The sequence below is a fragment of the Rahnella sp. PCH160 genome (assembly GCF_047784855.1).
In the GTDB taxonomy this organism is placed as follows: Bacteria; Pseudomonadota; Gammaproteobacteria; order Enterobacterales; family Enterobacteriaceae; genus Rahnella.
The window spans coordinates 4,653,329-4,768,671 of sequence record NZ_JBLOGT010000001.1 but is presented as its reverse complement, the minus strand read 5'-3'; the positions used below and the strand labels follow the sequence as shown (position 1 = coordinate 4,768,671).

Sequence of the window (115,343 nt, the reverse complement as noted above, 5' to 3'; positions counted from 1 at the left end):
CCTGATGTTGTATCTGTTTGGTGGTGCAATGCTACGTGGTTTCTCACTGACCATGTTGATTGGTGTTTCAATCGGTACGGCTTCATCAATTTACGTTGCTTCGGCGCTGGCCCTGAAACTGGGCATGAAGCGTGAACACATGTTGCAGCAAAAAGTGGAAAAAGAAGGCGCAGATCAGCCTTCGATTCTGCCGTAATCTGCCGGTAGCGTAGAAAGTAAAAACCCCGCGACGCGGGGTTTTTTTATGTCTGCTTTTCTGAAACTGCAAGCCTGATATTTACTTCGCCGGAACCGGCGCTGCGGTCTGAGCGGGCTGCGGTGTGGCGACAATATTATGCAGATGAATGAAACCCAGCGTTTCTACCGTCACCTGATCAAACTTCACGTCCACCGTTTTCATCGGCCCCGGTAATAAATCGGGTTCGACCGTGATGGTCTGCGTTTGCATATCGACGGTAAGCGGTTTGCCGGTGACCGGATCCAGCTGGCCCCAGTTGAGTGTGGCGGTAAACGCAGGCAACGGCTGGCCGGCATTGTTTTTAATCTCTAATACAGCCTGAACGCCGCTGGCATCCGGGGCGACGCGGGTCAGTGCGAGGCTCAGTTCGCCAATCTCACTCTTCACCAGCGCCGCGCTTTTCGCTGCAGGGAGCAAATAAACTCCGTTAGTAGACTGACGGTTCAGCGTGCTTTGCTGTTCCAGTGCTGTCGCCAGATCGGTCAGGCGGGAGAGCTTTTGATTCAACTGACCCACTTCGGCTTTCAGTTCCGGTAATTTGGGATCTTGCTGCACGCAGCCTGAGAGGCTTAACACTAAGGCGCAGGCCAGTAAAAGACGGGGAGGTTTTGGCATATCAGAGACTTCCTTTCATCTGCCCGTTGAAACATTCTTTTCGGGCACCAATATAAGATGAGTAAGTTTAACCTGATGTCTATGAAAGTAGCGACAGCCTTTGTTGTCGGCACACTTCGGGGTAAACTGGTGCCCAATTATGCTCGCTGTCAGGAAGTGCTATGCATTGCCCATTTTGTGCCGCTGTTGATACTAAAGTCATCGATTCCCGCTTGGTAGGTGATGGATCACAGGTCCGCCGACGCCGTCAGTGTCTGGACTGCCATGAACGTTTCACCACTTTTGAAGTGGCGGAACTGGTGATGCCGCGCGTCATTAAAAGCAATGAAGTTCGTGAGCCTTTCAATGAAGACAAGCTTCGCAGCGGTTTTCTGAAAGCGCTGGAGAAAAGGCCGGTCAGTTCTGATGATGTCGAAACCGCCATCAGTCACATTAAATCGCAGCTACGGGCTACCGGTGAACGTGAAATTCCTGCCAAAATGATTGGCAATCTGGTGATGGATGCCCTGAAAGGGCTCGATAAAGTCGCCTACATCCGCTTCGCGTCGGTTTATCGCAGCTTTGAAGATATCCGTGAATTTGGCGAAGAGATTGCCCGTCTTCAGGATTAAGGAAAGTTAATGCTCCCCGAACAGCCTGCCGGAACATCGTCTTACGAATTACACAGTGATGAACGTTTTATGGCGCGCGCTTTTGAGCTGGCGCGCCGGGGACGTTTTACCACCACACCCAATCCGAATGTCGGCTGCGTGATTGTCGTTAATGGCGAAATCGTCGGTGAAGGCTTTCATCTGCGCGCCGGTGAACCGCATGCCGAAGTTCATGCCTTACGCATGGCCGGTGAGAAAGCCAGAGGCGCGACTGCGTATGTCACGCTAGAACCGTGCAGCCATCATGGACGCACGCCGCCTTGTGCAGATGCGCTGCTGGCCGCAGGCGTTGCCCGTGTGGTCGCCGCGATGCAGGATCCCAATCCGGAAGTCGCGGGCCGGGGGTTATACCGTCTCAAGCAAAATGGCGTTGATGTCAGCCACGGTCTGATGCATCCGCAGGCGGAAGCCGTCAATCTCGGTTTCCTCAAACGTATGCGCACCGGTTTTCCTTATGTGCAACTTAAAATGGGCGCGTCGGTGGACGGCAGAACGGCAATGGCGTCGGGCGAAAGCCAGTGGATCACCTCCGCTGCGGCACGCGCTGACGTTCAGCGTTTCCGTGCTGAAAGCTCGGCCATTCTGAGCAGCAGTGCGACGGTGCTGGCGGACAACCCATCGCTGACCGTGCGCTGGGATGAACTGGGCAGCGATGTGCAGGCGGTGTATCCGCAGGAAAATCTGCGTCAGCCGTTGCGCATTATTCTCGACAGTCAGAATCGCGTCACACCACAGCATCAGCTGGTGAATTTACCCGGCGACGTACTGCTGGCGCGGCTGGAAACTGACACACAAATCTGGCCCGAATCCGTCGAACAATGGCGCGTGCCGGGGCGCGATAATCGTATTGATCTGGTTCTGCTGATGATGCAACTGGCGAAACGTCAGGTAAATAGCCTCTGGGTAGAAGCGGGCGCACAACTGGCCGGTGCCTTATTACAAGCTGGTCTGGTTGATGAATTAATCGTTTATATGGCACCGAAACTATTAGGTCATAATGGCCGTGCGCTGTGTGAACTGCCCGGCCTAACGCATCTGGCCGATGCCCCTGAATTTGTTTTCAGCGATGTCAGGCAGATTGGCCCGGATTTACGTTTGCGCCTTAAGCCGGTGTACTAAACAGCCGGTAGTGAGAAATTTACGCCTCTCTGTCTGAATGGGTTTGAAAAGCGCATGTCCAGACAGGGTAATTTTATGATAGAATCCGCCCCCTGCGGCAGGGGTTAGAAACTCCTGAACCCACTTTAAGGAAAACTATGAACGTTATCGAAGGTGCTGTAGCCACGCCGAACGCGCGCGTAGCGATCGCGATTGCTCGTTTTAATAATTTCATCAACGACAGCCTGCTGTCAGGCGCCGTTGATGCGTTGAAACGTATCGGTCAGGTCAGCGATGACAACATCACCGTAGTCTGGGTCCCTGGCGCATACGAATTGCCTCTGGCAGCGCGTGCACTGGCTGAAAGCGGTAAGTACGACGCCGTTGTTGCGCTCGGAACTGTGATCCGCGGGGGCACTGCCCACTTTGAATTCGTAGCGGGCGAATGCAGCTCTGGCCTGGCCAGCGTTGCAATGAACAGCGAAATCCCGGTTGCCTTTGGTGTGCTGACAACAGAAAGCATCGAACAAGCCATCGAACGCGCAGGGACAAAAGCCGGTAACAAAGGTGCAGAAGCTGCACTGACCGCGCTTGAAATGATTAATGTTATCAAGGCTATTAAGGCCTGAATCTAGTTAAGGGGAAATCCGTGAAACCTGCTGCTCGTCGCCGCGCCCGTGAATGTGCCGTCCAGGCGCTTTACTCCTGGCAGTTGTCGAAAAATGACATCGCCGATGTTGAATTAGAATTCCTGACCGAGCAGGATGTCAAAGACGTAGACATTGCCTATTTCCGCGAACTGCTGTCTGGTGTGGCAAACAGTGCAGAGAAACTCGATGCATTGATGGCGCCATACCTGTCCCGCCAGTTGGATGAATTGGGCCAGGTGGAAAGAGCGATTTTGCGTCTGGCTCTGTTTGAGCTGAGCAAGCGCCAGGACGTCCCTTACAAAGTGGCGATCAACGAAGCCATCGAACTGGCCAAAACCTTCGGTGCTGAAGACAGTCACAAGTTTGTCAACGGTGTGCTGGACAAAGCGGGCCCGCACATTCGTAAAAAATGATCGTCAAAAAGAGTCAGCGGCGCACAAAAATGGCGACAGTCATTTTCGGCGCAATACTGACTCTGTTGATAATCTGGTGATGTCACCTCGCTTATCCTCTGTGTGACACCCCTTTTTAAGGCCGGGCTTCCGGCCTTAAGTCATTCTAACGATTTGGAATTGTGCTATGTCATGCGGCGAATTTGATGTAATCACTCGCTACTTCAACAGGTTCAGAACCGCCCGACAGGATGTTCAGTTAGGCATTGGTGATGATTGTGCCTTACTGACGGTTGGCGAGAAGCAACTTTTAGCCGTCAGTACCGATACTCTGGTTGAAGGCATCCATTTTCTCAAAACGATTTCACCGGCGGATCTCGGCTACAAAGCGCTGGCCGTTAACCTCAGCGATCTGGCTGCCATGGGCGCTGATCCTGCCTGGGTTTCGCTGGCATTGACGCTTCCTGAAGTCAATCCGGACTGGTTGCAGGCGTTCAGTGACAGCCTTTTCGAACAGCTTAACTATTACGGCATGCAGTTGATTGGCGGCGACACCACCCGTGGCCCGCTGAGCATGACGCTGACCATTCAGGGGCTGGTTCCCGTGGGCCGCGCATTAACACGCGGCGGTGCTCGCGTCGGAGACTGGATCTTCGTCACCGGCACGCTGGGCGACAGTGCTGCGGGCCTGGCGATTCTTCTTCAAGAGCTGAATGTCAGTGATACCTCAACCCGCGATTTCCTGCTGAAACGTCATCTGCGTCCGTCTCCCCGCGTTTTACAGGGGCAGGGATTGCGCGATTTAGCGACCTCCGCGATCGACCTGTCCGACGGGCTGATTTCTGATCTTAAACATATACTGAAAGCCAGCGAATGCGGCGCGCGTCTGGATCTCGATGCAATCCCGTTCTCGGATGCTGTGAAGTCGGTTGCGGATCCAGAACAGGCGCTGAAATGGGCGCTGACGGGCGGCGAAGATTACGAACTGTGCTTCACCGTACCGGAAATCAACCGTGGCGCGCTGGACGTTGCGCTCAGCCATCTGGGCGTTGATTTTACCTGTGTCGGGCAAATTGCTCCGCTTTCAGAAGGTCTCAAGTTTATGCGTTCCGGGGCCGTCGTCGAGCTTGAATGGCAGGGGTTCGATCATTTTGCCGGTAAGGAGACGTTGTGAATATTAGCCGTAAAAAACGCCCGGCAGGGTACAAAGGAAAAACCGGTGATCCGGTGCAGGACATGGCGGCGGCGAAAAAGCGGCTGAACCTGCGCAATCCGTGGCACTTACTGGCAACAGGTTTTGGCAGTGGTTTATTCCCTGTGGGGCCGGGAACCGCCGGTTCTATTGCGGCGATTCCGTTTTGGATTGTGATGACCTACCTGCCGTGGCAGGTGTATTCCATGGTTGTCATGTTCAGTATTTGCATTGGCGTTTATCTGTGTCGCCAGACGGCGCGGGATATGCGGGTTCATGACCACGGCAGTATCGTATGGGATGAATTTGTCGGGATGTGGATCACCCTGATGGCGATCCCCGTCAATGACTGGCGCTGGGTGCTGATCGGATTCATCGTTTTCCGCGTGCTGGATATCTGGAAACCGTGGCCGATCCGCTGGTTTGATCGCAACGTTCAGGGCGGAATGGGGATCATGATCGATGATGTGGTCGCCGGGGTTCTGGGTGCTGCGATTATCTATCTGGTGGGGCATCACTGGCCGTTGTTCTGAGCTGATTTGATGTAAAAGGCGCTGCCGGTTTCCCCGCAGCGCCTTTTTTACGTTTCAACCACGTATCAGCGGTTCAGCTTACTTAAAGCCGGTGGCCTCATGCGGGACATACGCCATTTCCAGTTGTGCAATTTCTTGTGCCGACAACGTCACATCCAGCGCGCCAATGGCATCAGCCAGATGAGCAGGGCGGGATGCGCCGATAATCGGTGCGGTCACAACCTGTTTGCTGAGTATCCAGGCCAGTGCGATTTGCGCGCGCGGCACACCGTGATCTTCGGCAATTTTGCCCACGCGCTCAGCGATTTTACCATCCGCTTCGTCCGTTGCGTCGTACAACGTTTTGGCAAAATTATCCGAGACAGAACGCGCCGTCGTTTCGCCCCATGGGCGGGTGAGTTTACCGCGAGCCAGCGGGCTCCACGGCAGAACCGCAATCCCTCTTTCCTGACACAGCGGGTACATTTCGTTTTCTTCTTCGCGCTGGATCAGATTGTACTGGTCCTGCATCGAGACAAAACTCGCCCAGCCATTTTGCGCTGAGACATCCAGCGCCTGCTTAAACTGGTGAGCGTGCATGGAAGACGCGCCGATAAAACGCGCCTTGCCCGCTTTGACGACATCATTCAGTGCTTCCAGCGTTTCTTCGATGGGCGTCTCGTAATCCCAGCGGTGGATTTGCAGTAAATCGACATACTCCATGCCGAGACGGCGCAGGCTGTCATCGACAGATTGCATGATCGACGCGCGTGAAAGTCCCTGTTCCAGGCCGGTTATCGCGTGATAAACCTTAGTCGCCACCACTATTTCATCACGCTTTGCAAAGTCCTTCAGCGCACGCCCGACGATTTCTTCACTGCTGCCGTCGGAATAGCTGTTTGCGGTATCGAAGAAGTTAATCCCCGCCTCAAGAGCCTGTTTGATGATCGGGCGGCTGCTTTCTTCGGGCAGTGTCCATGCGTGGGTTCCGCGATCCGGTTCACCGAACGTCATACAGCCAAGGCACAGCCGCGAAACGTTCAGGCCGGTTTTTCCGAGAATAGTGTATTGCATGACATCTCCTGGTCAGGATGAATTGAAGTCAGAAAGTCGTAAAAATAATTAGCACGCTATAACTGTAGCTTACTGAAGGGCAGGATTGGGCAAAAGAAGAGAAAGCGAGAAAGGAAATCCCCTCTTTCAGGCAGAAAGAGGGGAGAGGGATCAGGCCAGCCAGTCGGTGATCTGACGATCGATGCCCCCGGCGTCCAGTCCCAGATCGTGACGGATTTCTTCCTGCGTACCCTGCGGAACAAAGTTGTCCGCCAGCCCGATATTGAGCACTGGCACCAGAATGCGTTTGGACATCAGCAGTTCATTCACGCCGCTGCCTGCACCGCCCATAATGGCGTTTTCTTCCAGCGTCACCAGCACTTCATGGCTGGCCGCCAGTTCCTGAATCAGGGCTTCATCCAGCGGTTTCACAAAACGCATATCCACGACGGTGGCGTTGCGTTTTTCAGCCGCGGCCAGTGCTTCCGGTAATAACGTACCGAAGTTCAGAATGGCAACTTTTTCGCCTTCACGACGCACAACCCCTTTACCGATGGGCAGTGACGCCAGCGGCTCACAGGTCGCGCCGGTGCCGGTGCCACGTGGATAACGTACCGCGACCGGGCCGCTGTTATGGTGATATCCGGTATGCAGCATCTGGCGACATTCATTTTCGTCGCTTGGCGTCATGATGGTCATGTTCGGAATACAACGCAGGAAGGACAAGTCGAAAGCGCCCTGATGCGTCTGACCGTCGGCCCCGACGATGCCGCCACGGTCAATGGCGAACAGCACCGGCAGATTCTGGATTGCCACATCGTGGATCACCTGATCGTAAGCGCGTTGCAGGAACGTCGAGTAAATCGCGACAATCGGCTTGTAACCGCCAATGGCCAGACCTGCGGCAAAAGTCACTGCGTGCTGTTCAGCAATCGCGACGTCGAAATACTGTTGCGGGTATTCGCGGGAGAAGCGCACCATGCCGGAACCTTCGCGCATCGCAGGCGTGACCGCCATCAGTTTGCTGTCTTTAGCCGCCGTTTCGCACAACCAGTCACCAAAGATCTTGGAATAGGTTGGCAGGCCCTCTTTGCTTTTTGGCAGTGTGCCTGAAGCCGGATCGAATTTGGGCACAGCGTGGAAACTGATCGGATCCTTTTCCGCCGGCGCGTAGCCTTTGCCTTTCTTGGTCATGATGTGCAGCAATTGCGGGCCTTTCAGCTCGCGCATGTTTTTCAGCGTTTGCGCCAGTGCCAGCACGTCGTGCCCGTCAACCGGCCCGATATAGTTAAAACCCAGCTCTTCAAACAGCGTGCCCGGCACCATCATGCCTTTCAGATGTTCTTCTGTACGGCGCACCAGTTCTTTAATGGGCGGCAGGCCGGAAAGCACTTTTTTACCGCCTTCACGCAGGCGCGAATACAGTTTTCCGGACAACAGCTGCGCCAGATGATTGTTCAGCGCGCCGACGTTTTCGGAAATCGACATCTCGTTATCATTGAGGATAACCAGCATGTCGGGTTTGATATCGCCCGCGTGGTTCATGGCCTCGAAAGCCATCCCGGCGGTGATTGCGCCATCGCCAATCACGCAAACGGTGCGGCGGCCTTTGCCTTCACGCTCGGCGGCAACGGCCATGCCGAGCCCGGCACTGATGGACGTCGAGGAGTGGCCCACGGACAACGTGTCGTATTCGCTTTCGCCGCGCCACGGAAACGGATGCAGCCCGCCCTTCTGGCGGATGGTGGAAATGCGTTCGCGACGGCCGGTCAGAATTTTGTGCGGATAGGCCTGATGACCCACGTCCCAGACCACATGGTCAAAGGGGGTGTTGTAGACATAATGCATGGCGACGGTCAGTTCTACCGTTCCCAAACCGGACGCGAAATGTCCGCTGGACTGGCTGACGCTGGCCAATAAATATTGACGCAGTTCGTCACAGAGCTTGGGTAAGCTCTCTTTTGGGAGTGAGCGGAGATCTTCAGGATTCTCCGCCAGCGCCAGTGTCGGGTATTTGGCTAATTCAAGACTCATCAGTTGCTCATAGTAAGTTTAATTATCGCGTTCAATGATAAAGCTGGCTAACGCCAGAAGTGGCGCTGTGTTGTAAGAAAGTGCAGCCAGCTGATCCAGTGCGGAAACGGCTTCCTGATACAGATCCAAGGCTTTAGCTTTTGCGCCATCCAGACCCAGCAGGGCCGGGTAGGTACTTTTACCGAGTTGTTGATCCGCGCCCTGACGTTTGCCCAGTGTGGCGGTATCGCCAACCACATCCAGAATATCGTCCTGAACCTGAAACGCTAAACCAATCGCCTGCGCGTAGTTGTCGAGGATCGGCAAAACGGCGCGCCCGGATTCACCGGCAGCCAGCGCGCCCATGCGCACGGCGGCGCGTATCAGCGCACCGGTTTTGTGACGATGGATTTTTTCCAGCGCTTCGAGATTGACCTGCTGACCTTCGGCGGCTAAATCTAAAGCCTGACCGCCGCACATGCCGCTTGCACCGCTGGCACTGGCAAGTTCAGAAATCATCGACAGGCGATCTTTTACGGTCACGTCAGGCATATCGCCATCGGCAAGAATCGAAAATGCCAGTGTCTGCAACGCATCACCGGCAAGAATGGCATTGGCTTCACCGAATTTAATGTGGCAGGTCGGCTGACCACGGCGCAAATCGTCGTCGTCCATCGCCGGTAAATCATCGTGGATCAGGGAATACGCGTGAACGCATTCTACTGCGGCGGCTGGTGCATCCAGATTTTTCAAATCCAGGCTGAACAGCTGACCGCTGGCATACACCAGATACGGGCGCAGACGTTTTCCGCCCAGAAGAGAGCCATAGCGCATCGCGTCCACCAGCGGTAAATCCGCCAGAGGTTGTGCGCTGACGTAGGCCGCCAAAACACCGTCGACACGCTTTTGCATGGCGCGAAGTTCGCCAGTAAAGCGGTCAGAAGAAGAAAAAGAGATCGCTTCAGACATGACCAGTTACTCTGCTTCCGGGGTGAAAGGGGTCAGCGGGGCGTCGTTATCACTGTCGAGCAGGATCTGAACACGTTGCTCTGCCTGTTGTAGTTTTTGCTGTCCCTGACGTGCCAGCTGGACGCCTTGTTCAAATTCGTTCAACGCATCTTCCAGAGGCAGTTCGCCTGACTCAAGGCGGGAAACGATCTGTTCCAGTTCGGCCAGGGCCGTTTCAAAATTGGCAGGTGGTGCAGATTTTTTTGGCATAATTCTCTTTTGATATCGTTGATCAGAATTGATGATCAGAGGTCTGAGCCGCAGAGCCGGTTTTCAGCCTCGAGAGACATTCCTGTTCAGCATGACATCTGCTGTCGGGTTTTGTGCACAGAGTACGCATTTTAAGTGATATACTCTGCGCCGCAGATATTATTGCTAAGCCCAATGTGACACATAACACGCATTTGGCTTAGCAATAATAAGATCCTAGATCCTTATTCAGCGACTTACTACCCCGTTTTTTCACCCGCTAACAAAAGACTGCCATGAAGTTTATCATTAAATTGTTCCCCGAAATCACCATCAAGAGCCAATCTGTGCGTTTGCGCTTCATTAAGATCCTCTCAAGCAGCATTCGCAACATTGTGCGGCCGCATGATGAGACGCTGGCAGTAGTCCGCCATTGGGATCATATCGAAGTTCGCAGCAAAGACGAAAGCAAACACGACCTGATTCAGGAATTACTCTGCCGAATTCCGGGCATCCGCTATGTCGAAGAAGTCGAGGACCGTCCTTATACCGACGTTCACCACATTTTCGAACAGGTTCTGGAAGCCTATCGTCATGAAGTGGAAGGTAAAACGTTTTGCGTTCGCGTTAAACGTCGTGGCAAACATGATTTTTCGTCTACAGAAGTTGAACGCTACGTTGGCGGCGGTCTGAACCAGCATATCGAATCGGCGAAGGTGAGCCTGACCGGGCCACAAGTGACGGTGAAACTGGAAATCAACGATGACAAACTGGTGCTGGTGAAGAGTCGTCTTGAAGGTCTGGGCGGTTATCCGATCGGGACTCAGGAAGATGTAATGTCGCTGATTTCCGGCGGTTTCGATTCCGGCGTTTCCAGTTATATGCTGATGCGTCGTGGTTGTCGTGTGCATTATTGCTTCTTCAATCTGGGCGGCGCGGCGCATGAAATTGGCGTGAAACAGGTGGCACATTATCTGTGGAATCGTTTTGGCAGCTCACACCGTGTGCGTTTCATTTCGGTTGATTTCGAACCGGTTGTCGGCGAGATCCTCGAAAAAATCGAAGACGGTCAGATGGGCGTTGTGCTCAAACGTATGATGGTGCGTGCCGCTTCTTCTATTGCCGAACGTTATGGCGTGCAGGCGCTGGTTACCGGCGAAGCGCTGGGCCAGGTATCCAGCCAGACGCTCACCAACTTGCGCCTGATCGACAACGTGTCTGACACGTTGATTCTGCGTCCGCTGATTTCTCACGATAAAGAGCACATCATCAAGATTGCCCGTGAAATCGGTACGGAAGATTTCGCGAAAACCATGCCGGAATATTGTGGCGTGATTTCCAAAAGCCCGACCGTGAAAGCCGTGAAAGCGAAAATCGAAGCTGAAGAAGCGATGTTCGATTTCAGCGTGCTGGATAAAGTGGTCAGTGAAGCGCGAAATGTGGATATCCGCGAAATTGCAGCGCAAGTTGCAGAAGTCGTGCCGGAGGTCGAAACGGTCGCCGAATTTACGTCAACGGATATCGTGCTGGATGTCCGTGCGCCGGATGAAGTCGATGCGCAACCGCTGGCGCTGGAAAACGTTGAGGTTAAACCTCTGGCGTTCTACAAACTGGCAACCCAGTTTGGCGATCTCGACCAGACCAAAACCTACCTGTTGTATTGCGACCGTGGCGTAATGAGCCGTTTGCAGGCGCTGTATCTGAAAGAGCAGGGCTTTAACAACGTCAAAGTTTACAGACCTTAATTATACCCGTCATATTTCAAGCTACAGGTGCGTTGGCTTTCCTCGCTCACCCCGGTCACTTACCTGAGTAAGCTCCCGGGGATTCACTGCGTTGCCGCCTTCCTGTAACTCGAACTATTTTGGGTATAGCTCTCACTGATAAAAAAAGGGGTTCAGCCATGCTGAGCCCCTTTTTGCTTTGCGGTATCCGGATTAGGATTCGCGTGCGCCTTCATCGGTGTAGTTATAAATACCCGGCGCCAGCACCAGCTGTGCGGCAATTTCTGCGGCTTTGGTTTTGCCCAGAAGCAGGTCGATAATTTTAAGTGCGAACTCCATGGACGTCCCCGGCCCCTGACTGGTGAGCAGGTTCACGCGCGGATCGAAAATCACCCGGCGATCGGACCATTTGTTCGGATCGATTTTATCTTTCAGTCCCGGAAAACCGGTCATGTTACCGACCGGGAATAGATCGTGATATTCCAGTACCAGCGCGGGTGCGGCGCAGATCGCCGCCACAATTTTACCGCTGACGTGCATCTGACGGACTTTCTCCACCAGCAGCGGGCTTTCGCTGAAACAGGTGGCGCCGCCCAGACCGCCGGGTAAAACAACCACGTCGTGATCGTCATCGGCGACATCCACTAATGTGACGTCCGCCAAAATACGCACGCCGCGTGAACAGCGGATTTCCAGATTGCCATCCCCCGCAACGCTGGCGGTCGTGACACTGATGCCGGCGCGAACCAGCAAATCAATCACGGTGACGGCTTCTATTTCTTCGCTACCAGGTGCCAGGCAGACCAGAACCGATGCGCTCATAGTCGTTTTCCTTTCTTTTTACTTGTTCAAATAATCCGGTATTCACCGGCAAATTAAGCCCGTATTTGCGTCCGCGACGCAGCAGGTAACCGGTGATGTAATCAATTTCAGTGTGACGCTGATTGCGGATGTCTTGCAACATGGAAGAGTGATTGGCGGCGGTGGAATCAATCACCTGATACACAAAGTTCAGGAGTGATTCGCTATGAATTTCAACGCCTTCAATGGCCATAACCTGCGCAACTTCCTGACAAATTTGTTCAATCTGATCGCCATACGCCAGCAAATCTCCGTTGGTACACTCGTAGGTTGCCGTCAGGGGATTAATCACGCAGTTGACCGCCAGTTTATTCCACAAAGACGGTTTGATGTTGTCGTGCCAGGCGACGTCAGGCAGCGCGTGATGAAGAACATCTGCCAGTGAACTCCGTGCTGCACCGCGCGGTGAAACCGGCCCGATGTGTGTGGCACCGGTGGCCACGTGGAGAATGGCATTCCCCTCGTGACGCGCCGCGTGCGTGGTCGCCCCTTGTAAAATCGCCAGCCGGTTAGGCGGCAATTCATCGACAGTTCCCATGCCGTTGTGTAGCAATAATATCGCGCAGTTATCGTTAAGCATCGGCATCAGCGCGCTGACAGCCCCGGAAACCTGCCAGGCTTTCAGTGTGACCAGCAGCAATTCGCTTTGTGCCAGATGTTCAGGATCATTGGTGGGCATATTGCGGTTGAAGGCGATGCCTTCGGGGGAAATCACATTGACGGCACAAAACGGTTGCGGAATGCGTATCCAGCCCTGAACGTCGTGACCTTGCTGATAAAGTGCTGAAAGCCAAAGTTGCCCCAGCGCACCACAACCAAGAACTGTTATTTTCATTGTGCCTCCCGGGGAATACGGCGAAAACCGCCCTTAAAGCCAGTTGTAGAAAGAATATTCTGCTGTCCGGTTATCTTATTAGTATAGACATTTGTGCTGCACATCACATTTTTACCTGCACTTTTTGACCATCGCGACATTGTGTGGCTGGTTTTTTGTTGCCGTTTGGCATCGACGGTTGAAGGCGGTATTATGCACGCCATCATCGACATTATGCTCGCCATAAAACGTGCAATACAAAACTACAGGGAGAAGCGATTATGCCGTCTTTTGACATTGTTTCCGAAATCGACATGCAGGAAGTGCGCAATGCCGTGGAAAATGCCAGCCGTGAACTGCAAACCCGCTGGGATTTTCGTAACATTCCTGCCAGCTTCGATCTCAACGAAAAGAACGAGAGCGTTAAAGTCGCCAGCGAATCTGATTTCCAGGTGAATCAGCTGGTGGATATTTTGCGGGAAAAACTGGCCAAGCGTGGCATTGAAGGCGGGGCACTGGAAATTCCTGAGCAGATGGAGCACAGCGGCAAAACTTACAGCCTCGAAGCCAAGCTGCATTCAGGGATTGAATCCGCGCTGGCGAAGAAAGTCGTCAAGCTGATCAAAGACAGTAAGATTAAGGTTCAGGCGCAAGTTCAGGGCGATGAAGTCCGTGTCACCGGTAAAGCCCGCGATGATTTGCAGGCCGTTATGGCGTTGATTCGCAACGGGGATCTCGGCCAGCCGTTCCAGTTCAAAAACTTTCGCGACTAATAGCCTTCGCACTTCGCGCTATGGATGCGTTGGCTTCTCTCAGGGATCCGAATCACTTACCCGTGTAAGCTCATCGGATCCCTTCGGTTGCCGCCTTCCCACAACACGAATTGCTTGGCTATTCATTATTCAGACAGGGACGCTTATTGTGTCCCTTTTTTACGGGCGCTATTGCTTCTGGCGCAGGCGTTTAACCAGTTCGAAGTCTTTGAAGTAAACCGGCCGGTCAGTGCGCATCGACAGGTTTCCGGCGATCCCGGTGAGGATCGACATCGCGCCAGCGCGGTGATCGGCGGCGCGTTTTAACGGATCGTCTTTGCGTTCGCCAAAGAGATCTTCCAGCATCGCGTTATCGCCGCCGCCGTGACCGCCTTCTCCCAGCTGGAATTGCGCCTGCCACGGTTTGGCAAACAGCGGATAAACCGTGATTTCGGCTTTTTCGATACTGCCTTCGTTCTCCCGTTTACCGCCCGCGTTCACGTAAGACATTTCGACAATTTTCATCTCGATACGGCCTTTCGTCCCGTTGAACACCACGTTCAGGCCCTCCCACGGCAGATAAGCATTCAGGGAATAGGTCAGCTGCACTTTGTTCTGGTATTTCACCAGCACCGACAGCGTATCTTCAATACTGATGCCGTCGCTGAAAACGCTCTGGTCGCGGAAATAGTTATCTTCGTGTTCGGCATTGAGATACAGCGCTTTGAGCTGCGGATTGTCCGCCATATGCAGCGCGAAGGGATCGTTCTGCGCCTGTTTGTAGCCATGGGCGCGTGGATAGAAATCTTTCACGCCGCGCTTCTCGGCATTTTCCTTGCCGTAAAAACGCAAATCACCCTGCGCATAAACTTTCTCCGGCGTGCTGTTAAGCCAGAAATTCATCAGGTCAAAGTGATGCGTGGATTTATGCACCAGCAGGCCGCCGGAATTACGTTTCTCGCGATGCCAGCGGCGGAAATAGTCTGCGCCGTGTTCGGTATTGAGCAGCCATTCGAAGTGAACAGAAAGGACTTCGCCAATGGTTTCCTGCTGGAGCAGTTCGCGGATTTTGCTGTGATGCGGCGCGTAGCGATAATTGAACGCGACGCGAACCTGATAGCCGGTGGCGTCGACAGCATCAAGAATGCGCAGTGCCCGGTTTTCATCGATGGTCATCGGTTTTTCGGTAATGACGTCACAACCGGCATGCAGCGCGCGGACAATGTAGTCGTCATGCGTGCGATCCATGCTGGTGACAATAACGATATCCGGTTTAGTTTCGTCGAGCATCGTATTGAAATCAGACGCCTTCCAGGTGGATACCCTGGGAATACCGCTTTGCTCCAGTTGCTGATTCGCATAATCCATCCGCGTCTGGTTGGTGTCGCAAAAGGCGACAAATTTCGCATTGTGACGATATTTGCCGGTAATCGCCTCAATGTATAAACCCGAGCGCCCGCCGGTGCCGACTAAAGCATACGTTTTCATGGGATCCTCAAAAGGCCATACGGCCGTCATCACTGACAAAATTTTTGTTAAGGAATTCTTGAGGATAATGATTGGGGGAATTTTTTAAGTGAGGGGTATCACAGCGGTGGGCATAAAAATGAAAAGGTGTGCCATTTTCAACAGCACACCTTTTTGTCATTCAAAATCAGGCAAGGCTGACCAGTTGTTCGAGCGCCTTGCGGTTGGTCTGTTTGGTATCAACTTTCACGTAAGCGCTGAATTCTTCCGGAACCACCACAGCTTCCGCTACGCCCGGCTGTGCCAGAATGCGTGCCTGAAGCGCGGAGTCTTTCACCGCCAGTTCTGACAATGTAATACGCAGGCTGCTGACATACGGCGGCTCGGTCATGGTGGCGCTGACGACCAACCAGACGACAGCCAGGGCCGCACACACCAGGAAGACGGCACCGGCACCGGCGTGGCCGTAAACATATCCGCCCAGACTCCCGCCGATCGCGACGCCAATAAACTGGCTGGTCGAATACAGACCCATGGCGGTGCCTTTGTAGCCTGCCGGAGATTCTTTGCTGATAAGGGACGGCAGAATAGCTTCCATCACGTTAAACGCCAGGAAGAACAGCTGGATACCGGCAATCACTGCCCATAAATGCAAACCGGCGGCCCACAGTACAATCTCAGCCAACAGCAGCACGACCACGCAACCCATGAAAACCTGTTTCATGTGGCGCTTTTTCTCGGCGTAGATAATGACCGGGATCACGGCGACGAAAGACGTCAGCATCGTAATCAGGTAAACGCGCCAGTGTTCACTTGGCGGGAAGCCCGCGTGCTCCATGACTTGCGGCAACACCACGAAACTCGACATCAGCAGAATGTGCAGACACAGAATGCCAAAGTTCAGTTTCAGCAGTTTAGGGTTTGCCATGACCTTGCCAAAGCTGCCTTTCACCATACTCGATTCACGGTTCAGAATGTGAGTAGCAGGGGAGGGGACAACGGCAAGTGTAATGACAATGCCCAAGATGGTGAGTACGGCAATCGCCCAGAACAGGGCGTGTAATCCCCACGCATGGGTAATGATCGGGCCCAGAACCATTGCAATCGCAAAGGTGATCCCGAAGCTGATGCCGATAAACGCCATCGCTTTGGTGCGGTTTTGTTCACGCGTCAGGTCAGAAAGCAACGCCATGACGGCGGCGGCAATGGCGCCGGAGCCTTGCAGGGCGCGGCCAATGATCACGCCCCAGATAGATTCGGTGGAGGCGGCAACAATGCTGCCAATACAGAAGATGACCAGACCAAAGACGATCAGAGGTTTTCGGCCGACGCGGTCAGAAAGCAGCCCGAAGGGGATCTGGAAAACGGCTTGTGCAAGCCCGTAGATACCGATGGCGATACCGATCAGCGTTTCGCTGGCACCGGAGAGCTTCATGCCGTAAGTGGTTAACACCGGCAGGACCATGAACATGCCAAGCATGCGTAAAGAAAATACTGTCCCTAGCCCCCACGTCGCCCGACTTTCCTGCGGGGTCATCTGGTTATCGTTCACATTACTACCTCAAAATATCAACCTGGCTATTGTAGTGCTTTTCGCCAGGTTGGGTAAAACGATGGATCTTTAGCAGATATTACGGGTTTTACCTGACCGGCTGACCAAAAGAAAAGGCCAGTATCGCTACTGACCTTTTAATGTGATTTCAGTGGGTTAGGCTTCCGGCTTGTGTTACCAAACGTAGGTCAGTAATGAGGCCGGTGCAGAGTTAAAATCCACAGACATCATGAAGCTGAGCGACATGATCGTGATGATGGAGAAACCAAACAGTTTTCTCGCCCAGACCACGTCGTTTTCCGTTTTATAACCTCTCAGTGCCATACCCAGCCACCAGATACTGACCGCAGCTGCCACAATCAGGTATTTATACCCTGCGTAGCCGCTCAGTGTCAGCATCAGCGTAGCAATCATAAACGCCAGAATGTAGACGGTAATATGATGCTTGGCGACAGAGATGCCTTTCACCACCGGCAGAACCGGGATGCCTGCTGCCTGATAATCCTTGAAGCGGAAGATGGCAATCGCGTACGAATGCGGCATCTGCCACAGGCTGAAAATCAGAAGCAGGATCAGCGCACCGGTATCAAACTGGCCGGAAACGGCACAGTAACCAATCACCGGTGGCGCTGCGCCAGACAAGCTGCCGATCAGCGTGCCGTAAACCGAGTTGCGCTTCATGTACAGGCTGTAAACGCCGACATAAATCACAAAGCCCATAACCGCCAGCCACATTGCCAGCGGATTGGCTCCGATATACAACAACGCAAAGCCCGCAATACCCAGAATGGTCGCGTAAACCAGGGTTGTTTTCGGCGGAATAAGCCCTTTCACCAGGACCCGGTTCTTTGTTCTCTCCATGATACGGTCGATGTCGCGGTCGATGAAGTTGTTAAATACACAACCCGATGCAACGACCAGCGAAACGCCGACCAGCGTGGAGATAAAAAGTGGGAAGTCGATGCTGCCTTTGGCAGCAAGGAGGAATCCCCCGATGACAGAAATTAAGTTGCCGAAAATAATTCCGGGTTTCGTTACTTGCAGGTATTGCTTAATCATCACGTGCAGCTCGGCTCTTTAACTGACCATCATATTGAGGTTGAGGTTATACATAATCCACAATGAGCCCACAACGACGATAAAGATAATCACAGCGGTGAACAGAAGCGCCACCAGGTTCCAGCGCTCTTCCGACGACGTATTCATGTGCAGGAAGAACACCAGATGGACAACGATCTGGATAATCGCGGATGCAACCACGGTACCCAGAATCAGTGAATGTGATGCTGTGTCAGTCATGACCATAGCAAACGGGATCACCGTCAGGATAACCGACAGGATGAAGCCAATTGCATAGGACTTCAGGCTGCCGTGGCTTGCACCACCATGGGAAGTAGCAGAATGACTCATTACATCGCTCCCATCAGATAAACAACGGTAAATACGCAGATCCACACCACGTCCAGGAAGTGCCAGAACAAGCTCAGGCACATCAGGCGGGTTTTGTTAACGTCTGTCAGGCCGCGACGTGCAACCTGAACCATCATGGTCAGGATCCAAATCAGACCACAGGTCACGTGCAGACCGTGGGTCGCCACCAGGGCAAAGAAGCCTGACAGGAAACCGCTGCGCTGCGGGCCAAAGCCTTCAGCAATCAGGTGATGGAATTCATAGAGTTCCATCCCGATGAAGCCTAAACCGAACAGGAAAGTCAGGAACAACCAGCCGTTAACGCCGGCTTTGTTCCCTTTGTTCATGGCCAGCATTGCAAAGCCATAAGTGATACTACTGAACAGCAGGCAGAAGGTTTCTACCAGCACGAACGGCAGTTCAAAAATGTCTTTACCAGAGGGACCGCCAGCGGTCCCGTTAACCAGTACTGCATAGGTTGCGAACAGGCTCGCAAACAGGATGCAGTCACTCATCAGGTAGATCCAGAAGCCGAAGACTTTGGTTGCACCTGCGTCGTGGTGCCCATGCTCAGCATGGGCCTCATCGTGGTGAGTCAGAGTATCAGTTGCCATGTTTCACACCTGCTTTACGGATTTGTTCATAATGTTGGTTCTCAATACGTTCCACTTCTTCAACGGGCACGTAGTAATCAACATCTTCGTCGAAGCTTTTCGCAATCCAGGTCGCAGCCAGCGCGATGAAACTCACTGCCGCCAGCCACCAGATATCCCAGATTAATGCGAAACCACAAACCAGACTCAGCATAGCGATGATGAAACCGGCGCCGCTGTTACGTGGCATATGAATCGGTTCATATTTAGCAGGCTGTTTGTAAGCGGTGCCTTTCTCTTTCATGTCCCAGAACTCATCGCGGTCGTGAATTTGCGGCACGATAGCGAAGTTGTAGAACGGAGGAGGAGAAGAGGTTGCCCACTCCAGCGTACGCGCACCCCACGGGTCACCGGTCAGATCACGGTTCTGGTCACGGTCGCGAACAGAAACGAAGATCATGATCAGCTGGCACAGGATACCGATAGCAATCAGTGCAGCACCGCACGCAGCAACAACCAGCAGCGGGTGGAACTCAGGGTCGATATTCTGGCTGACGCGACGGGTCATCCCCATGAAGCCCAGTGCATACAGTGGCATGAACGCAACGAAGAAACCGATGATCCAGAACCAGAATGAACGCACACCCCATTTTTCGTTCAGCGTAAAGCCGAAGGATTTAGGGAACCAGTAAGTCAGACCCGCGAAGCAACCGAAGACCACACCACCGATGATAACGTTGTGGAAGTGAGCAATCAGGAACAGGCTGTTGTGCAGCACGAAGTCAGCACCCGGAACCGCCAACAGAACGCCGGTCATCCCACCCACAGAGAAGGTGATGATGAAGCCAACGGTCCACAGCATTGCGGCGTTGAGTGTGATACGGCCCTGATACATGGTGAACAGCCAGTTGAAGATTTTTACCCCGGTTGGGATAGAAATGATCATCGTCATGATGCCGAAGAAGGCATTGACGTTAGCGCCTGAACCCATGGTGAAGAAGTGGTGCAGCCAAACGATGAACGACAACACGGTGATGGCGATGGTTGCCCATACCAGTGAGGTGTAACCGAACAGACGTTTTTTGGAGAAGGTCGCGGTAACTTCCGAGAACACACCAAAGACTGGCAGAACCAAAATGTACACTTCCGGATGGCCCCAGGCCCAAATCAGGTTGATGTACATCATCATGTTGCCGCCCATATCATTCGTGAAGAAATGGGTGCCCAGATAACGGTCTAAGGTCAGCAGTGCAATAGTCACGGTCAGAATCGGGAAGGACACGATAATCAACACGTTGGTGCACAGTGCGGCCCAGGTAAATACCGGCATTTTCATCAGCGGCATACCAGGAGCGCGCATCTTCAGGATGGTCGCAAAGAAGTTAACACCGGTCAGCAAGGTACCAATACCAGATATCTGGAGACTCCAGATCCAGTAATCGACCCCGACACCCGGACTGTATTCCTTACCGGACAACGGCGGATAGGCCAGCCAGCCAGTCTGCGCGAACTCACCGACACCCAGAGAGATGTTGATCAGGACCACAGCAGCAGCGGTGAACCAGAAGCTGACGTTGTTCAGGAACGGGAATGCCACGTCGCGTGCGCCGATTTGCAAAGGAACGACGACGTTCATCAGACCGATGACGAAAGGCATTGCCATGAAGAAGATCATGATCACGCCGTGCGCGGTAAAGATTTGGTCGTAGTGATGAGGTGGCAGGAAGCCCGTTTCACCCGCAGAAGCAAGCACCTGCTGGCTACGCATCATGATGGCATCGGCAAAGCCACGCAAGAGCATGACGAAAGCCAGAATGATGTACATGATACCTAATTTTTTGTGGTCGACGGAGGTCAGCCACTCGGTCCACAGATATTTCCATTTGCCGAAATAGGTGATGCCGGCAACGACTGCCAGACCACCCAGAATTATCGCGGCAACGGTGACCATGATAATCGGTTCATGATACGGAACCGAATCAAGCGTTAATTTTCCGAACATCGTTTATTCCTCGGCTCCGGCTGCGTGAGACTGTCCACCCATATCCATGCCTTTCATGTCGCTGCCTGCAGGCATTGGCATGGTATGACCTTCTGGCGCGGCCTTCATGTCATGCATGGAGTATTTGCCAATGATTTCTTTGAACAGACCCGGTTTAGCAACAGAGAAGTATTCGACCGGGTTGTCGATGCTCTGTGCAGCCAGTTTATTGAAGTCATCGGTGGTTGCCAGCTGGTTCGGTGCACTCTTCACTTTCGCTACCCAGGTGTCGAAATCGGCACGGGTTGGGGTCGCGATGGCGTTGAACTTCATTCCTGAGAAACCGCGGCCGCTGAAGCTTGCTGAGATGCCTTTATAGGTACCGGCTTCATTTGCAATCAAGTGCAACTGAGTCTGCATACCGGCCATCGCATAAATCTGTCCGCCGAGCTGAGGAATGAAGAACGAGTTCATTACAGAGTCTGAAGTGACTTTGAACTGAACAGGCACATCTTTAGGAATAACCAGTTCGTTAACGGTCGCGATGCCCTGTTCCGGGTAAATGAATAACCATTTCCAGTCCAGAGAAACGACTTCAACCGTCATCGGTTTTTGGTCAGTCACGATTGGCTTGAACGGGTCAAGCGCATGGGTGGTTTTCCAGGTAATCGTTGCCAGAATGGCAATGATAATAATTGGAACTGTCCAGACGACGGCTTCAATTTTGTTGGAGTGGGACCAATCAGGACTGTACTTTGCATTGGTATTGGAAGCTCGATACTTCCATGCAAATGCAAACGCCATGATAATAACTGGGATAACGACGATCAGCATTAAACCAATCGCTGTTAAAATCAGCGTTCTCTGCTCAAGTCCAATTGCTCCCTTGGGATCCATCAATGCCGTATTGCAGCCGCTCAACATTACCGCGGAGGCAAATAAGGACAACATCCCAATACTTTTATTGTATTTCTTAAGTCTCATCTAACGACCTCAATAACTAGGGCTCTATTGTCGCTTCAGGTGTGCGGGCATTTTACGGGAAGGTTGCAGGACTGTAAACACGCTTAAACAAGTGTCAAAGGGCTGTTGACACTTTATGTTAACGCAGTCACACATGTCACGGATCGTGACAATTTACAGTGGGCAACAATATGTTGCGTATGGATTTTTTTCTATAGTGATGAAAAACAAGGGGTGATACATTTTTAAATATTTATGGCCGTCCGTAATCCCGACGATAGGTTTAATTAATGTTAAATTAATGTAGGAACCAAGTGAAATAAAACGCACAAAAAGAACCGAGTAAAAATTATCCCAACAAATATAATTTTTACTGAATTTAATTTATTGGACGATATTTATAGATCAATTGTTAAATGAAATTCGCCATTCACTTTCATAATGAATGGCGGTAAATCAGGAACGTGCAGTGCGGCGCAGCGAGAGAAAATCGAGTAAACTGCCCAAAACAATACCGATCAGACAAACAAAAACACCGGCCTCCAGCAGCGTTCCGGCAACACCGTGCCATGACACCCAGCCTAAACTGTTCACAATCAGCGTCACCAGCCACACGACCAGAAGCAAACTTCCGCCCAGCATACAGCGCAGTGCCCAACGGTAAGGTTTGGCGAAATGAATGCGTGGCAGGAAAGTGTCTGTTTTCTGGGTGTATTCGAGCGTCTGGCGGCAAACGGCCAGCAGCAGCAGTCCCGGAACTCCGGCAACAATCGAGAAAAGATAGAACCACGGCCAGCCATAAGCTTCCACGAACCAGCCGGCGATCGGGCCAACGTACACACGGCCAACCGCAGAAAGTGCCGAGAGCAGGGCGAACTGCGTGGCGGAAAACGAGCGATTGCACAACGTCATCAGCAGGGCCACGAATGCCGCCGTTCCCATGCCGCCGCACAGATTTTCGAAGAAAATCGCCGTGCCCATCGTAATCAGATCTTTGTCGGTAATGGCGAGGATCCAGTAACCCGCGTTTGAAACGGCCTGTAAAATGCCAAACAGCATCAGCGCGCGGAACAAACTCAGGCGCTGCATCAGCATTCCGCCAAAAAGCGCGCCAATAATCGTCGCTATCAGGCCGAACGTTTTGTTCACCAGCCCGACTTCCCCGGCGTCAAACCCGACACCGCGGATTAAGAATGTGGTGCTCAGGCTGCCTGCAAACGCATCGCCCATTTTGTACATCACGATCAGAAGCAAAATCAGCCACGCGTTGTTGCGACCAAAGAAGTCTTTCAGCGGTGCCACGACGGCCATTTCAATGCTGCGCGGTGCAGGCTGAGAATTTTGCGGTTCCGGAGATATCAGTGTGGCGAAAACGCCCATCAGCATCAGCACCGCCATCAGCCAGTACATGTGCTGCCAGCCGAGATACCGATCTGCCAGCCATAACGCCAACCCGCCGGAAACCAGCATCGCCAGACGATAGCCCAGCACGGAAACCGCAGCACCGTTACCGCGTTCTTCAGGCGGCAGTAAATCCGTTTTATACGCGTCGAAAACGATGTCTTGTGAAGCAGATGCAAAGGCAATCAGTACGGCCAGCGCCGCCAGCCAGAACAAATCTTTACCGGGATCCATAAAGCCCATAGCGAAAATCGCTGCGACCAGTAGCAACTGCGTCAGGATCAGCCAGCCACGTCTGCGCCCGAGAAATGATGGGGTATAGCGGTCCATCATCGGAGACCACAGGAATTTGAACACGTAGGCCTGACCGACCAGCGAGAAGATACCAATAGTTTTCAGATCGACATTTTCGACGGTCATCCACGCCTGCAATGTGCCGGAGGTCAGCGCCAGCGGTAAGCCGGAAGCAAAACCCAGAAGCAGCAAAATGAGGGTATTGCGTTGCGTGAAAATCTTAAAGTATTGACTGATCATGAAAATATGTTCCTGCGAACCGGTGAGAGAGTGGCGCACGGGCATCATAAAGGAAGCGGGGAGAATAAAGGAAGGAATGGTTGCTTTGAAAAAGTATTCTGCCCGGACAGGCCGGGCAGAATCACTCACACAGTCTTCAGCCAGGGCTTATCGGGCGTTAGCCTTGATGAAGTCACTGATGCTGGTGTCGGCGGCCATGTCGCTGATGACATCACCCAGCGTGGTGTTAACCGCATTGGTGATTTTGGCGTTGGTGGCGGAAAGCGCGCCCTGAACGTTGTACGTTGAGCGGTAGTTCTTCACCTGCTTGCTGCCGTTTTTCGCGGTAGCGATGATAGAGATATCGGCTTTGGTGGTGATGTTGTAACGCAGGTTACCTTCCTGAACATCCGCATACAGATTATTGACGACAATCTGCAGATCGACAGCACCGTCAGCACCGACCATGTAACCACGGGCAGTCATTTGTTTTTCCAGTGATTCCTGCAACAGGAAACGCAGATCGCGTGATGGCGTCAGGGAAATCAGCTGGCCGTCACGGTTAACTTTGGCAAGCGCCTGATCCTGGCGCTGGTCAGCCCCGTTGATACTAATAGTAATACCCTGAAGCGTTGGATCTTGTGAAGGCAGAACAATTTTCGGGGAAACATCCAGCGTGTTAGTGCTGGTGGCGCATCCGGCCAGCATGAACAGTGCCAGCACAGGGAAAATGATTTTTTTTAACATGTGTGTTTTCTCAATATTAATAAAGGAGTAGTGCTCAAAATTTTGCCGACATCATAACATCGGCATTTGCGGGTGGAAGTCCCAACAATCTCTAAAAATGGATATTTAGCGTTTTTTTTCAGCAAGCAGGCAGTATCACCGACTCCTGCGTAGCGAAGCCGCATTTTCTTTGACAGACTGACCGCCATTTTTATCAATCAACGGCATAAATTTTTTAATGTGATTAACGTAGAAGCTGTAAAGCAGCCTATTATTTAAAGGTAGAGTGTTAAGCAGATAGACGTACCAGACAGGCGCAGTTCTCGGCAGAAGCGGTATGAGGAGATTGCTATGATTCGTGAGCAAATAGAAGCAAAATTAGCTGAGGCATTCGACCCTGCGTTCCTGGAAGTGACTGACGAAAGCTATCGTCATAATGTACCGGCAGGCTCAGAAAGCCATTTCAAAGTCGTGATGGTGTCAGATAAATTCGTCGGCGAACGCTTCCTGGCGCGACATCGTGCCATCTACGTGCGTTTAACGGAGGAACTGGCGGGCAGCGTGCACGCACTGGCCCTCCATACTTACACGCAAAAAGAATGGGAGGGGTTGCAGGATACGGTTCTCGTTTCACCGCCATGTCGCGGTGCGGGAACAATGGCCTGATAGCCACGATCTGATTCACAAAAGGCACAAATATCGGCATTTGATACGGTAAAACTGGAACTTTCCTGACCAGATGCGGTATTAGTAGTGGCGAATTTCAAGAAACGGCCTGCGGGCCGTTTTTGTTTTTCCGCAGACAGGCAAACGACAAGGTGGTTTACGCCTTTGCATTGACCGCATTTTTCGAAGGATCGAGTCCCGTGTGAGTTTCCCTCGCGCGCGCAGAGATACCGTCCTCGACTCAGTGCGCATGCGTCGCTATAATGTCGCGTCTAATTTTTCCGGAATGGTTTCGGACGCTCTCGAATACAGGGCTACGTTCTGATAACAGAACTGTCCCGGTTCTTAGAAGTCGTTTTCAAGGTAAGCTTGCGCGTTTGTGCTTCTCATCTTGAGAACGACTTCTGGAGTTGACCGAGCACTGTGATTTTTTTTTGAGGTAACAAGATGCAAGTTTCTGTTGAAACCACTCAAGGCCTTGGGCGCCGCGTAACGATTACTGTTCCTGCTGAAAGCATTGAAAAAGCAGTGAGCAGTGAACTGATCAACGTCTCTAAAAAAGTACGTATTGACGGCTTCCGTAAAGGCAAAGTACCCAGCCACATCATCGAACAGCGTTACGGCGCGTCAGTCCGTCAGGACGTACTGGGTGATGTGATGCAACGCAATTTCGTTGATGCGATCATCAAAGAAAAAATCAATCCAGCTGGCGCACCTAACTACATCCCGGGTGAGTACAAGCAGGGTGAAGACTTCACTTTCTCCGTAGAATTTGAAGTGTACCCGGAAGTTGAGCTGAAAGATCTGGAAAACATCGAAGTTGAAAAACCGGTCGTTGAAGTTAACGATGCTGATGTTGATACCATGCTGGAAACTCTACGTAAGCAACAAGCTGACTGGAAAGAAACTGACGCTGCAGCGACTGCTGAAGACCGCGTTACCGTTGATTTCTCCGGTTCTATCGACGGTGAAGAATTCGAAGGCGGCAAAGCCTCTGATTTCGTACTGGCTATGGGCCAGGGCCGCATGATCCCAGGCTTCGAAGACGGTCTGGTCGGTCACAAAGCCGGTGAAGAATTTACCATCGACGTAAACTTCCCGGAAGATTACCACGCTGAAAACCTGAAAGGTAAAGCGGCTAAGTTCGCGATTACCCTGAAGAAAGTTGAAGAGCGTGAGCTGCCAGAACTGACGCCAGAATTCATCAAACGTTTCGGCGTGGCTGATGGTTCTGTTGAAGGTCTGCGTGCTGAAGTGCGTAAAAACATGGAACGCGAACTGAAAGGTGCTGTCCGTAACCGCATCAAAACTCAGGCAATCGACGGTCTGGTCAGCGCTAACGAAATCGACGTGCCTTCTGCACTGATCGACGGCGAAGTTGACGTTCTGCGTCGCCAGGCTGCACAGCGTTTTGGTGGCAACGAAAAACAAGCACTGGAACTGCCACGCGAATTGTTCGAAGAGCAAGCTAAGCGCCGCGTCGTTGTCGGTCTGCTGTTGGGTGAAGTGATCAGCCAGCACGAACTGAAAGCTGACGAAGATCGCGTGAAAGCACTGATCGAAGAAATGGCTTCTGCGTACGAAGATCCACAGGAAGTTGTTGAGTTCTACAGCAAAAATAAAGAGCTGATGAACAACATGCGTAACGTCGCGCTGGAAGAACAAGCGGTCGAAACTCTGTTGTCTAAAGCGAAAGTGACTGAAAAAGCCACAACCTTTACTGAGCTGATGAACCAAACTCAACCTGCATAATCTGATTGCACGTTGCTGAACTTGTTTACAGGTTCTACGCTGAAGCCCGCAGTTTTTACTGCGGGCTTTTTATTTCCTGAAAATCAGATATTTTTGTTTTTGGCTGTTGTTTTTGCACTATATTTATCACTATAAGGCACAGCTCACGTAGACCTGTTCATTCCATTTCACCAATATGGCCTTTCATCCACCCGGTCGGGGTGAAAGAGAAAAGAAATTTTACGTCAGGCTTGAAAAAAGGGGGTAAATCCCCCAATTGATAATGACGAACCCATGTAAATTTGCAGTTAAAATCTGACTGATAACGACCGTCAGACGTGTAAATGGCGACTTGGCCGCTTGAGCATAGTCATGTGTGCCTATCTCAAGTAGAATCGGTTTTAAATAGCGCCAAACAGAATCTATTAGGAGACGGTTATGTCATACAGTGGTGAAAGAGAGCAATTTGCACCAAACATGGCGTTGGTACCCATGGTGGTTGAGCAAACTTCACGGGGCGAACGTTCATACGACATCTTCTCCCGTCTGCTCAAGGAACGTATCATCTTCCTGACCGGCCAGGTCGAAGACCATATGGCTAACCTGATTGTTGCCCAGATGCTGTTCCTGGAAGCAGAAAGTCCGGAAAAAGACATTTACCTTTATATCAACTCACCGGGTGGCGTGATCACGGCGGGGATGTCGATTTACGACACCATGCAGTTTATCAAGCCAGACGTCAGCACCATTTGTATGGGCCAGGCCTGTTCAATGGGCGCGTTCCTGCTGACTGCCGGTGCTGAAGGCAAGCGTTTCTGCCTGCCAAACTCCCGTGTGATGATTCACCAGCCGCTGGGTGGTTTCCAGGGCCAGGCGACAGATATCGAGATCCACGCGAAAGAAATTCTGAAAGTGAAATCCCGCATGAATGAGCTGATGGCGAAACATACGGGCAAATCTCTTGAAGAAATAGAGCGTGACACCGAACGAGATCGTTTCCTGTCTGCTAATGAGGCTGTAGAGTACGGGTTAGTCGATTCCGTATTTACCCATCGCGCCTGACGGCTTATTTCTGCCGGGCTGATGGTCTATAGTTATACTCATACGGATGTCTCAGGGGCAGCGTTTGCTGATCTAAACGAACGTTGCCCACTTTGAGTGATAACGGGAACGAACAGACATCAGCCAATCATGCGGCTGTTGTGTAATAGGGTCGTGCCGTGGTGTTTACTACGCTTCGGGACTGATATTAAAGAAGAGGTTTACTGATGACAGATAAGCGCAAAGACGGTTCAGGAAAGCTGCTGTACTGCTCTTTTTGCGGCAAAAGCCAGCATGAAGTTCGTAAGCTGATTGCCGGGCCGTCAGTGTATATCTGCGATGAATGTGTCGACTTATGTAATGACATTATTCGCGAAGAGATCAAAGAAGTCGCGCCACACCGTGAACGCAGTGCATTACCGACACCGCATGAAATTCGTCAGCACCTTGACGATTATGTTATCGGCCAGGAGCCTGCGAAGAAAGTGCTGGCAGTGGCAGTTTATAACCACTACAAGCGCCTGCGGAATGGCGATACCAGCAACGGTATCGAATTAGGCAAGAGCAACATTCTGCTGATCGGGCCGACCGGTAGCGGTAAAACGCTGCTGGCTGAAACCCTGGCGCGTTTCCTGGATGTGCCATTTACTATGGCCGATGCCACTACGCTGACCGAAGCCGGTTATGTGGGTGAAGATGTCGAAAACATTATCCAGAAACTGTTGCAGAAATGTGATTACGACGTCCAGAAAGCGCAACGCGGTATTGTTTATATCGATGAAATCGACAAGATTTCCCGCAAGTCTGACAACCCATCGATCACACGTGACGTGTCCGGTGAGGGTGTTCAGCAGGCGCTTTTGAAACTGATTGAAGGGACCGTGGCTGCCGTGCCTCCGCAAGGCGGCCGCAAACACCCTCAGCAGGAATTCCTGCAGGTTGATACCTCGAAAATCCTGTTTATCTGTGGTGGTGCATTTGCCGGCCTGGATAAAGTGATTGGTCAGCGTATCAATACCAATACCGGTATCGGCTTTGGTGCAGAAGTGAAAGGCAAAGAGCAGAAAGCAACAGAAGGTCAGTTGCTGGCGCAGGCTGAACCGGAAGATTTGATCAAATTTGGTCTGATCCCTGAGTTCATTGGTCGTTTGCCTGTCGTTGCAACACTGAGCGAACTGAATGAAGAAGCGCTGATTCAAATTCTGAAAGAGCCGAAAAATGCACTGACGAAGCAATATCAGGCATTATTCAATCTGGAAGGCGTTGAACTGGAATTCCGTGATGAAGCGCTGGTGGCGATTGCGAAGAAAGCCATGAACCGTAAAACCGGTGCCCGTGGTTTGCGTTCAATCGTTGAAGCCGCATTGCTGGATACGATGTATGATCTGCCATCGCTCGACGATGTGGAGAAAGTGGTCATTGATGAATCCGTGATTGCGGGCCAGTCAGAACCTCTGATGATTTATGGCAAACCAGAAGCACAACAGGCATCTGGCGAATAATTAGCCAATCTATCCAGAGAGTTAGCCACGAAATGGGGGATTTAGTCCCCATTTTTTTTTCGCACATTCTTATCGTTGAATGTCGGACATTCATCCCCATATACTCAGTTAACGACTTGCTGAAACCCGTCTGACTCGTGTTTCACGAGATTTCCTTAACCTGGCGGAAGCTAAACTAAGAGAGAGCTCTATGAACCCTGAGCGTTCTGAACGCATAGAAATCCCCGTATTGCCTCTGCGCGATGTGGTGGTTTATCCGCACATGGTGATCCCGTTGTTTGTTGGCAGGGAAAAATCGATTCGGTGCCTCGAAGCCGCGATGGATCACGACAAAAAAATCATGCTGGTGGCGCAGAAAGAAGCGTCAACCGATGAGCCGGGCGTTAACGATCTCTTCTCCGTGGGTACGGTAGCCTCAATATTACAAATGCTGAAGCTCCCGGACGGCACTGTAAAAGTGCTGGTGGAAGGGTTACAACGCGCGCGTATCACTACGCTTTCTGACAGTGGCGAGCATTTTGCTGCCCAGGCGGAATACCTTGAATCTCCGGCCGTGGATGAACGCGAGCAGGAAGTTCTGGTTCGCACCGCGATTAATCAGTTTGAAGGCTACATCAAACTGAACAAAAAAATCCCGCCGGAAGTGCTGACATCACTTAACAGCATTGAAGATGCCGCACGTCTGGCTGACACCATCGCTGCACATATGCCGCTGAAACTCGCTGACAAACAATCCGTGCTGGAAATGTTTGATATCACCGAGCGTCTGGAATATCTGATGGCGATGATGGAATCGGAAATCGACCTGTTGCAGGTTGAGAAACGCATTCGTAATCGTGTCAAAAAACAGATGGAAAAAAGCCAGCGCGAGTACTATCTGAATGAGCAAATGAAAGCGATTCAGAAAGAACTTGGCGAAATGGACGACACGCCAGATGAGCATGAGGCGTTAAAACGCAAAATCGAAGCGGCGAAAATGCCGAAAGAAGCGCGTGAAAAAACCGAAGCTGAGCTGCAAAAGCTGAAAATGATGTCGCCGATGTCCGCCGAAGCCACCGTAGTGCGTGGTTATATCGACTGGATGCTTCAGGTGCCCTGGAATGCCCGAAGCAAAGTGAAAAAAGATTTGCTCAAAGCCCAGGAAGTTCTGGATACCGATCACTTTGGCCTCGAACGTGTCAAAGACCGTATTCTTGAATACCTTGCGGTGCAGACGCGCGTCAGCAAAATCAAAGGGCCAATCCTGTGTCTGGTCGGGCCTCCGGGTGTGGGTAAAACCTCACTGGGCCAGTCCATCGCGCGTGCGACGGGCCGTCAGTATGTACGTATGGCGCTGGGTGGTGTACGTGATGAAGCGGAAATTCGCGGTCACCGTCGTACCTACATCGGTTCTATGCCGGGCAAACTGATTCAGAAAATGGCGAAAGTTGGGGTGAAAAACCCGCTGTTCCTGCTGGATGAAATCGATAAGATGTCATCTGACATGCGCGGCGACCCGGCTTCAGCGTTGCTGGAAGTGCTGGATCCTGAACAGAACGTGGCGTTCAATGATCACTATCTGGAAGTCGATTACGACCTGTCAGATGTGATGTTTGTGGCGACCTCGAACTCAATGAACATTCCTGCACCGCTGCTGGATCGTATGGAAGTGATCCGTCTTTCCGGTTATACCGAAGACGAAAAACTGAACATCGCCAAACAGCACCTGCTACCGAAACAGCTTGAACGTAATGCGCTCAAGAAGAACGAACTGACCGTTGATGACAGCGCGATTATCGGCATCATCCGTTTCTATACCCGTGAAGCGGGTGTACGTAGTTTAGAACGTGAGTTGTCTAAACTTTGCCGAAAAGCGGTCAAACAATTGCTGATGGATAAAAACCTCAAGCACATTGAGATCAACGGTGACAACCTGAAAGATTTCCTGGGCGTGCAGAAGGTCGATTACGGCCGTGCTGATACCGAAAACCGTGTGGGCCAGGTAACCGGTCTGGCGTGGACCGAAGTGGGTGGCGAACTGCTGACCATCGAAACGGCCTGCGTACCGGGCAAAGGAAAGCTGACCTATACCGGTTCTCTGGGCGAAGTCATGCAGGAATCTATTCAGGCTGCGCTGACCGTTGTGCGATCACGTGCGGACAAATTGGGTATTAACCCTGACTTCTACGAAAAACGTGATATTCACGTTCACGTACCTGAAGGGGCAACGCCAAAAGATGGTCCAAGTGCGGGTATCGCGATGTGTACCGCGCTGGTGTCTTGTCTGACCGGTAACCCGGTGCGGGCAGATGTCGCAATGACCGGTGAGATCACCTTACGTGGTCTTGTTCTGCCCATCGGCGGTTTGAAAGAAAAACTGCTGGCAGCGCATCGTGGTGGCATCAAAGTGGTGCTGATCCCCGATGATAACAAACGCGATCTGGAAGAAATTCCGGCGAACGTGCTGGCAGATCTTGAAATCCACCCGGTTAAACGCATTGATGATGTTCTGAACATTGCACTGCAAAATCCGGCTTATGGCGCGTTACCGGTTGCTGCAAAATAGTGACCTCGACTTACACAGTTGAATAAAACTCAGGCTGGCAGGTGAAATCTCACTTGCCAGCTTTTTTTTGTGCCGTTAAGTTAGTCAGCTGTCAGAAGGTTTCAGGCTGCTTTCAGTCGCTTGCATAGCCCTGACAAGATTGATATAACAGCAGCGCGGTCACGTCCGTAGGGAAAATGCGCCGTGATGATCGAATTTTAAGAGGGGATGAAAAGAGTGAATAAGTCACAATTGATCGACAAAATTGCTGCCGGTGCTGATATTTCTAAAGCCGCAGCGGGACGTGTTTTGGATGCTGTTCTTGCATCCGTGACTGACACCCTGAAAGCTGGGGATGAAGTCGCTCTGGTTGGTTTCGGTACTTTCTCAGTGCGTGAACGTTCAGCACGTACCGGCCGTAACCCACAGACCGGTAAAGAAATCAGTATTGCAGCGGCTAAAGTACCTGGCTTCCGTGCAGGTAAAGCGCTGAAAGATGCCGTTAACGGTTAATTACCCGCTGACTGACGTCGAAACTGTGTGAGATGCATCACTGATGCTTTTTCATTCAGGTCTGGTTGTTAAACAATAACCTGACGTCATCGGGCTGGTAAGGTAAGATACAAGGCGCATCGAAAACGGTGCGCTTTTTTTATTACAGCGGAGTGTTGCCTCACTATGATGGACAATTTACGCGCGGCTTCCAATAACGTCGCGCTCAAAATCATTCTGGCCCTGATTATTCTGTCCTTTATTTTGACAGGGGTGGGCAACTACCTGGTCGGCGGTTCAGGCGACTATGCAGCGAAAGTGAATGGTCAGGAAATCGGGCGTGCTCAGTTAGAGCAGGCGGTGCAAAATCAGCGCAGCCGGTTACAACAACAGCTCGGCGATCAGTTCTCTGCGCTGGCAGGCAGCGAAGGTTATATGCAGCAGCTGCGTCAGGAATCCCTGAGCAACCTGATTGACGTCACTTTGCTGGAACAGTATTCCAAAAAATTAGGCTTTACCGTCAGCGATCAGCAGATCAAAGACGCGATTTTTGCGACCCCACAATTTCAGACTGATGGCCGTTTCGATAATGCTAAATATCTGCAAAGCATCCAGAGCATGGGTTACACCGCGGATAATTTTGCACAACTGATGAAACGTCAGTTGATCAGCCAGCAGCTCGAACAAGCCTTCGGTGAATCTGATTTTATTATGCCAGCTGAAAGCAAATCGCTGGGTGAGCTGATCCTGCAAAGCCGCGATGTACAAACGGCAACGCTGGACACAGACGCGCTGGCGGCGAAGCAGCAGGTTACTGACGCTGAGTTACAGGCTTTCTACGATCAGAACAAAAACAACTTTATTTCCCCTGAGCAGGTGAAGATCAGCTACATCGAAATGGATGCAGCGGCGATGCAGGGTAAAACGGATGTCACTGACGCGGATATCAGCGCGTACTACGATCAGCACAAGAGCGAATTCGGCCAGCCGGAGCGTCGTCGCTACAGCGTTATCGTCCTGAAAACTCAGGCTGATGCAGACGCGGTGGCGGCAGAACTGGCTAAAGGCACTGATTTTGCTCAACTGGCAAAAACCAAATCCACCGATGCATTGAGTGCCAAACAAGGCGGTGATTTGGGCTGGATGGAACCTGAAACCACTCTGCCAGAATTTAAGAGCGCAAATCTGACCACGAAAGGTCAGGTATCTGGCGTGATTAAAGCTGACAGCGGCTTCTTCATCTTGCGTCTTGACGACGTGACGCCTGAGCAAGTTAAACCGCTGGCTAACGTGCGTAACACCATCACCGATAAGCTGAAGCAGGAAAAATCGCTGGATGCCTACTACGCGCTGCAACAAAAAGTCAGCGAAGCAGCCACCAATGATAACGAGTCTTTAGCCTCTGCTGAGCAGGTTGCCGGCACTAAAGCAGTCCATACCGACTGGTTCACTCAGAATCAAATTCCGGCGGGCATTAATTTCAAACCTGTTGTGCAGGCGATTTTTGAAGGCGGTCTGATTGGGCAGGCCGGTTCACCAGGCAGCAACTCAGATATCATCACTGTAGACGGCGATCGCGCCTTTGTAGTGCGTGTCGATGCGCATAAAGCCGAAGGGGTGAAATCGTTCGCTGACGTGAAAGATCAGGTGACGGCGCTGCTTAAACGCCAGAAAGCACAAGATCAGGCGCGTGTTGATGGTGAGAAACTGCTGACCGCTCTGAAAGGGGGCAAAGGCGATGACGCGATGAAAGCCGCCGGTCTGAGCTTTGGAGCGGTACAGAAAGTACAGCGCAGCCAGCAGCCTTCTGCGTTCGAAGAAAACGTCTACGCGTTACCTCATCCGCAAAAAGACCAACCGGTTTATGGCCTGTCGCAGGATGCCAAAGGTAACAGCGTTCTGGTCAAACTGACCGGCGTGACGCCTGGCGTTATTCCTGAAGCTGATGTCGCACGTTTCACGCAGGAGATGCAACAAACTTCCGCAAATGTGACCTTTGATGCGTTGCTGACAAATCTGCGTCAGGAAGCAAAAATCAAATACGGTTCAGCCGCACAAAACCAGTAAACGCCGCAAAGTTTTGCAACGCGTTGCAACAAACAAAGGCCGCTTTCGCGGCCTTTTCCATTTTTGAAAGTTGCCCATTGTTCGCGGTTTCGCCCTGATGCACTCTCTCCGTGCTGTCAAACACATGGAGGATACAGCATGAAAAAATTAGGCATTACTTCACTTTCGTTGGCTCTGGGGCTTTCTACTTTACCGGTGATGTTACAGGCGGCACCGAATGCCACCAGCAGCGTGGCGACCACCACCGCTGCACCTGTAACGGCAGCGGGCAAAGTCTCAGGCCCGCAGGTGAAAAAGGAACAGGTGGCGGTTACAGATGAAAGTACCGTCAACATCAATACGGCTACAGCGGAAGAGTTTGCCAAAGTGATGAATGGCGTAGGGATGAAAAAGGCGCAGGCCATTATCAGCTACCGCGAAGAACTCGGGCAATTCACCGACGTCGAGCAACTACGCGAAGTGCCGGGGATCGGTGCTGCACTGTTCGAACGTAACAAGGACCGTCTGAAACTGTGACGGATGTCGCGGCGGCAATTCCCCAACGGTTGCCGCCGTTTTCTTCTGCTAATCTCTAAAGACATCTGACCAGTTAGGTTTTGTGCCTCAGGCGTTTATCAGGAGTTTTTCAACCACTATGCATACGTTTATTAAAGTTCGCGGTTTTCACATCGACGTTTACCAGCACGTTAACAATGCACGTTATCTTGAATTTCTTGAGACAGCGCGCTGGGAGTGGCTGGATAACCAGTCCGGTTTCCAGTGGATGAGCGAAAACAAAATCGCTTTCATCGTGGTGAATATCAACATCAATTACCGTAAACCTGCGGTGCTCGGCGATGTTCTGCGTATCGACAGCAGTTTGCAGCAACTGAACGTGCGCAGCGGGGTTCTCGAACAGGTGGTGACCTGTGAAGGCGAAGTGGTTGCAGATGCGACGCTGACGTTCGTGTGTATCGATCTGCGGACACAAAAAGCCTTGCCGCTGGAAGGTGAGTTACTGGAGAGATTGCGCGAGCTGGAACTGGAAAATGACTGAGCCAACGCCGCAAAGTTAAAACAAAAACGGGTGGCTTCAGGCCACCCGTCATGCAATTCTGCCGTCTGCCGTTAGCGCAGACCGGTTTTCTTTTTCAGGCTGGCGATAACGCCGTCTTTATCCAACTGGAATTGCTGCAGGCCATTGGCGCGTAAATGACAGGCGGCACATTCGCCACAACCGTCACCCGCAATACCGTTGTAGCAGGTCAGCGTTTTATGGCGTACTAAATCCAGTTGCTGATAATAATCCGCCAGCGCCCAGGTTTCGGCCTTATTGAGCCACATCAGCGGGGTTTCAAAACGCACATCGCGCGCCAGACCCAGCGAGACTGCGGTATTCAGCGCTTTCACGAACTCATCACGGCAATCCGGATAACCGGAGAAGTCAGTTTCACACACGCCGGTAATCACCGCTTCTGCCTGAATCTGATAAGCGTAAATCGCGGCCAGTGTCAGGAACAAAATATTGCGGCCGGGAACGAAAGTACTCGGCAGGCCGCCGTTATTTTCGTCACCAAAGTTTGGAACGGGGATGTTATCGCGCGTCAGGCTGCTGACCGCCAGTTCATTCAGCAAACCCACATCCAGCACTTTATGCGCGCGGGCACCCAATTCAACGGACAGCTTTTGTGCAATTTCGATTTCAGCGCGATGGCGCTGCCCGTAATCAAACGTGACGCAGTGGACTTCGTCATAGTGCTTCAATGCCTGAATCAGACAGGTTGTTGAGTCTTGTCCGCCGCTAAAAACCACCACTGCTCTTTTCATTCTGTTTACCTGTATTCCGAGACCGACTGCGCCCGGCGCAGCAAAATTGGGTTAATGGTACTTTTCTTTATCGTCAGAGTGTAGTTAAACAGCTCCTTCACGTGTTTTCCGATAACAACGGTGGCGGAACCCAGGCCTGACAAAAATCAAACCAACCCCATGCCGTGAGCTGGACACCGCTGATGCGCGGCGGCGCGCTGACCTGATACTGATAGTTGAACAAAGGCGTCACGATCCCGTTTTGCATCCACTGATAAAAATGATCGCGCAGTTCATCGGCGCGGCGTTTTTCGTGCGGGATTTGCTGAATGTGGGCAAGACGCTGTTGCTGATTGCGCAAATCATCTTCCCGCAAAATTTCTGGCCAGAGAGGATCCTGCTGTAACCAGTTTTCCAGTGTGGCTTCAGGCGATTCACCGATGAGACGATCGCCGAGCAGTAAATCGGCAGCTTTAAGCTTTTCGACGTCTTCCCACAAACGCCCCTCGTGATAAACAATCTCCAGCGTACAGCCCTCATCGGCCAGTTTTTGCTGCAAAGCCTGAGCGACCAGTTCAAATTCCACCGGAGGATGGAACAGGAGCCTCAGCCTTTCCGGCAGGGGAACGTCGGTATCGTCATGCAAAGGAATGGGCCAGCCCGGCAGCATTTCTTTGCTGGCTTTTACCAGGTCGTGATCAATGGGAAGATTATCCAGCATGCCGCTGCACTGAATCAGCCGGACAATTTTTCTTGCCTGAGCTTCATTCAGAACGCCCCGCCGCAGATTGGTGGCGATATAACAAAACCCCAGACTGGTGCTGCGCCTGACCGGTTTGACTCGCGACAGTTCTTCCTCTTCGCCCAGAATGATCCTCACCGGATGCTGGCAGCTCACATTATTTTTTTGCGCGAAGAGCTGCGGCGTGATCCAAAATTCAATCGCGGCGAGATAAGGGTGTTGCAGGGTGTAAAGCGTATGTTGTTCCAGCCTGACCAGTTCGGGGGAAAAATGCGTCAGCCGGAACGGACCTGCGCCGATGTGCGGATTTTCAGGATGGGAAAGCAGGCAATTGAGATCGGCAAACCGGTGCGCCAGCCAGTAATCAGGTGTATCGAGATCGAATTGCAGACACTGTGCATGTGGCTGGGACAGGCGGTTCACCGAAGCCAGAGAGTGTTTTCCTCGCGCTGAATGGCGTAATTGCTCAAAGCGGGCCAGCAGTTGCGCTGTTTTCAACGGTTCTCCGTTGTGCCAAAAAAGCTGACTGCGCAGAAAGAACTGCCAGGTCTTGCCGTCATGACTGATTTGCCAGTGATGCGCCAGATCCGGCTGCGGCACCGGGTTTCCGGGGACAAAATGCGTCAGGCCCGCATGAATTGTATGCGCCAGATGTTGCTCCGCGCGGCCGGTCAGCGTCAAGGGATCGAGTAACTGAAGAGGGCGGTAATACGGGATCCGTAGCGTGGGTGAATCTTCCTGCCATTGTCCGCCAAGATGTGGCGCGAGCAGGGTATTGAGGTGTGCGGGATCCAACTGGCTGAGCCGCAAAGCCGCCGAGTGTTCGCCGTTTTTAAGCAACTCCTGCAAATATGCACCGCGTAAATCCTCGGGCGATTTAAGACAGCGTAACGACGCACGTTTTCCCCGGCCTGATTGCGAGTGCCAGTCTATCCAGCCCGCGTCCTTAAAATGGCTCAGCAAATTGCGCGTGTGGCGTTCACTGCAACAGAAAATTCCGGCCAGTTCGCTCACCGTGAGCAAAACAGGTTCCTGCCCGGTTTTTACGTGCAGACGCTGATACTGATTAAGCCGGTTTTGCAATCGCATCGGAAATACGGAACCTTATTTTTCAGGTGTGAGTTTTACTTCAGCATATCGCAGACTTTTGCCGCTGGCTCGCGGCTGAAAACCAAAATGTGAACTAAACCCGGAAGAGTATTTATAAACTGTTCACTATTAGTTCCGTAAATCGCAGTCCATACTTTGAACGTGAAAATCATTGCCGCCCGGAGAGGAAATATGTACCGTTTAGCTGCATTCGATATGGATGGCACGCTTCTTTTACCCGACCATACCCTGGGCGAGAAAACGCTGACAACGCTGCGCCAGCTGGCCGAAAAACCCCTGCGACTCACCTTTGCTACCGGCCGTCATTATCTTGAAATGAAAGATATTCTGGCCAATATCGGGATAGAAGGTTTTCTGATTACCGGCAACGGCACCCGCATTCACGACCTGTCCGGGCATTTACTGCACGCCAGCGATTTACCGGAAGATTGTGCACATGAACTGCTGCATACGGCCTGGGATACACCGGCGAGTCAGCATGTTTTTCGTGATGATGGCTGGTTTACCGCTCTGGACGATCCCGATTTACTGATCCCGCATCAGTTCAGCGGTTTCCGTTATCATTTACAGGATCTGCGTACATTGCCCGATTCCGGCAACAGCAAAGTGTGTTTCTGCGCGCCGCATGAAACACTGCTGAAACTGGTTCCGCAGCTGAAAGCGCATTTCGCCGACCGTTTAGACCTGTGTTTTTCCGCGCATGATTGCCTGGATGTGCAGCCACCGGGCTGCAACAAAGGCAGCGCGCTGGCACTTCTGACGGCGGGGCTGGATATTAAAATGTCTGAATGCATGGCCTTTGGCGATGCGATGAATGACCGGGAAATGCTGGAAGGCGTCGGAATGGGGCTGATCATGGGCAATGCGTTGCCTGTTTTGAAAGAACAATCCCCGCATCTGCAAGTTATCGGGCATTGCCGGAATCAGGCTGTGTCTCACTTTTTGCAACACTGGCTGCACACACCAAACCTCACCTATTCCCCCGAATATTAAGGTTTTGCAGCGGCCGGGATTATCTGTCCCGGCTTTTTTCCTTCATACTTCAAGCTGCTGGTGCGTTAGCTGCGTTTGCTCACCCGAATCACTTACTTATGTAAGCTCATCGGGATTCACTCACTTGCCGCCTTCCCGCAACTCGAATTATTTAGGAAAACGCTCAGTCAAAATCCAGCCTCTCAGCTAAGACCTTCAAGCTGCTGTGCGTACACCGAAATATCCCCGATATTCTTCGCGACCCAGTTCACGTCAAAATAGGTATTCAGATAACGTTCGCCGCTGTCGCAAAGCAACGTGACGATTGAGCCTGTCTCGCCTTTTTCGCGCATTTGTTTAGCCAGTTGCAACGCGCCCCAGACATTGGTCCCGGTAGAACCGCCCACTTTGCGGCCTAACATCTTTTCCAGCCAGTGAAGCGTCGCGACGCTGGCCGCATCAGGCACCTGCATCATGCTGTCGATCACGCTGGGAATAAAAGAGGGTTCGGCGCGGGGGCGGCCAATTCCTTCAATACGGCTGCTGCATTGCGCGGTTACGCTGGCATCACGTTGCTGATAATAGTCGTAAAATACGGAGTTTTCCGGGTCGACCACCACCAGTTCAGTATCATGCCCCTGATAACGGATGTAACGCCCGAGCGTGGCAGAGGTTCCGCCTGTTCCGGCGCTCATCACCAGATATCGCGGCACGGGATGCGGTTCGCGGGACATCTGACGGAAAATACTGTCAGCAATATTGTTGTTTCCCCGCCAGTCGGTTGCGCGCTCAGCAAAGGTAAACTGATCCATGTAATGGCCATTCAGCTCGCGGGCAAGTTGTTCGGAAGCAGCATAAATCTGACCGGAGTTTTCAACAAAGTGGCAGCGGCCACCGTAAAACTCAATTTGCTGAATTTTGCGGGGAGCCGTACAGGAAGGCATCACGGCAATAAAAGGCAGGCCGAGCAGACGTGCAAAATAGGCTTCTGAAATAGCCGTACTGCCCGATGATGCCTCGATAATCGGCGTATTTTCACGTATCCAGCCATTACAAAGACCATACAAAAACAGGGAACGCGCCAGACGATGTTTCAGGCTGCCGGACGGATGCGTGCTCTCATCTTTCAGATACAGCGAAATTCCGGGGAAATCGTTCAGTGCGAGACGAATTAAATGGGTATCGGCTGAACGCTGAAAATCCGCGTCGATTTCTTTAATAGCGTGATTAACCCAGGCATTTTGCATTGTGAGAGCTCGCAGAGGAAGTTTTGTGATATTAAGAATAACGCAATCGGCAGAGAAATAAGTTACCCTTTAGCCCATGAAATGCGTGTTTTGTAGAAAAATATTCTCCCGGAGTACGTTATGGTAGATAAAATTGACCTCAGGCTGTTGTCGTTGTTGCAAAAAGATTGCATGCTTTCTTTGAATGAACTGGCCGAGGCGGTAAATCTCACCACCACGCCTTGCTGGAAAAGAATTAAACGTCTTGAAGACGACGGGATTATTTGTGGAAAAGTGGCACTGCTGGATGGCGAAAAACTTGGATTGAGCCTGACGGCGTTCGTCCTGATTAAAACGCAACATCACAACAGCGAGTGGTATCAGCGATTTGTTCAGCAGGTGGAAGCGTTTCCCGAAGTGCTCGGATTTTACCGGATGGCAGGAGAATACGATTATTTACTCCAGGTTCAGGTTTCCGATATGAAAAGCTACGACAACTTTTACAAGCGGCTTGTGAACGGCATTCCAGGACTGAACGATGTGACCTCAAGTTTTGCGATGGAACGCATAAAATCGACCACCGCATTGCCAATTTAATGCAAAAGTTGCAGTAAAAAGTTTCATCAGAAACGCCGGGTAACTCTGGTATCCTTGTCGGCCTGAAGAGAAAACGGGTCTTTCTGAAGTCTGTTTAACTCAATAAAATCATTACTATTTGTATGGAAAACTCTGCGTGAGACTGTTTGCACAACTAGGCTGGTATTTCCGTCGTGAATGGCGACGGTATCTGGGTGCCGTCGCCTTGCTGATCATTATTGCTATTCTGCAATTACTGCCCCTAAGCTGGTCGGCGTAATCATTGATGGCGTAACGTCAAAACAAATGTCTGCCAGTGTGCTTTTTGCGTGGCTGGGCCTGATGCTGGGTACGGCAGTGGTGGTGTATTTACTGCGATACGTCTGGCGCGTGTTGCTGTTCGGTGCCTCCTATCAGCTGGCGGTCGAGTTGCGACAAGGATTTTTCCGTCAGCTCAGCCGTCAGCACCCCGCTTTTTATCTTCGTCATCGCACCGGGGATTTAATCGCCCGTGCGACGAATGATGTCGATCGTGTGGTCTTTGCGGCCGGAGAGGGCGTTCTGACGCTGGTCGATTCACTGGTCATGGGGCTGGCGGTGCTAATAGTGATGGCGACCCAGATCAGTTGGGAGTTAACGTTACTCTCGCTGGTACCTATGCCCATTATGGCGATCATCATCAAGCGTTACGGCGACCAGTTACATTCCCGTTTTAAAACGGCGCAGGCGGCATTTTCCTCGCTCAACGATCAGGCGCAGGAAAGCCTGACCAGCATCCGGATGATCAAAGCTTTCGGGCTGGAGAATCATCAGTCCTCACAGTTTGCCGATGTTGCGGCGGATACCGGCGCTAAAAACATGCGTGTCGCCCGCGTTGATGCGCGTTTTGATCCGACCATTTACGTCTCTATCGGTATGGCAAACCTGCTGGCGATTGGCGGCGGGAGCTGGATGGTGGTCAACGGACACCTGACGCTCGGACAATTAACCAGTTTTGTCATGTATCTCGGGCTGATGATCTGGCCGATGCTGGCGCTGGCGTGGATGTTCAATATCGTTGAACGCGGAAGTGCTGCTTACAGCCGTATCCGCAGCCTGCTGGAAGAGGCGCCTGCGGTGGCGGACGGAGCGAAACCGTTACCTGCGGGCCGTGCCGTGCTCGAGGCGCAGATCACGCGATTCCAGTATCCTGAAAATGCTCAGACCGCATTGCGTTTAGTCGAATTCTCCCTGCAACCGGGCAAAATGCTCGGGCTGTGCGGCCCGACGGGTTCGGGTAAAAGTACGCTTCTGGCGCTTTTGCAACGTCAGTTCGACGTCACCGAAGGGGACGTGCGTTATCACGGTTTATCCCTCAAAGAGATCCAGCTCGACGACTGGCGCGCGCGTGTGGCGATAGTCAGCCAGACGCCTTTCCTGTTCTCCGATACGGTGGCGCAAAACATTGCACTGGGACGTCCGGAAGCCACTCAGGAAGAAATTCAAGAAGCCGCCCGGCTTGCGAGCGTACATGACGACATTCTGCGGTTGCCTCAGGGTTACGAAACCGAAGTCGGTGAGCGTGGCGTGATGCTTTCCGGCGGGCAGAAACAACGTATTTCCATCGCCCGTGCATTGCTGATGAAAGCGGAAATCCTGATCCTCGATGACGCGCTGTCGGCAGTTGATGGCCGCACGGAGCATCAGATTCTGCATAATTTACGGCAGTGGGGAAGTGACCGTACGGTGATTATCAGCGCACACCGTCTTTCAGCCCTGACTGAGGCCAGTGAAATTCTGGTGTTCAACCATGGAAGCATTTCGCAGCGTGGCGATCACGATCATCTTGTTGCACAACCTGGCTGGTATCGGGATATGTTCCGCTATCAGCAGCTTGAAGCTGCTCTGGACGACGCGCCGCAGGACAAGGAGACGGAACGTGGCTGAGCAAAAAGTGAATAAAATTCAGAAGTTATGGCCAACGCTTAAACGACTTCTCAAATACGGAAAACCTTACTCTAAGCCACTTTCCTATGCTGTCATCATGTTGTGGGTTGCCGCCGCAGCGGAAGTGACCGGCCCCATTCTGATCAGCTTCTTTATTGATCACTATGTCGCGAAAGGGGAATTACCGTGGGGGAAAGTCAGCTTGCTGGCGCTTTGCTTTATCTTCCTGCAATTTCTTGCGGCAAGTCTGCACTATTTTCAGGCGCTGCTGTTTAATCGCGCCGCTGTTGGCGTGGTCCAGCGTTTGCGTACAGATGTTATGGACGCCGCACTCCGGCAGCCGCTCAGCGCGTTCGATACTCAGCCGGTCGGGCAGCTTATTTCCCGCGTGACCAATGATACGGAAGTGATCCGCGATTTATACGTAACCGTGGTCTCGACGGTGTTACGGAGTATTGCCCTGATTGGCGCAATGCTGATTGCGATGTTTAGTCTCGACTGGCGGCTGGCTTGCGTTGCTATCTGTATTTTCCCGGCCGTATTCGTCGTAATGGGGCTGTATCAGATCTACAGCACACCGGTCGTTCGCAAGGTGCGCGCTTATCTGGCTGACATAAATGATGGGTTTAACGAAGTCATTAATGGCATGAACGTCATCCAGCAATTCCGTCAGCAGAAAAGATTTGGTGAACGCCTTACGCGTGCCAGCCAGTCGCACTACATGGCACGTATGCAAACGCTGAGGCTGGAAGGTTTTCTGCTGCGACCATTACTGAGCCTTTTCTCGTCTTTAATTCTGTGCGGTTTACTGCTGCTGTTCGGATTCAGCGCCGAAGGCTCTATTGGTGTGGGGTGTTGTATGCCTTCATCAACTATCTGGGACGCCTCAATGAACCTCTGATCGAACTGACTTCGCAGCAGTCAATTTTGCAGCAGGCGGTGGTTGCCGGTGAACGTATTTTTGATTTGATGGACAGAACCCAGCAGCAATACGGCCCGGACGACAAATTGCTCACCAGCGGGGAAATTGAAGTCAGGGATGTCAGCTTTGCTTATCAGGCTGACAAGTGGGTGCTGGAAAATATCTCGCTGCATGTTCCGTCGCGTGGTTTCGTGGCGCTGGTCGGGCACACCGGCAGCGGGAAAAGTACGCTGGCGAATTTACTCATGGGATATTACCCGCTCAATAAAGGCGAAATCCGTGTAGACGGAAGAAACCTCGCAGACTTATCACACGCCAGCCTGCGCAAAGGCATCGCTATGGTTCAGCAGGATCCGGTGGTACTGGCGGAATCCGTGTTCGCTAATGTGACCTTAGGACGTGATATTGATGAAGCGCAGGTCTGGCATGCGCTGGACATCGTGCAGCTTTCTCCGCTGGTGCGGGAAATGCCGGAGGGGCTGAATACGCGTCTGGGTGAACAGGGGAATAATCTTTCCGTGGGCCAGAAACAGTTGCTGGCGATGGCGCGCGTTTTGGTGCAGGCACCTGAGATTCTGATCCTTGACGAGGCAACGGCCAATATTGATTCCGGAACCGAGCAGGCAATTCAGCGTGCCTTAAGGGCTATTCGTCAGCAAACCACTCTGGTGGTGATTGCCCACCGCCTTTCTACGATTGTCGATGCCGATAATATTTTGGTATTGCACCGGGGTCAGGCGGTTGAACAAGGTAACCACTTCCAGCTTCTGGCGGAAAAAGGCCGGTATTATCAGATGTATCAGTTGCAGCTGGCCGGGCAGGAACTGGCTTCCACTGGTGCGGATATTTCAGCCACAGAAAACGCATAATCTTTGAGCTGGCGTAGCCTGTTTGTTACGCCAGTGCATTTCTCCGCGCTACTTTACGTCTTCATTTTCGTTCATCCCGCTCCTTACCCATGCAGTAAAAAAACCTTGCCCGATGCCTTGCACTAAAAAGTAGCGTCAGGCACTTAAATGGTGCGCACAAGGCTTCGGTGAATACGGTTGCACAACTGTGCGCCGGGTCACGAATATTCCGAAAATGCCGTATTACGCGGGAATCTCATGAATATTTGCGCAATTCTAACTCTGGCACACCCTTTGCTTTATCCATTCCGTATCGGGCGCGAGGTTTCTCGCGGCAAGCCCTTAATTCGAGGAGTGGCACAATGAAGCTGGTTACTGTGGTGATCAAACCTTTTAAGCTTGAAGACGTGCGTGAAGCGCTGTCTGCTGTTGGAATTCAGGGACTGACCGTAACGGAAGTTAAAGGTTTCGGCCGTCAGAAAGGTCACGCTGAGTTGTACCGCGGTGCGGAATACAGCGTGAACTTCCTGCCAAAAGTAAAAATCGACATTGCTATCGCTGATGATCAGCTTGATGAAGTGATCGACGTGATCAGCAAAGCGGCCTACACCGGCAAGATCGGTGATGGCAAAATTTTCGTTGCTGAATTGCAACGTGTCATCCGTATCCGTACGGGTGAAACTGACGAAGCAGCACTGTAATTTCAGGCCTTTATCTCTGATATAAATCGCTTTGATATAAATCAGGTTAGAAAAAACAGTTTAGAGAAACAGGGGTGGGTTAATAATGAAAAAACTTTTATCCATGATGGGGCTTGGCGCAGTTGCATTGCTGCCTTCGCTTGCCATGGCAGCAGCACCGGCAGTTGCAAACGGCGCTGACAACGCATTTATGATGATCTGTACAGCCTTGGTACTGTTTATGACAGTACCTGGCGTGGCACTGTTCTACGGCGGCTTACTGCGCTCTAAGAACGTTTTGTCCATGCTGACTCAGGTCATTGTGACCTTCGCACTGGTCTGCGTGCTGTGGATCCTGTATGGCTACAGCCTGGCATTCAGTGAAGGTAACGCCTTCTTCGGCGGCTTCGGCAATGTGATGATGAAAGGTATTGGCCTGGATTCTGTTACCGGCACCTTCTCCCAGATGATTCACGTAGCGTTCCAATGCTCATTCGCCTGCATAACTGTCGCGCTGATTGTGGGCGGTATCGCTGAACGTGTTCGTTTCTCTGCGGTGCTGATTTTCACTGTGATTTGGCTGACCTTCTCTTACATCCCGATGGCTCACATGGTTTGGGCGGGCGGTTTCCTGGCGGCTGATGGCGCGCTGGACTTCGCGGGGGGTACAGTTGTACACATCAACGCCGCTATTGCAGGTCTGGTCGGTGCGTATCTGCTTGGCAAACGTGCGGGCTTTGGTAAAGAAGCCTTCAAACCACACAACCTGCCGATGGTGTTCACCGGTGCTTCAATCCTGTATGTGGGCTGGTTTGGTTTCAACGCGGGTTCTGCAAGTGCGGCGAGCTCCATTGCGGCTCTGGCTTTCCTGAACACTGTGATTGCAACCGCAGGTGCAATCCTGTCCTGGACGCTGGTTGAGTGGATGGTTCGCGGTAAGCCTTCTCTGCTTGGCGCAAGCTCTGGTGCTATCGCAGGCCTGGTTGCTATCACCCCGGCGTGCGGTACTGTCGGCGTAGGCGGTGCTCTGATTATCGGTCTGGTAGGCGGCGTCACCGGCCTGTGGGGTGTGGTTACCCTGAAAAAATGGCTGCGTGTTGACGATACCTGTGACGTATTCGGCGTTCACGGCGTGTGCGGTATCGTAGGTTGTCTGCTGACCGGCGTATTCACTTCCAGCTCTCTGGGTGGTGTGGGTTATGCAGAAGGCGTGACCATGGGTCATCAGGTCTGGGTTCAGTTCTTCAGCGTCTGCGTTACGCTGGTCTGGTCTGGCGTTGTGGCCTTCATCGGTTACAAAGTGGCTGACATGATTGTAGGTCTGCGTGTTCCTGAAGAGCAGGAACGTGAAGGTCTGGATGTCAACAGCCACGGCGAGAATGCTTACAACCAGTAAGTTGATTTCAGAGAAAGCAGTGCGCTAAATTCTCTTATCAGGCAGTACAAAATAATAACCATCAAGAATTGAAAGGGGCGATTTCACCATCGCCCCTTTTTTACGTCTGCTATTTACATCAAATGCGTATTACTCGACTGGCCTTTGACGGATAACGCCTTCCTGCACCGTTGAGGCCACTAAAACCCCGTCACGCGTGTAGAACTGGCCACGGACAAAACCACGGGCACCGGAAGCCGAAGTGCTTTCAACGGCATACAGCAGCCAGTCATCCATGCGGAAAGGTCGGTGGAACCACATCGAATGGTCGATGGTTGCCACCTGCATTCCCGGCTCAAGGAAGCCGATGCCGTGAGGTTGCAGCGCGGTGGGCAGGAAATTGAAATCAGACGCGTAGCCCAGTAAATACTGGTGGATCCTCAGGTCGTCAGGCATTTCGCCATTTGCGCGGAACCACACGGCGCGGTGCGGCTCTTCAATACTGCCTTTCAACGGGTTATGGAATTTAACCGGACGCATCTCGATAGGTTTGTGACCGATGAATTTTTCACGGAATTTTTCCGGGATAAGATGCGCCAGATTTTTGGCAATATCTGATTCTGAAACCAGCGATTCCGGTGGTGGCACATCCGGCATCGTGTTCTGGTGTTCGAAGCCTTCTTCCTGACTCTGGAAAGAGGCCGTCATATAAAAAATCGGCTTTCCATGTTGTACGGCTTTCACGCGACGTGCGCTGAAACTGTTGCCGTCACGCAGGATTTCAACGTCATAAATAATCGGCTTGCTGCTGTCGCCCGGGCGTAAAAAGTAACTGTGAAAAGAGTGGATGCCACGATCGACCGGCACGGTTTGTTTGGCGGCGTACAGTGCCTGACCGACAACCTGACCACCAAAGACCTGTCGTAAACCCAGATCTTCACTTTGACCACGAAACAGTCCTTCTTCGATTTTTTCCAGATCTAAAAGATCCAGCAGATTTTTTAATGCCTGACTCATAGTGGCCTCATGAAAGTTACCGGTTGATGCGTGCCGGACGCTGAAAAAAGGCATCTTCTGGCACAGGTCTAACCTGTTAATCATAGTGGATCTTTCTGGCGCTCAGAAGCCCTGTTTTGTTGTCGGGAGGCAAACTTCAGATTTTTGTGCCATAATTGGTAGGTAAGCTGGTTAAAGTGACTAAATTCATCGTCGGCGTTTATTACAGCTTGTCGACAAGCGACTAATAAAAAGGGAGTACGATCAATGAAACTTTGGCAGATAGTAGGTGGAACCGCGCTGTCTTTGACTCTTGCCGGGTGCGCACCGCACCACCAGGCTCCAGCGCAGCAACCCCCTGTTAATACGGCGGCCAGTCCGGCGACCGAACCTGCGATCACCGGCCCAAATGTGTCTGGTAGCGTGTTTATCAATCAGCGTGTGGCCTTGCCACCTGATGCGGTTCTGACAGTTACATTGTCTGATGCGTCAATAGCAGATGCGCCTTCTCGCGTCATTTCGCAGAAAGTCGCAAGAACACAGGGTAAACAGGCGCCGTTTACGTTTATCCTGCCGTATAACCCGCAGGAAATTGCGCCAAATGCCCGCGTTCTGTTGAGCGCAGCGGTGACCGTTAATGGTCAGATGACCTTTGTCACCGATAGCATTAAGGAAGTGATTAATCACGGTCAGGGTACCCGTGCCGATCTGCAACTTGTGCCGGTTGTCGCCGTACCTGTTGCCACCAAATCTGAAGCTTCAGGTCTGTTAAGCAACCCGTCTAATCCGGGGCTGGGGACTTCACCTGCACCGATTAGCGCAGTGCCAACGCAGTCAACTTACTGATCTAGTGGTTGCAAATCCGCACTCAGGCACCGCTCCGGCGGTGCTTTTTTATGTATGCAGATTCACCATTTCCAGCCATATTTCTCTAAATCTATTTTACCTTTCTTAAAGACGATCCCTTCAGCCAGCAATGCCTGACGCTGACGCTTGAAATCTTCGCCCTGCTGTGAAATTTCGCCGTGGCGGTTAATTACGCGATGCCAGGGCAGCGTGCTGCCTTCCGGCAATTTTTTCAGGACACCACCGACCTGACGTGCTGCGCGCGGAGAACCTGCAAGCTGTGCCACGTTACCGTAGGTGGTGACGTGTCCGGCGGGGATGGCGGCGATAATCTGAAATACGCGCTGGCGAAAGTTATCGGGCTCTGACATGACATCCTCCTCAGTGTTTACCGGACAGTATGACGTAAAAAACGGGGGTCTGTCCGGCCTAATCTGGGCGTATTGTTTAAGAAAACAACGGTTGTCTGCGGTTAACTTGCTTTTGCTCTGGTCATCACAGATAATGCCCACCGCTTCGATTCTCTTGTGCAGAGACGCGGAGCCAACAACGACAATGGGGGCCCTGTTGGTTCTCCCGCAACACTAACTTGTTAACTCGGTCAGGTCCGGAAGGAAGCAGCCATAGCAGGTATCGTGTGTGCCGGGATGTAGCTGGCAGGGCCTCCACCAATTTCAGGCCCTCCCGTTTTACCTCTCCTGCAATACCGTTCACGCGTAGATTTGAAACTCCGCCTTCGCCTGAAAAAACAGGCATGGAATTTCTGCGCCTGTTTTTTGATGAAGTGCTGAGCAGCGCGCTTCGACAAATTGAATATTTTTTGGGCGGAAAATTACTGCACAGAACCGCACAGGGCGTAAGCCTGACTGTACAGGGTCAAGCCGTGTGCTGCCTTATGCAGAGCGCTTATTAAATACGGCGCAGGGTGTTTTCGACGATATACAGCAAATTATGTGGCAGGGGGGACAGGACTCAACGTATCGGGCTTGTGTCTTCAGGCAGTACGCTGTTATTTCCGGCGGTTCCGCAATTATTATCCGAATATTTCCCTAAAATTCGTGTGGAATTTCACGACCTGACCAACGACACTTTATTACTGGAATTAACGGTGATTCATTTACCGCAGCCGGCATTAAGCCGCACGGTACCGATGATACGTAAACCCGCGCCATTGAGGTTGCCGAAAACGGAACAATGTTTTCAGTTTTTATTGCAGACATTTCACAAGCAGATCAAACAGAAGGCAGAACGTTTAATCTGAAAGGGATTGTTAAATAACATTAACGTTATTTTGTATAAATAATAAGCGTTGGGCCGAAGATTATTTCGACCCAACTTTATCGATCAACGTACAAATTTCCAAACGGCTACCGGGATTTTATCGTACAGTTTGTTCATCGTTAGCTCCGCTAAACGATGGTCTGCCGCCGAGTAAAACAATTCGAGTTCGTCGTCGGAAAGTTCATACTTATTTTTTTCAATAACACGTTCAAGTGTATCAATAGTGGTGCATTTTCTTAAACGCATCAAATAGTCGATTTTGTTCATCTTCGCCTTTTCATTTTTATCTGATGACTGCCTGTAAATTATTACTCAAGTCTTCATCAGGGTACAGATGTAGTCCCCTGAGAACATTCTGAATAGTCGCTTCTTGGTTTTCTGCCATTGACGCAAGTCAGAATCGTTAATTCCATAATTACTGAACAGGGTGTAGGTATCGTCCAGATACTCTTCAACCAGGTCACTTAAATGGGTATCATCCGGATACTTAATTTTAAAACTCATCACGAAAGACGCAATGTGTTCGATCAGTTCATTGAGCTGCAGGTTTAGAGCTGAAGTCGGGTCGTTGACCCAGCCATGGTGACTATCACCCAGTGTTGCAATCCCCTCATCGTACAGCATTTCATTCAGGTAGCGTAACTGAGCAATATCGTGCCGCTTAGGCGAGTACTCATCCATATCATCCCCTCCGTAATGGTTTATTCGGTGTTGATAACACTCTGTGAGTAAACAACAAAACTTGGTGGCTTACAGGAAACGGCTCTTACTACAAACGCTATGAACTTACTAAAACTTCAAAGACCATCACATCAGACAATGTCTTTGCGCGGAGGTTTACACGATTTATAAACAGTTAGTAATTTAAATATAATTCATTTTCAGAAAGCTGTGCAAACGTATTACTCAAACTTACAATTCGTCCGCTGTCGTTCCTTTGCTCAGTTCAATAATATCAAACTCCAAACCTTCAGGTTTAACATGGAATGTGACACTTTGCGTCATGAACTCTTCGGCATTAATGTCCAGGCAGCCATTGAAGACTGTCCAGCGAAAACGGTAAGTCATTGAATAATAGTTATGGCCAATTTGTGTTATTGACACGATTTGCAAAGAATTTGGTTCATATTGCGCATTTTCTGAGAAATAACGTAAATCCCCAATTAACGGTGCTTCAATTTCAGATAAAGTGCTGTCAATTATCTGTTGCAGTCTCTGAGGAGTTAGAATTTTCTCATTAATATCGTAAGGGATGATTTTCTTCAACAGTTATTACCTCTTACTCGCTTACCTTTTCATTATTACACATTTTTATCAGGATGTGTTTTGAGCAGTGAAAAAAAATCCCGCACCGAAATTTCATAACTTTATGATTGTATTGGGAATTACTATCTGCACATCAATTTTTACCCTTTTCTAACAGTTTTGACTCCATCCCGGCGCGGCTTTCCACCTGTTTTACCTCAACCGGTAAAAAGCTGAAACAGTTCACGTATTGCTCTGTAGGCTGGTTTGTGATGTTATATTATAACGAATGGAGGAGTCATGACTAGAACACTTTTTACGCTTTCTTCGCCGGTGCGCTGCGTTGCGGTACTGGCTGTGCTCATTGTTTTATGGGCCGCGATTTATTGGGCGATTTCACTACCATGATTTTTGTTAATGACGTCGAAGTCGGTTACGACCGGCATGCGGTTGCCATGCCACTGAACGGGCAGTTTCAGAGTGGTTCGCTTACGGCGATTATCGGCGCGAACGGCGCAGGGAAATCGACATTTCTGAAAACGCTGGCCGGGCTGCAACAGTCCGTGGCGGGCGACATTACATTTACGGGCGGCAAACGCCCGCGACTGGCGTATCTGCCGCAGCAGGCGGAGCTGGATCGCAGTTTTCCCATCAGTGTATTCGACCTGGTCGCGATGGGTTGCTGGCCGCAAAGCGGTTTATTTGGCGGGATTAATCGCCAGTCAGCGGTGGCGGTATCGAAGGCCTTAGAGACGGTCGGGATGACCGAGATGTCGCAGCTTCCCGTTGGTTCGCTTTCTGGTGGTCAGCTACAGCGCACGTTGTTTGCGCGTTTGCTGGTTCAGCAGGCACCGTTAATTATGCTCGATGAGCCTTTCACCGGTATTGACAGCCAGACGACTGAACTGCTGCTGAAAGTCATCGCGCAGTGGCATCAGGAAGGCAAAACCGTGATCGCAGTGCTACACGATATCTCCATGGTCGCCCGGCATTTTCCTCACGTACTTTATCTCAGCGCCAGCCAAAATCTGTGGGGAAGTGTGCACGATGTTCTGGGACATTTCCCTCATCATGCACATGCCTGTGTTTCAGCAGAACCTTTTTCTCTGGCGGCGGGAGTCGCAAATTCATGATGCTTTTTCATTTACTGGCCGATCCGTTTATTGAATTCGGCTTTATGCGCCGCGCATTAATCGCCTGTATTGCGTTATCAATCAGCGCCACGCCGCTGGGCGTTTTCCTTTTATTACGCCGTATGAGCCTGGTCGGCGATGCGCTTTCGCACGCGGTGTTACCCGGCGCTGCGATCGGTTATCTGATTTCAGGTATGTCGCTGGTAGCGATGGGAATTGGTGGATTTATAGCGGGTTTGGCGGTTGCCATGCTTTCCGGGCTGGTGAGCCGCAGGACCCAGTTAAAAGAAGATGCCAGTTTCGCCGGTTTTTATCTCGGTTCGCTGGCTCTGGGCGTCACGCTGGTTTCACTGCGCGGTTCGAGCGTAGACCTTCTGCATGTGCTGTTTGGCTCGATTCTGGCCATCGATTCTTCCGCCATGATAATGGTCGGTATTATTACCAGCGTGTCATTGCTGGTGCTGGCCTGTATTTACCGCGCGCTGGTGATTGAATCCTTCGACTCTTTATTTCTGCGCGTCAGCGCCGGGAAATGGCTGGCGGCGATCCACGGGATTTTCCTGGCGCTGGTGGTCATCAATCTGGTCGCCGGTTTCCAGATCCTCGGCACGCTGATGTCAGTCGGCCTGATGATGTTACCTGCGGCCAGCGCTCGTTTCTGGGCGCGTGACTTACCGCACACCTTGCTGAGCGCCATGATTATTGGCGTGATTTCCAGCGTGGTCGGGCTTGTCTGGTCTTATTACGCCTCACTGCCTGCCGGGCCTGCGATTGTGCTGAGCGCGACCGTCATTTTCTTTATTTCAGTTTTATTTGGAAGGCGTGGCGGGATGTTAACGGCCTCGCGTTGTTAAGAAGTACCACTATTAAGGGGACATGATGAAAGTATTACCTGTATCACTCGCAGTAGCTGCCCTGCTGTCGAGCCCGCTGGCGATGGCGAAAACCGTCGAGGCAGTAGCCAGTTTTTCTATTTTGGGTGACATCGTTCAGGAAGTCGGGGGCGAACACGTTAAGGTGACCGCATTGGTCGGGCCTGATGGCGATCCACACAGTTTTGAACCGTCACCTAAAGACAGTAAAGCTATCAATGCCTCTGACGTCGTCTTTGTCAGCGGTTTGGGTCTGGAAGGGTGGATTGATCGTCTGGTGAAGGCCTCCGGCTATAAAGGCCATCTGGTCACGGCATCTGAAGGCATTAACTCCCGTAAGATGGAAGAAGACGGCAAGCAAATCACCGATCCTCACGCCTGGAATAGCATGGCGAACGGTGTGATTTACGCGACTAACGTCATGAATGCGTTAATCAAAGCCGATCCTGAAGATGCGGATTATTTCCGTCAGCGCGGTACGGCGTATATCGAGCAACTGCAAAAACTGGATGCCTGGGCTAAAACGGAATTCAACGGGATCCCTCAGTCAAAACGCAAAGTGCTGACCAGCCATGATGCATTCGGATATTTCGGTCAGGAATACCACGTCACCTTTATGGCGCCGGTTGGTTTTTCTACCGAAGCTGAGGCCAGTGCCAGCGGCGTGGCTTCTTTGATCAAGCAGATTAAAGAGGAAAAAGTGAAAACTTACTTCATCGAAAATCAAACTGATCCGCGTCTGGTGAAACAGATTGCTGCGGCCAGCGGTGCGCAACCGGGCGGAGAGTTGTATCCGGAAGCATTGTCAGGCCCGCAAGGCCCGGCAATGACTTACGTGAAAGCTTTCAAGCATAACGTTGAGACGATTGTCGCCAGTATGAAATAAGATTTCCCTCCCCATGGTTTTACTGTGGGGAGGTTTACATCATGTCTTAGTGATAGAAAAAGCCCCGTCGGGCAAGCGGCGGGGCTTTTGTTTTTTGGGTAAACGGGCACACAGAAAATATTAACGTTTCTTCTTTTTACCCTGCACAGCTTTGAAGCGTGGATTGCTTTTGCAAATCACATAAACCCGACCTTTACGACGGACTACGCGGCAATCCGGATGTCGTTTTTTGGCCGAACGCAATGAACTCAGTACCTGCATTTGATATTCCCTGAAGTTGTTTATTTCTTACCGAGGAAGCTGCCGAAGCGTTGATTGAAGCGGGCGGTGCTGCCTTCTTTTGAATATTCTTTCTGCTTTCCGGTGTAATACGGATGTGACGCTGAAGAAACTTCAATAGTCACATACGGATACGTTACGCCTTCCAGCTCAATGGTTCGGTCAGTAGAAATGGTTGAACCGACTTTGAAGTATTCGTCTGCGCTGGTGTCATGAAAAACCACGGTGCGGTACGCAGGATGTATAGCGGGTTTCATAATGCCTCTAAGTGTTATGTTATACTATAACAATAAGTATGCACCTATCTGTTTTCCGGTTCAAGACTCAGGCGAAAAAAAAGGCCGCATAAGCGGCCTTTCATCGGGAGCAGATCCTGTTACAGCGTCGGATGCTCTACTTTGTGGGTATGTTCGATGTCTTCGTTCTTCTTACCAAAGCGGCGGCGGACCACCACGAAGAAGACCGGAACAAAGAAGATCGCCAGCAGTGTTGCGGTGATCATCCCGCCCATTACGCCCGTACCTACGGCGTTCTGAGAACCGGAACCTGCACCGGAACTGATAACCAGCGGCATTACGCCGAGGATGAAGGCCAGTGAAGTCATCAGAATCGGACGCAAACGCATACGAACCGCTTCCAGCGTTGACTCGATGAGACCTTTACCTTCTTTATCCATCAGGTCTTTGGCGAATTCCACAATCAATATGGCGTTCTTCGCGGACAACCCGATGGTGGTCAACAAACCGACCTGGAAGTAAACGTCGTTGCTCAGGCCACGCATTGTTGCGGCCAGAAGCGCGCCGACCACACCAAGTGGCACCACCAGCATAACCGAGAACGGTATAGACCAGCTTTCATACAGCGCCGCCAGACACAGGAAGACGACAATCAGTGAGATTGCGTACAACGCTGGAGCCTGGTTACCGGACAGACGTTCCTGATAAGACAAGCCCGTCCAGTCGTAGCCGATACCGGTTGGCAGTTTAGAAGCCAGAGACTCCATCATTGCCATCGCGTCACCACTACTTTTACCCGGTGCTGGCTGACCCAGGATTTCCATCGAAGGCAGACCGTTATAACGTTCCAGACGCGGTGAACCGTATTCCCATTTCGCGCTCGAGAACGCGGAGAACGGAACCATCTGGCCTGCGCTGCCTCGCACATACAGATTGTTAATATCTGATGGCAGCATGCGGTACTTGTTTTCAGCCTGCACGTACACTTTCTTCACGCGACCACGGTCGATGAAGTCGTTGACGTAGCTACCACCAATCGACGCACCTAACGTGGTGTTGATGTCGGAAATTGAAACGCCCAGAGCCGTTGCTTTTTCCTGATCAATTTCGATTTTGAACTGTGGTGTATCTTCCAGACCGTTTGGACGAACCTGAGTCAGCAAATCAGGATGTTGAGCAATCATGCCCAGCAACTGGTTACGTGCCTGTGTCAGTTTGTCATGCCCAAGGTTAGCCTGGTCAATCAGCTGGAAGTCGAAACCTGTCGCCGTACCTAACTCAACAATTGCCGGTAAGTTGAACGGGAATACCAGAGCATCTTTGATGGTACTGAAAGCATGCATTGCACGGCCTGCGATAGCCGGAACTTTGTTTTCAGCGCCGCCACGCTCAGACCAGTCTTTCAGACTGACGAACGCGATACCGGTATTCTGACCACGACCTGCAAAACCAAAACCGTTAACGGTAAACACGGAGTTCACGTTGGCTTTTTCTTTGGTCAGGTAATAGTTGCTGACTTCATCGAGCACTTTCTGCGTACGTTCCTGAGTCGCACCTGCTGGCAACTGCGCCATGGTCAGGAATACGCCCTGGTCTTCTTCCGGCAGGAAGGAGGTTGGCAGGCGGATAAACAGGAACGCCATGCCCACAACGATCAGCAGATAAATCACCAGATAACGACCCGTACTGCGCAGAATGTTGCCTACGCTGTCGGTGTAGTGGTGCGTGCTTTGCTCGAATTTCTTGTTAAACCACCCGAAGAAACCTTTCTTATCGTGATGTTCGCCTTTGGCAACCGGCTTAAGCATGGTCGCACACAGTGCTGGCGTCAGGATCATCGCTACCAGAACAGACAACACCATGGCCGAAACGATAGTGATGGAGAACTGGCGATAGATAACACCGGTTGAACCGCCGAAGAAGGCCATCGGGATAAATACTGCGGACAGCACCATCGCGATACCCACCAGCGCACCCTGGATTTGCTCCATGGATTTTTTGGTGGCTTCTTTTGGCGGCAGGCCTTCTTCGACCATGACACGCTCGACGTTTTCTACCACCACAATGGCATCATCGACGAGCAAGCCTATCGCGAGCACCATCCCGAACATCGTCAGGGTGTTTATCGAATAGCCAAACGCAGAAAGTATGGCAAACGTACCGAGCAATACCACCGGAACGGCAATCGTTGGGATCAGCGTCGCGCGGAAGTTCTGCAGGAACAAGAACATCACCAGGAATACCAGGACGATGGCCTCGAACAGTGTTTTACCCACTTCTTTGATGGAGATCTTAACGAACGGCGTGGTGTCATACGGATAAACAACTTCTAAGCCCGCCGGGAAGAACGGCTGAAGCTTAGCCAGCGTAGCCTTAACCGATGATGCTGTATCAAGGGCATTCGCGCCGGTCGCCAGTTTGATACCCAAACCTGCTGCCGGTTGTCCGTTGAAGCGGGCGATAACGTCGTAGCTTTCACCACCCAGTTCAATTTTCGCCACGTCTTTCAGGCGAACCTGAGAGCCGTCCTGATTCACTTTCAGAATGATTTGACCGAACTCATCCGCAGACTTCAGACGGGTCTGGGCCACGATAGACGAGTTCAATTGCTGACCCGGAACCGGCGGTGTACCACCGAGCTGGCCTGCGGCAATCTGGTTGTTCTGAATTTTAATCGCACTGATAACATCAACCGGCGTCAGCTGGTAGTTGTTCAGTTTGTTCGGATCCATCCAAATACGCATCGCGTACTGGGCACCAAACAGCTGAACATCACCGACACCTGCCGTACGGCTGACCGGGTCTTTGATGTTCGAACCGACGTAGTCGGCGATGTCATCCTGGGACATCGAACCGTTGTTGGAAATAAAGCCCGCCACCATCAGGAAGCTGCTGCTCGATTTCTCAACGGAGATACCCTGTTGCTGAACTTCCTGCGGCAGCAATGGGGTTGCCAGCTGCAGTTTGTTCTGAACCTGAACCTGCGCGATATCCGCGTCGGTGCCAGAAGCAAAGGTCAGGGTGATCTGCACCGTACCAGAAGAGTCACTGGTCGACGACATGTACATCATGTTGTCGATACCGTTCATGTTCTGTTCGATAACCTGCGTAACCGTATCCTGTACCGTTTGCGCATCCGCACCCGGGTAAGTTGCGGTCAGCTGGATAGCCGGTGGCGCAACGGTTGGATACTGCGCGATAGGCAATTTAAGAATTGCCAGTGCCCCTGCCAACATGATGATGATGGCGATCACCCATGCAAAGATGGGACGATCTATAAAAAACTTAGCCATGAATTACCGGCTCCTATTAAGACTTCGTCGCTGTAGCGGGTGCTGCTGCGTTTTGATCAACTTCCTGTGCAGTTACCGGTACGCCTGGCTTAATTTTTTGCAGACCTGTCACGATAATTTTATCGCCACTTTTCAGGCCATCTGTCACGACCCATTTGTCGCCGATTGCCTGCGTTGTGGTGACGGTGCGAAGTTCAACTTTATTGTCAGCACCGACAACCATCGCTGTTGCATCACCGCGTGGGTTACGGGTGATACCTTGCTGAGGAACCAGCAGAGCGTTGTTGTTTATCCCTTCATCAAGTCGCGCGCGCACAAACATGCCTGGCAGCAGCGAACCTTGTGGGTTAGGGAAAATGGCACGCAACGTAATGGAGCCCGTCGTTTCATCAACCGTCACATCAGAGAATTCCAATGAACCCGCTTGCGAATATTCTTTACCGTTATCCAACAGCAGTTTGACCTGTGCTTTACCGTCCACCTGTTTCAGGGAACCATCAGCCAGTTCCTCTTTCAAACGCAGGAAGTCGTTGCTCGACTGGGTGACGTCAACATAGATAGGATCGAGCTGTTGCACGGTCGCCATTGCTGTCGCCTGGCCAGTGGATACCAGCGCGCCTTCGGTCACAGAGGAAATACCAATACGTCCGCTGATAGGGGAAGTCACTTTGGTATAAGCCAGATTGATACGCGCTGTTTCAACCGCTGCTTTCGCGGACACTACAGCTGCATCGGCCTGCGCCGCGGTCGCTACAGCAGTATCGTAATCTTGCTTACTGATGTAGTTGGTGCCGAGCAGAGGTTTGTAACGAGTCACGGTAAGACGAGAAATTTGCGCATTTGCCTGCGCTTTTACCAGATCGCCTTTAGCGCTGTCATACGCGGCCTGATAAGTGGCTGGATCAATTTGATATAAAGAGGTCCCGGCTTTAATTTCGCTGCCTTCAACGAAGTTTCGTTTCAGGATAATGCCGCCAACCTGCGGACGTACTTCGGCAATACGGAAGGAAGCAGTACGGCCAGGAAGTTCGGTAGTCACATTAAGCGGTTCTGTTTTCAGTGTAACGACGCCAACCTGAGGGGCTTGCGGCGCGCCTTGCTGGGCGTCTTTATCGTTACATCCTGTAAGTGCTAAACTTCCGGATAGCATCAGAACTACCGCCAGAGGCGTTAACCCTCTGTTTTTGTTCATAAATAAACCTCAAGTGTCCGATTTCAAATTGTCCAATGGATCACAAGACTTAAAATCCATTGCTGCGCTCTTAGTATGTGCATGCTATGTTACATACATTCAAGAATGTATGTAAATCAAACTCCCCTGAAAGATAATCCTATGGCACGAAAAACCAAATCACAGGCGCTTGAGACCAGACAACACATACTGGATGCGGCTGTGCGTGAGTTTTCTGCCCGGGGAGTATCGTCGACATCGCTGACTGATATTGCGAATGCAGCCGGTGTGACACGGGGCGCAATTTATTGGCATTTCAGGAACAAAGTGGAACTGTTTAACGCGATTTGGGAGGCCTATGAGTCCCAGATTAAAGTACTCGAACTAGAGTATCAGACAAAGTTTCCGAATAATCCACTGTGTATTTTGCGTGAAATACTGATTTACATTCTGGTCGCCACCGTCACCGATCCTCAACGTAAAGCATTGATGGAAATTATATTCCATAAATGTGAATTTGTTGGGGAGATGACGTCCGTTCATGAAGCGCGTAAATCACTCTATATGGAAGGATACGGTAAAATTGAACGTATTCTTGAGAGATGTATTAAAGAAAAACAATTACCTGCCACGCTGGACACCCGTCAGGCCGCCGTTATTTTGCGTGCTTACCTGACTGGCCTGATGGAAAACTGGCTCTTTATTCCGGAAAGCTTTGATTTACAGAAGAATGCTGAGCGGTTTGTGGACACCTATCTCGACATGTTACGCCATTCCTCTTTCCTGATGCTCCCGCCCAAAACCGTGTAATCGTTTCCGCACGATTAATAAGCCTGCAACCTTTATTGACTGTTCCGCTGCAAAAGTAAACTTTCTGATGTTGTATTCTGATACGCTTTTCTCCTTCCTTTAAAGTCGAACGCTGCTATTGTCACCTTCATATTATTCATTCGGCAAATGAGTTGAAGCTGACCTATGTTTATCCGGTCTCTGGACGTTCCTTCTGAGAATGTTTCTGTCCTGAAGAAAAATGGGATTTTGCGTGTTTTCACCTATGTGATTTTCTTCTCATTATTGATATTTTCCTTTCCCGGTCATGCTGCCAGCAACGATATTCCGACCCGAAATGAAGTCCAAAACCAGCTTGATGCGTTGAACCGGCAGAAGAATCTGACGCCGGTAGATAAACTGTCGCAGCAGGATTTGATTCATACGCTGGAATATCTGGATGCGTTGGACCGCGTAAAACAGGATGTCACCCAGCTCCATCAGCAGGTCACCGAAGCACCGCAGAAATTACGTGTGGCGATGGACGGCCTCGATCAGCTCAAGAACAGCACCAAAGATGACGTGAATAAAGCACAGCTTTCCGCGTTGTCGCTGCGTCAGCTGGAGAATCGTCTCAACGACACGCTCGACGATCTCCAGTCTTCTCAGGAAGATTTGTCGACGTTTAACACCCAACTGATTTCGTTGCAAACCCAGCCCGAGCGCGTGCAGAGCACGATGTATAACTATTCGATGGCGATTCAGATAATCCGTAATCAGCTCAACGGAATGTCGCCGGGACAGCAGGATTTGCGCGCAACTCAACAAACGATGCTGGTGACGCAGCAGGCGTTGCTCAGCGCGCAGATTGATTTACAGCGCAAAAGCCTCGAGGCCAACACCACGCTGCAGGATTTACTGCAAAAGCAACGTGACTACACCAATGCGCACATCAATCAACTCGAACATACCGCACAGCTTTTGCAGGAAGTAGTGAATGGTAAACGGTTGATTTTATCCGAGCGCACAGCGAAAGAAGCGCAAACGCCGGACGACACGTCGAATATCCAGAATGACCCGCTGGTGGCGCAGGAATTAGGAATTAACCGCAAGCTCAGCGAACGTCTGATTGCTGCTACGGAAGAGGGCAACCAGCTGGTTCAGAAAAATATCACGGTCAAAAACTGGCTCGACCGTTCTGCGCAGGCTGAGCACGATCTCAAAGAGCAAATTTCCGTGCTAAAAGGCAGCTTACTGTTGTCGCGCATTCTTTATCAGCAGCAGCAAAATACCATCCCGCCGTCCGGCCTGATCACGGACATGAGCGCGCACATTGCCGATTTGCGTCTCGAACAGTTCTCCATTAACCAACAGCGTGATGCCTTATTCCAGGGCGACAGCTACATTCAGGGTGTTGTCTCGACCAGCAAAGAAACCATCAACGGGGACATCAGCGACGCGCTCGATCAGATTGTGGATATGCGCCGCGAGCTGCTCGACCAGCTTAATAAGCAGCTCGGGAATCAGTTGTCTCTGGCAATCAATTTACAGATTAACCAGCAGCAGTTACTGAGCATTAACCAGTCGCTTACCGAAACGCTGACCCAGCAGATTTTCTGGGTGAGCAGCAACAAGCCGATGAACTGGGAATTCATCAAGTCGCTGCCTGATGATGTGAAAAACCAGCTTAGCAGCCTGAGCTTTAGCGTCCCGCGCGGCGAACTGATGATGGGCGTGCTGCATTCATTGCCCGCCACGATCCCGATTTTACTGGTCATTCTGCTTTTGCTCTGGCGAAGAAAATACATTAATCAGCGCATCGAATCACTGAGCAACGATGTCGGGCAACTCAAGCGCGACAGTCAGCTGCACACGCCGCAGGCGCTGATACTTCTGGCGCTCACCGTGCTGCCGGGGGTATTTCTGACGCTGGGTGTCGGCTACTGGCTTTCGCAATGCGATATCGATTCGAGTGATTTTTTATGGACGCTGGCGCAGCGGCTGGCCGTATTCCAGTTTGTGATGGGCTTCTGTTACCGCATGCTCAAACCGGGCGGCATCAATGAACGTCACTTTTCTACGCCGGTTGCCACCTGCGCACATTACCGGCGTTCGGTGATCCGCCTGAGTCTGGTGATGTTGCCGCTGATCTTCTGGTCGGTGCGTGGTGAAAAAGCACCGCTGGGGCTGGTGGACGACATTATCGGGCAGATGGTGATATTCCTGACCTTACTGGCGCTCACCGTGCTGGTTTTTCCGATGGCCCGCGACGGCTGGCGAGAAAAAGATTCACACAGCATTCGCCTGGTGATGGTCACCACGATTGCCCTGGCGCCGGCTTTCCTCGCCGGGCTGGTGGTGACCGGCTACTTCTATACCACGCTGCGGCTGGCCGGGCGCTGGATTGACAGCCTTTATCTGCTGATCTTCTGGAACATAATGTATCTCACGGCGCTGCGCGGGTTGAGCGTGGCGGCGCGACGGCTGGCTTATCGTCGTGCTCTGGCGAGACGGCAGACCGCTGTGGCGAAAGAGGGCGCGGAAGGGAGTGAACCCGTAGAGGAAGAGCCGCCGCTGGGGTTGGATCAGATAAACCAGCAGTCTTTGCGGCTGACCACCATGGTGCTGTTCTTCATTTTCGCCACCGTGTTCTACTGGATTTGGTCCGATTTGCTGACCGTGATTTCTTATCTGGACAGCATTTCGTTGTGGCATTACTCCGGCACAGTGGCCGGGACCGTGACGCAACAAACGGTCACGCTGGGGAATTTTTTACTCGGGTTCCTGGCGGTGATTGTGGCGTATGTTTTAACGCGCAACTTGCCAGGATTACTGGAAGTGGTGGTGCTTTCCCGCCTGCAACTCCGGCAGGGTACCTCGTACGCTATCACCACGATCCTGACCTATTCGATTACGGTGATTGGCGCGGTCACCGCGCTCGGATCCCTCGGCGTTTCGTGGGACAAATTACAATGGCTGGTGGCAGCACTCTCTGTCGGGCTGGGCTTTGGTTTGCAGGAGATATTCGCTAATTTCGTGTCGGGCCTGATCATATTGTTCGAACGCCCGGTGCGTATTGGCGATACTGTCACTATCGGTTCTTTCTCCGGCACCGTCAGCCGCATCCGCATCCGCGCGACCACCATTATCGACTTTGACCGCAAAGAAGTGATCATCCCGAATAAAGCGTTCGTGACCGAGCGGCTGATCAACTGGTCGCTGAGCGACACCGTGACCCGCGTGCTGATCAAAATCGGCGTGGCTTACGGATCCGATCTCGACAAAGTGAAAGCGATTTTATTGCAGGCGGCGCATGAGAATCCGCGCGTGATGAGTGATCCTTCGCCACTGGTGTTCTTCCTGAATTTCGGTGCCAGCACGCTGGATCACGAACTGCGGGTTTATGTCCGTGAACTGGGTGACCGCAGCTATACCGTCGATGAGCTTAACCGCAGCATTGATAAACTTTGCCGCGAAAACGACATCAATATCGCGTTCAATCAGTTGGAAGTATATTTGCATAATCAGGACGGGAACGAAGTGCAGGAAGTGAAGCGGGCGCTGGGGCAAAAGGGCGACGAACCGGACGCGCTGCCGCAGACCTGATTTCCGCCGTTCAATTCAGGGGAAGGCAAAAGGTTCCCCTGAAAGCGTCAGCCGGGCGGCTCAGAGATAACTGATAGAAAGCGTATTCTTGCTGTTTTTAAGCTTTTCCTGATAATCGCGCTGAACGATTTCCAGCGCCGCAAGAGCCGTCTCGGGCGCAATCTCATTGCACTCAAGCAGGTAGATCAAATCGACAGCAAGCTGAAGCTCGGGAGCCGCATTTTCTACAGACATATTAGCCAACATTATTAGAAACAGGTTATGGACTTATCATTATAGATAAGAAAAGGCAGGCTCTGAATGCCGGATTCAAAAAATGTGATAAAGATTCAAAAACCTTTTTCCTGACGCTCGATTTGTCTCTCAATTTTAGCCAGCGCCTGACGACAACGCATCAGACGGCCTTCCAGCGCGGCCAGTTCTTTCTGTACCCGCTGCTGATCGGCGAAGGTTGCCAGCTGTCCAAGCGTCGTTTCCCGGTCTTCAATCATCGCCACCAGACGGCGCTCAAACTGCTGTGTTTCCGCCAGCCGCGTATAATTATCATGGCTTTTACGTTCCGGCGTCTGGTGTGTTTTTCGCAATGTTTGCGTCGCCAGTTCGCGCTGCATGGCGGTAATTTGCGCCACGAGTCGTTCGGCAATAAAAGCCACCTGTGCCGAACGCTTTTCGACGACTTCCTGATTCAGTTGCTGCAAATTGGTTTTGATTTCAGCCAGATAATCCCGAAGACGCGTGCCTTTGGTCGAAAACAGGGCGATATCAAACCGCGCCTGAGAAGCCGATACGTGGCCGATAGGCTCAATTTCCCGTGCCAGAGTTTCTATCTGCTGATCAAGGACATGTAAAATTCGTTCTGTACTCACGGGGGACTCTCCTCTGGTGACGCGTCTAGCTTACCTGTAACCCTCTGCGATACAAGCCTCTCCCGGAAATGACAGCAATCTCACACTTGTTTACACTGAGACACATCTTTCCTCATCCTAAAATCTGAACATTTCCATGAAACGTGTCCTGTTGATCATCGCTGGCTGGGTGTGCGTCGTGCTGGCAACGCTGGGTGTGATCCTTCCGTTGTTGCCGACTACGCCGTTTTTGCTGCTCGCGGCCTGGTGTTTTGCCCGGTCATCGCCGCGTTTCCACCAGTGGTTACTCTATCGTTCATGGTTTGGCGGGTACCTTCGTCACTGGCAGCAATATCGTGCGTTGCCAAAAGGGGCAAAACCCAAAGCAGTGATCCTGATCGCAGTGACTTTCGCCATTTCGATTTATTTTGTCCCGTTATTATGGGTGCGTATTTTATTGGTCTGCATGATGTTTATGTTGCTGATCATGATGTGGCGATTACCCGTGGTTGACCTTGAGCAATAAAAAAGGTGATCATGTCCGGCTGCGGGTTGCTTTTTAAAGCAGCTTTGCATAGATTTGGGCATCTCGTACGTCGGTGCGCTCCCAATTTCCTTCCTTAAACGGCATGCTTTATATGAGCGTGACGGGGGACATTTGACCGCCCGCGTTTAAGTATGAACAGCAGCTTTATCAGGCAATTAATATTATGACCGCTACCGCACAGCAGCTAGAGTTTATTAAAGACAGTATCAAAACCATCCCTGACTATCCTAAGCCAGGCATACTGTTCCGTGACGTCACCAGCTTGCTGGAAGACCCGAAAGCTTATGCTGCAAGCATTCAGTTACTGGCCGATCGTTACCGCGATGCCGGTGTGACCAAAGTGGTCGGCACCGAAGCGCGTGGTTTCCTGTTCGGCGCACCGGTTGCATTGGTTCTGGGCGTGGGTTTTGTCCCCGTCCGCAAACCGGGCAAATTACCGCGTGAAACCATCAGTGAAACGTATGATCTTGAATACGGCACTGACAGCCTTGAAATCCACGTTGATGCTATTCAACCGGGTGAAAAAATTCTGGTGATCGACGATTTGCTGGCAACGGGTGGCACGATTGAAGCCACTGCGAAACTGATCCGCCGCCTGGGTGGGGAAGTGACCGATGCCGCATTCATCATTAACCTGCCGGAACTGGGCGGTGAAAAGCGCCTCAACGATTTAAGCATCAACTGCTATAGCCTGGTTTCTTTCGACGGGCATTAATTGATGTGTACTGGCCTCGCCGTCAACGCGAGGCCATTTGTTTTACGACTACTTCTCAGTTTCTCCCGCCCAAACGACCATCACTTTATCTTCACCTTTCTGACGGCTGAACGCGTAATATCCCGGCGTGTGTTGCGATTTTTGTTGGCCTGAGCCAACCGCAGGATGTTGCTCCCTGAATTTCCCCAGCTTTTGCCAGTGCGTCAGCAGTGCAAGCTTCACTCCAGCCATCTCCTTCCAGTTCATGTCGGAACGCGTTCCCTGTAAAGGATCCGAGCCCGTCGGGCCAGACTGCCGTCCGCTTTCATCACCGTAGTAAATTTGTATGGCGCCCGGCGCGAGCAGCAGTAAATTCGCCGCTTGTTTTTGCAAAGGCACTGAGCCTCTGGCGTCCTGGGCGAAAAACAGACGTGTATCGTGCGAGGAGAGATAACTCAGAACATTGAAATCCTGCATTTTTTCAGCCATTTGCTGATATGTCGTGTCGATACTGGCAAAACAATGCAGCGCAGCAGCGGCCTGATCCTGAAAATCAAAGTTGATCATCGCATCAAAGCCATTCTCGTAATAATCACTTTTCATCACACCATGCCCCCACGCTTCGCCGGTCATCCAGAACGGCGCATCATCCAGAGCCTGAGCGGGATTGGCCACTTTCCAAGCTTTCAGCGCTTCGGCAGAACGTGTTTTGAGCAAGGCCAGCGTTGGTTTTTCGACATGCTTTGCGGTATCGACACGGAAACCGTCGATGCCGAATTTCCGCACCCACTCGCTTAACCAGGTCACCAGATAATCACGCGGCGTGGCTCCGGGGATTTCTCTGGCGGCTGTGTCTGACTTATACCGGTAGAAAAGCGGTAAACCGCTGGCTTCTTTCGACTCCGTTTTGATATCAGGTAAAAAAGCGAGTGACATGGTCAGATCGTCATAGCCGGGCGGGTCATAATCGCCGATATCTGTCCGGATCCATTTTTTACCCCACCACGTACTCCAGCCTTCTTTATCGCCGAAGTGAATATAATCGTTAAAGCTGTGCCAGTTCTGGCCGGTGCCGGGCTGCCAGTCGGTCCAGTTTTTACCGAGTGTTTTTTCGATTTCACCACCTTTCAGATACAACGATCCGAAATGGAAAGTCTGCATATCTGCCAGCGTGGCATAGCCGGTGTGATTGACCACAACGTCAAACAGAACGCGGATCCCGAGACGATGCGCCTCACTGATCAGCGTATGCAAATCGTTCTCGTCACCCATATTGGCATCGAGTTTTGTCCAGTCGAGGGTGTAATAACCGTGGTAAGCATAATGCGGAAAATCGCCTTTCGTGCCGCCACCGACCCAGCCGTGGATCTGTTCCAGCGGCGAACTGATCCAAAGCGCATTGACCCCCAGCTGTTGCAGGTAATCCAGTTTCTTTGTCAGCCCGGCCAGATCGCCACCGTGGAACGTCCCGATCTCCTGCATGCCGTCACTGCGACGTCCGTAGCTGTGATCATTAGCCGGATTGCCGTTTTCAAAACGATCGGTGAGGACGAAATACACCGTCGCGTTTTGCCAGTCGAAAGCGGCGGAAGGTTTGCGCCCGGCAGATTCCAGCAAAAGCAAACCGCCGCTGGCCGGATCAGGCATCATCCGGATGTGGCCGTCTGTGACCGCAGATGTCTGGCCAGAGTAGAAATCGCGGACAATTTCGCCCTCGGCGAAGGTACCGGACACATCCACGTTAAGCGGTTTTCCGTCCCCGCGCGGACAGGTCTGTGATATTGCAGTGACAGATTCCTGCGGCATTTTCAGGCTTAGCTGAAGGGTTGGTGTTCCGCTGCGTGTATCAATGCGCAACTGATAATCGCCCGGGCGGAACTGCCGCCAGTTGGCCGGGGCTTTTTCTTCGCAGGGCTGGAGCGAAAGCGTCACATTTAGTTTGGTGGCATCCGCCGGTTGCCAGCACTGTTGATCCTGATACAACGTCAGCGCACGCTGACCTTTCGGTAAAACGGCATGGCTGGTGAAAATTCCGCTGACAGGCTCGGAAAATGCCGGGAAGCCTTGCAGCGTCCAGGTCGCCTGTGCGGCGGGAGAAAAAATCAGTAACAGAGGCAGTGTCAGGCGTTTCATGGCTCTCCTTACGCGGGGCAGGAAGCATTCTTATGGCAGAGGGTCATTCAGTGTAATTGTCACGAAAAAATCGCCCTCATCCTTCTGCAGTAATTTTCAGGAGGAGGCAGAAGGGGGAGACGCTGCGGCGTGACTCGCAAAAAGTAAAGTAATAGGAATGATAGCGACCCTGCTGGTACACTAAGAAGTGGCAGTCTGGCTCCGGCATCATTATGCTGAGTGCAAAGCCTCCGTTTCGCAGACCAGCGCAGAAAGACGGGTTAAACGATGTTTTTTCGTGTATCGTCAAATTATTCATTATAAATCAACGATGAAGTATTAATGAGCTATCAGGTTCTTGCCCGTAAGTGGCGCCCCCAAACTTTTGCCGACGTCGTCGGACAGGAACATGTGCTGACCGCACTGGCTAATGGCCTGTCGCTCGGGCGCATCCATCATGCCTACCTGTTTTCCGGTACCCGCGGCGTGGGGAAAACCACCATTGCCCGTTTACTGGCGAAAGGGCTGAACTGCGAAACCGGTATCACGTCCACACCTTGTGGTGTTTGTGATAACTGCCGCGAAATCGAGCAGGGCCGTTTCGTCGACCTGATCGAAATCGATGCCGCTTCCCGCACCAAAGTTGAAGATACCCGCGAATTGCTCGACAACGTGCAATACGCACCGGCCCGTGGCCGCTTCAAAGTTTACCTGATTGACGAAGTCCACATGCTCTCGCGCCACAGCTTTAATGCGCTGTTGAAGACGCTGGAAGAGCCGCCGGAGCACGTCAAATTCCTGCTGGCGACCACCGATCCGCAAAAATTACCGGTCACGATTTTATCGCGTTGTTTGCAGTTCCATCTGAAAGCGCTGGACGCTGAACAGATCCGCAAACAGCTCGAACACGTATTAGCCGAAGAAACCATCACCACTGAACCGCGTGCGCTTCAGCTGCTTTCCCGCGCAGCGGACGGCAGTATGCGTGATGCGCTGAGCCTTACCGACCAGGCGATTGCCATGGGGCAGGGCGCGGTAACGACAGAAACCGTGGCGCAAATGCTCGGTACGCTCGACGACGAACAACCGCTGGCCATACTTGAAGCGCTGGTGAGTGCCGACGGCGGCCAGATGATGGCGCAGGTGGAACAGGCCGCATCGCGCGGCGTGGACTGGGAAAATCTGCTGGTGGAAACGCTGGCATTGCTGCACCGCATTGCCATGGTTCAGCTGTTACCTTCCGTCCTCGACAACCATTACGCCGCCATCGAACAGCGTTTGCGTGAGCTGGCGCGGGTGATTCCGCCAGCCGACGTCCAGCTTTACTACCAGACATTACTGATTGGCCGCAAAGAGCTGGCGTACGCGCCGGACAAGCGCATGGGCGTTGAAATGACGCTACTGCGCGCGCTGGCCTTCCATCCAAAAGTGATTATTGCAGAACCGGCTCCGCAGCCGGTGGCAGCTCCGGCGTACGTTACCCCGCAGGCACCGGCGCAGTCCGCCGCGCCGCGCCATGCACCTCAATCGCCGCAAAATTATTCGGCACCGCCACCGCAAGGTCACGCGGAACCGGCCCCGATGCCGGACACGACAGCCCAGCTGTTGCAGGCGCGAACCCAGTTGCTCAGGCAGGGGAGTACCACCCCAAAAAAAGCTGAGCCGGCAGCGCCAGGAAAAGCGCGGCCGGCAAATTCAGCGCTGGAGCGTCTCGCTTCGGTGACTGAACGTGCGCAGACAATGGCCAGCGCGAAGAAAGAACCCGCTGCGCCGGTAAAAGAAGAAGCGTACCGCTGGGTGGCGCTGAATGAGCCGGAAGAAGCGCCGGAACCGGTCGCCACGCCAAAAGCATTACGTGCAGCGCTGGAACATGAAAAATCGCCGGAACTGGCTTCGCGTCTCGCGGAAGAATCCATCGAGCGCGACGAATGGGCCGCTCAGATAAGCCAGATGCCTATGCCGAAACTGGTACAACAGCTGGCACTGAATGCATTTTGTGAGCAACCGGAGCCGGGCAAAATTTGTCTGCATCTGCGTTCATCGCAAAAGCACCTGAATTCGCCGTCGGCGCAGAAAGTGCTGTCGGATGCCTTATCTGCACTGCATCAGACTCCGGTTGAACTGACCGTGGTGGAAGATGATAATCTGGCGGTGAAAACGCCGCTGGAATGGCGTCAGGCCATTTATGAAGAAAAGCTGGCGCAGGCGCGTCAGTCTATTATTGCGGATACCAACATTCAGACGTTGCGTCGTTTCTTTGATGCAGATCTGGATGAAGAGAGTATTCGCCCTATTTAAACGCCGCGCTTATCACGCGGCCATTGCTGAGAGAGAAGACTATGTTTGGAAAAGGCGGCATTGGTAACCTGATGAAACAGGCCCAGCAAATGCAGGAAAAAATGCAACAAGCTCAGGCAGAAATCGCTCAGCTTGAAGTGACCGGTGAATCTGGCGCCGGCCTGGTGAAAATCACCATCAACGGTGCGCACAACGTGCGTCGCGTTGAAATTGATCCAAGCCTGCTGGAAGACGATAAGGACATGCTGGAAGATCTGGTCGCTGCGGCGTTCAATGATGCAGCCCGTCGTATCGACGAAACTCAGAAAGAAAAAATGGCAGCCGTGTCTGGCGGCATGCAATTGCCACCAGGCTTTAAGATGCCGTTCTGATGCAAACCAGCCCTCTCCTTGAATCTTTAATGGAGGCGTTGCGTTGCCTGCCGGGCGTTGGCCCGAAGTCAGCGCAGCGTATGGCATTTCAGCTGCTGCAACGCGATCGCAGCGGCGGAATGCGGCTGGCGCAGTCTTTAACGCGTGCCATGTCTGAGATCGGTCACTGTGCCGATTGCCGTACTTTTACCGAGCAGGAAATCTGTACGATTTGCGCCAATCCACGGCGTAAAGAGAACGGTCAGATTTGCGTGGTCGAAAGCCCGGCGGACATTCACGCGATAGAACAAACCGGTCAGTTTTCCGGCCGCTATTTTGTGCTGATGGGTCACCTGTCACCGCTGGATGGCATCGGGCCTGACGATATTGGTTTAGGCCGTCTGGAAGAGCGTCTGGAAAGTGAAAGCCTCCATGAAGTGATTCTGGCGACTAACCCGACGGTTGAAGGTGAAGCGACCGCCAATTACATCGCAGAAATGTGCGGCCAGTATGGCGTGCTGGCGAGCCGTATCGCGCACGGTGTGCCGGTCGGTGGCGAGCTGGATATGGTAGACGGCACTACGCTGTCGCATTCCCTCGCCGGACGTAATCCTTTCAAGTTCTGATTGTTAGCCGGGCGCGTCAATTTGCGCCCGGCTTTATTTCTGCTATCCCTCTGCATTTCTTCTTAAAAATTTTCCCTTATGCTTGAAAACCCCGGTCTGTAACCCCACTTACTCCTCAACGTCTGATTTGGTCACTAACAGTATCTGGATTGAGGTAATTTGATGAGTATGAAAGGACAAGAGACACGCGGATTCCAGTCTGAAGTAAAACAACTGCTTCATCTGATGATCCATTCTCTGTATTCAAACAAAGAAATTTTCCTGCGCGAGTTAATCTCTAACGCTTCCGATGCCGCTGACAAACTGCGCTTTCGCGCGTTGTCCAAGCCCGAGCTGTATGAAGGCGACGGCGAGCTGCATGTCCGTCTGGCGTTCGACAAAGAAAAACGCACCCTGACGCTGAGCGACAACGGTATCGGGATGACCCGCGATGAAGTGATCGACAACCTCGGGACTATCGCGAAATCTGGCACCAAAGCGTTCCTGCAATCTGTCGGTTCTGAACAGGCCAAAGACAGCCAGCTGATCGGCCAGTTTGGTGTGGGTTTCTACTCTGCCTTTATCGTGGCAGACAAAGTGACCGTTCGCACCCGTGCAGCTGGAGCCAGCGCCGAAGAAGGTGTGTTCTGGGAATCTGCCGGTGAAGGCGAATACACACTGGCGGATATCGAAAAAGCCGATCGCGGCACCGAAATTACTCTGCACCTGCGTGAAGATCAGGACGAGTTCCTCGATGACTGGCGCGTACGCTCGATCATCAGCAAATATTCTGACCATATTGCGCTGCCGGTTGAAGTTGAAACCCGCAACGAAGAAGACGGTACCGTGACATGGGAACAAATCAACAAAGCGCAGGCTTTGTGGACCCGCGGTAAATCGGAAGTGACCGACGAAGAATACGTCGAATTCTACAAACATATTTCCCATGATTTCAGCGATCCGCTGAGCTGGAGCCACAACCGCGTCGAAGGTAAACAGGAGTACACCAGCCTGTTGTATATCCCTTCACAGGCACCGTGGGATATGTGGAACCGTGATCACAAGCATGGCCTGAAACTGTATGTTCAGCGCGTGTTTATCATGGATGAAGCCGAGCAGTTCATGCCGAACTACCTGCGTTTCGTGCGTGGTCTGATAGATTCCAACGATCTGCCACTGAACGTGTCGCGTGAAATTCTTCAGGACAGCCGTATTACCCAGAACCTGCGCAGCGCATTAACTAAACGTGTTCTGCAAATGCTGGAAAAACTGGCAAAAGACGACAACGAAAAATACCTGCAATTCTGGAAACAGTTTGGTCTGGTATTGAAAGAAGGCCCGGCAGAAGATGGTGCTAACAAAGAAACCATCGCCAAACTGCTGCGTTTCGCCAGCACCCGCAACGACAACAGCGCACAAACTCTGTCGCTGGAAGAGTATGTGGCGAACATGGTGGAAGGTCAGGACAAGATTTATTACATCACCGCTGACAGCTATGCCGCCGCGAAGAGCAGCCCGCATCTGGAACTGTTCCGCAAAAAAGGCATTGAAGTTCTGCTGCTGTCTGACCGCATCGACGAATGGATGATGAGCTACCTGACTGAGTTCGATGGCAAAACCTTCCAGTCCGTCAGCAAAGCCGACGATACGCTGGACAAACTGGCTGACGAAAGCGAAGAGCAGAAAGAAGCAGAAAAAGCGCTGGAGCCGTTCGTTGAACGTGTGAAAACGCTGCTGGGCGACCGTGTGAAAGAAGTGCGTCTGACGCACCGTCTGACCGACACGCCAGCCATCGTCACCACCGGCGCGGACGAAATGACCACGCAGATGGCGAAACTGTTTGCCGCTGCGGGCCAGGACGCGCCCGAAGTGAAATACATCTTCGAGCTGAACCCGGAACACGCGCTGGTGAAACGGGCTTCTGACGTCACCGACGAAGCGCAGTTCAGTGAGTGGATCGAACTGCTGCTCGATCAGGCGCTGTTTGCTGAACGCGGCACGCTGGAAGATCCAAACCTGTTTATCCGCCGCATGAATACGTTGTTGCAGGCGTAATTTTTCCGTTCTGTATGAACAGAAACAAGAAGGGCGTCGCGCATGCGATGCCCTTTTTTATACCGCCGCTTCTTCCAGCACCCACGACCTGAACGCACTGATCTCCGGTTCATGACTGCGGGACGCCATCACCAGCATCAGTGTCTCCCGATCGACCTCGCAAAACCCTGCGGGCGCAATCAGCGAGCCTTCTTTCAGTTCTTTTTTGATCAGGATTTCCGGTGCCATGCCGATCCCCAACCCGTTTTTTGCCGCCTGAATCGCCAGCATCAGATTGTCGAAATGTTTGCCGCCGGTGACATCGCCCCGTGCTCCCGTCGCTTCCGCCCATTCCTGCCAGGCATTCACTTTGGTATCCGCATGCAACAACGGCAGGGCGCTGAAATCAGACTGCGCGGTAAAACTTGCGTGAAAATCTGGCGCGCAGACCGGCCCGATAAAATCAGATGAGATCAGCGTCTGCTCCAGTTCGTTGCCGTCGGGGTGACTGCCGCTTTTGATCAGCACATCGGCACGCCGGTTTTCGATCTGGCCGATCTCTGTCTGTGTCTTAAAAGACAACGTAATTTGCGGATGGCGTTGTGAAAACCGGCTGATACGCGGCAACAGCCACTGCGCCAGAAAACTCGGGGCGCAGGCAATCGTCAGGTGGCGTTCACTACGGTTGCGCAGCGAATGGCAGGTTTGTGAAATCGCGTCAAAAGCGTCATCGCAGCAATTTTTCAGCGTGATGCCGTCAGCGGTAAGATAAACACGTCCGGCTGTGCGATTAAATAACACCGTACCCAGCCAGCTTTCCAGATTCTTAATCTGATGACTGACGGCGCTGTGCGTCACATTCAGCGAATCAGCAGCCTCGCTGAAGCTTTCAAATTGCGCCGCCTGCTTGAAATAATGCAGGGCACGCAGGGAAGGGAGAGCGCTCATGGATAACCTTGTTAGATTTTTTCATCTTCTGTGTCTGTTTATATCATTTTTTCTGCTGCCGCGAACGCCTTAGGCTTGTTGCATTGAAGTGAATTTTGTTGCTCAGCAACGGGAGTGAAATATGCGTCAACCGGTACAAGTGAACGGCAACCTGATCGGGATCCTCGGTGGGGTGATCCTCAGCTCCGATTCTGTTTTTATCCGCCTGATGGATATCGGCGATTCGTGGCTGATTGTGGTGCTGCGCGGCCTGTTTATGTGGGCCATTGTGGCACTGATTTATCTGCTCTGGCCCGCGTCACGCTCGACGCTCGGCAAACCCTGGCTCACCCGGAAAAATGTGCTTCCGGCCTTTTTCTTTTGCCTGGCTTCGGCCTGCTTTGTGAATGCGCTAAACCGCGGCAGCATTGCGACGGTGCTGGTGATCATCTCGTCCACGCCATTTGTTTCAGCGATTATTTCGCGGATTCTCTTCGGCATCCGGCCCGATAAAGTGCTGATGCTGGCCGCGCTGGCGGGCATTGCAGGCGTCGCGGTGGTGATGAGCGGGCAAACTGCGGGGCATGATCCGATGGCAAATTATTTTGCACTGGCGACGGCGGTTTCAATGGCGCTGGCGTTTATCTTTGCATCGAAAGCCTGCAGCGGCACTCTGGGTTTACCGTCGCTGGGCGGCATTCTGGCGTCAATCTTTGTGGTGATTTTGTCCGGCGGACAGATTTGGCATGGCGTGCCCGCACTGGCCGGTGAACAGTGGCTTTGGGTGGCGCTGGAAGGCGCAGTGATTATGCCGCTGGCGATGGGGCTGATTGCGCTGTCTGCCCGGTTTGTTTCTCCGGTCAACGCCGGGCTTTTCCTGCTGCTGGAAACCGCGCTGGCCCCGTTGTGGGTTGCCCTGTTTTTACATGAAAATCCGAGTCCGCAGGCGGTCGCCGGTGGGGTGATTATTGTGCTGGCGGTGGTGTCGCAAACCGGGTGGATAAAACGCCGGTCGGCGCTGGCTTAACCCTCTGCCCGAAGGGCGTGTTCCTTGAGCATCTTCGCCCGGAATGGTATGGTTGACCGTTTTTCGAGATTCATAAAAATTACATGCAAGGGGATTTACGCAATGCGTATCATTCTGCTGGGCGCTCCGGGCGCAGGTAAGGGTACTCAGGCTCAATTCATCATGGAGAAATTTGGTATTCCGCAAATTTCTACCGGTGATATGTTGCGCGCCGCTGTGAAGGCCGGAAGTGAGCTCGGCAAGAAAGCAAAAGAAATTATGGATGCCGGTAAACTGGTCACCGACGAACTGGTTATCGCGCTGGTGAAAGAACGTATTCAGCAGGAAGATTGCCGTAAAGGTTTCCTGTTAGACGGTTTCCCACGTACCATTCCGCAGGCTGACGCCATGAAAGAAGCGGGCATCAGCGTGGATTACGTACTTGAATTCGACGTGCCGGACGAACTGATCGTTGACCGTATCGTGGGTCGTCGCGTACACCCTGGCTCTGGCCGTGTGTACCACATTCAGTACAACCCGCCAAAAGTTGAAGGCAAAGATGACGTCACTGGCGAAGAACTGATCACCCGTAAAGACGATCAGGAAGAAACCGTGCGTAAACGTCTGGTGGAATATCATGAGCTGACTGAGCCGCTCATTTCCTACTACAGCAAAGAAGCCGCTGCGGGCAACACCCAATACGTCAAAATCGACGGTACACAGCAGGTTTCCGAAGTACGTGATGAGCTGGCTAAAATTTTAGGCTAATCCTCACCGGTTCAGCACTATCACGGGGTGACTTCGGTCGCCCCGTTTGTTTTTCTGGCATTCCATATTACTGAAGTCAGTGCTTCGGGTGAGTGAACGTAGCCAACGCATCCGCCACTAGAAGTATGAAGGTTAATTAATAACAATTCGCATTGATAGCTATTGCCGTTGTTCCGATCGTCTTTGTTTTCGTTACAATGACGTGCGCCACTTTACCCTGTCCCAACTAAACGGCGGCGCCCATCTTTTCACAATGGCTTCAGAGCCTTCAATTTAGGAAATTCCGCATGACGCAGACAAAATTTGGTGTTCTTCTGGTCAATCTCGGGACACCGGAAGCCCCCACTCCACAGGCCGTTAAAAAATATCTGGCTGAGTTTTTGAGTGATATCCGCGTTGTGGATACCCCACGTCTGCTGTGGTGGCCTATTCTGAATCTTGTGATTTTGCCCCTGCGTTCAACGCGCGTTTCCAAACTCTACAAATCGGTCTGGATGGAAGACGGTTCCCCGCTGATGGTGTACAGCCGTCGCCAGCAACAGGCGCTGGCAGAACGTCTGCCGGGAACACCGGTAGAGCTGGCGATGAGTTACGGCAAGCCGGGCATGAAAGAGCCGATTGAAAAATTGCTGGCACAGGGCGTGACGAAAATGGTCGTTCTGCCGCTGTATCCGCAATATTCCTGTTCCACCAGCGCAGCCGTGTTTGACGGCGTGGCGCGCGTGCTTAAATCCCGCCGCCGCCTGCCTTCGCTGAACTTTATCCGCGATTACGCCACGCATCCGGCGTACATTTCCGCGCTGAAAAGCAGCATTGAGCGTTCTTTTACTCAGCATGGCGAACCTGACCGCCTGGTGTTGTCCTTCCACGGGATCCCGAAACGTTTTGTGGCGCAAGGCGACGATTATGAAAAGCGCTGTCATGACACGGCGCAGGCGCTGACCGAGGCGCTGCAACTGCCCGCGGGCAAAATTATGCTGACGTTCCAGTCACGCTTTGGCCGTGAACCGTGGCTGACGCCTTATACCGACGAAACGCTGAAAGGCCTTCCTGCTCAGGGCGTTAAGTATATTCAGATAATCTGTCCGGGCTTTGCATCTGACTGTCTGGAGACGCTGGAAGAAATCAAAGAAGAGAACCGTGAGATTTTTATGCATGCAGGCGGCGAGCGCTTCGAATATATTGGCGCCTTAAACGACCAGCCCGAACATATCGATTTGCTGCAACAGCTGGTGACTCAGCACTTCTGAATGAAGCCTGAGCTTTTTTGAATTTCCCGAGAACAACGCATGAAATTTCCTGGTAAACGTAAGTCTAAACACTATTTCCCTGTCAGCGCGCGGGACCCTTTGCTGCGTGATTCCATGTTGCAGGAGATGCTGCCGGAATCTGAAGGCGGCGCGTCGTATATCGTTGGAATCGACCAGACCCTGGTCGATATCGAAGCGCGTGTGGATGAAAGTTTTGTGGCCCGCTACGGGCTGACGCCCGGTGAATCCAACATTCTGAATGATGACATGTCGGAAGCGCTTTACCAGGAACTGAGAAGTCAGGATCTGATCTCTCATCAGTTTGCGGGCGGCACCGTCGGCAATACGCTGCACAACTATTCCGTACTGGCCGATGACCGTTCCGTCCTGCTTGGCGTGATGTGCAGCAACGTGAAGATTGGCGATTACGCCTACCGTTATCTGTGCAATACCTCCAGCCGTGTCGATCTCAACTACCTGCAAGGTGTGGATGGTGCTATTGGCCGCTGCTTTACGCTGATCAGCGACAACGGCGAGCGCACATTCGCCATCAGTCCGGGCAAAATGAACCAACTACGCGCCTCAAGCGTGCCGGAAGAGGTGATTGCCGGGGCGTCTGCGCTGCTGCTGACATCCTATCTGTTGCGCAGCAAACCCGGCGAACCGATGCCGGAAGCTACCATGAAGGCGATTGAATACGCGAAAAAATATCAGGTGCCGGTGGTCTTAACGCTGGGCACGCAATACGTCATCGCCGACGATCCGCAGGCATGGCGTGATTTCCTGCGTGATCACGTTTCGATTCTGGCGATGAACGAAGACGAAGGCTTTGCGCTGACCGGGTTGAAAGATCCGCTGATGGCGGCCGACAAGGCGCTGGAGTGGGTGGATCTGGTACTGTGTACCGCCGGGCCGAATGGCCTGTTTATGGCGAGTTATACCGAAGAAGAATTCAAGCGCACCACGCAGCATCCTTTGCTGCCGGGCGCGATTGCCGAATTCAATCAGTATGAATTCAGCCGGGCAATGCGCCGTGACTGCTGCCAGCAGCCGATGAAAATTTATTCGCATATCGCGCCGTATATGGGCGGGCCGGAAAAAATCATGAACACCAACGGGGCGGGCGATGGCGCGCTATCGGCGTTGTTGCATGACATCGCGGCCAACGGATTCCACCGCAGCTCAGTGCCTAACTCCAGCAAACATACGCGCGAGTATCTGACCTATTCCTCGCTGGCGCAGGTGTGCAAATACGCCAACCGTGTGAGTTATCAGGTGCTGAATCAGCATTCACCGCGCCTGACGCGCGGCCTGCCGGAACGTGAAGACAGTCTCGAAGAGAGTTACTGGGAACGTTAAGTCAGTGTAACGGGGGGAACTCCCCCGTTACCGGACCTCTCGCCGACGCCGCCTGAACCTGATTTCTGCCGGAGGTTTTGGCCTGGTAAAGCGCGTCGTCCACGCGTTTAAACAGACGGGTAAAATCCTCTCCGGTTTCATACTGCGCTACACCAACGCTGACCGTGAGCGACGGGATCCCCGGAGCAACCTGCTCCTCGACTATTTTTCGCAAAGATTCGGCGAGGTGCATCGCACCTTCCAGACCGGTGAGCGGAAGCAAAATCAAAAACTCCTCGCCTCCCCAGCGGAAAACCGTATCCGTCTCACGGATCCCCGCTTCCAGCGTTCTGGCCAGCATCACCAGCGTATCGTCCCCTTTGTTATGTCCGTAACGGTCGTTAATGCTTTTGAAATGGTCTGCGTCCACCAGCATCAGGCTGAAATTGTGCGTCCTCTGCGGGTTCTGTGTGCGGGCGTTTTCCACCAGTTGCATAAACTGACGGCGGTTTCCGATGCCGGTCAGCGGATCCAGCAAAGCCGCGCGTTCCAGCTCCTGCTCAAGACGCTTTTGTTCTGTGATGTCGTGAATGATGCACAGCATTAGCCGCACGCCGTCAACCACCACCGGCCCGGCGTATGTCTGCACATGGCGCAGATTTCCGTCCGACAGTTTATGCACAAACGTCAGCGGCTTGTGGCCGCCGGGAAGCCGGGCAATTTCATGCATAACCGGCAACACATCCTGACCCATCGCATTAATTTCCCAGGTGTGTTTCAGGCACATTTCATTGCGTGAATAGCCATAAAACTGCGTGGCGGCCTGATTGGCATCGACAATCTGACCGTTATCTTCAGGGGCGATAAGCAACATTGGGGCGCTGTTGGTCTGGAAGAAACGTTCATAGAAACCGCTTTCGTCGCGGCGATAAGACTTTGTTTCATCAGCAAAAGGATTGGCAACCGGCACGCTGGCAGAAGAGGCGTGTGAACCTTCGAACACGATGGCGGGTTCCTGGATCCCAAATTTGGCGAGAGAAAGACGGCAGCTCAGGGGAAACGCGCGGCCTTCATTATGTATGGTCCAGATTTCAATAATCTGATCGCCTTTCTTCAGATTGGGCAGATAGGCTTCAAGGGATTGCTGGGAATTTACAGAGAACTGGCCGTTGCGCAGAGGCCCCAAAAGGCCGTTGCCTGCCAGCTTTCTTGCCGCCGTATTGGCAAAAAGAATGTGCTGGCTGTGCGCCGAAACGATCCAGACCGGTGTACTTAAAATGTTTAACGTTTCCAGATGGGATAACAACATTGCGCCTACCGATCATTGTTTGGCATAACCACAGAATACAGAGAATTGATTTGAATTCGAATAATTTTATAGGGCGGGAGTTAAAGGAAAATGCGCCGACGGTAAAGGGGCTCAGCCAGCGTGCTGAGCCCGTATTTCATGGCCCGATCAGATCGGGCAGAATGGACGTTTTTCTTCTTCAGTCATGATATCGATTTGCAGCATATCCACCATGCTGTTGGCGATTTCACGTTCGCCCATCACCACGCGGTCGGCGCCACGTTCCATTATGTACGTGACTTCATCGTCGTAATGCGCGCGGGCGATAATTTCGATGTTAGGGCGTTTAGCGCGCGCCGACGCGACGATTTCACCGGCTTCATAACCGTTAGGAATGGTCACCAGCAGCCAGCGTGCGCAGTCGAGGCGCGCCAGATCCATAATTTCCTGGTTAGCGGCATTCCCCAGCACGGTACTGATGCCCTGTTCGCGCAAGGCTTCAACGCGGGGCCGGGAATTTTCGATGACCACCAGCGGGATCCCGGCGGCCTGAAGTTTCTCGCCGAGCAAACTTCCCACGCGACCATAGCCGACCAGCAGGGCGTGATTGCACAGATCAAACGGGATCTGTTTTTCATCTTCCACCGCTTCTTCAACGCTCTGATCTTCGATGGTTTCAGTCTTTTCCAGATACTTTTCCAGCAAACTGAACAGCAGCGGGTTAAACATAATCGACAAGATGGCGCCCGCTAGCACCAGATTGCGGCCATGCTCAGACAGCAATCCCAGCGAAATGCCCAGACCGGCGAGAATAAACGCGAATTCACCAATCTGCGCCAGACTGACCGAAATCGTCAGCGCCGTTCGCCGCGAATGACCGAACATCTTCACCAGGAAGAAGGCCGCAATCGACTTACCGAACACGATAATCGCCAGCGTGGCGAGCACCGTCAGCGGTTCGCGCACCAGAATCATCGGGTCAAACAACATCCCGACCGACACAAAGAACAGCACCGCGAAGGCATCACGCAGCGGTAAGGTATCGTGCGCGGCGCGCTGGCTGAGTTCGGATTCATTCAGCACCATCCCGGCGAAGAAAGCGCCCAGTGCAAACGACACATCGAAGAATTCGACCGCGCCGTAGGCGATACCCAGCGCCAGTGCCAGAACCGACAACGTAAACAGTTCGCGTGAACCGGTGCTGGCGGTTTTCGCCAGGATCCAGGGCACCACGCGGCGGCCGACAACCATCATCAGCACCATGAATGCAATCACTTTACCGATCGTTACGGCCAGCCCGGTCAGCAGTTCCACCGGGCTTGAATGATGGCTTTCCAGCATACCGCTGAAGGCCGGTAACAGAACCAGCGTCAGCACCATGACCAGATCTTCAACAATCAGCCAGCCTATAGCGATTTGTCCGCGCTGGCTTTCAATCAGTTGCCGTTCTTCTAGCGCCCGCAGCAAAACCACGGTACTGGCGGTGGAAAGACATAACCCGAACACCAGTCCGGTTGCCAAATCCCAGCCCATCAGACGTGATAACCCCATCCCAAGCAGCGTCGCTACCGCGATTTGCGCTACAGCGCCGGGAATGGCTATCGACTTTACGGCGAGTAAATCTTTCAAAGAAAAATGCAAACCGACACCAAACATCAGCAATATGACACCGATTTCGGCCAGTTCCGGTGCAAGAGACGTATCGGCAACGAAGCCCGGTGTAAAAGGCCCGGCCAGCACGCCAGCGGCGAGATAGCCAACCAGAGGGGATATTCGCAGGCGGTTGGCAAGCATTCCTAACAGGAAAGCGAGTACCAGACCGCCGACGATGGTAGTGATGAGAGGCGTAGAATGATGCATTCAGACTCCTTCTGGTTATGCATGGCACAAATGTGTTGCAGATTGTTTCTGAGTTTAGGGCAAAAATCGTTTACGCGTTGGTGTTTTTTGGCCTTTTTTGCGCTAAATGCCCGACAGACCGAAAAAAAAATTCGAACGGACGATTTAAATGGGTTTTCGCGGGCGGATCTCAAGAGGCAACGGCTTTTTTTGCTGCCGATAAATGATTATCGGCAGCGGAAGGGAATGCTTCAGGCTTGTTTACGTTCAATATTTGGCAGGAATGCGGTCAGTATCCCCAGCAAGGGCAGGAAGGCACAAATCTGATAGACCAGTTCGATGCTGGTTCTGTCCGCCACATAGCCCAGCACCGCAGCGCCGAGGCCGCCCATACCGAAGGCCAGGCCGAAAAACAGCCCCGAAACCATACCGACTTTCCCCGGCATCAGTTCCTGGGCAAACACCAGAATTGCCGAAAATGCTGAGGCCAGAATCACGCCGATAATGACGCTGAGAACGCTCGTCCACATCAGATTGGCGTGCGGCAAAAGCAGGGTAAATGGCGCGACGCCGAGAATTGACGCCCATATGACGTATTTGCGCCCAATCTTATCCCCAACCGGACCGCCTATAATGGTCCCGGCCGCCACGGCGAACAGGAAAACGAACAGATGGATTTGCGCGTTCTGCACCGAAACACCAAATTTATGAATCAGATAGAAGGTGTAGTAACTGCTCAGGCTGGTCAGGTAAAAATACTTCGAGAAGACCAGCACCAGCAAAATCCCCAGCGACATCGCCACGGTTTTACGCGGCAATACGGTCACGGTATTTTTCACCGGCCCGCGCTTTTTCGCGATCTGATTTTGCTGGCGATACCACTTGCTGATTTGCAGCAGAACGACAATGCCAAGCAGCGCCGCCAGCGAGAACCACGCGACGTTGCCTTTGCCGTAGGGCGCGATGATTAACGCCGCCAGCAGCGGGCCAAGTGATGCCCCGAAATTCCCGCCGACCTGGAACAGCGATTGCGCCAGCCCGTGACGCCCGCCGGAAGCCATGCGCGCCACGCGTGACGATTCAGGATGGAACACGGATGAACCCGTTCCCACCAAAGCAGCCGCCAGCAGCACAACCGGAAAACTTTGCGCCACGGCCAGTAACAGCAGGCCGGACAGCGTAAAGCCCATGCCGACGGGCAATGAATACGGCTGCGGATGTTTATCGGTGTACCAGCCAATCAGCGGTTGCAGCAGCGACGCGGTAATCTGATACGTCAGCGTGATCAGGCCAATCTGGGTAAAACTGAGTGAGAATTCGTTTTGCAGCAACGGGTAGATCGCCAGAATCAGCGACTGAATCATGTCATTGAGCAGATGAGAAACGCTGATCGCCGCCAGAATTGAAAACGCAGTCTTTTTGACGGCGTCTTTCTGCGGGCTATCTGGCGTGGCCGTATTGTCGGTCATAGCAGATGAACCTGTCTTATTTGTGCATAGAGGAAATGCGTGAATCCGGTCAGCCAGCTTTTGCGATCTCAGCAAACTGGCCTTTCAGTAAGCGGCAAAGATCGCCTGCCGCCAGTTCAAGATCAAGCCCGCGTTTACCCCCTGAAACATAAATGGTGGAGAAAGTCTGTGCCGGGCTGTCGATGACCGTCGGCAGCAGCTTTTTCTGCCCCAGCGGGCTGATGCCGCCCACTAGATAACCGGTCACGCGCTGCGCGATGGTGGGATCGGCCATATCGGCTTTTTTGGCACCGAGGGCTTTGGCGACTTTCTTCAGATCCAGCATCGAGGCCACCGGCGTGACGGCAACGGCGAGATTTTTGGGATCGCCATTCAGTGAAACCAGCAATGTTTTGTAGACCTGACGCGCATCCAGCCCGAGCTTTTTCACCGCCTCGTCGCCAAAGTGGGTTTCGTCACTGCTGTGTTCATACGGATGAAGGGTAAAACTGACTTTATTTTTTTCCAGGAGCAATACGGCAGGGGTCATACCTGTCTCCTCATTTTTGCTTTTTTGTTCGAAAAATCGTCACCCGCTCAATCTGATGAAATTTAACAACAAAGTATCTTTATTACGCGGAGGGGAAATAGTAGAGCAATGAATGGTTATTGCCAAGACCCGCCACAGGTTGCTACCCTGTGCGCGCCGGTACTGTGCCTGAAAAGGCCGGCACTGAAGCTATAACAAAAAAATGAAATTCCTCTTTGACTGGCCGGCCTTAAAAACCGGCCATTTTTTTATCCTTTCAGCAATTCCGGCAGATTCCCTTCACCATACAAATGCAGCGCGCCCACGGCGACCACGTAATTTCCCGGCGGAAGTTCGGAAAGCTGTTTTTTCCAGCGCAGATTACGCTGATTCATCAGGACATCGTAGAGGTCGTTGCTGAACGTATTCGGCAGTTGTTCAATCGCCAGCCCCGGTTTGGCATCAAGCCACCAGCTGATCATGGTTTGCAGCAGGCGGGCGTTGGTGTGCCAGTGCGTCAGCGTATCTTCCAGCAGCGTGCGGCCGCCGTCGGGAAGTTGCTGTAACAGCTCAAACTGTTCCTGCGGGCCTTCCAGCTCAATCACCGGCGTGTTCTGCTGTTTAGCTGATTGCAGCAACTGATAGTCGATGCCGTAATCCCCGCGCAATCCCAGACGCTGTGCCTGTGTCGCCTGCAACATCAGCGCAACCTGCCAGGCCGGAAGCGGGTTAAGTGTCCACATGGAAACGCCGAGCTCTTCGCATAAACGCTCAACGTGCAGATATTCGGATTCGGTCAGGCGTTCGGCCAGGGGCGGAAATTCGCCGGACATGCTGAAAGGGGATTCGGTTCCGCTGATGTCGGCTTCGACAATCAGGGCATCGGCTTTTTGCAGACGGCGTAACAGCAGCGCGGGCAGCGGTTGCATATCCTGCGTGCCCATATGAATGCTGCCGACCAGATGCAGCGAGCGGTTGCCGGGAAGCCGGATATCCATGGCAGGATACGAATACTCGACAGGAAACAGCCTGCGTAGCCAGCTGAAAGCCTGGTTGAAAAACTGCGCCATATCGCATGGTCTCCCGAAAAATGAGAGACCATGCTAACGCGTCAGCGTTTTAGCGAACAGAGGAAACGTCTTGTTTTTTCGGCGTAAAGCGTAAGAGGCGGTTTGCGTTAGTGACAACGGTAATGGAAGACAACGCCATGGCTGCCCCTGCGACGACCGGGCTGAGCAACGTGCCGGTCAGCGGGTACAACACGCCTGCCGCAACCGGAATACCGATCACGTTATATACAAACGCGCCTAACAGGTTCTGCTTCATATTGCGCAATGTGGCCTGTGACATCGCCAGTGCATCCGCAACGCCGTGCAGGCTCGGGCGTATCAGGGTGATAGCCGCCGTTTCAATCGCCACATCGCTGCCGCCGCCCATTGCAATCCCGACATCGGCCTGCGCCAGTGCGGGCGCATCGTTAATGCCATCGCCAATCATCGCAACCTGCTGGCCTTTGGCCTGCAACGCTTTAATGGCCTCGGCTTTGCCTTCCGGACGCACACCGGCAATCACCGTATCGATGCCTGCCTGCGCGGCAATGGCCTGCGCCGTTCGCGGATTATCACCGGTCAGCATCACCAGATGATAACCCAGCTGATGCAGCCGTTGCAGCGCGGCGACGCTGTCACTGCGCAGCGGATCCCGCAGCGCGAACAGCGCGGCAATTTCACCGTCTGCCGCCAGAAGTACCGGCGTTGCGCCTTGTCCGGACATTGCTTCCAGCAGCGCGTCGGCCTGCTGTGTATCGACGCCGTTTTCCTGCATCAGCGCCTGATTGCCCAGCAACAGCGTTTTGCCTTCTGCTTCACCACGCAGACCCAGCCCGCCCAGCGTACGGAAATTCTGCACGTCAGGGACAGCCAGACCTTCGGCTTTTTCCACAATTGCCTGTGCAAGCGGATGGTGCGAACCTTTCTCAAGCGCGGCGGCAAATCGCAGAGCCTGCGGTTCACTGATGCCGCCGAAAGTGTGAATATCAGTCACTTTCGGCTGGCCTTCGGTCAGCGTCCCGGTTTTATCGAAAACCAGCGTGGAAAGCGTGCTGGCTTTTTGCAGGGCATCGGCATCACGCACCAGCACACCAAACTCAGCGGCGCGCCCGACACCGGCAGTAATCGACATCGGCGTCGCGAGCCCCAGTGCGCAAGGGCAGGCGATGATCAGCACCGTGGTGACGATCACCAGCGTGTACATCAGTTGGGGTTGCGGGCCAAAGAAATACCAGATTGCACCGCTGAACAGGGCAATCAGCACCACGGCGGGCACGAAAACGGACGAGATTTTGTCCGCCAGTTTGCCGATTTCCGGTTTGCTGCTTTGTGCTTCCCGCACCAGTTTGATGATGCGCGAAAGTGTGGTCTGGCTGCCAATGGCCTCCGCGCGGAACAGCACGCTGCCGTCTTTAACCAGCGTTCCGGCATGCACTTTTTCGCCCTGGGATTTTTGTTGCGGGATGGGTTCGCCGGTCAGCATCGCTTCATCCATCCACGCTTCGCCGCTTTGTATTTCGCCGTCAACCGGCACGCGATCGCCGGTGGTCAGACGCAGCAACATGCCCTGCTGTACATCCGCCAGCGGTAGCGTTTTTTCGCCCTCCGGGGTCACAACCCGCGCCGTAGGCGGCGTGAGATCCAGCAAACGTTCGAGCGCCTGCGACGAGCGCTGACGCCCGCGTTGTTCCAGCGCGTGGCCCAGATTAATCAGGCCGATGATCATCACGCTGGCTTCGTAATAAAGATGTCGCGCCTGCATCGGAAAAGCATCCGGCCACAGGCTGACGGAAATGGAGAAAATCCACGCCGCACCCGTGCCGAGTGACACCAGCGTGTCCATGTTAGCGCTGCCGTGCATCAGGCTTTTCCATGCGCTGCGGTAAAAGTGGCCGCCTGCGACAATCATGATCAGCAGCGTCAGCAGGCCGACAATCAGCCAGCCGGTCTGATTGCTGGCGGTGACCATCATTTCGCCGCCCAGCAATCCCCACAGCATCAGCGGGATACCCGCCGCCAGCCCGACTGCCGCCTGCCAGCTGAAACGGATCATGCTGCTGCGCGCCGTTTGCTGCTGGCGCTCGCGGCGTCTGGTTTCATCAATAATGATTTCAGCGCCGTAACCCGCGCGTTCAACCGCCGCAATCAGGGCATTCTGGTCAGCATCACCGCTGACCAGCGCACTGCGTTCCGCCAGATTGACCCGCGCGCGTTCGACGCCGTTCACGCCTTCCAGCGCCCGCTGGACTTTACTGACACAGCTGGCGCAGCTCATGCCGCTGAGCAACAGCTGCACGCTGTCGTCAGAGGCTGAGGTTTGAAGCACGTGGTTTTCAGCCGGAACAGGTGACGCGGCCGCTGACAGGGGTTCCGGCAAAACACTCGCCTTATCGGTCAGCGGCTCAGATTTTGGGGACGCGTCTTCCAGCAGTTGTGCTTCATATCCGGCATTTACGACGGCGTCGATCAGGCTCTGGCTGCTGGCGTCGCCTTTCACAATGGCTTTATCCAGAGAAACTTCAACGGCGGTGGTACCGTCAACCGCTTCGAGCGCTTTACGCGTTGAAGCCACACAATGCCCGCAGGACAGGCCTTGCAGAGATAATACGGTGGTGGTCATAGTGGTTTTCCTTGGGTTAACTTTCACTCAGGACAGAGGATAAACCTTCCAGCAAGGGTAAGGTCAAGTAACGGCTTTCCCTGAACAGAACATTTTTCATTTTTCTCTCATTTACACTTTATTTAGAAATTTCCTTGCAGATTGGCTTATCGTTATCTTCCAAATTATATAACGATAAGTGCCAAGGGGATTTTCGATGGGAAAGATGCAGACAACACTTCTGCTGATGGCGGGATTAATGGCGGCGCAGGCTTCACAGGCTGCGGAAGATTTTCGCGTCACCTACGCCGGTTCGATGGGCGTGGTGATGGATAAATATCTGGGACCTGATTTTGCGAAACAGAACAAGGTGAATTATCAGGGGCAGGGGCAGGGCGCGTACGGCATGGCAAACCTGCTGGCGTCGAAAAAAGTGGTGGCGGACGTTTTTGTGTCCATCACGCCGGGGCCGGTTGAAATCCTGCAAAAAGCGGGCATGGCCGGGCAGGCGATCCCGGTGGCCAGCACCAGCATGGTCATTGCTTATAATCCGAAAGGAAAATACGCCGAAAAATTTGCTGCGATCAAAGACGCCAAAGCGGGCGCTGAGCCGTGGTGGAAAGTGCTGCAAACCCCGGGATTACAGTTCGGCCGCACCGATCCGGTCAGCGATCCTCAGGGCCAGAACATTATTTTCACCCTTATGCTGGCCGAGAATTACTACAAACAGCCGGGGCTGGAAAAAGCCGTGCTGGGGGATGTGCAGAATCCTAAGCAGATTTCAGGCGAGGGCGGTCTTCTGACCCGTCTGGAAGCCGGCCAGGTTGACGCCGCGTCGGGCTACGAAAGTGCCACGATTTCCGCGCATCTGCCGTACATCAAACTGCCGGATGAAATTAACCTGAGCAATCCGCAGATGTCGAAAGACTGGTACAGCAAGGTGACTTTCAACGTGAAAGATTCCACCGGCAAAGAGAAAACGCTGAGCACGCAGCCGCTGGTCTTCTACGCGGTGGTGCTCAACAATGCGCCGCATCCGAAACTGGCGAAAGAATTTATCACTTACCTGCAAAGCGCCAAAGGTCAGAAGCTGTTTGAACAAAACGGCTACGACAAACCTAAAGGCGGAAACCTTTAAGTTGCGTGCGTCAGGAATGGCGGTTCCCGCGCTGGCACTGCTGATGGTCCCTTTTGTCACGCTGCTTTTCCTGACGCCGTGGTCAGATTTTCATCTGGCTTACGGCGACAGCCATGCGGTCGTGGTTTCGCTGGGGCTGAGTCTGCTATCGGTCGGCCTGATTATTCTGCTCGGGCTGCCGGTCGCATTCTGGCTGGCAAAAACGACCTCGCGCTGGCGCACTTTGGTGGAAGTGCTGGTGCTGATCCCGCTGCTGACGCCTCCGCTGGCGATGGGGATTTTGCTGGTGTCGGTTTACGGGCCTTACGGTTCGGTTGGTGAAACACTTTCTGCCATCGGTATGACGCTCAATAACAATGCGCCCGCGTTTGTGCTGGCACAGATTTATGGTGCGTTGCCTTATTTCATCCTCTCGGCGCGTGGCGCACTGGAAGCGGTGCCGCGCGATGTCGAAGAGGCCGCGCAGACGCTGGGCGCACGGCCTTTTCAGGTGCTTCTCCGGCTCACGTTGCCGCTGGCCTCGCGCGGAATTTCCGCCGGGATCGCCATTGCCTGGGTACGGGCGATTGGTGAATTCGGCATTGTCATGGTGTTCTGTTATTTCCCGCAGGGGATCCCGGTCAAAATGTTTATCAACCTGCAAAACGACGGCGTAACGTCGGTTTATTCCCTCCTGTGGATCCTGCTTATCGTGACGTTACCGCTGCCCATGTGGTTGCTGATGCGCACCAAAAAACAGACCGTGCATTACAGCTGAGGATTTTCGCTAAGTCGGAAACGCGTATACTGGTCAGATAAAGTGCAAAACAGGGCGACGCGGAGGCGAAATGAATATCAGTGATGTGGCGAAAAAAACCGGACTGACCAGCAAGGCAATTCGTTTTTACGAAGAGAAAGGTCTGGTGACGGCCCCGGCGCGCAGCGAGAACGGATACCGCCGTTATGCGCAAAAACATATCGAAGAGCTGACATTACTTCGCCAGGCGCGGCAGGTCGGTTTTACGCTGGAGGAATGCCAGGAATTAGTGGCGTTGTTCCATAATCCGGACCGCCACAGCGCAGATGTGAAAGCGCGGACTTTAGAAAAGGCCGCCGAAATTGAGCGGCACATTGAAGAACTTCAGCTGATGCGCCAGCGCCTGCTGACGCTGGCGGAATCCTGCCCCGGCGATGACGGCGCAGATTGCCCGATAATCGATAATCTTTCTGGCTGCTGCCACAAACATTAACGTCAGGCGTTACTGCGCAGGGCGTTCCACGCGCAGCGTCGCGCCCTCAACACCGGTAATCACCACTTTATCACCGACTTCCAGCGGCGAAGCGCATGACGCCCGCCAGCTGCTGTCGCCGATTTGCACCCGCGTGTACTGATTTTTCAGCGGTTCCAGCACGGTGGCGTAAGTACCCACTAACTGCTGTCCGCGCTGGTTCAGAGCCGAATTACCACTGGTTTTGTCCGTGCGCTGATTCAGCCATTTCCACCACAGCCAGGCGGCGATAATGGTCAGAAGGGCAAACGCCACGCCCTGCCATTCCCACGGCAGCGGCAAAACCCACGTCACCAGCCCGACCAGTGCCGCCGCTACGCCACTCCACAGTAAGTAACCACTTGCTCCCACCAGCTCAGCCGCCAGCAACAGGCCGCCCAGAGACAGCCAGAACAGATGCGGACTTGCCATGAAGTTATGCAGCATTATTTGCCGCCTTTGGTTTCTTTCAGCAGCTCAGCAATCCCGCCAATGGAACCCATCAGGCTGGTTGCATCCAGCGGCATCATGATGATTTTGCTGTTGTTCGCCGAACCGATTTTGGTCAGTGCATCGGTATATTTTTGTGCCACGAAGTAGTTAATGGCCCGGACATCACCGGCGGCAATCGCTTCAGACACCATTTTGGTGGCCTGCGCTTCTGCTTCGGCCGCACGCTCACGCGCTTCAGCCTGTAAGAATGCCGACTGACGCTCACCTTCGGCTTTGAGAATTTGCGACTGTTTTTCACCTTCTGCACGCAGGATGGCAGACTGACGAACCCCCTCGGCTTCCAGAATGTCGGCGCGTTTTGTACGTTCAGCTTTCATCTGCGCGTTCATCGCGGAGATCAGTTCGGCCGGTGGACGCACATCACGGATTTCAATACGCGTGATTTTTACGCCCCACGGATTGGTGGCTTCGTCGACGATATGCAGCAAACGTGCGTTGATGTTGTCACGTTGTGACAACATTTCGTCGAGTTCCATCGAGCCCAGCACGGTACGGAAGTTAGTCATGGTCAGGTTGACGATCGCCTGTTCCAGATTGCTGACTTCATAGGCGGCGCGCGCCGGGTCAATAACCTGAATAAAACAAACGGCGTCGATGGCGACGTTGGCGTTATCGCGGGAAATCACTTCCTGAGAAGGAATATCCAGAACCTGTTCCATCATATTGATTTTGCGGCCAACGCGGTCAACAAACGGCACGACGAGATTCAACCCCGGCATCAGGGTTTTGGTATAACGGCCAAAGCGCTCGACGGTCCACTGGTAGCCCTGCGGCACGATTTTGATCCCGGCGTACACCACCAGCAGCGCAAGTACGATCAGAATAAGGATAGGAATGGGAATGAGGTCAAACATAGTATGAAACTCCTGTAAAACTGTGTCCTGAATATTCCGGCGGAATATTCGAGTAAAAACATGTCCCTGGCGCACTCACCGAAAGTCAGGCGCGTGCGCAATTGTCGCACAAATAACTAACGCGTCGTATTAATAAAGGATAGTTCAGGGGATAAAAGGCAGGGGAAAAAGCGAAAAAAAGCGCACGTCAGGAGGGGAATGTGCCCGACGTGCGTAACTAATTTTTTGAGTGAATCAGTACAGCAGAGAATATAACTGGCGACGATATTTAGCCGCCAGCGCATCGCCGGTGCCGAGTGCCGCCATGATATCCATCAGCGTTTTGCGTGCAGTTCCGTTTGCCGCACCCAGATCTTTTTTCAGCGGAGCCATCAGCAGCTCCAGCGCTTCTTCGTTACGCCCGACCTGATGCAGTTGCAGACTGAGTTTGACCACCAGTTCCGCGTTCTCAGGATCCTGCTGTAATTCCTGTTGCAGCAACTGAATTTCAGGGGTGTCAGCCGCCTGTTTCAGCAGTTCAATCTGGGCAATCAGCCCCTGATAACGGGAATCTTTATCCTGCAACGGAATGGTTGCCAGCACGGCTTCCGCGTCGTCGGAGCGGTTGAGATGGATTTGGGTTTCTGCCAGCAACAAACCGATATCACTGCGGTAATTGCTCAGCTGCCACGCGTCTTTCAGCAGCGGTAGAGCTTCCGTCGCGTTGCCAGCCTGCAACAGTTCCTGCGCCTGAGCGAGTTTCAGCTCTTCTTCTTTCGGCAGAACTTTTTGCAGCAATTCGCGGATCACTTCTTCCGGCTGCGGCCCCTGGAAACCATCAACTGGCTGACCGTCTTTGAACAGGTAAACCGCTGGAATTGAACGCAGGCCAAACTGCTGGGCAATCATCTGCTCTGCATCGCAATCCACTTTCGCCAGAACCAGCTGACCGGCATATTCCGCCGCCAGTTTGTCAAGAATTGGCCCCAGCTGCAGGCAATGTTGACTGCGTTCAGACCAGAAATAAAACACCACCGGCACCGACATGGATTGTTCCAGCGTCTGATGCAGATTGGTTTCGTTGATATCGATGATAGTAGGTTGTGCAAGCATGAATTCTGTCTCTCTCGCGCTAAGGCTCAAAGTCATTTAAAGCATTAAATATTAAATGGGGGCAGCTTTTACGGCTTCAACCCCAGGCAGCTTTTACTTAGCTGTTTCCGCGCAATATTGTGTCCAGCAAACGCGACGGCAAAAGGCGTTTGAGTACGGCGAGCGCATGAGCGACCAGCGTCACCGGATACCGCAGGCGCGCTTTCGGGTTTTCTAAAGCATGGTGTAATTTCGGCAAAACGGCTTCCGGCGGCAGCGTAAAACGTCTCGCGATCCCCGGATTTTCGACCGGCTGGTCGGCCTGTGACTGGTTTACGTTGATCGTAAAGTTGCTGCTCAGCGGGCCGGGTTCGATCAGGCTCACCTGAATGCCCGTGCCATGCAGTTCCATGCGCAACGTATCTGACCAGGCTTCGAGCGCGAATTTACTCGCAGCATAGGTTCCGCGCCCTGGCGTCGTCACCAGCCCCATCACCGAGCTGGTCTGGATAATGCGGCCTTCGCCGTGCGGCAACATCGCGGGCAGCAAAAGCTGCGTCAGCTGATGCGTGCCGAACAAGTTGGTGGAAAATTGTTGTTCAAATTGCTCACGACTGATGGTGTTCAGCGGGCCGTAAACGCCGTAACCGGCATTGTTGAACAGGCCAAAAAGACGGTTGCCGGTCAGCGCGATCACCTGCGCGGCGGCGAGTTCTACGCTTTGTTTGTCATCCAGATCGAGCGCAATGGTTTCAAAACCGAGCTGGCGGAGCGTGTCAATATCGGCACTTTTGCGACAGGCGGCCAGTACGCGGTAACCACGGGTACGCAAATCTTGTGCGGCGACCAGCCCGATCCCGCTGGAACAACCGGTAATTAATACTGCTTTTTGCATAACTTTACCTGTGAGGTGTCCCTATTTTTTATGGCTGTGATTTACTAGGGAGTCGGGTGAAAAAGGTAACGTCTTGGTTTTAATCACGTCACGGTATTATTTATTGTAAACCTACTGTGTGACCAGCGGCGCGAGTTTTTCGGCCATCCAGTCGGCGATAAACGATTGTGCCGCCAGTGCCGGATGCAAACCGTCGTCCTGCATCCACTCAGGTTTTGCGGCGACCTGTTCCATAAAGAACGGCACCAGCGGGATGTTTTCCTGCTTCGCCAGCGCCGGATAAATGGCGTAAAACGCATCACCGTAGCGGCGGCCATAGTTTGGCGGCAGACGGATTTGCATCAGCAGCGGTTCGGCATTGGCTTGTTTTACCTGACTGATAATCTGTGTCAGCGTTTGTGAAATGGTTTGCGGCGGAAACCCGCGCAGTCCGTCGTTTGCGCCCAGTTCGATCAGCACCCAGCGCGGATGATGTTGTTGCAGCAACGTCTGCAAACGGGCCAACCCTTGTTCGGCGGTATCACCGCTGATACTGGCGTTAATAATCGTGGGTTTGCCCTCTTCTTTCTGCCATTTGTTATTGAGCAGCGACGGCCAGGATTCGGCTACCGGAAGGCGATAGACAGCACTTAAACTGTCGCCAATAATCAGTAAGTTATCAGCAGCTACGGCGCGAAAACTCAGCAATCCCAACAACATAAGGAAGGGGAGATGCCAGCGGAAAACGTTCTTGAAGTTCATCATCTTAGTAAGCACGTCGGTCAGGGTGAAGGACAGCTCACCATCCTGTCCGGTGTCGAGCTGGTTGTCAAACCTGCCCAGACAATTGCCCTGATTGGCGAATCCGGTTCCGGTAAATCGACACTGCTGGGAATACTGGCCGGGCTCGATGACGGCACGGCGGGTGACGTGAAGTTGCTCGGCAAATCCCTGAGTGCTCTCAATGAAGAAGGGCGCGCCGCGCTGCGGGCAAAAAATGTCGGTTTTGTATTTCAGTCCTTCATGCTGGTGCCGACGCTGAACGCCCTGGAAAACGTGCAGCTTCCGGCATTGCTGCGCGGTGAAAGTGACAGCAACAGCCGTCAGCAGGCGGTGCAACTGCTGGAAAGCCTCGGGCTGGGCGGGCGTTTACATCATCTTCCTGCGCAGCTTTCCGGCGGCGAACAGCAACGTGTGGCGCTGGCGCGTGCGTTTATCGGCAAACCTAAACTGCTTTTTGCCGATGAGCCAACCGGTAATCTGGATCGCGCCACGGGGGAACGCATCGTTGATCTGCTTTTCTCACTGAACCGCGATGCCGCAACCACGCTGATTCTGGTCACGCATGACGAGCAACTGGCGGCGCGTTGTCAGCGGCGTCTGCGTCTGCGAGACGGGAAATTGTGGGAGGAAGCATGATCTGGCGCTGGTTCTGGCGGGAATGGCGATCGCCCTCGCTGCTGATTGTATGGCTGGCGCTCACGCTGGCGGTGGCCTGCGTACTGGCGCTGGGCAGTATCAGCGACCGTATGGATAAAGGGCTGAGCCAGCAAAGTCGCGAGTTTATTGCGGGCGACCGTGTACTGCGTTCTTCTCATCCGATTACCGAAGCCTGGTTGCAGGACGCCGAAACGCAGGGGCTGAAAGTCAGCCGTCAGCTCACTTTCATGACCATGACCTTTGCCGGAAATACGCCGCAGCTGGCGTCGGTGAAAGCCACAGATCTGGCGTATCCGTTATACGGCGCGTTACAGACGGAGCCGGCCGGGCTCAAACCGCAGCCGGGCACCGTTCTGGTCGCGCCCCGTTTGCTGGCGCTGCTGAACGTGAAAGTCGGCGATTCTCTGGATGTCGGTGACAGTACGCTGAAAATTGCCGGTGTGATTGTGCAGGAGCCGGATGCAGGATTTAACCCTTTCCAGACTGCACCACGCGTGATCATGAATATGGATGACGTGCCGAAAACCGGGGCGGTGCAGCCGGGCAGCCGCCTGACGTACCGCTATATGTTTGCCGGTTCCCCGCAGGCCATTCAAACTTACGGCGACGCCATCAAAGGGCTGCTGAAACCCGATCAGCGCTGGACCGGTATGGAAGATTCAGAAGGTGCGCTGGGCAAATCATTACAGCGTTCTCAGCAATTCCTGACACTGTCGGCGCTGCTGACGCTGATGCTGTCGATTGCCGCGATTGCCGTTTCGATGGGGCATTATTGCCGCAGCCGGTACGATCTGGTGGCGGTGCTGAAAACATTGGGTGCCGGGAAAAAGGCGCTGCGTAAACTGATCATCGGTCAGTGGCTGGCGGTTCTGGCGCTGGCGGGGATTGGCGGCAGCATTGTCGGACTGGCATTCGAAGCCGTTCTGATGAAAGTGCTCGCGCCGGTGCTTCCCGCGCAATTACCGCCTGCCGGTGGCTGGCCGTGGGTCTGGTCGATGGGCGCGATGGTGGTGATTTCACTGCTGATAGGCATCCGTCCATACCGCCAGTTGCTGGCGACTCAGCCGCTGCGCGTGCTGCGAAATGACGTAGTGGCGAACGTCTGGCCGCTGTGCTATTTCCTGCCGGTGATGTTGCTGGTCGTCGTCGGGTTACTGGCCGCGCTGATGGGCGCAAGCGCATTGCTGTGGTCGCTGCTGGGCGGCGTACTGGTGTTATCGCTGCTGCTCGGCGTGATTGGCTGGGGCGCTTTGTTTTTACTGCGCCGCCTGACTTTCCGCCAGCTTCCGCTGCGTCTGGCGGTCAACCGCTTGCTACGCCAGCCGTGGGTGACACTCAGCCAGCTGGCGGCGTTTTCCATGTCGTTTATGCTGCTGGCGCTGTTGCTGGTGATGCGCGGGGATCTGCTGAACCGCTGGGAGCAGCAGCTTCCGCCGGACAGTCCGAACTTCTTCCTGCTAAACATCACCAAAGAGCAGGTTCCGTTAGTGACGGATTTTCTGCATCAGCATAACGCGCAGCCGGAAACGTTCTATCCGATTATCCGGGCGCGCCTGACGAAGATTAACGGTGAGATAGCGACGGACAAAATCAAGCCGGACGATGCGGGCGGCGAAGCGGTAAACCGTGAACTCAATCTGACCTGGATGGACGGATTGCCAGATCATAATCCGCTGACAGCGGGCAATGGCACGCCGAAAGCGGGAGAAGTGTCCATCGACGAAGGGCTGGCCGGACGTCTCGGGCTAAAAATCGGCGATTCCGTGACGTTCACCGGGGATACGCAGGATTTCACTGCTAAAATTACCAGCCTGCGAAAAGTGGACTGGGACAGCCTGAAGCCGAATTTCTACTTTATCTTCCCGACGGGCGCGCTGGATGCCCAGCCGCAAAGCTGGCTGACCAGTTTCCGTTATCACGGCGATGACAGCACCATTACGCAGCTAAACCGTCAGTTCCCGACGCTCAGTTTGCTGGATGTCGGTTCGATTCTGCATCAGGTCGGGCAGGTCTTACAGCAGGTCAGCCGGGCGCTAGAAGTGATGGTGATTCTGGTGATGCTGTGCGGCGGCTTGCTGTTGCTGGCACAGATTCAGGTCGGAATGCGCCAGCGTCGTCAGGAGCTGATCGTTTACCGCACGTTGGGCGCGAGTAAAAAGATGCTGCACCGAACGCTCTGGTGTGAGTTTGCAGTTCTCGGGCTGGTGGCGGGCGTTGCGGCGTCGATTGGGGCCGAAGCGGCGTTATGGCTGTTGCAGCGCAAGGTGTTCGATTTCCCGTGGGAACCGGATTACCGGATGTGGGTTGCCGTGCCGGTGGTCAGTGCGTTGCTGCTGTCGGTCTGCGGTGGCTGGCTTGGCGTGAGGTTGCTGCGTGGCAGGGCGTTGTTCCGGCAATACGACGCGTAGTTTTTGCTCCTCCCCTTCGCAGGGGAGGAGCAAATCGATTTAAAGCTTCTCAACCGCCCAGGCGATTCCGCTGGCGTATTCTTCCGGCAGCATCGGCACCAGTGCGTTCAGGTTTTCTTTCAGCAGGCTGGCGCTGGCGTCGTTGAGATTCAGGTGTCCGACTTTACGACCCGGACGCACGTCTTTCTCGTACCAGTGCAGATTGACCAGTGGCAGGTTCAGCCAGTGTTCTGACACATCCGTGCCAATCAGATTGACCATCACCGACGGCGTACTGACTACCGGTTTCGGCAGCGGCAGCCCGAGGATAGCGCGCAGGTGCATTTCGAACTGGCTGTAGGACGCCCCGTTTTGCGTCCAGTGCCCGCTGTTGTGAACGCGCGGCGCCAGTTCGTTAATCAGCAACCCTTCGGCGACCACGAAACATTCCATCGCCATCACGCCGACATAATTCAGTTCATTCAGAATCGCCGACAGCATGCTTTCCGCCTGCTGTTGCAGCGCGGCGTCCGGCTCCGGCAGCGCAACACTGGTGCGCAAAATGCCGTCCTGATGCAGGTTGTGCGTCAGCGGATAAAAGACGGTTTTACCGTCGTGACCGCGCGCGCCAACCAGTGAAACTTCACCGGAAAAATTGATGCCTTGCTCAACGATGCATTCACCGTAGCAATCCTGCGGCAGCGTGGTTTCCTCGCCGGAACGCAGCCGCCATTGCCCGCGGCCGTCGTAACCGCCGACGCGGCGTTTCACAATCGCCAGTTCACCGAGCGTGGCGAAAACCTGAGGCCATTCCGCTGCATCGGCCAGCAACTGCCACGGCGCGGTCGCCAGACCAAGCTGATCGAGCAGTTGTTTTTGCGTCAGGCGGTCGGCCAGACGCGGGAAAATATCGCGGTTAACGAACGCATTGTGCGTGGCCAGTTCGCGGGTTAAGGCGGTTTCCGGCCAGCGTTCAATTTCAGCCGTAATCACGCTCTGCTGAAAAGGCACGGCTTCCGGCTCAGCATCGAGCCCCACCGGATAAACGGCGATCCCCAGCGGTTCGCCGGCCTGACGCAGCATTCTGCCTAACTGACCGTTTCCGAGTACGCAAACCGGTTTCATGCTTCTTCCCTCGGATCCGGATTATTCAGCACTTCGTCGGTTTGTGCGACACGCCACGCGGCCAGGCTTTTAGCAATTTCGGTATCATGGAGTGCGAGAATTTGCGCGGCGAGCAGGGCGGCGTTGGCGGCTCCGGCTTTACCAATCGCCAGCGTTCCGACCGGAATACCGCGTGGCATCTGGACGATAGAATACAGGCTGTCGATGCCGCTCAGCGCAGCACTTTGTACCGGTACACCGAGCACCGGCACCAGCGTTTTCGCCGCCAGCATGCCCGGCAAATGCGCCGCGCCGCCAGCGCCTGCGATGATCACATCAAAACCGTTGGCGGACGCCTGTTCAGCAAAGGTGAATAATTTGTCCGGCGTGCGGTGAGCGGAGACGATATCGACATGGAAAGGAATATTCAGCGTTGTGAGCACTTCGGCGGCGAACTGCATGGTCGCCCAGTCACTTTTAGACCCCATAACGATGGCGATTTTTGCCGGGGTAACGTTGGATGACATGTCTGTATAGCTCCTGTGATTCGGATGTAAAGCGTGCGAGGGCGCAAATGATATCACGCTCATGAAGCAAGGAAAACGGTTGCGTAGCCGGAATACGGTGCATTTTTGATGAGAAGTGCGCGGCACATTTGTATAATCTCCGCCACGAAACTCTCCGCTATCCCTACGGGAAACTGAACTATGACGCAGGCTTTACTGGCACCGATTTACGATTTTCTTCACTGTGAAACACCGGCTCTCTGGGTGGATGTTGCGCTGGAAAATCAGACGGTATTGCTGATTGACCACGCCAACTGTGAAAAAAAAGCGGCGGCCACGGCCATGAGCCTGATGACGAAATATCTGGATCGCACCGAACTGTTGTTTTGTGCGGCGCGTCTGGCCCGCGAGGAACTTCACCACTTTGAGCAGGTGGTGGAAATCATGCAAAAGCGCAATATCGCTTACACCCAGCTCTCGCCGTCGCGCTACGCCAGCGGCATGATTAAGCACACCCGCCATCATGATGATCTGAATATTCTGGTGGACCGGCTGATTATCGGGGCGTATATCGAAGCCCGTTCCTGCGAGCGTTTCGCCAAGATAGCGCCGTATCTGGATGAAACGCTGTCGCGTTTTTATACGTCGCTGCTGCGCTCAGAATCGCGGCATTTTGCCGATTATCTGGCGCTGGCGGAACAGTATGCGGGAACGGATATCAGTGAGCGCGTGGAGGAGTTTGGCCGAATTGAAGCGGAACTTATACTGTCGCCGGATGAGCAATTCCGCTTCCACTCCGGCGTACCCGTCATACTTTGAGCTGCTTCAAATTATTTAGGATAGTGATCGGATGACTTAAAACGGGAAGCTGATCAGTTCCACGTTATCGGCGGTGACTTTCACCATTGAGCCTTCTTCGTGCCATGCGCCTAATACCACGCGGTGGCCGGTTTTATTTTCCAAACGCACATCATGAACCGCCGGGCGGTGAGTGTGTCCGTGGATCATCCATTCGACGCCAGCCGCCTGCATTTCACTGATCACCGCCTGCGGATTCACATCCATAATTTGCAGTGATTTACCCTGATTAGACGCTTTGCTGTTGGCGCGCATTTTCGCGGCAATCGCCAGCCGCCATTTCAGGGGCAGCATCAGGAATAATTTCTGGATCAGCGGGTTGTGAACTTTTTTACGGAAATTCTGGTAGGCAATGTCATCGGTGCACAGCGTGTCACCGTGCAGGATCAGCACGCGGCGGCCATAAAGCTCGAGAACTTTTTTCTCTGGCAGCAGCGTCATCAGGCTTTCACGCGCAAAACGTCTGCCGAGCAGAAAATCGCGGTTACCGTGGATGAAAAAGCAAGGAACGCCTTGCTGGCGGAGGTAGTTTAACGCCGCAGCGATTTCTGCGTGTAACGGTTCCGGGTCATCGTCACCAATCCAGGCTTCGAATAAATCCCCGAGAATGTACAGCGCATCAGCCTGCGGCGCATCTTCGCGAAGAAAACGCAGAAAACCGGCAGTGATTGCCGGTTCCTGTGCGCAAAGATGGATATCTGCGATAAAAAACGTGGTCATCCCGACGCTTATTATTCGCTGATAGTGACGCTTTTGATCACAACATCTTCTTTTGGAACGTCCTGGTGCATACCGCTGCGGCCGGTTTTCACGGCTTTGATTGCGTCAACCACGTCCTGACCTTCAACCACTTCTGCAAATACGCAGTAACCCCAACCCTGCGCATTTTTGCCGCTGTGGTTCAGGAAATCGTTGTCAGTGACGTTGATGAAGAACTGTGCAGTCGCAGAATGCGGGTCATTGGTACGTGCCATTGCCAGCGTGCCTTTGGTGTTTTTCAGGCCGTTATCCGCTTCGTTTTGAATCTGCGCGTCGGTGTTTTTCTGGTTCATACCTGGCTCAAAACCGCCGCCCTGGATCATGAAACCGTTAATCACACGGTGGAAAATTGTGTTGTCGTAGAAGCCTTTACGGCAATAGTTCAGGAAGTTTTCAACCGTGGCTGGCGCTTTGTCAGCGAAGGTTTTAATGACGATGTCGCCGTGGTTGGTGTGGAAAGTGACCATATTTATCATCCTGCTAATGTTAATGTGTGCTCTTTGTCAGAGCGGCTACTATAGCCTTTTCTTATACCATAACTCAAAAGTTGCCGTCAGCACTGGCTTTGTGATGACTAAAGCCCGTCCGGCGGCCTTATGCCGTTTCGGTAAAGCTATTTTCGTTATATTATGAGCCTTAGTGACGCCGAAAGGCGCCAACGTCATTTTCTAAGCCCAACACACGGAATAGCCTGATGCTGAAGATTTTTAATACCCTGAGTCGCCAAAAAGAGGAATTCAAGCCAATTCATGCCGGTAAAGTCGGGATGTACGTGTGTGGGATCACTGTTTACGACTTGTGTCACATTGGCCACGGGCGCACCTTTGTGTCTTTCGACGTGGTATCGCGTTACCTGCGTTATCTCGGTTATGACCTGAAATATGTGCGTAACATCACCGACATTGACGACAAAATCATTAAACGTGCCGCTGAAAATGGCGAGGACTACGATGCATTGACTGAGCGGATGATCGCAGAAATGCATAAAGATTTCGCTTCACTGAATATTAAAAAACCGGATGCGGAGCCGCGTGCGACGAAACACATTCTTGAGATTATCGACATCGTTCAGAAATTATTAGATCGTGGTCACGCCTACGTTGCTAGTAATGGTGACGTAATGTTCTCAGTGGAAAGTGACCCGGAGTACGGTTTGCTGTCCCGTCAGGATTTGGATCAGCTTCAGGCCGGTGCACGCGTGGAAGTAGAGGCCAACGTCAAACGAAACCCGATGGATTTCGTTCTATGGAAAAAGTCGAAAGAAAATGAGCCTGCTTGGGAAGCCTTGTGGGGTGCCGGTCGCCCAGGCTGGCATATTGAATGTTCGGCAATGAATTGCAAAGAGCTTGGACATCATTTTGATATTCACGGCGGCGGTTCTGACCTGATGTTCCCGCACCACGAAAACGAAATCGCGCAATCAAGCTGCGCGCATGACGGCCCGTATGTGAATACCTGGATGCACTCCGGCATGGTCATGATTGACCGTGAGAAAATGTCCAAATCGCTGGATAACTTCTTCACCGTGCGCGACGTGCTGAAATATTACGACGCCGAAAGCGTGCGTTACTTCCTGATGTCCGGCCACTATCGCAGCCAGCTGAACTACAGCGAAGAAAACCTGAAACTGGCACGTACCTCGATGGAACGTCTGTACACCGCACTGCGCGGCACAGATGCCAGCGCAACGCCAGCCGGTGGTGACGCGTTCGTGGCCCGTTTCCGCGCGGCGATGGACGACGATTTCAACACGCCGGAAGCGTATTCCGTGCTGTTTGATATGGCGCGTGACATCAACCGTCTGAAAGCCGAAGACCTGTCTGCGGCAAACGGTCTGGCCGCTGAGCTGCGCCAGCTGGCGGGCGTTCTGGGGCTTCTGGAGCAAGATCCTGAGCAGTTCCTGAAATCCGGTGCGCAGGCGGATAACGACGACGAAGTGGCTGAAATCGAAGCGCTGATCAAACAACGTAACGACGCCCGTGCCAGCAAAGACTGGGGCATGGCAGATAAGGCGCGTGACCGTCTGAATGAAATGGGTATTGTTCTGGAAGATGGGGCTAACGGAACCACCTGGCGCCGAAAGTAATCTCCTTCATACTTTTGATTTCAAAGCCTCCTTTCCGGAGGCTTTTTTATGAGGATCGCCTTGTGACAAAAACGCATCTGGCTTATCAGCCGCCGTACGACTGGCAGTGGATGACCGCTTTTCTTGGCGCACGCGCCTTGCAGGGCGTCGAGCAGCAGGACGGTGAGTTTTACCAGCGCACGCTGGCCGTCATGCACAACGGAAAGCGGCTGACCGGCTGGTTGCGGCTGCGTCCGTTACCGGAGCAAAACGTTGTCGAGCTGGAGGTTTCGCCTTCGCTGGAGCCAGTTTCCGAAAATGTCGCGCAGCAGGTGCGTCGGTTGCTGGATCTCGACGCGCAACCGGACGCAATTGCGCAAGGTTTAGGGCGGCTTGCCGAAAACTCGCCAGGCCTGCGTTTGCCGGGCTGCGTTAACCGGTTTGAACTGACGGTCAGGGCGATCCTCGGACAACTGGTCAGCGTGAAAATGGCGGCGACGTTAGCCACCCGTCTGACCGAAAAGTGGGGTGAGCCGGTCACCACGCCCTTTCCGGCGCTGACGCACCTTTTCCCCTCCCCGGCGCGTGTGGCGCAACTGACCGTGGAGGATTTACGCGGAATTGGCGTTCAGGCGAAGCGCGCCGCATGCCTGATTGGCATTGCGCAGGCGGTGGAAGCGGGGCGTTTGCCGCTCGATGACATGAAAAATGTGCAGGACGGCGTAAAACAATTGCTCGCGATGCCGGGGATTGGCAGCTGGACGGCGAGTTATGTCGCGATGCGCGCCTGGTCTGCGCCGGATGTTTTTCTGGGCGGGGATTATCTGATTAAGCAGCGATTTCCCGGAATGACGCCGGGGAAAATCGCCCGTTATGCCGAGGTTTGGAAACCGTGGCGCACGTATGCCACGTTGCATTTATGGTTTAACAATGACTGGCAGCCTGATTTGCCCTGACCGTCAGTTTGCCCTTAACGCGAAAGTTATTCCGTACCGTTTTGTGGCGGTTTCGGCGCGTGGGCGGTTGCGGTTTTCTGATCTGCTTCATATTTGAAAACCTGCCCGCGCCCGTTACGTTTGGCGGTATAACAAGCCATATCGGCCTGCGCCATAAATTCGCTGGCGCTCACATACGGATTGCAAATTTGCGTCAGCCCGGCGCTGGCACCAATGCGGTACATTTTCCCTTCCCACACAAACGGATACGCGTTGATCTTATCCACCAGTTGCTGAACCGTGATGAGTCCCAGTTCCATCGGACAATCAAACAGGATCAGCGCAAACTCATCGCCACCCAGACGGGCGAGACGATCGCTGTTGCGGATGTGCTCCTGCATCAGCGTACTCAGCTGGCACAACAACTCATCTCCTGCTGCGTGACCGGCGCTGTCGTTAATGGCCTTAAAGCGGTCGAGGTCGATAAACGCCAGAGTGTGAACCTGATGACGCGTTGCCGTCAGGTTCAGCGCTTTTTTCAAGCTTGATTCAAAACTGCCGCGGTTCGCCAGCCCGGTCAGTAAATCATGGGACGCGCTGTAGCTGAGTTTACGCATCAGTTCGCGGGATTTACTGACGTCCTGAAGCACCAGCACGATACCGATCGGTTCATCTTTTAGCGTGCGTAGCGGGGAAACCGCTAACTGAACATCGAACAAACCGGTGTCATGACCGTGCAGCACCAAAGACCGTTCGACGGAAGAGTGCAGATTCTCGTTAATATCGAACTGCATCAGGTTGTCGATCATCGGCCCGTCAGGCCCTTTACTGATCAGGACGATACGGTTGACCGGTTGTCCCTGCGCCTGTTGTTCTGTCCAGCCGGTCATTTTTTCCGCCACCGGGTTCATGAACGTAATATTCATATTGCGGTCAGTGGAAATCACGGCTTCGTTGATCGAATTCAGGGTAATGTGCAGCAGTTCTTTTTCTTCGTGCAGCGCTTCTGACAGCCGTTTGTTGGTCATTTCTGTGTGCTTGAGTTCGTTAATATCCTCTACCTGAGAAATGAAATACAACGGGTTGTGATGCTCATCACGCACGAGTGACACCGCCAGCAACGCCCAGACGATTTCACCGTTGCGGCGTAAATAGCGTTTTTCCATGGTGTAGCTTTGGATTTCATCGTCCAGCAACTGTTGGAACAGCGTGAGGTCTTTGCCCAAATCTTCCTGATAGGTGATTTCCTGGAACGTCAGCGTGGTCAGATATTCCGCCTCATAACCCAGCAAATTGCACAGCGCCTTGTTGACCTGCAGCAGTTTTCCCTGCGGGGAAACCAGCGTCATCCCGATGGCGGAATATTCCATGGCATTGCGGAAACGGTTTTCGCTCTGGGTTATATGCGATTTCTCGGTGCGCAGGGCATGCATCGCCATTGCCATCGCGTTAGCGGGCATCAGGATCAGCAGCAGTGGCAGGAAAATTAACCCCTGAGGGATCTGCACCGTTGTATGGGGCTGTACGGTGATTATCCCGCTGGTATGCAGCAGGGCGATCATCAGTGTCATCGACAGGAAAATAATAAAGGCTTCAATGCGCGGCAAACGGATGGCGCACCACAGCAGGGGGATTGTGATGAAGGCGAAAGTATAGGGCAGCCATTTCAGTGCCAGAAAACCGGCGATCAGCGTCAAAATAAGGGTCAGGACCAGTTCGAAGAACCGTTTTGACGTGAGGTTTTTGGTGAAGTAATCCCGCTGATAAATCAGCCCCAGTGGTGTGAGTGCCAGAATCGCCACCGCCTCAGACATAAACCAGGTGGCAAACCGGCTTTGCAGTTCTGCCGGTGAATGGATATGCATAATAAACAGCATCATGATCACCGAACTGACCAGCGGGCAGAAAACCACGGCAATCAGCAGAAACTTCACCCAGGAACTCAGACCGGAAAGCGGATCCTGCTGCGGCAACATCCGGCGCAAAAATGTCGCGCACAGAGAGGCCTCGATAAGATTATTAACCAAATAAGGCAGATAACGCGGGGGTGGGGTGCCCATCACCGCGTGGGCGGCAGCTATCCCCAGTGCAGCGGCGCATAGCAACGGCAGCCACTGGCGAAAATGATGATGGAACAGGACCGGAATCAGTAACGCCGTCGGCAGCCATAAGCCCGCAAGGTTGGACTGCCTCTGAATAATGTTCATGCAGGCAAGCGCCAGAAGGCAAATAGAGACGCCTAAAAGCAGAGGGGCTTTCCAGTCTGCCTTGTGAACAATGAGAGAAGGCGGTGTACTTCTTTCCACGATGAAAACCCTTTTCTGACCGGCGGCGAATGACAAACAAATACGATGATGTCTGTTTTTCTATTTTTAACGTATCGCCGCGCGCATGACGGCATGTTACCAGTATCGGAAAATCACAATGAATTATTAATATAAATTCTACATTACGTTGTAATAGATGACGAATATTCCGGCCCGAAAGCCGGAAAGTGTGCGTCAAAGCAGGAAAATAGTGGCAAGGCCCAGAAAGATAAAGAAACCACCGGTATCAGTCAGCGCGGTGATCATCACGCTCGCACCTACCGCCGGGTCTCGCCCAAGCCTGACCATGGTCAGGGGAATGATCACTCCCATCAGCGCGGCAAGCAGCAGATTAAGGACCATCGCCAGCGTCATGACCGCGCCCATTTGCCAGTCGCTGTAAAGCAACCAGGTGACGACGCCCATCAGCCCGCCCCAGACCAGACCGTTAATCAGCGCAACGCCTAGCTCCCTGAACATCAGAAATTTCAGGTTGCCCAACTGCACATGGTGCAGCGCCAGCCCGCGAACAATCATGGTAATCGTCTGGTTGCCGGTGTTGCCGCCAATCCCCGCAACAATCGGCATCAGCGCGGCAAGGGCAACCAGCTGCGAAATGGTGTGTTCAAATAAGCCGATCACGCGTGAGGCAATAAACGCGGTACAAAGATTGATGGCCAGCCACGCCCAGCGGTTTCGCACGGCTTTGCTGACAGGCGAAAACACATCTTCTTCCGGGCTCAGGCCGCCCATACGGCGCAGATTGCTGTCGGTGTCGTTATTCACGAAATCGACAATTTCCTCAACGGCCAGACGCCCCATCAGTTTGCCTTTTTTATCCACCACCGGCGCGGTAATCAGGTCATAACGTTCAAACGCGCTGGCCGCGTCTTCGGCTTTGTCTTCCGGTTCAAAGCTGGTGAAGTCGGTGATCATGACGTCAGAAACTGGCGTATGCGGCGGATTCAGCAAAATAGTGGTCAGCGGAAGTTCGCCGAGTAACGTATTTTTCCGGTCGGTAATGAATAACTTATCCGTCGCCTGCGGGATAGTTTTACGCAGCCGAAGAAAGCGCTGCACGGTACCCAGTGTGACCTCCGGGCGGACGCTCAGCAGCTCAAAATCCATGATACGGCCCACGCATTCCTTGCTGAATTTCATGACCTCGCGGACTCTTTCGCGCTGGCGCGGATCGAGCGATGTCAGAACCCGGCCAATCAGGTCACGCGGGAGGTATTCTGCGAGATAAACTTGATCGTCTACGTCGAGCAGCGACATGGCTTTCAACAGGTCTTTATCGCTCATTTCTTCGATCAGACTGTCCCAGACAGTTTCTGAAACTTCGACCAGCGCTTTACCGCGCGCGGACGGGTCAACCAGACGCCATAGCGCCAGACGTTCACGAATTGGCAAGGCTTCGAGCACGTCGGCGACGTCCGCCGCGTGCAGCTTTTGGACACGCGCACTGAGTTCAGCGGTGTTATCCATCAGCATGGCACGCGTTTTGTCGTCGATCTCCGGGTTTTCGCCCAGAATACTCTCAGCCAGGTGGTCTGTATTTAGAAGGAGATCGAGGATCCTGCTGCGGCTTTCCGCCAGCTTTTGGCCGTAATTCTTAGGTTTTTCGGCAGACATTCGAGATCCTTATTCCTTGAAGTAGCGGCAACTTTTCAGCGTGCCGGTACATGTTTTATCGGGTGTCTGATCGGGTCTGACTTCGGCGGGCGTTTCGGTCTGTTTTTGGGTCTGATGATGCGAATACGCGCCGATTGCGGAGTAGACGAGACGCCCTAACAAAATAATGAAGCTTATCGATAAAACGATTTTCGTCATCTTGATGTTGGATTTTCGAGACATAGTTATGATCGCTTAAGTGGATCCAGGCTCCGGTGACGGGAAAGAAAGAAGATAAATGATAATATTTACAATATATAACAGAATTAAACGGGCAACCAGATAATCGGAAAAAGTGAAAACCAATGTTTTAAGATGACGGGATGTGTAGCTACTGCGCCAGAATTTCTTTTTTTTTCATAATCCTAATTAAAATAATATTTTTCGTTTCATTCATCGCGTGATTAATTTGTTTTGGATGTTTTTTAGCGAAATTCGTAAAGATTCTGTTTAATGATCTGCATCAAAGGATTTAAGATAAGTCGCATTAGAATCCAGCCATATTTTAAATACCTGCGACCTGCTTTCGTCCGCTGTATTCTTTTCTTCCGCACTTTTCTGTTCTGTGAAATGACATTTTTACAACGATACTTGAGAGCGGAGCTGTCGCCACTGTTGCCGGACAGCCTGACGTCGGTTACACCTTAACTCATTCACTGCTGCATGAAGTTCATGCGCAAAACGTAGATGGACTTGATGCATAAAAATTTCTCCTGGAATGACTTGCGCCACAAATGGTGGGGGCTTCCTGTTATTTGCGCGCTGGTTTTAATTCCAGTGACGTCATGGCTTTCGCCAATCATTATGCTGCCCGAAGGCCGTACTTATCTTATCTATATGCCGCTGGCAACATGTGTAGCCTTGTTAATGGTTTTCGACTGGGCGGCTTTTCCCGGCATTGTCCTGGCGCTTTTCCTGCGCTATTACCTGCGGATTGGTTTTGAAATGAGTGTGCTGATGACGGTGATTTATTTCACGTCACTGTTTCTGGCATGGTTAGGGTATCGCTGGCAGGCCGGAAGCCGCTGGTCCGCGCCGCTCGGGCTGATGACGTTGGCACGCGTTCGCGTCAGCTGGCTGCTGATTTTCCTGACCGTATTTTTTATCATTGTGTTGCAGATTGTCGTGGAAAGCGGGCTTTTACCGGGTTATCTGGGCATGGCAACCTCCGAATTCGTAACGCTCAGGACGCTGGTGAATTTTCAGGCGATGATTCTGGGCATCCTGCTTAACTCACACCTCATCTATCTGGTTATCCGGCTGATACGCCAGCCGCGTTATTTCCGCGTATTGCGCATGATGCTGAGAAAACAGCGCGCACCGGGCGTGAAATCTCCCGAAATGGTACTGTGGTTTGCTGTCCTGGCGGTCATGGTGACATTACTGTGTCTGACGGGGCTGAGTGAACCGTTTGCCAAGATTCTGCTCAGTGACTATACGCTGACGCTGCTGTTCCCGGTGCTGTTGTTCGGCGCACTGCGCTACGGATACTACTTCATCAGTATCGTGTGGACGATTACGCTCACCATTTTATTTAATAACTATCAGGGGTTTATCTCCGATCACGGGTTTATCCATAACCTGGTCTTTGTTTCAGCGTTGATGCTGGTTTATACCGTGACGCTGCTGCTGATGTCGGTAATTTCTTCCCGTCAGCGGCTGCTGATGAAAAAATTCAGTGCTGCTGCATTACATGATCCGGTGTTTGGCCTGCCGAACTTGCGTGCGTTTAACCGCGATTTAGCCCGGTTCCCGCGTTCAATGCTGTGTTTCATCCGCGTTTCGGACATGGATGTGCTGAGCCGCAACTACGGTATGCAATTGCGTATCCAGTTCAAACAGCAACTGGCAATGGGACTGAACCCTTATCTTCAGAACGGTGAGCGGGTTTACCATCTGCCGGGATATGATCTGGTTCTGCGCTTAAATTGCGAAGAAGCTGATACAAAACTTCAGAATCTGCATGACTATCTGGAAGATTTCAGGCTGATCTGGAACGGACTGCCGCTGCATCCCAATATCGGTTTATCGTATTGCACCGTTTACTCGCCGGTTGAGCATTTGCCGATATTACTGGGCGAACTCAGTGGTATCGCAGAAGTTTCCCTGACCACCGGGCAGCCTGAATCCAACAAGAGCGACCACAGCCAGGTACAACTGGAGATCAAAGAGAAAGTCGATATGCTGCATAAAATCCAGCGCGCGCTCGATGACAACCGTTTTGTACTGATGGCGCAGCCGATACTCGGCGTGCGCGGTGACAGCTATCATGAAATTCTTCTGCGCCTGTTTGACGGTGAACAGGAGTCGCTGGTGACACCGGATAAATTCCTGCCTGTTGTGCATGAATTCGGTCTTTCTTATCAGATGGATATTTGGGTTTTGCGGCATACGTTGATGTTTATAAATCAAAATCGCACGCGCCTTCCCAGCCTGCGTTTTGCTGTAAACTTTACGCCTTCTACGTTGTGTCGCCCGACGTTTACACGTGATTTTAAAACGCTGATGCTGGAATACGAGGTCGAACCGTACCAGATTGTGTTAGAGGTCACGGAGTCGCATTTATTGCAGAACATGAAATACGCGGATTATGCCATGCGCGAACTGCGTTCCTACGGCTGCCGGATTGCCATTGACGACTTCGGTACCGGTTACGCCAGTTATGGCCGCCTCAAGGCGATTCAGGCCGATATCCTTAAAATTGACGGCAGCTTTGTACGTAATATGCTGACGGATCCGCTGGACGGTTACATCGTCCAGTCAATTTGTCAGGTGGCCCGGATGAAACATCTGTCGATTGTGGCGGAATATGTGGAAACCGAAGAACAAAAAGCAGCGCTGCATGCGCTGGGCGTGGATTATATGCAGGGATATCTGGTAGGTAAACCCCAGCCTCTGGCGACATTGCTGGAATTTCCAAAAAGCTGATTACGCAGAATATTGAAAAGTAAAAAGCCCTCTGAGCAGAAAATGTCAGAGGGCTTTTTGATTCAGACGGCTTTATTTTTTAGAAGGCTCAGCGTCTTCTTCTTCAAGCATCAGTTTCCAGCCTGTCACATCATTCCAGTAGCTTTGTTCGCGTTCGAAATCGAGCTGAACCAGGTTGTTCTGCGCCAGATATCCGGCGGGGAAACGCAGCGTCCAGTGATTATCATCGGTCGACAAGCGCAGGGATTCCGGTGTGGTCGTCGACTGCCGCTGATTGTTGAGTAACGCACCCAGGCGCAACAGCTGAATCAACGGAATGTAATGCTTCTTCTTAAACAAATTCAGGCGCGGCAGTTCTTCGAGCTTGATGGCTTTACGGTGGTAACGCACCAGCGTGGCCAGCAGTGTTTGCTGTTCCTGATTAAAGCCCGGCAAATTGGTATTTTGCAGGATATAAGAAGAGTGCTTGTGCATACCGGTATGATTAATGCTCAGGCCCACTTCATGCAACATGGCGCTGAATTTGAGCAGAGATTCCAACTGCGGCTGTACCAGTTTGGTATTTTGCGCCAGCCATTGGGCATACAACTGTTCGGTGGTTTCCAGCACGCGGCGCGCCTGTTCCCGGTCGATATTGTAATGTTCTGCCAGACTTTTGGCCGTGCGGGTACGGATATCCTGATGGCGAAAACGACCCTCCATTTCATATAGCACGCCTTCACGCAGCGCACCGTCGGAAAGACGTAATTCTTTCACCGCCAGCGCATCGAATACCCCACGAAGAATCGCCAGACCGGGGACGAAGACCGACTTGCGATCTTCTGATAAACCCGGAAGATCCAGCGCGCTGAAATTCTTGAAGTTCAGCACCGCTTCGGTCAGCATTTCCAGCCGTTCAGGGGTGAGCAGACCGTCTTTCTCACCCATTTCAACCAGCACTTCATGAGCCGCTTTGATGCTGCCTGACGCGCCCAGCGCATACTGCCAGCCTTGCAGACGATACTGCCACGCCAGCGTTTCCAGCTTCTGGGCGGCTGCGAGTTGCGCACGTTTGAAATTGCTGCGGCTGATTTCGCCTCCGGGGAAAAACATCTGTGCAAAACTGACGCAGCCCATACGGCGGCTTTCGGCCAGCAACGGCTCAAAATCTTCACCGATGACCAGTTCAGTTGAACCGCCGCCAATATCGACCACCAGCTTGCGGCCTTTTTCCGGCTGCGTGTGCTCAACGCCCATAAAAATCAGACGCGCTTCTTCCTGACCGGAAATAATTTCAATCGGATAAGGGATCACTTGGGCGGCGCGCTTGAGGAATTCCTCTGCATTCACCGCCTGACGTAACGTGTGGGTTCCCACGATAGTGACGTTATTTTCCGGAAAACCCTGCAGGCGTTCAGCGAATAAAGCCAGGCAATCCAGCCCGCGTTGAATGGCTTCTTCACTGAGCACATTTTTATTGTCGAGGCCATCAGCCAGGTGAACGCGTTGTTTCAGGCGTCCCAGCACCTGCAATGCGCCGTTAACGACGCGTGCGATCACCATATGGAAACTGTTCGACCCAAGGTCGATCGCAGCAATTTCCTGTGGCTTGGCATTCAATGGGCTGCTTTTAAGGGGCATAGTCGTGTAACGCTCCAGGGGTTCAGGCTTGCTGACTTTGTTGTTCCAGATCTTTGAGATATTCGTAAATCGCCAGTTGTGCACGTACTTTGCGGCGATTTCCGCGTGGAACATACCGGTTGCTCAGTTCTTTATCAATCACTCTGGCTTTTACCGTGTCGCTGAACAGTAATTCAAGAATGTCCAGAACGCGCTGTTTAAGACGCGGGTCGAGCAGGGCGACAGCCACTTCAATGCGGTAATCGATATTTCGGGTCATCCAGTCGGCAGAAGACAGGTAGACTTTGGTATCTCCACCATTTTCAAAGACATAAACGCGATCATGTTCCAGATAGCGGTCAATGATACTGGTGACCTGAATGTTTTCGCTGAAGCCGGGTAAATTGGGCACCAGTGAACACATGCCGCGGATCAGCAGGCGGATTTTGACGCCGACATTCGACGCGACGTACAGACGATCAATCAGTCCTTTATCCACCAGATTGTTAATCTTCAACGTGATACCGCCCGTTCCGCCGGCCTGCACGTTGGCGATCTCTTTGTCGATCAGCCGGTAAAGCATGTCGCGCGAGTTTTGCGGTGACACCATCAGATGCTCGAAAGATACCGGGCGGTAAGGATTTTCAATAAAGTTGAAGACACGGCGGACTTCGTTGGTGATACGCGCATCGGCGGTCAGCAGCGAATAGTCGGTATAAAGCCGCGCGGTTTTCTCGTTAAAGTTACCCGTCCCAATATGAGCATAGCGGACAATTTCATCGCCTTCGCGACGCGAGATAAGAAAGAGTTTTGCGTGAATTTTCAAACCTGGCGCAGAGAAAATAACGTGAACACCGGCTTCTGTCAGACGTTTCGCCCAGTGAATGTTGGCTTCTTCATCAAATCGCGCCTGCAACTCAACAACAACCGTCACTTTCTTGCCGTTATGCGCGGCGTGAATCATCGATTCAATAATGCGTGAATCTTTCGCTACGCGGTAGATATTGATTTTTATCGATAAAACGTTCGGATCAAACGATGCCTGACGCAGCAGTTCCAGAACGTGCTCAAACGTGTGGTACGGGTAATAAAGCAACACGTCCTGTTCGCGAATGGCGGCAAAGCCGTTACGGAATTTATCGAACCACAAATGACGCAGACGTGGCAGCGGGCGGTTGACCAGATTGGCTTTGCCGACATTCGGGAAGCCAATGAAATCTTTGAAATTATGGTAACGGCCACCGGCGATCACCGAATCGTAGTTGGAGATGCCGAGTTTTCCGCGCAGTAATTCCACCATTTCATCCGGCATGTCGCGCTGATAAACAAAACGTACCGGCTCAGCGGTCAGGCGCTGTTTCAGGCTCGAAGACATTAATTCCAGCAGGCTCGATTCCATTTCCGTGACCAGATCGTATTCGGCGTCTCGGGTCATTTTCATCGAATAGGCATTCAGCGTATCGTAGTCGAAGAAGCCTTTGAAAATGTCATCCAGGCAATAACGCAGAATGTTATCCAACAGGATCATCGGCTTGCGACGGCGTGGTGCTTCCGGCGGAAGGTTAACAAAGCGCGGGACTTTATCGGACGGAATTTCCAGCAGGGCGTAGTGAATCTCTTCGCCACGGATAATTTCTACCGCCAGATAGGTGTAGTCATCTTTGAGGAACTGCACCAGATTGGTGTCATGATTGATAAGAATCGGCGTAATGTGCGGGCGCAACTGATGTCTGAAATACTGACGCAACCAGGCTTGCTGGTTTTCCGACACCTGACGCTCGTTAATCAGGAAAATTTGATTACGTGCCATTTCCAGCAGTAAATCGTTGTAGAGACTGTCAAATTCCTGATCAATGCGCAGTACTTTTGCCTGAATTTTTTTCAGTAAATGACGAGACGCGCCAAGAAAACCCTGCTCCTCACTGATGAGGATCCGCCGTTTCAAATCGGCAAAGCGGACTTTGTAAAACTCATCCAGGTTATTGGAATAAATCCCTAAAAAACGCATCCTTTCGATCAGGGGATTACTTTTGTCTGCCGCTTCCTGCAAGACGCGCTCATTGAAGGACAGCCAGCTTAGTTCTTTCTCGATATAAAGCTTTTCCTGACCCATTTTCACTCCGTTCATTTGGCTTACAACCTGGCCCATACAGGCAAATTTGCCTGAAAACACCACAATTTAGCTCAACGTGATCTTCATGTTGCCCGCGTGTTTCGATGCCGGACGTAACAGGAAGCCTTTTGTGAGAGGGCCTAGTGTCTACTACCAATATTGCGAAAGATTGACAGGAAAGTCCAACACTACAGGGGATGAATTCAGGAGAGTTTCTGCGGAGAGAATAAATGTGGGAAAAAAGCGGGAAAAGCCTTACCGGTGAAGGACATTGTTGCCCTCACCGGTAAGGTATTTATGAGAAATCAGACGGCGCTGGCACCAATCAGAGTTTCAGGTTTAACCTGAACGGGCTTGGTTTTGTATTTCGCCAGGAACTGCGGCTGGAAAATACACATGCGGATGGCACTGCGATATTCGCCGTTCACAAAGAATTCCTGCTTCAGTTCACCTTCAAGTTCGAACCCGAGTTTGCTGTAAATATGAATTGCCTTTTTATTTTCTTTGTCGACGATTAAATACAGCTTATAGAGGTTCAGAACCGAGAAGGCATAATCCATGGCCAGACGGACAGCATCACCGGCAAAGCCTTTGCCCTGATGCTGCGGGTCGATAATTATCTGGAACTCCGCACGGCGGTGAATATGATTAATTTCGACCAGTTCGACTAATCCGACCGGCCCGCCCTGGAATTCAATAATAAAGCGACGCTCGCTTTGGTCATGAATATGTTTGTTATAGAGATCAGTCAGTTCGACGAACGCCTCGTAAGGCTCTTCAAACCAGTAACGCATAATGCTGGCGTTATTATCAAGACGGTGAACAAACGACAGATCATCCTTTTCCAGTGGACGTAATCTGACGCTGTTATTGCTAAACATGGGGTGTTCCTCAAAAAATCAAAAAGCCGTTTTACCTGAGGTAACCTTCGTGAATATAAGATCTGAAACAACCGTGTTTCAGATGAAGGTCGGCGCACAAACGACGTTTAAACGTGCGCCGGGATGGGTATTATATCGGCTGAAATGTAAACAAGTGTCAAATGTCAGGAAATAAAAAACCGGCACGAGGCCGGTTTATAGTGAAATCATCGCGTTTATGCAGATTAATCCGCCGCATAACCCTGTTCAGGCAGTGGATTGTTATCCATTAACGCCTGGCCGTTTTGCAGGGACAGACGTCCGTCAACAAACCAGCTGACTACCAGCGGATAAATGTTGTGCTCCTGCGTCTGAACTCGCGCAACCAGCTCTTCTTCTGTGTCCTCGCTAAACACCGGGACTTTTGCCTGCAAAATGACCGGGCCGCCATCGAGCTGCTCAGTAACAAAATGCACAGATGTGCCGTGTTCAGTATCCTGATTTTCAATCGCCTGACGGTGAGTGTGAAGACCCGGATATTTCGGTAACAGGGAAGGGTGGATGTTGATCATTCGTCCGGCAAAGCGCTGGACGAATTCGGCAGTCAGGATACGCATATAACCCGCCAGCACCACCAGATCAGGTTGGAATGTGTCGATGGCATCAGCCAGTGCGACGTCAAACGCAGCGCGATCTTCGTAGGCTTTCACATCCAGCGCGTGCGCTGGAATGTTAGCGGAACGGGCTCTTTCAAGCCCGTAAGCGGCGGATTTATTACTGAAAACAGCGCAGATTTCAGCGTTGATTCTTCCGTGCTGGCAGGCATCGATCAGGGCCTGTAAATTGCTTCCCTCGCCCGATACCAGAACCACAATCCTTTTCATTTCTATACCTGTTTTCAGTGAGTTGAATTACTGGATGACAACACGTTCAGCGGAGTCAGAGGCTTTAATGTAGCCAATTTTCCACGCTTTTTCGCCATTCTCGTTCAGTAAAGCAATCGCCTGTTCTGCCAGCTCAGCCGGAAGGGCTACCAGCATGCCGACGCCACAGTTGAAGGTACGGTACATTTCGTGTCGGCTGACGTTCCCGGTGGTTTGCAGCCAGGAAAAGACATCCGGCCATTGCCAGCTAGATTCATCAATGATGACCTGAGTGTTTTCCGGCAGAACGCGCGGAATATTTTCCCAGAAGCCGCCGCCGGTCAGGTGGACGATACCGTGCACCTCGACGTTCTCGATCAGGTTCAGGATCGATTTCACGTAAATTTTTGTTGGTGCCAGCAAATGATCGGCCAGAGATTTACCCGCCAGATCGGTGGTTTCCGGATTGGTTTTGCTGACTTCCAGAATTTTGCGTACCAGTGAGTAGCCGTTGGAATGCGGACCACTGGCGGCGAGCCCGATCAGCACGTCGCCGTCT

General features: G+C 52.6%; 103 protein-coding genes, 1 other RNA gene, 2 pseudogenes and 1 other annotated feature (2 of these 107 running past the window's edge). Of the genes and pseudogenes, 50 read left to right on the top strand and 56 right to left on the bottom strand.

Annotation, left to right across the window (positions count from 1 at the left end):
• Nucleotides 1-196: the 3' end of a protein translocase subunit SecF gene (gene secF / locus ACM5QY_RS22330; RefSeq protein ID WP_416122723.1), read on the top strand. It extends 776 nt beyond the left edge of the window; 196 of the gene's 972 nt are visible here — the last part of the coding sequence; the start codon falls outside the window, past its left edge; the stop codon is at nt 194-196.
• 81 nt (nt 197-277) lie between these two features.
• Here the strand turns inward: secF and ACM5QY_RS22325 are convergent, their stop codons facing one another.
• Entirely contained in the window at nt 278-853 is a 576-nt protein-coding gene (locus ACM5QY_RS22325) for a DUF3251 domain-containing protein (protein WP_416122722.1), read from the bottom strand.
• Between the two features lie 161 nt (nt 854-1,014).
• Between ACM5QY_RS22325 and nrdR the strand changes: the two genes are divergently transcribed.
• The 6 genes from nrdR (at nt 1,015) to pgpA (ending at nt 5,368) form a co-directional block, all read left to right on the top strand.
• The gene (gene nrdR, locus ACM5QY_RS22320; RefSeq protein WP_104923087.1) at nt 1,015-1,464 is read left to right on the top strand and encodes a transcriptional regulator NrdR; all 450 of its coding nucleotides are present in this window, start codon (nt 1,015-1,017) and stop codon (nt 1,462-1,464) included.
• A gap of 9 nt (nt 1,465-1,473) precedes the next feature.
• On the top strand, nt 1,474-2,622 hold the full coding sequence (gene ribD, locus ACM5QY_RS22315; RefSeq protein WP_416122721.1) for a bifunctional diaminohydroxyphosphoribosylaminopyrimidine deaminase/5-amino-6-(5-phosphoribosylamino)uracil reductase RibD: 1,149 nt from the start codon (nt 1,474-1,476) through the stop codon (nt 2,620-2,622).
• Between the two features lie 137 nt (nt 2,623-2,759).
• Nucleotides 2,760-3,230 carry a 6,7-dimethyl-8-ribityllumazine synthase gene (ribH, locus tag ACM5QY_RS22310; protein WP_416122720.1) on the top strand — a complete coding sequence of 157 codons (471 nt, stop codon included), beginning with the start codon at nt 2,760-2,762 and terminating at the stop codon, nt 3,228-3,230.
• A gap of 20 nt (nt 3,231-3,250) precedes the next feature.
• A complete protein-coding gene (gene nusB / locus ACM5QY_RS22305) occupies nt 3,251-3,664 on the top strand; it encodes a transcription antitermination factor NusB (protein ID WP_101075473.1) in 414 nt (137 codons plus the stop codon).
• 166 nt (nt 3,665-3,830) lie between these two features.
• Entirely contained in the window at nt 3,831-4,817 is a 987-nt protein-coding gene (gene thiL / locus ACM5QY_RS22300) for a thiamine-phosphate kinase (protein WP_416122719.1), read from the top strand.
• A gap of 62 nt (nt 4,818-4,879) precedes the next feature.
• Nucleotides 4,880-5,368, top strand: a complete 489-nt coding sequence (pgpA, locus tag ACM5QY_RS22295) for a phosphatidylglycerophosphatase A (protein WP_416122961.1) — start codon at nt 4,880-4,882, stop codon at nt 5,366-5,368.
• A 78-nt stretch (nt 5,369-5,446) separates the two neighbouring features.
• Here the strand turns inward: pgpA and ACM5QY_RS22290 are convergent, their stop codons facing one another.
• The 4 genes from ACM5QY_RS22290 to xseB form a co-directional block, all read right to left on the bottom strand.
• Complete coding sequence (locus tag ACM5QY_RS22290; protein ID WP_416122718.1) at nt 5,447-6,421, bottom strand: aldo/keto reductase; 975 nt, start codon at nt 6,419-6,421, stop codon at nt 5,447-5,449.
• Nucleotides 6,422-6,571: 150 nt separating this feature from the next.
• Nucleotides 6,572-8,434, bottom strand: coding sequence for a 1-deoxy-D-xylulose-5-phosphate synthase (gene dxs / locus ACM5QY_RS22285; protein WP_416122717.1), 1,863 nt, complete (start codon nt 8,432-8,434; stop codon nt 6,572-6,574).
• An 18-nt stretch (nt 8,435-8,452) separates the two neighbouring features.
• The gene (gene ispA, locus ACM5QY_RS22280) at nt 8,453-9,382 is read right to left on the bottom strand and encodes a (2E,6E)-farnesyl diphosphate synthase (protein WP_416122716.1); all 930 of its coding nucleotides are present in this window, start codon (nt 9,380-9,382) and stop codon (nt 8,453-8,455) included.
• A 6-nt stretch (nt 9,383-9,388) separates the two neighbouring features.
• Nucleotides 9,389-9,631, bottom strand: coding sequence for an exodeoxyribonuclease VII small subunit (xseB, locus tag ACM5QY_RS22275; RefSeq protein WP_013576657.1), 243 nt, complete (start codon nt 9,629-9,631; stop codon nt 9,389-9,391).
• 275 nt (nt 9,632-9,906) lie between these two features.
• Here xseB and thiI point away from each other — a divergent pair, with 275 nt between their 5' ends.
• A complete protein-coding gene (gene thiI / locus ACM5QY_RS22270) occupies nt 9,907-11,355 on the top strand; it encodes a tRNA uracil 4-sulfurtransferase ThiI (RefSeq protein WP_416122715.1) in 1,449 nt (482 codons plus the stop codon).
• 192 nt (nt 11,356-11,547) lie between these two features.
• On the opposite strand, the gene yajL is transcribed toward thiI, so the two are convergent.
• From yajL to ACM5QY_RS22255, 3 genes are read right to left on the bottom strand one after another with little or no spacing between them, the layout of a single operon-like run.
• A complete protein-coding gene (gene yajL / locus ACM5QY_RS22265) occupies nt 11,548-12,156 on the bottom strand; it encodes a protein deglycase YajL (protein ID WP_416122714.1) in 609 nt (202 codons plus the stop codon).
• On the bottom strand, nt 12,119-13,030 hold the full coding sequence (gene panE / locus ACM5QY_RS22260) for a 2-dehydropantoate 2-reductase (protein ID WP_416122713.1): 912 nt from the start codon (nt 13,028-13,030) through the stop codon (nt 12,119-12,121). Before panE ends, yajL begins: the two co-directional genes overlap by 38 nt.
• Entirely contained in the window at nt 13,027-13,242 is a 216-nt protein-coding gene (locus ACM5QY_RS22255) for a hypothetical protein (protein WP_416122712.1), read from the bottom strand. Before ACM5QY_RS22255 ends, panE begins: the two co-directional genes overlap by 4 nt.
• Nucleotides 13,243-13,290: 48 nt before the next feature.
• Between ACM5QY_RS22255 and ACM5QY_RS22250 the strand changes: the two genes are divergently transcribed.
• Nucleotides 13,291-13,782, top strand: coding sequence for a YajQ family cyclic di-GMP-binding protein (locus tag ACM5QY_RS22250; RefSeq protein WP_416122711.1), 492 nt, complete (start codon nt 13,291-13,293; stop codon nt 13,780-13,782).
• 168 nt (nt 13,783-13,950) lie between these two features.
• On the opposite strand, the gene ACM5QY_RS22245 is transcribed toward ACM5QY_RS22250, so the two are convergent.
• The 9 genes from ACM5QY_RS22245 to ACM5QY_RS22205 form a co-directional block, all read right to left on the bottom strand.
• Nucleotides 13,951-15,249, bottom strand: coding sequence for a Gfo/Idh/MocA family protein (locus ACM5QY_RS22245; RefSeq protein WP_416122710.1), 1,299 nt, complete (start codon nt 15,247-15,249; stop codon nt 13,951-13,953).
• A gap of 166 nt (nt 15,250-15,415) precedes the next feature.
• Nucleotides 15,416-16,780, bottom strand: a complete 1,365-nt coding sequence (locus tag ACM5QY_RS22240) for an MFS transporter (protein WP_416122709.1) — start codon at nt 16,778-16,780, stop codon at nt 15,416-15,418.
• Between the two features lie 174 nt (nt 16,781-16,954).
• Nucleotides 16,955-17,839, bottom strand: a complete 885-nt coding sequence (gene cyoE, locus ACM5QY_RS22235; protein WP_416122708.1) for a heme o synthase — start codon at nt 17,837-17,839, stop codon at nt 16,955-16,957.
• Nucleotides 17,840-17,857: 18 nt separating this feature from the next.
• Nucleotides 17,858-18,190, bottom strand: coding sequence for a cytochrome o ubiquinol oxidase subunit IV (locus ACM5QY_RS22230; RefSeq protein WP_013576648.1), 333 nt, complete (start codon nt 18,188-18,190; stop codon nt 17,858-17,860).
• Nucleotides 18,190-18,804 (bottom strand): cytochrome o ubiquinol oxidase subunit III, encoded by a 615-nt coding sequence (locus tag ACM5QY_RS22225; RefSeq protein WP_195814313.1) that lies wholly within the window; start codon nt 18,802-18,804, stop codon nt 18,190-18,192. The genes ACM5QY_RS22230 and ACM5QY_RS22225 overlap by 1 nt, the downstream gene beginning before the upstream one ends.
• Entirely contained in the window at nt 18,794-20,785 is a 1,992-nt protein-coding gene (cyoB, locus tag ACM5QY_RS22220; RefSeq protein ID WP_416122707.1) for a cytochrome o ubiquinol oxidase subunit I, read from the bottom strand. Before cyoB ends, ACM5QY_RS22225 begins: the two co-directional genes overlap by 11 nt.
• Before the next feature lie 3 nt (nt 20,786-20,788).
• Nucleotides 20,789-21,748, bottom strand: coding sequence for a cytochrome o ubiquinol oxidase subunit II (gene cyoA, locus ACM5QY_RS22215; RefSeq protein WP_416122706.1), 960 nt, complete (start codon nt 21,746-21,748; stop codon nt 20,789-20,791).
• A 435-nt stretch (nt 21,749-22,183) separates the two neighbouring features.
• Nucleotides 22,184-23,662 (bottom strand): muropeptide MFS transporter AmpG, encoded by a 1,479-nt coding sequence (ampG, locus tag ACM5QY_RS22210; protein WP_416122705.1) that lies wholly within the window; start codon nt 23,660-23,662, stop codon nt 22,184-22,186.
• A 147-nt stretch (nt 23,663-23,809) separates the two neighbouring features.
• Complete coding sequence (locus tag ACM5QY_RS22205; protein WP_416122704.1) at nt 23,810-24,388, bottom strand: lipoprotein; 579 nt, start codon at nt 24,386-24,388, stop codon at nt 23,810-23,812.
• Between the two features lie 330 nt (nt 24,389-24,718).
• Between ACM5QY_RS22205 and bolA the strand changes: the two genes are divergently transcribed.
• The 9 genes from bolA to ACM5QY_RS22160 all read left to right on the top strand — a co-directional run bounded on the left by bolA (nt 24,719) and on the right by ACM5QY_RS22160 (nt 35,426).
• Nucleotides 24,719-25,033 (top strand): transcriptional regulator BolA, encoded by a 315-nt coding sequence (gene bolA / locus ACM5QY_RS22200; protein WP_416122703.1) that lies wholly within the window; start codon nt 24,719-24,721, stop codon nt 25,031-25,033.
• Nucleotides 25,034-25,480: 447 nt separating this feature from the next.
• Nucleotides 25,481-26,785 (top strand): trigger factor, encoded by a 1,305-nt coding sequence (gene tig, locus ACM5QY_RS22195; RefSeq protein ID WP_416122702.1) that lies wholly within the window; start codon nt 25,481-25,483, stop codon nt 26,783-26,785.
• Nucleotides 26,786-27,202: 417 nt separating this feature from the next.
• Entirely contained in the window at nt 27,203-27,826 is a 624-nt protein-coding gene (clpP, locus tag ACM5QY_RS22190; protein ID WP_104923067.1) for an ATP-dependent Clp endopeptidase proteolytic subunit ClpP, read from the top strand.
• 206 nt (nt 27,827-28,032) lie between these two features.
• Nucleotides 28,033-29,307: an ATP-dependent protease ATP-binding subunit ClpX gene (clpX, locus tag ACM5QY_RS22185; protein ID WP_104923066.1), complete on the top strand. Its 1,275-nt coding sequence runs from the start codon at nt 28,033-28,035 to the stop codon at nt 29,305-29,307.
• Between the two features lie 190 nt (nt 29,308-29,497).
• Nucleotides 29,498-31,852: an endopeptidase La gene (lon, locus tag ACM5QY_RS22180; RefSeq protein WP_416122701.1), complete on the top strand. Its 2,355-nt coding sequence runs from the start codon at nt 29,498-29,500 to the stop codon at nt 31,850-31,852.
• 216 nt (nt 31,853-32,068) lie between these two features.
• A complete protein-coding gene (gene hupB, locus ACM5QY_RS22175) occupies nt 32,069-32,344 on the top strand; it encodes a nucleoid-associated protein HU-beta (RefSeq protein WP_013576637.1) in 276 nt (91 codons plus the stop codon).
• A gap of 165 nt (nt 32,345-32,509) precedes the next feature.
• Complete coding sequence (ppiD, locus tag ACM5QY_RS22170) at nt 32,510-34,390, top strand: peptidylprolyl isomerase (protein ID WP_416122700.1); 1,881 nt, start codon at nt 32,510-32,512, stop codon at nt 34,388-34,390.
• A gap of 138 nt (nt 34,391-34,528) precedes the next feature.
• Nucleotides 34,529-34,906 carry a ComEA family DNA-binding protein gene (locus ACM5QY_RS22165; protein ID WP_416122699.1) on the top strand — a complete coding sequence of 126 codons (378 nt, stop codon included), beginning with the start codon at nt 34,529-34,531 and terminating at the stop codon, nt 34,904-34,906.
• Nucleotides 34,907-35,024: 118 nt separating this feature from the next.
• A complete protein-coding gene (locus tag ACM5QY_RS22160; protein ID WP_416122698.1) occupies nt 35,025-35,426 on the top strand; it encodes a YbgC/FadM family acyl-CoA thioesterase in 402 nt (133 codons plus the stop codon).
• A gap of 71 nt (nt 35,427-35,497) precedes the next feature.
• Here the strand turns inward: ACM5QY_RS22160 and queC are convergent, their stop codons facing one another.
• Complete coding sequence (gene queC / locus ACM5QY_RS22155) at nt 35,498-36,196, bottom strand: 7-cyano-7-deazaguanine synthase QueC (protein WP_416122697.1); 699 nt, start codon at nt 36,194-36,196, stop codon at nt 35,498-35,500.
• 97 nt (nt 36,197-36,293) lie between these two features.
• Nucleotides 36,294-38,006, bottom strand: coding sequence for an SgrR family transcriptional regulator (locus ACM5QY_RS22150; protein ID WP_416122696.1), 1,713 nt, complete (start codon nt 38,004-38,006; stop codon nt 36,294-36,296).
• A 192-nt stretch (nt 38,007-38,198) separates the two neighbouring features.
• Here ACM5QY_RS22150 and cof point away from each other — a divergent pair, with 192 nt between their 5' ends.
• On the top strand, nt 38,199-39,020 hold the full coding sequence (gene cof / locus ACM5QY_RS22145) for an HMP-PP phosphatase (RefSeq protein WP_416122695.1): 822 nt from the start codon (nt 38,199-38,201) through the stop codon (nt 39,018-39,020).
• Between the two features lie 182 nt (nt 39,021-39,202).
• Here the strand turns inward: cof and ACM5QY_RS22140 are convergent, their stop codons facing one another.
• Entirely contained in the window at nt 39,203-40,246 is a 1,044-nt protein-coding gene (locus ACM5QY_RS22140) for a PLP-dependent cysteine synthase family protein (protein WP_416122694.1), read from the bottom strand.
• Nucleotides 40,247-40,366: 120 nt separating this feature from the next.
• On the opposite strand from ACM5QY_RS22140, the gene ACM5QY_RS22135 reads away from it, so the two are divergent.
• The 5 genes and pseudogenes from ACM5QY_RS22135 to amtB all read left to right on the top strand — a co-directional run bounded on the left by ACM5QY_RS22135 (nt 40,367) and on the right by amtB (nt 46,573).
• On the top strand, nt 40,367-40,822 hold the full coding sequence (locus ACM5QY_RS22135) for an Lrp/AsnC family transcriptional regulator (RefSeq protein WP_416122693.1): 456 nt from the start codon (nt 40,367-40,369) through the stop codon (nt 40,820-40,822).
• A 136-nt stretch (nt 40,823-40,958) separates the two neighbouring features.
• Nucleotides 40,959-42,727: pseudogene (locus tag ACM5QY_RS22130) on the top strand (SmdA family multidrug ABC transporter permease/ATP-binding protein).
• 7 nt (nt 42,728-42,734) lie between these two features.
• Nucleotides 42,735-44,518, top strand: a pseudogene (locus ACM5QY_RS22125) (SmdB family multidrug efflux ABC transporter permease/ATP-binding protein).
• 341 nt (nt 44,519-44,859) lie between these two features.
• On the top strand, nt 44,860-45,198 hold the full coding sequence (gene glnK / locus ACM5QY_RS22120) for a P-II family nitrogen regulator (protein ID WP_009639071.1): 339 nt from the start codon (nt 44,860-44,862) through the stop codon (nt 45,196-45,198).
• Between the two features lie 85 nt (nt 45,199-45,283).
• Entirely contained in the window at nt 45,284-46,573 is a 1,290-nt protein-coding gene (gene amtB / locus ACM5QY_RS22115) for an ammonium transporter AmtB (RefSeq protein WP_416122692.1), read from the top strand.
• Nucleotides 46,574-46,702: 129 nt separating this feature from the next.
• Here amtB and tesB read toward each other — a convergent pair whose 3' ends face one another.
• Nucleotides 46,703-47,569 carry an acyl-CoA thioesterase II gene (gene tesB / locus ACM5QY_RS22110; RefSeq protein WP_416122691.1) on the bottom strand — a complete coding sequence of 289 codons (867 nt, stop codon included), beginning with the start codon at nt 47,567-47,569 and terminating at the stop codon, nt 46,703-46,705.
• A gap of 246 nt (nt 47,570-47,815) precedes the next feature.
• Between tesB and ACM5QY_RS22105 the strand changes: the two genes are divergently transcribed.
• A complete protein-coding gene (locus tag ACM5QY_RS22105) occupies nt 47,816-48,394 on the top strand; it encodes a YbaY family lipoprotein (protein WP_416122690.1) in 579 nt (192 codons plus the stop codon).
• A gap of 62 nt (nt 48,395-48,456) precedes the next feature.
• On the opposite strand, the gene ACM5QY_RS22100 is transcribed toward ACM5QY_RS22105, so the two are convergent.
• Nucleotides 48,457-48,765 (bottom strand): MGMT family protein, encoded by a 309-nt coding sequence (locus ACM5QY_RS22100; protein ID WP_416122689.1) that lies wholly within the window; start codon nt 48,763-48,765, stop codon nt 48,457-48,459.
• A gap of 194 nt (nt 48,766-48,959) precedes the next feature.
• Here ACM5QY_RS22100 and ffs point away from each other — a divergent pair.
• Nucleotides 48,960-49,056: signal recognition particle sRNA small type (gene ffs / locus ACM5QY_RS22095), an RNA gene on the top strand.
• A 682-nt stretch (nt 49,057-49,738) separates the two neighbouring features.
• On the opposite strand, the gene ACM5QY_RS22090 is transcribed toward ffs, so the two are convergent.
• The 3 genes from ACM5QY_RS22090 to ACM5QY_RS22080 all read right to left on the bottom strand — a co-directional run bounded on the left by ACM5QY_RS22090 (nt 49,739) and on the right by ACM5QY_RS22080 (nt 50,941).
• On the bottom strand, nt 49,739-49,942 hold the full coding sequence (locus ACM5QY_RS22090) for an HHA domain-containing protein (protein WP_056771138.1): 204 nt from the start codon (nt 49,940-49,942) through the stop codon (nt 49,739-49,741).
• Between the two features lie 45 nt (nt 49,943-49,987).
• A complete protein-coding gene (gene tomB, locus ACM5QY_RS22085; protein ID WP_416122688.1) occupies nt 49,988-50,356 on the bottom strand; it encodes an Hha toxicity modulator TomB in 369 nt (122 codons plus the stop codon).
• 231 nt (nt 50,357-50,587) lie between these two features.
• Complete coding sequence (locus tag ACM5QY_RS22080; protein WP_416122687.1) at nt 50,588-50,941, bottom strand: hypothetical protein; 354 nt, start codon at nt 50,939-50,941, stop codon at nt 50,588-50,590.
• Nucleotides 50,942-51,291: 350 nt separating this feature from the next.
• On the opposite strand from ACM5QY_RS22080, the gene ACM5QY_RS22075 reads away from it, so the two are divergent.
• From ACM5QY_RS22075 to ACM5QY_RS22065, 3 genes are read left to right on the top strand one after another with little or no spacing between them, the layout of a single operon-like run.
• Nucleotides 51,292-52,053: a metal ABC transporter ATP-binding protein gene (locus ACM5QY_RS22075; RefSeq protein ID WP_416122686.1), complete on the top strand. Its 762-nt coding sequence runs from the start codon at nt 51,292-51,294 to the stop codon at nt 52,051-52,053.
• Nucleotides 52,050-52,907: a metal ABC transporter permease gene (locus tag ACM5QY_RS22070; protein WP_416122685.1), complete on the top strand. Its 858-nt coding sequence runs from the start codon at nt 52,050-52,052 to the stop codon at nt 52,905-52,907. The genes ACM5QY_RS22075 and ACM5QY_RS22070 overlap by 4 nt, the downstream gene beginning before the upstream one ends.
• A 25-nt stretch (nt 52,908-52,932) precedes the next feature.
• On the top strand, nt 52,933-53,811 hold the full coding sequence (locus ACM5QY_RS22065; RefSeq protein ID WP_416122960.1) for a metal ABC transporter substrate-binding protein: 879 nt from the start codon (nt 52,933-52,935) through the stop codon (nt 53,809-53,811).
• 120 nt (nt 53,812-53,931) lie between these two features.
• Here ACM5QY_RS22065 and ykgO read toward each other — a convergent pair whose 3' ends face one another.
• From ykgO to ACM5QY_RS22045, 4 genes are all read right to left on the bottom strand, one after another.
• Nucleotides 53,932-54,072, bottom strand: coding sequence for a type B 50S ribosomal protein L36 (gene ykgO, locus ACM5QY_RS22060; RefSeq protein ID WP_072034012.1), 141 nt, complete (start codon nt 54,070-54,072; stop codon nt 53,932-53,934).
• Nucleotides 54,073-54,092: 20 nt separating this feature from the next.
• Entirely contained in the window at nt 54,093-54,347 is a 255-nt protein-coding gene (locus ACM5QY_RS22055) for a type B 50S ribosomal protein L31 (protein WP_416122684.1), read from the bottom strand.
• Nucleotides 54,348-54,466: 119 nt separating this feature from the next.
• Complete coding sequence (gene acrB, locus ACM5QY_RS22050) at nt 54,467-57,619, bottom strand: multidrug efflux RND transporter permease subunit AcrB (protein ID WP_416122683.1); 3,153 nt, start codon at nt 57,617-57,619, stop codon at nt 54,467-54,469.
• A gap of 16 nt (nt 57,620-57,635) precedes the next feature.
• Nucleotides 57,636-58,811 carry an efflux RND transporter periplasmic adaptor subunit gene (locus tag ACM5QY_RS22045; RefSeq protein WP_416122682.1) on the bottom strand — a complete coding sequence of 392 codons (1,176 nt, stop codon included), beginning with the start codon at nt 58,809-58,811 and terminating at the stop codon, nt 57,636-57,638.
• 141 nt (nt 58,812-58,952) lie between these two features.
• On the opposite strand from ACM5QY_RS22045, the gene acrR reads away from it, so the two are divergent.
• Nucleotides 58,953-59,600 (top strand): multidrug efflux transporter transcriptional repressor AcrR, encoded by a 648-nt coding sequence (acrR, locus tag ACM5QY_RS22040; RefSeq protein ID WP_416122959.1) that lies wholly within the window; start codon nt 58,953-58,955, stop codon nt 59,598-59,600.
• 165 nt (nt 59,601-59,765) lie between these two features.
• Entirely contained in the window at nt 59,766-63,164 is a 3,399-nt protein-coding gene (mscK, locus tag ACM5QY_RS22035) for a mechanosensitive channel MscK (RefSeq protein WP_416122681.1), read from the top strand.
• A 60-nt stretch (nt 63,165-63,224) separates the two neighbouring features.
• Here mscK and rsmS read toward each other — a convergent pair whose 3' ends face one another.
• Nucleotides 63,225-63,398 (bottom strand): pleiotropic regulatory protein RsmS, encoded by a 174-nt coding sequence (rsmS, locus tag ACM5QY_RS22030; RefSeq protein ID WP_104923037.1) that lies wholly within the window; start codon nt 63,396-63,398, stop codon nt 63,225-63,227.
• A 95-nt stretch (nt 63,399-63,493) separates the two neighbouring features.
• Nucleotides 63,494-64,030: a primosomal replication protein PriC gene (gene priC, locus ACM5QY_RS22025; RefSeq protein WP_104923036.1), complete on the bottom strand. Its 537-nt coding sequence runs from the start codon at nt 64,028-64,030 to the stop codon at nt 63,494-63,496.
• Nucleotides 64,031-64,166: 136 nt separating this feature from the next.
• Between priC and ACM5QY_RS22020 the strand changes: the two genes are divergently transcribed.
• On the top strand, nt 64,167-64,535 hold the full coding sequence (locus tag ACM5QY_RS22020) for a DUF454 family protein (protein ID WP_416122680.1): 369 nt from the start codon (nt 64,167-64,169) through the stop codon (nt 64,533-64,535).
• A gap of 184 nt (nt 64,536-64,719) precedes the next feature.
• Nucleotides 64,720-65,271: an adenine phosphoribosyltransferase gene (apt, locus tag ACM5QY_RS22015; protein WP_416122679.1), complete on the top strand. Its 552-nt coding sequence runs from the start codon at nt 64,720-64,722 to the stop codon at nt 65,269-65,271.
• A 48-nt stretch (nt 65,272-65,319) separates the two neighbouring features.
• Here apt and ACM5QY_RS22010 read toward each other — a convergent pair whose 3' ends face one another.
• A complete protein-coding gene (locus tag ACM5QY_RS22010; protein ID WP_416122678.1) occupies nt 65,320-67,383 on the bottom strand; it encodes an alpha-amylase in 2,064 nt (687 codons plus the stop codon).
• A 321-nt stretch (nt 67,384-67,704) separates the two neighbouring features.
• On the opposite strand from ACM5QY_RS22010, the gene dnaX reads away from it, so the two are divergent.
• The 4 genes from dnaX to htpG all read left to right on the top strand — a co-directional run bounded on the left by dnaX (nt 67,705) and on the right by htpG (nt 72,670).
• Nucleotides 67,705-69,660, top strand: a complete 1,956-nt coding sequence (gene dnaX, locus ACM5QY_RS22005; protein WP_416122677.1) for a DNA polymerase III subunit gamma/tau — start codon at nt 67,705-67,707, stop codon at nt 69,658-69,660.
• Nucleotides 68,993-69,057 (top strand) — a sequence feature (DnaX frameshifting element). (Overlaps the previous gene by 65 nt.)
• A gap of 41 nt (nt 69,661-69,701) precedes the next feature.
• Nucleotides 69,702-70,031 carry a YbaB/EbfC family nucleoid-associated protein gene (locus ACM5QY_RS22000; RefSeq protein WP_104923032.1) on the top strand — a complete coding sequence of 110 codons (330 nt, stop codon included), beginning with the start codon at nt 69,702-69,704 and terminating at the stop codon, nt 70,029-70,031.
• Nucleotides 70,031-70,636 carry a recombination mediator RecR gene (gene recR, locus ACM5QY_RS21995; RefSeq protein WP_416122676.1) on the top strand — a complete coding sequence of 202 codons (606 nt, stop codon included), beginning with the start codon at nt 70,031-70,033 and terminating at the stop codon, nt 70,634-70,636. The genes ACM5QY_RS22000 and recR overlap by 1 nt, the downstream gene beginning before the upstream one ends.
• A 168-nt stretch (nt 70,637-70,804) precedes the next feature.
• Nucleotides 70,805-72,670 carry a molecular chaperone HtpG gene (gene htpG / locus ACM5QY_RS21990; RefSeq protein ID WP_192938159.1) on the top strand — a complete coding sequence of 622 codons (1,866 nt, stop codon included), beginning with the start codon at nt 70,805-70,807 and terminating at the stop codon, nt 72,668-72,670.
• A 57-nt stretch (nt 72,671-72,727) separates the two neighbouring features.
• On the opposite strand, the gene ACM5QY_RS21985 is transcribed toward htpG, so the two are convergent.
• Entirely contained in the window at nt 72,728-73,597 is an 870-nt protein-coding gene (locus ACM5QY_RS21985) for a LysR substrate-binding domain-containing protein (RefSeq protein ID WP_416122675.1), read from the bottom strand.
• Between the two features lie 121 nt (nt 73,598-73,718).
• Here ACM5QY_RS21985 and ACM5QY_RS21980 point away from each other — a divergent pair, with 121 nt between their 5' ends.
• The 4 genes from ACM5QY_RS21980 to ACM5QY_RS21965 all read left to right on the top strand — a co-directional run bounded on the left by ACM5QY_RS21980 (nt 73,719) and on the right by ACM5QY_RS21965 (nt 77,959).
• On the top strand, nt 73,719-74,603 hold the full coding sequence (locus tag ACM5QY_RS21980) for a DMT family transporter (RefSeq protein ID WP_416122674.1): 885 nt from the start codon (nt 73,719-73,721) through the stop codon (nt 74,601-74,603).
• 102 nt (nt 74,604-74,705) lie between these two features.
• Entirely contained in the window at nt 74,706-75,350 is a 645-nt protein-coding gene (adk, locus tag ACM5QY_RS21975; RefSeq protein WP_416122673.1) for an adenylate kinase, read from the top strand.
• Nucleotides 75,351-75,637: 287 nt separating this feature from the next.
• A complete protein-coding gene (gene hemH, locus ACM5QY_RS21970; RefSeq protein ID WP_416122672.1) occupies nt 75,638-76,600 on the top strand; it encodes a ferrochelatase in 963 nt (320 codons plus the stop codon).
• A gap of 39 nt (nt 76,601-76,639) precedes the next feature.
• Nucleotides 76,640-77,959: an inosine/guanosine kinase gene (locus ACM5QY_RS21965; RefSeq protein WP_416122671.1), complete on the top strand. Its 1,320-nt coding sequence runs from the start codon at nt 76,640-76,642 to the stop codon at nt 77,957-77,959.
• A 1-nt stretch (nt 77,960) separates the two neighbouring features.
• Here ACM5QY_RS21965 and ACM5QY_RS21960 read toward each other — a convergent pair whose 3' ends face one another.
• The 6 genes from ACM5QY_RS21960 to copA form a co-directional block, all read right to left on the bottom strand.
• Nucleotides 77,961-79,247, bottom strand: a complete 1,287-nt coding sequence (locus ACM5QY_RS21960) for a GGDEF domain-containing protein (protein ID WP_416122670.1) — start codon at nt 79,245-79,247, stop codon at nt 77,961-77,963.
• A gap of 147 nt (nt 79,248-79,394) precedes the next feature.
• The gene (gene ybaL, locus ACM5QY_RS21955) at nt 79,395-81,086 is read right to left on the bottom strand and encodes a YbaL family putative K(+) efflux transporter (RefSeq protein WP_416122669.1); all 1,692 of its coding nucleotides are present in this window, start codon (nt 81,084-81,086) and stop codon (nt 79,395-79,397) included.
• A gap of 230 nt (nt 81,087-81,316) precedes the next feature.
• Complete coding sequence (locus tag ACM5QY_RS21950) at nt 81,317-82,534, bottom strand: MFS transporter (protein WP_416122668.1); 1,218 nt, start codon at nt 82,532-82,534, stop codon at nt 81,317-81,319.
• Between the two features lie 49 nt (nt 82,535-82,583).
• Nucleotides 82,584-83,063 (bottom strand): Cys-tRNA(Pro)/Cys-tRNA(Cys) deacylase YbaK, encoded by a 480-nt coding sequence (ybaK, locus tag ACM5QY_RS21945; RefSeq protein WP_416122667.1) that lies wholly within the window; start codon nt 83,061-83,063, stop codon nt 82,584-82,586.
• A gap of 248 nt (nt 83,064-83,311) precedes the next feature.
• Nucleotides 83,312-84,112 (bottom strand): TraB/GumN family protein, encoded by an 801-nt coding sequence (locus tag ACM5QY_RS21940; protein WP_416122666.1) that lies wholly within the window; start codon nt 84,110-84,112, stop codon nt 83,312-83,314.
• Between the two features lie 49 nt (nt 84,113-84,161).
• Nucleotides 84,162-86,711, bottom strand: coding sequence for a copper-exporting P-type ATPase CopA (gene copA / locus ACM5QY_RS21935; protein WP_416122665.1), 2,550 nt, complete (start codon nt 86,709-86,711; stop codon nt 84,162-84,164).
• A gap of 196 nt (nt 86,712-86,907) precedes the next feature.
• Between copA and ACM5QY_RS21930 the strand changes: the two genes are divergently transcribed.
• The 3 genes from ACM5QY_RS21930 to cueR all read left to right on the top strand — a co-directional run bounded on the left by ACM5QY_RS21930 (nt 86,908) and on the right by cueR (nt 89,057).
• On the top strand, nt 86,908-87,828 hold the full coding sequence (locus tag ACM5QY_RS21930; protein WP_416122664.1) for an extracellular solute-binding protein: 921 nt from the start codon (nt 86,908-86,910) through the stop codon (nt 87,826-87,828).
• A gap of 16 nt (nt 87,829-87,844) precedes the next feature.
• Nucleotides 87,845-88,585, top strand: a complete 741-nt coding sequence (locus ACM5QY_RS21925; protein ID WP_416122958.1) for a molybdate ABC transporter permease subunit — start codon at nt 87,845-87,847, stop codon at nt 88,583-88,585.
• A gap of 70 nt (nt 88,586-88,655) precedes the next feature.
• The gene (gene cueR / locus ACM5QY_RS21920) at nt 88,656-89,057 is read left to right on the top strand and encodes a Cu(I)-responsive transcriptional regulator (RefSeq protein WP_152327913.1); all 402 of its coding nucleotides are present in this window, start codon (nt 88,656-88,658) and stop codon (nt 89,055-89,057) included.
• A gap of 9 nt (nt 89,058-89,066) precedes the next feature.
• Here the strand turns inward: cueR and ACM5QY_RS21915 are convergent, their stop codons facing one another.
• From ACM5QY_RS21915 to tesA, 5 genes are all read right to left on the bottom strand, one after another.
• The gene (locus tag ACM5QY_RS21915) at nt 89,067-89,522 is read right to left on the bottom strand and encodes an NfeD family protein (RefSeq protein WP_416122663.1); all 456 of its coding nucleotides are present in this window, start codon (nt 89,520-89,522) and stop codon (nt 89,067-89,069) included.
• Nucleotides 89,522-90,442, bottom strand: coding sequence for an SPFH domain-containing protein (locus ACM5QY_RS21910; RefSeq protein ID WP_104923016.1), 921 nt, complete (start codon nt 90,440-90,442; stop codon nt 89,522-89,524). The genes ACM5QY_RS21915 and ACM5QY_RS21910 overlap by 1 nt, the downstream gene beginning before the upstream one ends.
• A 234-nt stretch (nt 90,443-90,676) precedes the next feature.
• On the bottom strand, nt 90,677-91,534 hold the full coding sequence (locus tag ACM5QY_RS21905) for a co-chaperone YbbN (protein ID WP_416122662.1): 858 nt from the start codon (nt 91,532-91,534) through the stop codon (nt 90,677-90,679).
• 97 nt (nt 91,535-91,631) lie between these two features.
• Nucleotides 91,632-92,408 carry an SDR family oxidoreductase gene (locus ACM5QY_RS21900; protein ID WP_416122661.1) on the bottom strand — a complete coding sequence of 259 codons (777 nt, stop codon included), beginning with the start codon at nt 92,406-92,408 and terminating at the stop codon, nt 91,632-91,634.
• Between the two features lie 111 nt (nt 92,409-92,519).
• Nucleotides 92,520-93,149, bottom strand: a complete 630-nt coding sequence (gene tesA / locus ACM5QY_RS21895; protein WP_416122957.1) for a multifunctional acyl-CoA thioesterase I/protease I/lysophospholipase L1 — start codon at nt 93,147-93,149, stop codon at nt 92,520-92,522.
• Between tesA and ybbA the strand changes: the two genes are divergently transcribed.
• Both ybbA and ybbP read left to right on the top strand, forming a co-directional pair.
• Nucleotides 93,120-93,806, top strand: coding sequence for a putative ABC transporter ATP-binding protein YbbA (ybbA, locus tag ACM5QY_RS21890; RefSeq protein WP_416122660.1), 687 nt, complete (start codon nt 93,120-93,122; stop codon nt 93,804-93,806). The genes tesA and ybbA overlap by 30 nt on opposite strands.
• Nucleotides 93,803-96,235 (top strand): putative ABC transporter permease subunit YbbP, encoded by a 2,433-nt coding sequence (gene ybbP, locus ACM5QY_RS21885; protein WP_416122659.1) that lies wholly within the window; start codon nt 93,803-93,805, stop codon nt 96,233-96,235. Before ybbA ends, ybbP begins: the two co-directional genes overlap by 4 nt.
• A 39-nt stretch (nt 96,236-96,274) precedes the next feature.
• Here ybbP and purK read toward each other — a convergent pair whose 3' ends face one another.
• The gene (gene purK / locus ACM5QY_RS21880) at nt 96,275-97,339 is read right to left on the bottom strand and encodes a 5-(carboxyamino)imidazole ribonucleotide synthase (protein ID WP_416122658.1); all 1,065 of its coding nucleotides are present in this window, start codon (nt 97,337-97,339) and stop codon (nt 96,275-96,277) included.
• A complete protein-coding gene (gene purE / locus ACM5QY_RS21875; RefSeq protein WP_416122657.1) occupies nt 97,336-97,845 on the bottom strand; it encodes a 5-(carboxyamino)imidazole ribonucleotide mutase in 510 nt (169 codons plus the stop codon). Before purE ends, purK begins: the two co-directional genes overlap by 4 nt.
• Nucleotides 97,846-98,025: 180 nt before the next feature.
• Between purE and ACM5QY_RS21870 the strand changes: the two genes are divergently transcribed.
• On the top strand, nt 98,026-98,643 hold the full coding sequence (locus tag ACM5QY_RS21870; protein ID WP_104923008.1) for a MiaE family protein: 618 nt from the start codon (nt 98,026-98,028) through the stop codon (nt 98,641-98,643).
• A gap of 36 nt (nt 98,644-98,679) precedes the next feature.
• Here ACM5QY_RS21870 and lpxH read toward each other — a convergent pair whose 3' ends face one another.
• Nucleotides 98,680-99,402, bottom strand: coding sequence for a UDP-2,3-diacylglucosamine diphosphatase (lpxH, locus tag ACM5QY_RS21865; protein ID WP_416122656.1), 723 nt, complete (start codon nt 99,400-99,402; stop codon nt 98,680-98,682).
• An 11-nt stretch (nt 99,403-99,413) separates the two neighbouring features.
• A complete protein-coding gene (ppiB, locus tag ACM5QY_RS21860; RefSeq protein ID WP_104923006.1) occupies nt 99,414-99,908 on the bottom strand; it encodes a peptidylprolyl isomerase B in 495 nt (164 codons plus the stop codon).
• A 227-nt stretch (nt 99,909-100,135) separates the two neighbouring features.
• Between ppiB and cysS the strand changes: the two genes are divergently transcribed.
• Nucleotides 100,136-101,527, top strand: a complete 1,392-nt coding sequence (cysS, locus tag ACM5QY_RS21855) for a cysteine--tRNA ligase (protein ID WP_416122655.1) — start codon at nt 100,136-100,138, stop codon at nt 101,525-101,527.
• 62 nt (nt 101,528-101,589) lie between these two features.
• Nucleotides 101,590-102,462: a DNA-3-methyladenine glycosylase 2 gene (gene alkA / locus ACM5QY_RS21850; protein WP_416122654.1), complete on the top strand. Its 873-nt coding sequence runs from the start codon at nt 101,590-101,592 to the stop codon at nt 102,460-102,462.
• A gap of 26 nt (nt 102,463-102,488) precedes the next feature.
• Here the strand turns inward: alkA and ACM5QY_RS21845 are convergent, their stop codons facing one another.
• The 3 genes from ACM5QY_RS21845 to ACM5QY_RS21835 all read right to left on the bottom strand — a co-directional run bounded on the left by ACM5QY_RS21845 (nt 102,489) and on the right by ACM5QY_RS21835 (nt 106,604).
• Entirely contained in the window at nt 102,489-104,747 is a 2,259-nt protein-coding gene (locus ACM5QY_RS21845) for a PAS domain S-box protein (protein WP_416122653.1), read from the bottom strand.
• Between the two features lie 195 nt (nt 104,748-104,942).
• On the bottom strand, nt 104,943-106,382 hold the full coding sequence (gene mgtE, locus ACM5QY_RS21840) for a magnesium transporter (protein ID WP_416122652.1): 1,440 nt from the start codon (nt 106,380-106,382) through the stop codon (nt 104,943-104,945).
• A gap of 9 nt (nt 106,383-106,391) precedes the next feature.
• Nucleotides 106,392-106,604, bottom strand: a complete 213-nt coding sequence (locus tag ACM5QY_RS21835; RefSeq protein WP_416122651.1) for a YfgG family protein — start codon at nt 106,602-106,604, stop codon at nt 106,392-106,394.
• A 513-nt stretch (nt 106,605-107,117) separates the two neighbouring features.
• Between ACM5QY_RS21835 and ACM5QY_RS21830 the strand changes: the two genes are divergently transcribed.
• Complete coding sequence (locus ACM5QY_RS21830; protein ID WP_416122650.1) at nt 107,118-109,349, top strand: sensor domain-containing phosphodiesterase; 2,232 nt, start codon at nt 107,118-107,120, stop codon at nt 109,347-109,349.
• A gap of 72 nt (nt 109,350-109,421) precedes the next feature.
• Here the strand turns inward: ACM5QY_RS21830 and ppx are convergent, their stop codons facing one another.
• The 5 genes from ppx to purM form a co-directional block, all read right to left on the bottom strand.
• Nucleotides 109,422-110,969, bottom strand: a complete 1,548-nt coding sequence (gene ppx, locus ACM5QY_RS21825) for an exopolyphosphatase (protein ID WP_416122649.1) — start codon at nt 110,967-110,969, stop codon at nt 109,422-109,424.
• A 22-nt stretch (nt 110,970-110,991) separates the two neighbouring features.
• A complete protein-coding gene (ppk1, locus tag ACM5QY_RS21820) occupies nt 110,992-113,061 on the bottom strand; it encodes a polyphosphate kinase 1 (RefSeq protein ID WP_416122648.1) in 2,070 nt (689 codons plus the stop codon).
• 305 nt (nt 113,062-113,366) lie between these two features.
• Nucleotides 113,367-113,942 (bottom strand): spermidine N1-acetyltransferase, encoded by a 576-nt coding sequence (gene speG, locus ACM5QY_RS21815; RefSeq protein WP_104922998.1) that lies wholly within the window; start codon nt 113,940-113,942, stop codon nt 113,367-113,369.
• 224 nt (nt 113,943-114,166) lie between these two features.
• Nucleotides 114,167-114,805, bottom strand: coding sequence for a phosphoribosylglycinamide formyltransferase (purN, locus tag ACM5QY_RS21810; protein WP_416122647.1), 639 nt, complete (start codon nt 114,803-114,805; stop codon nt 114,167-114,169).
• A gap of 27 nt (nt 114,806-114,832) precedes the next feature.
• Nucleotides 114,833-115,343, bottom strand: the end of a protein-coding gene (gene purM / locus ACM5QY_RS21805; RefSeq protein WP_416122646.1) for a phosphoribosylformylglycinamidine cyclo-ligase. The gene runs 527 nt beyond the window's last position; the window shows 511 of its 1,038 coding nt (coding positions 528-1,038); its start codon lies beyond the right edge, outside the window; it ends in the stop codon at nt 114,833-114,835.

Excerpts from the sequence above, each read along its gene's own strand:
- ACM5QY_RS22090 (WP_056771138.1), bottom strand. The coding sequence starts at position 49,942 with ATGAACAAAATCGACTATTTGATGCGTTTAAGAAAATGCACCACTATT.
- ACM5QY_RS22250 (WP_416122711.1), top strand. The coding sequence starts at position 13,291 with ATGCCGTCTTTTGACATTGTTTCCGAAATCGACATGCAGGAAGTGCGC.
- ampG (WP_416122705.1), bottom strand. The coding sequence starts at position 23,662 with ATGATCAGTCAATACTTTAAGATTTTCACGCAACGCAATACCCTCATT.
- ACM5QY_RS22140 (WP_416122694.1), bottom strand. The coding sequence starts at position 40,246 with ATGCAAAATGCCTGGGTTAATCACGCTATTAAAGAAATCGACGCGGAT.
- tesA (WP_416122957.1), bottom strand. The coding sequence starts at position 93,149 with ATGAACTTCAAGAACGTTTTCCGCTGGCATCTCCCCTTCCTTATGTTG.
- ACM5QY_RS21960 (WP_416122670.1), bottom strand. The coding sequence starts at position 79,247 with ATGTTGTTATCCCATCTGGAAACGTTAAACATTTTAAGTACACCGGTC.
- speG (WP_104922998.1), bottom strand. The coding sequence starts at position 113,942 with ATGTTTAGCAATAACAGCGTCAGATTACGTCCACTGGAAAAGGATGAT.
- rsmS (WP_104923037.1), bottom strand. The coding sequence starts at position 63,398 with ATGTCTGTAGAAAATGCGGCTCCCGAGCTTCAGCTTGCTGTCGATTTG.
- acrR (WP_416122959.1), top strand. The coding sequence starts at position 58,953 with ATGGCACGAAAAACCAAATCACAGGCGCTTGAGACCAGACAACACATA.
- ACM5QY_RS21980 (WP_416122674.1), top strand. The coding sequence starts at position 73,719 with ATGCGTCAACCGGTACAAGTGAACGGCAACCTGATCGGGATCCTCGGT.
- ybaL (WP_416122669.1), bottom strand. The coding sequence starts at position 81,086 with ATGCATCATTCTACGCCTCTCATCACTACCATCGTCGGCGGTCTGGTA.
- cysS (WP_416122655.1), top strand. The coding sequence starts at position 100,136 with ATGCTGAAGATTTTTAATACCCTGAGTCGCCAAAAAGAGGAATTCAAG.
- ACM5QY_RS21870 (WP_104923008.1), top strand. The coding sequence starts at position 98,026 with ATGACGCAGGCTTTACTGGCACCGATTTACGATTTTCTTCACTGTGAA.
- ACM5QY_RS21940 (WP_416122666.1), bottom strand. The coding sequence starts at position 84,112 with ATGGCGCAGTTTTTCAACCAGGCTTTCAGCTGGCTACGCAGGCTGTTT.
- ACM5QY_RS21925 (WP_416122958.1), top strand. The coding sequence starts at position 87,845 with ATGGCGGTTCCCGCGCTGGCACTGCTGATGGTCCCTTTTGTCACGCTG.
- cyoE (WP_416122708.1), bottom strand. The coding sequence starts at position 17,839 with ATGATTAAGCAATACCTGCAAGTAACGAAACCCGGAATTATTTTCGGC.
- ACM5QY_RS22290 (WP_416122718.1), bottom strand. The coding sequence starts at position 6,421 with ATGCAATACACTATTCTCGGAAAAACCGGCCTGAACGTTTCGCGGCTG.
- ACM5QY_RS21830 (WP_416122650.1), top strand. The coding sequence starts at position 107,118 with ATGCATAAAAATTTCTCCTGGAATGACTTGCGCCACAAATGGTGGGGG.
- amtB (WP_416122692.1), top strand. The coding sequence starts at position 45,284 with ATGAAAAAACTTTTATCCATGATGGGGCTTGGCGCAGTTGCATTGCTG.
- purE (WP_416122657.1), bottom strand. The coding sequence starts at position 97,845 with ATGTCATCCAACGTTACCCCGGCAAAAATCGCCATCGTTATGGGGTCT.
- queC (WP_416122697.1), bottom strand. The coding sequence starts at position 36,196 with ATGAAAAGAGCAGTGGTGGTTTTTAGCGGCGGACAAGACTCAACAACC.
- ACM5QY_RS21985 (WP_416122675.1), bottom strand. The coding sequence starts at position 73,597 with ATGAGCGCTCTCCCTTCCCTGCGTGCCCTGCATTATTTCAAGCAGGCG.
- ACM5QY_RS22325 (WP_416122722.1), bottom strand. The coding sequence starts at position 853 with ATGCCAAAACCTCCCCGTCTTTTACTGGCCTGCGCCTTAGTGTTAAGC.
- dnaX (WP_416122677.1), top strand. The coding sequence starts at position 67,705 with ATGAGCTATCAGGTTCTTGCCCGTAAGTGGCGCCCCCAAACTTTTGCC.
- ACM5QY_RS21950 (WP_416122668.1), bottom strand. The coding sequence starts at position 82,534 with ATGACCGACAATACGGCCACGCCAGATAGCCCGCAGAAAGACGCCGTC.
- ybaK (WP_416122667.1), bottom strand. The coding sequence starts at position 83,063 with ATGACCCCTGCCGTATTGCTCCTGGAAAAAAATAAAGTCAGTTTTACC.
- ACM5QY_RS21905 (WP_416122662.1), bottom strand. The coding sequence starts at position 91,534 with ATGCTTGCACAACCTACTATCATCGATATCAACGAAACCAATCTGCAT.
- lpxH (WP_416122656.1), bottom strand. The coding sequence starts at position 99,402 with ATGACCACGTTTTTTATCGCAGATATCCATCTTTGCGCACAGGAACCG.
- ACM5QY_RS22100 (WP_416122689.1), bottom strand. The coding sequence starts at position 48,765 with ATGTCAGAGCCCGATAACTTTCGCCAGCGCGTATTTCAGATTATCGCC.
- tesB (WP_416122691.1), bottom strand. The coding sequence starts at position 47,569 with ATGAGTCAGGCATTAAAAAATCTGCTGGATCTTTTAGATCTGGAAAAA.
- ACM5QY_RS21930 (WP_416122664.1), top strand. The coding sequence starts at position 86,908 with ATGGGAAAGATGCAGACAACACTTCTGCTGATGGCGGGATTAATGGCG.
- ACM5QY_RS22225 (WP_195814313.1), bottom strand. The coding sequence starts at position 18,804 with ATGGCAACTGATACTCTGACTCACCACGATGAGGCCCATGCTGAGCAT.
- cof (WP_416122695.1), top strand. The coding sequence starts at position 38,199 with ATGTACCGTTTAGCTGCATTCGATATGGATGGCACGCTTCTTTTACCC.
- ACM5QY_RS22205 (WP_416122704.1), bottom strand. The coding sequence starts at position 24,388 with ATGTTAAAAAAAATCATTTTCCCTGTGCTGGCACTGTTCATGCTGGCC.
- clpP (WP_104923067.1), top strand. The coding sequence starts at position 27,203 with ATGTCATACAGTGGTGAAAGAGAGCAATTTGCACCAAACATGGCGTTG.
- ppk1 (WP_416122648.1), bottom strand. The coding sequence starts at position 113,061 with ATGGGTCAGGAAAAGCTTTATATCGAGAAAGAACTAAGCTGGCTGTCC.
- ACM5QY_RS22255 (WP_416122712.1), bottom strand. The coding sequence starts at position 13,242 with ATGTCGATGATGGCGTGCATAATACCGCCTTCAACCGTCGATGCCAAA.
- thiI (WP_416122715.1), top strand. The coding sequence starts at position 9,907 with ATGAAGTTTATCATTAAATTGTTCCCCGAAATCACCATCAAGAGCCAA.
- ppiB (WP_104923006.1), bottom strand. The coding sequence starts at position 99,908 with ATGGTCACTTTCCACACCAACCACGGCGACATCGTCATTAAAACCTTC.
- ACM5QY_RS21910 (WP_104923016.1), bottom strand. The coding sequence starts at position 90,442 with ATGTTTGACCTCATTCCCATTCCTATCCTTATTCTGATCGTACTTGCG.
- panE (WP_416122713.1), bottom strand. The coding sequence starts at position 13,030 with ATGAAAATAACAGTTCTTGGTTGTGGTGCGCTGGGGCAACTTTGGCTT.
- ppiD (WP_416122700.1), top strand. The coding sequence starts at position 32,510 with ATGATGGACAATTTACGCGCGGCTTCCAATAACGTCGCGCTCAAAATC.
- ybbA (WP_416122660.1), top strand. The coding sequence starts at position 93,120 with ATGCCAGCGGAAAACGTTCTTGAAGTTCATCATCTTAGTAAGCACGTC.
- ykgO (WP_072034012.1), bottom strand. The coding sequence starts at position 54,072 with ATGCAGGTACTGAGTTCATTGCGTTCGGCCAAAAAACGACATCCGGAT.
- ACM5QY_RS22070 (WP_416122685.1), top strand. The coding sequence starts at position 52,050 with ATGATGCTTTTTCATTTACTGGCCGATCCGTTTATTGAATTCGGCTTT.
- thiL (WP_416122719.1), top strand. The coding sequence starts at position 3,831 with ATGTCATGCGGCGAATTTGATGTAATCACTCGCTACTTCAACAGGTTC.
- cueR (WP_152327913.1), top strand. The coding sequence starts at position 88,656 with ATGAATATCAGTGATGTGGCGAAAAAAACCGGACTGACCAGCAAGGCA.
- nrdR (WP_104923087.1), top strand. The coding sequence starts at position 1,015 with ATGCATTGCCCATTTTGTGCCGCTGTTGATACTAAAGTCATCGATTCC.
- clpX (WP_104923066.1), top strand. The coding sequence starts at position 28,033 with ATGACAGATAAGCGCAAAGACGGTTCAGGAAAGCTGCTGTACTGCTCT.
- cyoB (WP_416122707.1), bottom strand. The coding sequence starts at position 20,785 with ATGTTCGGAAAATTAACGCTTGATTCGGTTCCGTATCATGAACCGATT.
- cyoA (WP_416122706.1), bottom strand. The coding sequence starts at position 21,748 with ATGAGACTTAAGAAATACAATAAAAGTATTGGGATGTTGTCCTTATTT.
- ACM5QY_RS22000 (WP_104923032.1), top strand. The coding sequence starts at position 69,702 with ATGTTTGGAAAAGGCGGCATTGGTAACCTGATGAAACAGGCCCAGCAA.
- glnK (WP_009639071.1), top strand. The coding sequence starts at position 44,860 with ATGAAGCTGGTTACTGTGGTGATCAAACCTTTTAAGCTTGAAGACGTG.
- dxs (WP_416122717.1), bottom strand. The coding sequence starts at position 8,434 with ATGAGTCTTGAATTAGCCAAATACCCGACACTGGCGCTGGCGGAGAAT.
- ppx (WP_416122649.1), bottom strand. The coding sequence starts at position 110,969 with ATGCCCCTTAAAAGCAGCCCATTGAATGCCAAGCCACAGGAAATTGCT.
- ispA (WP_416122716.1), bottom strand. The coding sequence starts at position 9,382 with ATGTCTGAAGCGATCTCTTTTTCTTCTTCTGACCGCTTTACTGGCGAA.
- ACM5QY_RS22135 (WP_416122693.1), top strand. The coding sequence starts at position 40,367 with ATGGTAGATAAAATTGACCTCAGGCTGTTGTCGTTGTTGCAAAAAGAT.
- ACM5QY_RS22055 (WP_416122684.1), bottom strand. The coding sequence starts at position 54,347 with ATGAAACCCGCTATACATCCTGCGTACCGCACCGTGGTTTTTCATGAC.
- recR (WP_416122676.1), top strand. The coding sequence starts at position 70,031 with ATGCAAACCAGCCCTCTCCTTGAATCTTTAATGGAGGCGTTGCGTTGC.
- ACM5QY_RS22230 (WP_013576648.1), bottom strand. The coding sequence starts at position 18,190 with ATGAGTCATTCTGCTACTTCCCATGGTGGTGCAAGCCACGGCAGCCTG.
- ACM5QY_RS22065 (WP_416122960.1), top strand. The coding sequence starts at position 52,933 with ATGAAAGTATTACCTGTATCACTCGCAGTAGCTGCCCTGCTGTCGAGC.
- xseB (WP_013576657.1), bottom strand. The coding sequence starts at position 9,631 with ATGCCAAAAAAATCTGCACCACCTGCCAATTTTGAAACGGCCCTGGCC.
- purK (WP_416122658.1), bottom strand. The coding sequence starts at position 97,339 with ATGAAACCGGTTTGCGTACTCGGAAACGGTCAGTTAGGCAGAATGCTG.
- yajL (WP_416122714.1), bottom strand. The coding sequence starts at position 12,156 with ATGAGCGCATCGGTTCTGGTCTGCCTGGCACCTGGTAGCGAAGAAATA.
- ACM5QY_RS21900 (WP_416122661.1), bottom strand. The coding sequence starts at position 92,408 with ATGCAAAAAGCAGTATTAATTACCGGTTGTTCCAGCGGGATCGGGCTG.
- ACM5QY_RS22105 (WP_416122690.1), top strand. The coding sequence starts at position 47,816 with ATGAAACTTTGGCAGATAGTAGGTGGAACCGCGCTGTCTTTGACTCTT.
- bolA (WP_416122703.1), top strand. The coding sequence starts at position 24,719 with ATGATTCGTGAGCAAATAGAAGCAAAATTAGCTGAGGCATTCGACCCT.
- ACM5QY_RS22160 (WP_416122698.1), top strand. The coding sequence starts at position 35,025 with ATGCATACGTTTATTAAAGTTCGCGGTTTTCACATCGACGTTTACCAG.
- acrB (WP_416122683.1), bottom strand. The coding sequence starts at position 57,619 with ATGGCTAAGTTTTTTATAGATCGTCCCATCTTTGCATGGGTGATCGCC.
- ACM5QY_RS22165 (WP_416122699.1), top strand. The coding sequence starts at position 34,529 with ATGAAAAAATTAGGCATTACTTCACTTTCGTTGGCTCTGGGGCTTTCT.
- ybbP (WP_416122659.1), top strand. The coding sequence starts at position 93,803 with ATGATCTGGCGCTGGTTCTGGCGGGAATGGCGATCGCCCTCGCTGCTG.
- apt (WP_416122679.1), top strand. The coding sequence starts at position 64,720 with ATGACCGCTACCGCACAGCAGCTAGAGTTTATTAAAGACAGTATCAAA.
- ACM5QY_RS21835 (WP_416122651.1), bottom strand. The coding sequence starts at position 106,604 with ATGTCTCGAAAATCCAACATCAAGATGACGAAAATCGTTTTATCGATA.
- purN (WP_416122647.1), bottom strand. The coding sequence starts at position 114,805 with ATGAAAAGGATTGTGGTTCTGGTATCGGGCGAGGGAAGCAATTTACAG.
- adk (WP_416122673.1), top strand. The coding sequence starts at position 74,706 with ATGCGTATCATTCTGCTGGGCGCTCCGGGCGCAGGTAAGGGTACTCAG.
- ACM5QY_RS22150 (WP_416122696.1), bottom strand. The coding sequence starts at position 38,006 with ATGCGATTGCAAAACCGGCTTAATCAGTATCAGCGTCTGCACGTAAAA.
- ACM5QY_RS22075 (WP_416122686.1), top strand. The coding sequence starts at position 51,292 with ATGGGCCGCGATTTATTGGGCGATTTCACTACCATGATTTTTGTTAAT.
- pgpA (WP_416122961.1), top strand. The coding sequence starts at position 4,880 with ATGGCGGCGGCGAAAAAGCGGCTGAACCTGCGCAATCCGTGGCACTTA.
- ACM5QY_RS22245 (WP_416122710.1), bottom strand. The coding sequence starts at position 15,249 with ATGAAAACGTATGCTTTAGTCGGCACCGGCGGGCGCTCGGGTTTATAC.
- mgtE (WP_416122652.1), bottom strand. The coding sequence starts at position 106,382 with ATGTCTGCCGAAAAACCTAAGAATTACGGCCAAAAGCTGGCGGAAAGC.
- ribD (WP_416122721.1), top strand. The coding sequence starts at position 1,474 with ATGCTCCCCGAACAGCCTGCCGGAACATCGTCTTACGAATTACACAGT.
- hemH (WP_416122672.1), top strand. The coding sequence starts at position 75,638 with ATGACGCAGACAAAATTTGGTGTTCTTCTGGTCAATCTCGGGACACCG.
- ribH (WP_416122720.1), top strand. The coding sequence starts at position 2,760 with ATGAACGTTATCGAAGGTGCTGTAGCCACGCCGAACGCGCGCGTAGCG.
- lon (WP_416122701.1), top strand. The coding sequence starts at position 29,498 with ATGAACCCTGAGCGTTCTGAACGCATAGAAATCCCCGTATTGCCTCTG.
- copA (WP_416122665.1), bottom strand. The coding sequence starts at position 86,711 with ATGACCACCACCGTATTATCTCTGCAAGGCCTGTCCTGCGGGCATTGT.
- tomB (WP_416122688.1), bottom strand. The coding sequence starts at position 50,356 with ATGGATGAGTACTCGCCTAAGCGGCACGATATTGCTCAGTTACGCTAC.
- ACM5QY_RS21915 (WP_416122663.1), bottom strand. The coding sequence starts at position 89,522 with ATGCTGCATAACTTCATGGCAAGTCCGCATCTGTTCTGGCTGTCTCTG.
- ACM5QY_RS22020 (WP_416122680.1), top strand. The coding sequence starts at position 64,167 with ATGAAACGTGTCCTGTTGATCATCGCTGGCTGGGTGTGCGTCGTGCTG.
- mscK (WP_416122681.1), top strand. The coding sequence starts at position 59,766 with ATGTTTATCCGGTCTCTGGACGTTCCTTCTGAGAATGTTTCTGTCCTG.
- tig (WP_416122702.1), top strand. The coding sequence starts at position 25,481 with ATGCAAGTTTCTGTTGAAACCACTCAAGGCCTTGGGCGCCGCGTAACG.
- ACM5QY_RS22010 (WP_416122678.1), bottom strand. The coding sequence starts at position 67,383 with ATGAAACGCCTGACACTGCCTCTGTTACTGATTTTTTCTCCCGCCGCA.
- ACM5QY_RS21965 (WP_416122671.1), top strand. The coding sequence starts at position 76,640 with ATGAAATTTCCTGGTAAACGTAAGTCTAAACACTATTTCCCTGTCAGC.
- htpG (WP_192938159.1), top strand. The coding sequence starts at position 70,805 with ATGAAAGGACAAGAGACACGCGGATTCCAGTCTGAAGTAAAACAACTG.
- ACM5QY_RS22045 (WP_416122682.1), bottom strand. The coding sequence starts at position 58,811 with ATGAACAAAAACAGAGGGTTAACGCCTCTGGCGGTAGTTCTGATGCTA.